Source organism: Streptomyces sp. cmx-4-9 (assembly GCF_046548835.1).
Classification (GTDB): Bacteria; Actinomycetota; Actinomycetes; order Streptomycetales; family Streptomycetaceae; genus Streptomyces.
On sequence record NZ_JAEBEE010000001.1, the window covers coordinates 334,900 to 446,856 of the forward strand.

The following is a 111,957-nucleotide window of genomic DNA, read 5'->3' on the forward strand; positions in this document are numbered from 1 at the left end:
GGCGGCAGGGGCGGCAGGGGCGGGGGGCTGCGTGCGCCACCAGTGGCTGAAGGGTTCCTGCGCGAGTTCCGGCAGGGCGCGGCGGCGGTCCAGTCCCGGGACGGGGAGGCGGCGGGCCAGGGCGTTGGCGACGCGGGTCGCGCGCAGGGCGGTGATCAGGCGGAGCCAGCCGGGGAGGCCGCCCAGGGTGTAGTGGGACAGCGGGCGGATGCGGCCGGCCCAGTGCCGGTGCAGGAACTCGGCCTTGTACGCGGCCATGTCCACGCCCACCGGGCAGTCGCTGCGGCATCCCTTGCAGCCCAGGCACAGGTCCAGGGCCTCGGCGACCTCCGGTGAGCGCCAGCCGTCGGTGAGGACTTCCCCGGCGAGCATCTCGTGCAGCAGCCGGGCCCGGCCGCGGGTGGAGTGCTGCTCCTCGCCCGTGACCCGGAAGGAGGGGCACATCACGCCGGGTCCGCCCGGTGCGGTCGTGCGGCACTTGGCGACGCCGACGCAGCGGGCGACCTCCCCGGCGAAGGGGGTCTGCGGGAGGACGGCGAAGCGGAGGTTCTCGTCGAGCCGGGCAGGCCGGACCAGCATCCCCGGGTTCATCCCGCCGGCCGGGTCCCACACGTCCTTGTACGCGCCGAAGAGGGCGATGGCGTCCGGCCCGTACATCCTGGGCAGCAGCTCCGCCCGTGCCTGGCCGTCCCCGTGCTCGCCGGACAGGGAGCCGCCGTGTCCGACGACCAGGTCGGCGAGTTCCTCGGAGAAGGTCCGGAACCGGGCCACGCCGGAGGGCGAGACCAGGTCGAAGTCGATGCGTACGTGGACGCAGCCTTCGCCGAAGTGCCCGTACGGGGATCCGTGCAGGCCGTGCGCCGCCAGCAGGGCCCTGAACTCGCGCAGGTAGGCCCCCAGCCGGGCCGGGGGGACGGCGCAGTCCTCCCATCCCGGCCAGGCCGTCCGCCCGTCGGGCGTACGGGTGGCGGTGCCGGCCGCGTCCTCGCGGATCCGCCACAGGGCCCGCTGTCCGGCGGGATCGGTGACGACGGCCGCGTCCAGTGCGTCGGCGGCCCGGACGAGGGCGTGTGCGCGGCCCTCGTCGGGCATCTCGACGAACAGCCAGGCGCCGCCCCGGGGCAGCCCCGCGGCCGACCCCACCAGGTCCTGCGCCATTCCCTCGACCGTCAGCGGGCCGTGGGGCAGCAGTCCGGCCGCCGCGTCCGCGGCCGCACTCTCGTCGGGGTAGCCGAGGACGGCGAGGACCGGGCTGTGCGGCGTCTCGACCAGGTGCACGACGGCCTCGGTGACCACGCCGAGCGTGCCCTCGCTGCCGCAGAACGCGCGGGCCTGGTGCACGCCCCGTTCGGGCAGCAGGGCGTCGAGGGTTCCGTAACCGGAGATCCTGCGGGTGAACGCGGGCGGCATCCCGGTCCGCAGCACCCCGAGGCCGGCCTCGGCCAGCGTGCGCAGCCCGTCGGGGGCGCCGGTCCAGCCGGTGGAGATCCGGTGGGCGGAGCCGCCGTACCGGGTCACCGCCAGGGCGGCCACATTGTCGGCGGTGGTGCCCCAGGCCACCGAGTGGGCGCCGCACGCGTTGTTGCCGATCATGCCGCCGAGGGTGCAGCGGGAGTGCGTGGAGGGGTCGGGTCCGAAGGTGAGGCCGTACGGGCGCACGGCGGCGCGCAGCCGGTCGAGGACCAGGCCGGGCTGGACGACGGCGGTGCGGGACTGCGGGTCCACCGAGAGCAGGGCGTTCATGTGCCGGGTGAGGTCGAGGACCACGCCCGTGCCGGTGGCCTGGCCGGCGATGGAGGTGGCGCCGCCCCGCGGGACGACCGGGACCCCGGCCTCGGCGCACAAGCGGAGCGCGGTGGCCACGTCCTCGGCGTCGCGGGGGGCGACCACGCCCAGCGGGACCCGCCGGTAGTTGGAGGCGTCCATCGTGGCGAGGGCGCGGGCGGCGGCGCCGAAGTCCACCTCGCCGCGCAGGCCGGCGCGCAGGTCGTGGGCGAGGGCGCGCCGCAGCTCCTCCTCGGGCCGGCGGGCCGGCCGCCGCGCCCGGTCGGGCTTCCCGGATGACGTCACGCCCCCACCTTCGCACCGTCCGGGGGCGTCTCACCGGGTGGACGCGGCTCGGATGCGGTGCGCCGGACCCGATACGCTCCGCTCGTGGCCGAGATCCAGATTCCCGCTGACATCAAGCCCGCCGACGGACGCTTCGGCGCGGGCCCCTCCAAGGTGCGGACCGAGGCGCTGGACGCCCTCGCCGCCACCGGAACCTCCCTGCTCGGAACCTCTCACCGCCAAGCCCCGGTCAAGAACCTGGTCGGCTCGGTGCGCCAGGGTGTCCGGGACCTCTTCTCCCTTCCCGAGGGCTATGAGGTGATCCTGGGCAACGGCGGCTCCACCGCCTTCTGGGACATCGCGACGCACGGGCTGATCGAGCAGAAGTCCCAGCACCTCACCTTCGGCGAGTTCTCCTCGAAGTTCGCGAAGGCCGCCAAGCTCGCGCCGTGGCTGGACGCGCCGACCGTGATCTCCTCCGAGCCGGGAACGCACCCCGAGCCGGTCGCGGAGGCGGGCGTGGACGTGTACGCGTACACCCACAACGAGACCTCGACGGGTGTCGCGGCGCCGCTGAAGCGGGTCGCGGGCGCGGATGCCGGGTCCCTCGTCCTGGTGGACGCGACGTCGGGGGCCGGCGGCCTGCCGGTGGACATCACCGAGACGGACGTCTACTACTTCGCACCGCAGAAGTCCTTCGCCTCGGACGGCGGCCTGTGGCTGGCCGCGTTCTCGCCGGCCGCCCTGGAGCGGGCGCAGCGCGTGCACGACTCCGGCCGGCACATCCCGGAGTTCTTCTCGCTGCCGACGGCGATCGACAACTCGCTGAAGAACCAGACGTACAACACCCCGGCGCTGTCGACCCTGTTCCTGCTGGACCAGCAGTTGCAGTGGCTCAACGGCCAGGGCGGCCTGGAGTTCGCGACGGGCCGTACGGCGGCCAGCGCGCGCAACCTGTACGGCTGGGCCGAGGCGTCGAAGTACGCGACGCCGTTCGTCGTGGACGCCGACAAGCGGTCCGCGGTCATCGGCACGATCGACTTCTCCGACGACATCGACGCGGCGGCGGTCGCCAAGGTGCTGCGGGCCAACGGCATCGTGGACACCGAGCCGTACCGCAAGCTGGGCCGCAACCAGCTGCGCGTGGCGATGTTCCCGGCGGTGGACCCGGCGGACGTGCAGGCGCTGACCGCGTGCATCGACTTCGTGATCGAGAAGCTCTGACACCAACGCGCTGACGCGCCAGCGCGCTTCCGCGCTTCCGCGCTTCCGCGCTTACCCGCGTCCCACGGAGCCCCCGGTGACCTTCCGCCACCGGGGGCTCCGGCGTTCCGCTCTCCGGGCCGGGACCTAGGTCCCAAAAATCGGGGCAAAGAAACCGCAAACGGGAGATTTCAGCCTCCCGTGCGGCCTGCGGTTTCCGTCCGAAGGACCTTCGGCAGGGGCTTCGCACGGAAACCGCAGGCCCCCGGCGGCCGTGCAACCAAAGCGCCCAGGATGTCCCTCATGTCTGGTGTGCCGGGAAAACCCCCGGCCCGTTCAGGAGGAAACCTCATGCGCAAGGCACTCTCCCTCGCGGCGATCGCGCTCGCCTCGTCGATGGCCCTCGGCAGCACCGCCACCGCGTTCGCCGCCGACGCACCGACGCCCGAGAGCAACTCCAGCTCCAGCGCCAGCTCCACCCCCACCCCCACCTCCAGCCCCCAGGCGGTCTCCGCGGCCCTGAAGCTGTCGGCCGCCACTGCCAAGCCGGGCGACTCCATCAGCTTCTCGATGGAGGTCCCCGACGGTTCGACGAACCTCTCCGTCTCCTCCCGGGCCCTGGACGACGTGAAGATGACCGACGGCCGCGGCGGCACCGCCAAGGTCGCCCAGGTCGAGGCGGGTACCCACGGCATCTCCCTCACCGGCACCGGCCCCGACGGCTCCCGGCTCCAGGCCACCGCGCAGTTGGACGTGAAGGCCGCAACCCCCCGCCCGACCCCCACCCCGCAAGCCCCCGCCCTGAGCCTGTCCACCGACTTCGGCCGCCCCGGCGACAAGGTCGCCGTCACCGTCAAGGCGACCGGGAAGAGCGCCTTCGTGCGCTCCGACGCCTTCGGCGGCCAGGTCGACCTGAGGAACGACGGCAAGGGCACCTGGACCGGTACCGCCACCGTCGCCAAGGACGTCAAGAGCGGCTACTACGGGGTCAAGGCCTACGCGGACGGCAAGCAGTTCGACACCGTCAGGTTCTCCACCGAGGCCACCCCCGCCAAAGACGCCAAGCCGCAGCAGGACCCGTCCGTGAAGCCGCACGTCGACCCGTCCGTGAAGCCCCTCAAGCCCAGCGAGCACAAGAAGCCCCTCGGCCCGGTGAACACCGGCCGGGCCCCCGCGCTCGCCGCGCTGCCCGAGGCCGGCAATGCCTGACCCCGGCACGCTCCGCCAGGGCGTCCGCCCGCGCCGCACCCACCGCGTGCGCCGAGCGGCCGCCCTGGCGGGGGCCCCCGCCCTCGCGGTCGTGCTGGCCTGCGGCTGTTCGGCCGGCGTCGGCGGGAACGCCCGCGCCGCGGACGCCCCGCACTCCGCGGCGAACGCGGCGGCCGTCACCGTCCTGACGCCGTCCGTCCCGGACCGGATCACGATCCCCGCCATCGGCGTGGACGCCCCCCTCGACACGGTCGCCCTGGACGCCCGGGGCGTCATGCAGGAACCGGACTTCGCCAAACCGCAGGATGCCGCCTGGTACCGGCAGGGCCCCACCCCCGGGGAGCCGGGCGCAGCCGCCGTCGTCGGCCACATGGACACCCCGCAGGCCCCCGAGGCGGTCTTCTACAACCTGAAGCGGCTGAAGAAGGACCAGCAGGTCGAGGTCCACCGCCAGGACGGCAGCACCGCCGTGTTCGCCGTCGACGACGTGGAGACGTACAAAAAGGACGCCTTCCCCACCGACAAGGTCTACGGGGACACCCGCGGGGCCGCCGAACTGCGCCTGATCACCTGCGGCGGGAACCTCACGAAGGACCGCCACTGGGACGCCAACGTGATCGTGTTCGCCCACCTCACGGGCAAGGCATAGCCGCTCACGCGATACCTTCAGGAAGTTCGGGGCAGGTTCGAGGGCTCCGGCATCTTCGAAGGCGGCACAGCATGGAGGCAGCGGCGTGAACCTGCGAGTGACGGCGGCCGAGAGCGGCGTGGACCCCTTCGGAACGGCCCGGCTGCGGCGCGGGGTCCTCGATGCCTGGGGAGCGGGCCCGGCCCGCTTCCGCGAGGACGCCAACGCCGAAGAGGACCTGGCCCTCGGCGGCTACCGCGACCGGCTCGTGGTCGAGCTGGCGCAGAACGCCGCCGATGCGGCCGCCCGCGCCAGGGTCGCGGGCCGGCTGCGGCTGACCCTGCACGCGGGCGTCGAGGGGCACGCGGTGCTGGCCGTCGCCAACACCGGCGCCCCGCTGGACGCGACGGGGGTGGAGTCCCTGAGCACCCTGCGCGCCTCCGCCAAGCGGGAGCCCGCCGCCGCGGACCCGGGCGCGGGCCAGAGCGTCGGCCGGTTCGGCGTCGGCTTCGCCGCCGTCCTCGCCGTCTCCGACGAACCCGCCGTCCTGGGCCGGCACGGCGGGGTCCGCTGGTCCCTGGCCGAGGCCCGCGAACTGGCCCGCGGCGCCGCCGTCGGCAGCCCCGGCCTCGGGAACGAACTGCGCCGCCGCGACGGACACGTCCCCCTGCTGCGCCTGCCGCTGCCCGCCGAGGGGAGCGCCCCCGACGGATACGACACGGTGGTCGTGCTGCCGTTGCGCGACGCCGCGGCCGGGGACCTCGTCGAGCGGCTCCTGGCCGGCATCGACGACGCCCTGCTGCTCACCCTGCCCGGGCTGCGCGAGATCGTGGTGGAGACCCCCGGCGCACCGGCCCGCACCCTCTTCCGGCACGACGAGGGCCCGTACACCGTCATCGAGGACTCCCGCACGGGGACGAACCGCTGGCGCACCGTCCGCCGCGGCGGCCCCCTGGACAAGGCGCTGCTCGCCGACCGGCCCGTCGAGGAGCGGCTGCGACCCTCCTGGGCGGTGTCCTGGGCCGTGCCCGTCGACGCCGAGGGCGCCCCGCTGCGCCCGGCGACCGCGCCCGTCGTGCACGCGCCGACCCCGACCGACGAACCGCTGGGCATCCCCGCCCTGCTCATCGCGACCCTGCCGCTGGACACCAGCCGCCGCCATCCGGCGCCCGGGCCGCTGACCGACTTCCTGGTGGAGCGCGCCGCCGACGCGTACGCCGAACTCCTGGGCTCCTGGGACCCGGTGACCACCGCCCTGGTCGACCTGGTCCCCGGCCCGCTAGGCAAGGGCGAGCTGGACGGGGCCCTGCGCGCCGCCGTCCTCGGCCGGCTCCCCCGTACGGCTTTCCTCGCCGCGGCCGCGCCGCCCGAGGACACCGGGGAGCGGGCGGCGCTGCGCCCCTTCGAGGCCGAGGTCGTGGAAGGTGCGGGCGCCGACACCGTACGGGTCCTCGCCGAGGTCCTGCCCACGCTCCTGCCGGCCGGTCTGGAGCGGCGCTCCGAGCTGCGCGCCCTGGGCGTCGGCCGGCTTCCGCTGGGCGATGCCATCGAGCGGATCGCGGGCATCGAGCGGACCCCCGACTGGTGGCACCGGCTCTACGACAGCCTCGCCGGGGTCGACCCCGACCGGCTGTCCGGGCTGCCGGTGCCGCTGGCCGACGGCCGTACCGCGATCGGCCCCCGCCACCTGCTGCTGCCGGACTCCGACACCCCCGCCGAGCTGGCGCGGCTCGGGCTGAAGGTGGCGCACCCGGACGCGGCGCACCCGCTGCTGGAGAAGCTCGGCGCCCTGCCTGCGACCCCCCGCGCGGTCCTGACGACCCCGCAGGTGCGGGCGGCCGTCGCGGCCTCGCTGGACGCCGGGGAGATCTGGGACGAGGACGCCCTCGACCCGGAGGAGCTGGCGGAGCTGGTGCTGGGCCTGGTCCGCGACGCCGATCTGGCGCCCGGGGACGAGCCCTGGCTGGGTGCGCTGGCCCTGCCCGACGAGGACGGCGAACCGACCCCGGCGGGCGAACTGCTGCTGCCCGGTTCCCCCTTGGCCTCCGTGATCCGCGAGGACGAAGTGCCGTACGTGGACGCCGAGCTGGCCGAACGATGGGGCGCGGGCCCGCTCACGGCCTGCGGGGTGTTGGCCGAATTCCAGCTGGTGCGCACCACCGACCTGGTCCTGGACCCCGACGAACTGGAGCCGCGTGAGGGCGACTTCGCAGAACCGGACGACGCAGGTCTGCTGGACGCGGTGGACGTGTGGTGCGAGGACCTGCTGGACCAGCTGCCGGAGCTGCCCGTCCCGCCGGTGGCGACCGAACTGGTGGCCGTGCGCGACCTCGACCTGGTCGACGACGACTGCTGGCCGCAGGCGCTGGCCATGCTCGCCCGGCCGCCGCTGCGGGACGCGCTGACCCAGCCGGTGCGGATCCTGCTCCCGGACGGCACCACCGAGTCGGTGCGCCCGTACACGGCGTGGTGGCTGCGCGACCACCCGGTCCTCGACGGCCGTCGCCCGGCGGGCCTGCGCGCGGCGGGCGGCGACCCGCTGCTGGAGGGCCTGTACAGCCCGGCGGACGCCACCGGCTTCGAGGACGAGCAGGTGCTGCGGGCCCTGGGCGTGCGCACCACCGTGGCGGCCCTGCTGGAGGAGCCCGGCGGCGCGGCCGAGCTGCTGGGCCGGCTCGCGGACCCGGACCGGGAGGTGACGGGGCGCCAGCTGCACGGACTGTACGGGGCGCTGGCGGAGCTGGACCCCGAGCAGGTGACCCTGCCCGACGAGCTGCGCGCGGTGGTGGACGGCGAGGTGATGGTGGTGGACGCCGCCGACGCGGTGATCGCCGACGCCCCGGACCTGCTGCCGCTGACGGCGGGCCTGCCGCTGCTGCCGGTGGCCCCGTCGCGGGCGGCGGACCTCGCGGAGCTGCTACAGGTGCGCCGCCTCTCGGACACGGTGGCGGCGGAGGTGACCACCCCGGGCGAGGAGCACGAGGTCCCGGAGTCGGTGGCGCTGCTGCTGGGCCCGTCGACCCCGCTGACGTACTGGGAGCACGAGGAGCTGGTGGCGGGCGGCATCGAGCTGGACTGGCGGCGCACCCCGGACGGCACCCTGCACGCCGCGACGCTGGAGGGTGTGGCGGCGGGTTTGGCCTGGTCGGCGGGCCAGTGGCCGCGCCGCTTCGAGGTCGCGGCGCTGCTGGAGGACCCGTCCCGGACCTCGGAACTGGCCCGGGACCGCTGGTTCGACTAGTGCGGTGACCGACGGGGTCCGGGTCCGCGTCAGGGTGCCGCGGACGGGGCGAGGAGGGCGTCGGCGACGGCCGTGCGGGCGTAGAGCACCGAGCGGCCGTTGCGGTGCGCGGTGACCAGGCCGGCGTTGCGCAGGGCGGTCAGGTGCTGGGAGACGCCGGGCGCGGACAGTCCGCAACTGCGGGCCAGTTGGGTGGTGGAGGCCGGGGTGTCGAGTTCGGCGAGCAGCTGCGCGCGGGACCGGCCGAGGACGGCGGCGACCGCCTCGGCGGCGCCTCCGGCCGTCCGGGGCTCCCACAGGTCGCCGATTCCCCGCGCGGGGTAGGCCAGTTGGGGCGGCTCGGCGGGTACCGAGCGGGTCAGTACGCGGGGCCAGGCGAAGGCGGAGGGCACCAGGAGCAATCCGGCGCCGGCCTGGTCCCGGGTGAGATTGCACTGCCGGCGGACCATGCGCAGGGTGCCGGCGTCCCAGCTGACGCTGTCGTGCAGCTCGTTGAGGACGTGCGCGGAGCCGTGCTCGGCGACCTGCCGGGCGCGGTGGAACACGTCGGCCTCCAGCAGCCGGCGGATGCGGGGCCAGTACGGGGCGAGGGCGAGCTCCCAGTACGTCGCGACCTCCTCCGCGACCTTCTCCAGTGCGGCCGCGGGCTCCTCGTGGAGCAGCCGCAGCCGGGGCGACGGCCGGGGGGACTTGGACTGGAGCACGGCGAGGTCCGCGCGGACCTGCTCCGGGGTGCTGCGGCGGATGGCGGCCAGTTCGGCGGAGAGCTCGGGGAAGGGCCCGGCGGGGGTCGGGTTGAGGAAGTCGGCGAGGTAGCCGCCGCCGGGGACGAGCGCGGCCAGCCAGCCCCGGTCCAGGCCGGCGCGCAGCAGCCGGGGCCGCACCTGGGCCGCCCAGCGCCGGTGCAGCGGGGGGTCGGCGGGGTCGTTCAGCAGCCGGTAGCTGGTGACGACCTCCCACATCGGTGAGACGGCGAACCTGGTCTGTGCCAGGTCGGCCGTGGAGAAGTCCAGTCCCGCTTCCATGCCTGCGCCCCCTGGATTCGTTGGATCCGTTGGATCTGTCGGATTCGTTGGATCTGTCGGATCTGTCGGATCTGTCGGATCGTTGTGTCCGTTGGATCGTTGTGTCCGTTGGATTCGTTCTGAGCTTAATCAATTCGGTTCGCCGGGGGCAGGCCGCAGGCTCCTGCCATGCCCTCCACCTTCCGCGGTCTCCCGTCCACCGTGTGGACCCTCTTCGCCGGCACGGTCGTCAACCGGCTCGGCCACCTCGTCACCCCTTTCCTGGTGTTCCTGTTGGCCGACCGGGGCGTCACCGGTACGCAGACCGCGTACGTCCTGGGCGCGCTGGGCGCGGGCAACCTGCTGGGCCCGGTGCTCGGCGGGGTCCTCGCCGACCGGTTGGGCCGCCGTCCCACGATGCTGGCCGGGCTGACGGGCGCCGCCGTGGCGCAGGGCGCCCTGTTCCTGGCGCCGGGGGTGTGGACGATGGCGGCGGCGGCGCTGCTGCTCAGCGCGGCCTCGGCGGCGGTCTCCCCGGCCGCGTACGCGCTGATGGCCGACTCGGTGGACGCGCAGCGGCGGCAGCGCGCGTACGCCTTGTTCGGCTGGGGCGTCAACATCGGCACGGCCGGCGCGGGCGTACTGGGCGGTCTTCTCGCGGCGCACGGGTACTGGCTGCTGTTCGCCGTGGACGCCGCGACGCTGCTGGTCTACGCGGCCGTGGTGGCGGCCCGGCTGCCCGAGCCCGAGCGGGAACGGCCGGCGCCCGGCGAGGGCACGGGGGCCGGCTACGGGGTCGTCCTGCGCGACCGGCTGATGGTGCTGCTGCTGCCGCTGTTCGGCATCCAGCTGTTCGTGTACTCGCTGACCGAGGTCGCACTGCCGCTGGCCGTCCGCGACAGCGGGCTCCCGCCGGCCGTGTACGGGGCGCTGGCCGCGGTGAACGCGGTGCTGGTGGTGGGGCTCCAGCCGTTCGTGACGGGCCGCCTCGCGAAGCTGCCGCAGCTGCCGGTGCAGGCGGCGGGCAGTGCGTTGATCGCGGTCGGGGTGGCGCTGACGGGGCTGGCCGACGGGATCGCCGGTTACACGGTGTCGGTGGCCGTCTGGTCGCTCGGCGAGGTGGTGGTGGCCGGGATCTCGGCGGCGATGGTCTCCCATCTCGCTCCGGCGCACGCCCGCGGCCGCTACCAGGGGGCGTTCGGCTGGACCTGGGGCGTGGCCCGGTTCACCGCGCTCACCGCGGGGGTGGCCCTGTACACGGGTTTGGGCGCCGCGGTCCTGTGGTGGACGGCGCTGGGCGCCGGCCTCGCCACGGCGGCGGCGACCCTGGCGCTGCGCGGCCGTGTCGCGGCCCGCACGGCGCACGAGCTGGCGGCCTGACCCCCCGGCTTCCGCGCCGTCCGGGCCCCGTACAGGGGTCGGGGCCCGGACGGCGCGGAAGCCGGGGGGGTCCGTCATGCGGGGAATCTGCGGTCCACCTGGCGGAAGGTGAACTCGATGAGGACGGCGGCGGCCGCGGCGATGCCGACGGCCGTCCACGGCATGGTGGTGCCCACCAGCTTCAGCTGGAAGAACTGCTGGAGCCAGGGCACGACCAGGACGATCAGGAAGGCCAGCCCCATCGCGCCGACCAGGGCCACCCGCCACCAGGTGTACGGCCGGGCGATGATCGCCAGCACCCACATCGAGGTCAGGAACAGCGTGAGGGTGGCCACGCTGGTCTCGGCGCTCAGCGCGTCCGGACCGCTGTAGTGGTGCCGGGCGACCAGGTACGTGGCGAAGGTGGCGGCCGCCGCGATGACGCCGCCGGGGATCGCGTAGCGCATCACCCGTTTCACGAAGTGGGGCCGGGCGCGTTCCTTGTTGGGCGCCAGGGCGAGGAAGAACGCCGGGATGCCGATGGTGAGGGTGGACAGCAGCGTCAGGTGGCGGGGCAGGAAGGGGTACTCGACCTGAGAGCAGACCACCAGGACGGCCAGCAGCACCGAGTAGACCGTCTTGGTGAGGAAGAGCGTCGCCACGCGGGTGATGTTGCCGATGACGCGGCGGCCCTCGGCGACCACCGAGGGGAGCGTGGAGAAGCTGTTGTTCAGGAGCACGATCTGCGCGACGGCGCGGGTGGCCTCGGAACCCGATCCCATGCTGACGCCGATGTCGGCGTCCTTGAGGGCGAGGACGTCGTTGACGCCGTCGCCGGTCATCGCGACGGTGTGCCCCCTGGACTGGAGGGCGGCGACCATGTCGCGTTTCTGCTGCGGGGAGACCCGTCCGAAGACGGAGTTCTCGTCGAGGACCTGCGCCATGCCGCTCTGGTCGGCGGGCAGCGTGCGGGCGTCGACGGTGTTCGTCGCGCCGGGCAGGCCCAGCTTCCCGGCGACGGCGCCGACGGAGACCGCGTTGTCCCCGGAGATCACCTTCGCCTTGACGTTCTGGTCCTCGAAGTAGCGGAGCGTGTCGGCGGCGTCGGGGCGCAGCCGCTGCTCCAGGACGACCAGGGCCGTGGGCCTGACCCCGGTGGCGACGGCCGCGTCGTCGAGGTCGCGGGCGGAGCGGGCCAGGAGGAGGACGCGCAGGCCCTGCTCGTTGAGGGCGTCGATCTCGTCGAGGACCGGGTCCCCGGCCGGCAGGAGCACGTCGGGGGCGCCGAGCAGCCAGGTGCTGTTCTCGCCGTCGCCCTCGCTGAAGCTGGCGCCGCTGTACTTGCGGGCGGAGGAGAACGGCAGGGACTCCGTGCAGCGCCATTCCGCGCTGTCCGGGTAGGCGTCGATGATGGCCTGGAGGCTGGCGTTGGGGCGCGGGTCGGACTCGCCGAGCGCGCCGAGGACCTTCCTGACGTGGGCGGTCTCGGCTCCGCCGAGGGGGCGGAGCTCGGTGACGTCCATGCCGCCCTCGGTGAGGGTGCCGGTCTTGTCGAGGCAGACCACGTCGACGCGGGCGAGGCCCTCGATGGCGGGGAGTTCCTGCACCAGGCACTGCTTGCGGCCGAGCCGGATGACGCCGATGGCGAAGGCGACGGAGGTCAGCAGGACGAGCCCCTCGGGGATCATCGGGACGATGCCGCCGACGGTCCGGGCGAGGGAGTCCTTGAGGTTGTTGTCCTTGACGATCAGTTGGCTGACGATCAGGCCGATCGAGGTCGGGACCATCATCCAGGTGACGTACTTGAGGATGGTGGAGATGCCGGAGCGCAGCTCGGAGTGGACGAGCGTGAAGCGGGACGCCTCTTCGGCGAGCTGGGCGGCGTAGGCGGCGCGGCCGACCTTGGTGGCGGTGAAGGCTCCGCCGCCGGCGACCACGAAGGACCCGGACATGACCGGGTCGCCGGGTTTCTTCAGGACGGGGTCGGCTTCGCCGGTGAGCAGGGACTCGTCGATCTCCAGGCCGTCGGCCTCGCCGAGGATGCCGTCGACGACGACCTTGTCGCCGGGGTCGAGTTCGATGACGTCGCCGAGGACGATCTCGGAGGTGGAGATCTCCGCCGTGCGGCCGTCGCGGCGGACGCCGGGTTTGGCCTCGCCGATGACGGCGAGCCCGTCGAGGGTCTTCTTGGCGCGCAGCTCCTGGATGATGCCGATACCGGTGTTGGCGACGATCACGAAGCCGAAGAGGCTGTCCTGGATCGGTGCGACGAACAGCATGATCACCCAGAGCAGGCCGATGATGGCGTTGAACCGGGTGAAGACGTTGCCGCGGACGATGTCGGCGGTGGAGCGGCTGCTGCGGACGGGGACGTCGTTGACGTCGCCGCGGGCCACGCGTTCGGCGACCTCGGCGGTGGTCAGTCCGGCCGGCTTGAACCGGGGGGAGGGCGGCGGCACGGGGTGTACGGGGTCCAGTTCGGCCCCCGCGTCGATGGCGGCAGCGGCGGTCGTGCCGCCGGGCTCGGGCCCTTCGGATTCGGTCTGTGCCCGCTGCGTCATGCTTCCGACGGTAAAGGCGGTTCGCACGGTTCACCCGCCGAGGCATCCGAAGATCCGACTTCGGGATGACCGGGATCGTCCCCCGGTGGCACCGGCCGCGTCGGCGGCCTCCCCCCGGAGGGGGGCTCAGGCCGCCGAAGGGAGGCTTCGGCGGAGGTCTTGAGTGTCCGGAGCGGGCTCAGGCGTCCGCAGGAGAGCTCAGGCGTCCGGCTCGGCCGGCTTCGCGCCGTCGGACCGCGCGGCGGCCGCTTCGGCCTGCGCCGCCGCCTCGGCCTGCGCCGCGTGCCGTTTGAGTGCCGCGTCCCGGCCGCGGACGTACCAGATGCCGATCAGCCCGAGGAAGCCGCCGGCTGCGCAGGTCCACACCCACCACAACTGGCCACGGCCGGCGAACCACCCGTAGAAGGGGAGCTGCACCAGGAACAGGGCGAACCAGATGATCGTGCCGCCGGTGACGGTCGCGACCACCGGGCCCTCAAGGGGCTCGGGCGCCTCGTGCTGCGCAGTCCATTTCGCCATGGTCCGAGTCTAGGCGGGGCGAGGGCGGGTCTACGCGCGGAGATGGACGGCCCTTCGTTCATGTGTTCATACTGAAACGGTTTGGGCGTGGCCCACTTTCTTCGTATGAACACCCAATGAGGACCGTATGAGCACCCCGGCCCCCGCCCCTGCCGCTACCGCACCGGATCCCGTCCCCCAGGGGAGTTCCGCAGTGGACCGCTACTTCAAGATCTCCGAGCGCGGCTCCACCGTGGCCCGCGAGGTCCGCGGCGGGTTCGCGACCTTCTTCGCGATGGCCTACATCATCGTGCTGAACCCGATCATCCTGGGCAGCGCGAAGGACATGTACGGGCACCAGCTCGACGGCAGCCAGCTCGTCACCGCGACCGTCCTGACGGCCGCCTTCACCACGCTCCTCATGGGCGTCATCGGCAACGTGCCGATCGCGCTGGCCGCCGGCCTCGGCGTCAACACGGTCGTCGCCCTCCAGCTCGCCCCGCGGATGAGCTGGCCGGACGCCATGGGCATGGTGGTGCTGGCCGGCTTCGTGGTGATGCTGCTCGTCGCCACCGGCCTGCGCGAGCGGGTCATGAGCGCCGTCCCGCTGGGCCTGCGCAAGGGCATCGCCATCGGCATCGGCCTGTTCATCCTGCTGATCGGCCTGGTCGACTCGGGCTTCGTCTCCCGCATCCCGGACGCCGCGCACACCACGGTCCCGCTCCAGCTCGGCGCCGACGGCCACCTGGACGGCTGGCCGGTCCTGATCTTCGTGGTCGGCGTGCTGCTCACCCTCACCCTGCTGATCCGCAAGACGCCGGGCGCGATCCTGATCTCCATCGTGGTGATGACCCTGGCCGCGGTCGTCGTCCAGCTCGTGGCCGGGCTGCCGGGCGAGGCCTGGGGCCTGACGGTCCCCGAGTGGCGGGGCAACCCGGTGGCCGCCCCCGACTTCGGGCTCGTCGGTCAGGTCAGCCTGTTCGGCGGCTTCGACAAGGTCGGCATGCTGACCGGGATCCTCTTCGTCTTCACCGTGCTGCTGTCCTGCTTCTTCGACGCGATGGGCACCATCCTCGGAGTCGGCGACGAGGCCAAGCTGATCGACAAGGATGGCAACTTCCCCGGCATCAACCGGGTCCTGCTGATCGACGGCCTGGCCGTCGCCTCGGGCGGCGCCACCTCCTCCTCCGCCACCACCTGCTTCGTGGAGTCCACGGCCGGGGTCGGCGAGGGCGCCCGTACCGGCCTCGCGAACGTGGTGACGGGCGGCCTCTTCGCCGTGGCGCTGTTCCTCACCCCGCTCGCCACCATGGTCCCGTCCCAGGCGGCCACCCCGGCGCTCGTGGCGGTCGGCTTCCTGATCATGGCGGGCTCGGTCAGGGACATCGACTGGAGCGACTTCACCATCGCCGTCCCGGCCTTCCTGGCCATGGTGATGATGCCCTTCACGTACTCCATCACCAACGGCATCGGGATCGGCTTCGTGAGCTTCAGCGTCCTGCGGCTGGCGACCGGCCGGGGCCGCGAGGTCCCCGTGGCGATGTACGCGGTGTCGGCGGTGTTCGTCTTCTACTACGCGATGCCGGCCCTCGGCCTCACCTGAGCCCGTCCGGGCCCCGGCGCACGGCCTCAGGTCAGCCCGTAGAACTTCTCCGTCTCGTCGACGGCCGCCTGGAAGCGCTCGTCGAAATCGTCGCGAATGAGCGTCCGGACCACATAGTCCTGGACGCTCATTCCGCGTTTGGCGGCATGAGTCCGGAGCCGCTCCAGGAGCTCCCCGTCTATGCGCATGCTCAGCACATGTGTCCCCATGCCGAAAGAGTCGGGGCATCGGGTGCGGACGCGGGTCACTTTCGGCCGCCGACTCACCCGTACGAGTGACGACGGATCGCCCGGTTTCCTTAGGAAGAGTAATGAGTTACTCTAAGGACATGCACGACCTCTCCCATGGCGGCGACGCTGCCGCCGTGAACGACCTCCGCTCCGCCGTCATGCGACTGGGACGGCGCCTGAAGCACCAGCGCGTCGACGAGTCGCTGAGCCCGACCGAGATTTCGGTCCTCGGCACCCTCGCCCGCTGCGGCCAGGCCACCCCCGGTGAGCTGGCGCGCCGCGAGCACGTCCAGCCGCCGTCGATGACCCGCATCGTCGCCCTGCTGGAGGCCAAGGGACTGGTCACGCTGGAGCCGCACCCCGACGACCGCCGCCAGAAGGTGGTCCGCCAGACCGAAGAGGCCGAGGCGATGCTCGAAGAGAGCCGCCGCAAGCGCAACGCCTTCCTGGCCGGGCTCGCGGCCGAGCTCACCGAGGACGAATGGGCCAAGCTGCGCGCCGCAGCCCCCGTCCTGGAGAAGCTCGCACACCTGTAAGGAACGACGCCTGGAGGCGAACGCTTTTGAGTACGGGAACCGGAGCAGACTCCGCACCCGGCCGCACATCCACCCTCACGACTGCCGTACCCGCGGGCAAGAACTCGATGTTCAGCTCGCTGAGGATCCGCAACTACCGGCTCTTCGCGACCGGCCAGGTCGTCTCGAACACGGGCACCTGGATGCAGCGCATCGCCCAGGACTGGCTCGTCCTCTCGCTGACCGGCTCCGCCTCCGCCGTCGGCATCACCATCGCCCTGCAGTTCCTGCCGATGCTGATGTTCGGCCTCTACGGAGGCGTCCTCGCCGACCGGCTGCCCAAGCGGCCCCTGCTGCTCGCCACCCAGGGCGCCATGGGCCTCACCGGCATCGCCCTGGCGGTGCTGACCCTGGCGGGACACGTCCAGGTCTGGCACGTCTACCTCGCCGCCTTCCTGCTCGGCCTCGTCACCGTGGTCGACAACCCGGCCCGGCAGACCTTCGTGCCCGAGATGGTCGGCAAGGACCAGGTGGCCAACGCCGTCAGCCTGAACTCCGCCAACTTCCAGTCCGCGCGGCTGGTCGGCCCGGCGATCGCCGGCGTGCTCATCACCGCCGTCGGCTCCGGCTGGGCCTTCCTGCTGAACGGGCTGTCCTTCGCCGCGCCCATCGTGGGCCTGCTGCTGATGCGGACGGACGAACTGCACCCGGTGGAGGTGCAGCCCCGCGCCAAGGGGCAGCTCCGCGAGGGCCTGAAGTACGTCGCCGGCCGCCCCGAGCTGGTCTGGCCGATCGTGCTGGTGGGCTTCATCGGCACCTTCGGGTTCAACTTCCCGATCTGGCTCTCCGCCTTCGTCAACGACGTCTTCCACGGCGACGCCGGCACCTACGGCCTCTTCAACACCCTGATCGCGGCCGGTTCCCTCGCCGGCGCCCTGCTCGCCGCCCGCCGCGGGCACTCCCGGCTGCGCCTGCTGGTCGCCGCAGCCGTCCTGTTCTCGGCCCTGCTCGTGGTGACGGCCTTCGCACCCGGCTTCTGGCTGTTCGCGGCGCTGCTCGTCCCCATCGGGATCTTCGGCCTGACGGTCAACGTCACCGCCAACTCCAGTGTCCAGATGGCGACCGACCCCGAGATGCGGGGCCGGGTCATGGCCCTGTTCATGATGGTCTTCACCGGCGGCACCCCGCTGGGCGCCCCGCTGCTGGGCTGGATCACCGACACCTACGGCGCCCGCATCGGGATGGCCGCGGGCGGCCTGATCTCCCTGGCTGCCTCCGTGCTGATCGCCGTGGTCCTGGCGCGGGTGGGCAACCTGCGCCTGCGGCTGAGCCGCCGCGGGGTGTCCTTCGTCCCGTCGGTCCGCAGCCGCGAACTGGTGACGGCGGCCTAGGCTCGGGGCATGAGACTGTTCGCCGCCGTCCTGCCGCCCGAGACGGCCGTCGCCGAGCTGGCGGCCGCCGTACGCCCGCTGCGCGACGACCGGCTGAGATGGACCGGCGAGGCCGGCTGGCACCTCACGCTCGCGTTCCTGGGGGAGGTGCGGGAGGAGGTCCTGGCGGACCTGCACGCCCGCCTCGCCCGGGCCGCCGCCCGCACCGCACCCTTCGCCCTGCGCCTGCACGGCTGCGGGCACTTCGGCGACCGTGCGCTGTGGGTGGGCGCCGCCGGGGACCTCGACGCGCTGCGGCGCCTGGCGGAGCGGGCCGATGCGGCCGCCCGGCGGGCCGGCGTACCGATGGAGCAGCACCGCCGCTACACCCCGCACCTGACCCTGGGCCGCTCCCGCGAGGGCGTCGGCCTGCAGCCCTACGCGGCGGCCCTCGACGGGTACGAGGGCACGTCCTGGCAGGTCGGCGACCTCTTCCTGGTCCGCAGCAACCTGCCCGTCAGCGGGGTGGCGGGGGAACAGCCCCGGTACGAGGTCGCCGCGAGCTGGCCGCTGGGCGGCTGAGGCCCCGCACAGCCCCTGCGTCCACGGCGCAGGGGCTGCCGCGTTAGTCTCGACGGGTGGATCCCAAGACCAGAAACCGTGTCATGGCCGGTGTGCTCGTGCTGATGTTCGTCGTGGTGGCCGTGGCGGCGGCCGTCGGCCGGTAGGTCCCGCGGGCCGCCGCCGCTCCCCCTACCAGGCGAAGGCCTCCGGCGAGGCGCCCGGCCCGGGGAAGATCTCGTCCAGGCCCGCCAGGACCTCCTGCGGGAGCTCCAGCTCCACCGCGCGCAGCGCCGAGTCGAGCTGCTCCGGTGTACGCGGCCCGACGATGGGGCCGGTGACCCCGGGGCGGGTCAGCAGCCAGGCCAGCGCCACCTCTCCCGGCTCCAGCCCGTGCTTGTCCAGCAGGTCCTCGTACGCCTGCACCTGCGAGCGCACGGAGCTGTTCTGCAGGGCGTCCGCCGAACGGCCGCTCGCCGAACGCCCGGAGGCCGCGGCCTTGCGGATGGCGCCGCCCAGCAGGCCGCCGTGCAGCGGGGACCAGGGGATGACCCCCAGCCCGTACGCCTCGGCGGCCGGGATGACCTCCATCTCCGCGCGCCGCTCGGCCAGGTTGTAGAGGCACTGCTCGCTGACCAGGCCGAGGCGGCCCTGGCGGGCCGCGGTCTCGTTGGCCTGGGCGATCTTCCAGCCGGGGAAGTTGGAGGAGCCCGCGTAGAGGATCTTCCCCTGCTGGATCAGGACCTCGACGGCCTGCCAGATCTCCTCGAAGGGGGTCTGCCGGTCGACGTGGTGGAACTGGTAGACGTCGATGTGGTCGGTCTGCAGCCGCTTGAGGCTCGCCTCGACGGCCCGCCGGATGTTCACGGCCGACAGCCGGTCGTAGTTGGGCCAGGGGTCGCCCTCCGCGGCCATCGAGCCGTACACCTTGGTGGCGAGGACCGTCTTCTCGCGGCGGCCGCCGCCCTGGGCGAACCAGGTGCCGATGATCTCCTCGGTGCGGCCCTTGTTCTCGCCCCACCCATACACGTTGGCCGTGTCGAAGAAGTTGATGCCCGCCCCGTGGGCCGCGTCCATGATGGCGTGGCTCTCGGGTTCGGAGGTCTGCGGGCCGAAGTTCATGGTGCCGAGCACGAGTCGGCTGACCTTGAGGCCGGTGCGTCCGAGCTGTGTGTACTTCATGGGACCCAAGCCAACTGCCTGGAGTCCACTCAAGGCAAGACCCCCCTGTGGCGGGCGTGTTACGGCGTGCGCTGCGGCCGGTAGGGGCCGCCGACGCCCCAGGCCTGGTGGAGGACGGCCGCGAACTCGCCCGCGAGGCGGTGCTCGCCGGAGGCGTTGGGGTGGGTGCCGTCGTAGGTGTCGTGGTGGATGTCGTACGCGGCGGGGCGCGCGGCCAGCAGGACCGGCGAGGCGTCGGTGCCGAGGTCGGCGACCGCCTTTGCGAGGAGTTCGTTGAAGCGGGTGACCTCGGCGGCGAAGGGCCCGTCGGTCTCGGCCCGCACGTTCGGTATGACCGGCAGGAACACCATCCGCACGTCCGGCCGGGCGGCACGGGCCCCGGCCACGAAGCTCCGCACGTTCTCGGCGGTCTGGTCGGCGCGGGTGTAGAAGCCGAGGTCGATCAGGCCGAGGGAGACCAGCAGCACCTCCGCCCCGGTGGCGCGGACGGCGGGGCCCATCAGCGGCGCCATGTGCTGCCAGCCCTCGCCCCAGCCGGCCAGGTGGCGGCGGGCCTGCTGCGGGAAGCCCGGGTCGGCGTAGGCGTGGCTGACGGGTGCGCCGGCCCCGGTGTCGTACAGCTCGCAGCGCGGGCCGACGATGTCGTGGGGGCCGTCGGGGGCGGCGCTCAGGTGCTGCCACATCCGGTAGCGCCAGGTCCAGTCGCCGGCGCGTCCGATGGTCATGGAGTCGCCGACGAACATGAAACGCATCCGGTCATCATCGCGGATCACGGCGCGGGCGCCCCTGTGATGCCGGACACCCGGCGCGGGCTGGCAAGCTGGACGGATGCGCCTGCTGCCCGTGTCGTCCGCCCTGTTCACCGCCGCCGTCCTGGCGCTGCTGCCCGCAGGGGCGGCGGTCGCGGCGCAGGAGCCCGGAGCGGCCTCCTTCACCATGACCGATCCCCGGATCAAGGAGTCGAGCGGGCTGGCCGCCAGCCGGATCCATCCGGGGGTGTACTGGACGCACAACGACAGCGACGACGGCCCGTACGTCTATGCGGTGGACTCGGCGACGGGCAGGACGGTGGCCCGGGTGACCCTCACCGGCATCGGCAGGCCGCGCGACGTCGAGGCCGTCTCGCTGGGCCCGGACGGGCAGGTGTACCTCGGGGACATCGGCGACAACCTGGACGGGAGCTGGGACCACGTGTGGATCTACCGGTTCCCCGAGCCGAAGGAACTGGCCGATGTGAGCGTCAAGGCCACGCAGTTCACGGTGCGGTACGCGGACGGGCCGCGCAACGCGGAGGCGCTGATGGTGCATCCGGTGACGGGCCGGGTGTACATCGCGAGCAAGAGCGAGGACAAGGGCGGCCTGTACGAGGGTCCCGCGCAGTTGTCGGCAGGCGGTCCGAACGTGTTCCGGCGGGTCGCGGACCTGCCGTGGGTGACGGACGGGGCGTTCTCACCGGACGGCGGTCAACTGGCCCTGCGCGGTTACTTCTTCGCGAAGACCTACCCGTGGAAGGACGGGCGGCCGCAGGGCGGGGGCGAGCGGGTGGACGCGCCGTGGCAGGGGCAGGCCGAGTCGGTGACGTACGCGGCGGACGGTTCGGCGCTGATGTTCGGGGCGGAGGGCGGGTCCAGCCGGGTGGTGGCCGTCCCGGTCGGACCGGCCCCCTCGGCCTCGGCGTCCCCCGGGGGCGGGCCGGGGCCGGGCTCCGCGCCCGATGCGTCCCCGTCGGCGCAGTCGCCGCAGCCGCAGGGCGGTTTCACCAAGGGCGCCCTCGTCCTGGTGGCGGCCCTGGCGATCGGTTTCGCGGGCAAGCGGCTGCTGCGGCGCCGACCGGCGAAGTGACCGCGCCGGCCTCGGCGAAGTCACCGCGGAGGGGTCCGGCGAAGGAGCCCGGGGGCAGGGGGCAGCGGGCTCAGCGGCCCGCGGCGACCGCGGCCGGCAGGAAGGTCCAGCCGTCGAGCCGCGTCTCGCCGCGCTCCTGCGGCTGCCATCCGCGCGCCAGCGCCGCGTCGAGCAGGACCCGTACGGTACCCGGCTCGTGGAGGTTCAGGGCTCCGGCGCCCACGTCTGCGACCTCGCCCGACCCGGCGGTGAAGCCCGCGACGTACCGGCCCGGCCCCTCGTCGAAGACGAAGCGCAGCAGTCCGCCGGCGCCGCGCGGGCGGGCGTACAGGGTGAGGGTCGTGCGGCAGCCGCCGCCGGCCTGCACACGGTGCCCGTGGCGGACCGCCCAGCCGTAGGCGCACCCGTCGGCCACGAGACGGCGGGCACGGCTGTCCTTGCGGGGCATGGGGCCGAGGCTACGCGAGCGGGGCGCTGCGGGGGCCTGTCGCCGGGCTACTTCCGGGAGCGCAGGGAGATGTCGAAGACTATGTTCACGCCGTTGATCAGGGACTGGCCCTTGGACATGGAGTACTCGGTGTAGAGGATGTCCACCGGGACCTCGGTGACGCGCAGGCCCGAGGAGGCCAGGAACGCCACGAGTTCCGAGGCGTGCGCCATGCCGTTGTGGGTGATGCGGATCTTCGAGGCGGCGGCGCGGTTGAGGACCCGCAGGCCGTTGTGCGCGTCGGTCAGTTTGAGCTTGCGGGCGGTGGGGCTGACCGCGGCGGCCGTCCGCAGGACGACCCGCTTGATCCACGGGACCTCGCCGGTCTGCTCGATGAACCGCGAGCCGAGGACGACGTCCGCTTCACCGGTGCGCAGCAGGGCCACCATCTTCTCGACGTCGGGGGTCTGGTGCTGGCCGTCGGCGTCGAAGGTCGCGAAGAACTCCGCGCCGGGCTGGGCGAGTGCGTACGCCAGACCGGTCTGCAGGGCGGCGCCCTGGCCGAGGTTGACCGGGTGGCGCACCAGGTGGGCGCCGGTGGTCAGGATGTGCTCGGCCGAGTCGTCGGTGCTGCCGTCGTCGACCACGACGATGTTCGGGAACACCTTGCGGGCGTTCTCGACGACCTCGGCGATGACGGTGCCCTCGTTGTAGGCCGGGATGACCAGCCATACGTCGTCGTACTCGGACATGGTGGCTCCAGGCTGGGACCGCGGCCGCGGCTGCGGGGCCGCGGGGGTGGTGGTCGGGGGCGTCGTCGGGGGCGTCGTCGTGGTCGGGGTCGTGGTCATGCCGTGTCCACCAGGGTCGGCTCGGGGGCCCCGCCGGCCGCGGCGGGCACGCGCGGGAAGGTCAGCCACAGCGCCGTGGCCATGGCGAGCACCGCGACGAGCGCGGCGACGGTGTAGGCGAGGGACACCCGGGTGGCGACGGCGCCGGGCAGCAGGGTCACGCCGATCAGGACCACGGTCGCCGCGGCCCAGCAGAGCAGTTGCAGGCGGTGCCGGTGCAGGACCATCAGGGCCTGGCCGAGCACCATCGCCAGCATGTAGCAGAGGGTTCCGGCGGAGATCCAGAAGAAGACGGCCTGGCCCAGTCCGTCCTCCGCCTTGAACAGCACCTGGATCAGCCAGGGTCCGAGCAGGGTGGCGGGTACGCCGCCGGCCACGCCCAGTGCGGTGACCACGAGGCTGGTGCGGCCGAGGAGCCGGGTGAAGCCGGCCCGGTCGCCGGCCGCGGCGGCCGCCGACAGACCCGACAGCAGGGAGGCCTGGAGCGAGCCGAAGACGAACAGCGGGACGCGGGCCAGCACGATGGCGTTCAACAGCCCGGCGACGAGGGCGTCCTCGGCGGGTGCGATCAGCTTGGTGCTGACCACGGCGGCGTTGACGACGACCTGGGAGAGCAGGGTCGAGGCGATCAGCGGGCCGAGGCCGCCGAGCAGCCCCTTCCAGCTGTCGGCCGGGCCGGGGCCGAGGCCTTGGCGTACGGGGCGCACCGTGGCGAGGAGCGCGACGAGCGGGGCGGCGGTGAGGATCAGCGCGAAGGCCAGCGGCGAGCGGACGCCGGCGAGGGCGAAGGCCACGGCCAGGGCGATGCGCAGGACGCCGTCGATGCCCAGCTGCCAGCCGTAGGGCCCGAAGCGGCCGAGGCCGGCCAGGACGCCGCGGGTCACATTGCCCGCGGCCATCGCGACGAAGGCCAGGCCCAGCGCCAGGACCATGTCCGTGCGACCGTCGAAGAAGGTGTCGGCGAGGGGGCGGGCGGCGGCCGCCATGGCCGCCATCAGCAGCCCGGACATGGCGGCGGTGAGCACCGTCACACGGCGCAGCACGCCGGCGACCCCGCGGCCGCCGACGCGGTGGGCGGCGACGATCCGGGTGAGTTCCTGCTCGACGGGGAAGAACAGGCCGATGCCGACGGACATGAGGACCGTCCACAGCACGGACAGCGAGGCCATGGCGTCGGTGTCGAGGCTGTGGCCGGCCGCCATCAGGTGGACGTAGGAGGCGGCCCCGAGCACGACGGTGCCGCCGATCACCAGCAGGGTGCCCGGCGGCAGGGTGTCGGCCAGCTTCGCCAGCGGCGACCGCTTCACGGCCGCCGGGGCATCCGACGCGTTCACGACTGCTGGGCGGCCTTCACCTTGAGCGGCTCCCACCAGGCGCGGTTCTCGCGGTACCAGGCGATGGTGTCCTTGATGCCGTCCGCGAAGGTGACCTGCGGCGCGTAGCCGAGCTCGGCACTGATCTTGCTGATGTCGATGGAGTAGCGCAGGTCGTGGCCCTTGCGGTCCTCGACGCGGTCGACCATGTCCCAGCCGACGCCGGCGGCGTCCAGCAGGATGCCGGTGAGCTCCTTGTTGGTGAGCTCGGTGCCGCCGCCGATGTTGTAGACCTCGCCGGCGCGGCCCTTGCGCAGGGCCAGGTCGATGCCGCGGCAGTGGTCGGAGACGTGCAGCCAGTCGCGGACGTTGCCGCCGTCGCCGTAGAGCGGGACGTGCTTGCCGTCCATCAGGTTCGACACGAACAGCGGGATGACCTTCTCGGGGAACTGGTACGGCCCGTAGTTGTTGGAGCAGCGCGTCACCACGACGTCCATGCCGTGCGTGCGGTGGTAGGCCAGCGCCAGCAGGTCGGAGGACGCCTTGGAGGCGGAGTACGGGGAGTTGGGGGCGAGCGGCCACTCCTCGGTCCAGGAGCCCTCGCTGATGGAGCCGTAGACCTCGTCGGTGGAGACGTGCACGAAGCGGCCGACGCCGTGCTTGCGGGCGGCGTCCAGCAGCACCTGGGTGCCGACGACGTTGGTCATCACGAAGGGGCCGGCGCCCGCGATGGAGCGGTCCACGTGCGATTCGGCCGCGAAGTGCACGACGGCGTCGTGGCCGGCCATCACCTGGTCGACGGCGTCGACGTCGCAGATGTCACCGCGGACGAAGGTGTAGCCGGGGTGGTCCGCGACGGGGGCCAGGTTCTCCTCGACGCCGGAGTAGGTCAGCTTGTCGAGGACAGTGATCCGCGCCGTCGGGTCCTGCGAGAGGAGGGAGCGGACGAACTGCGAGCCGATGAAACCGGCGCCACCGGTCACGAGAATGCGCATAGTGCTTTCAGCTTACTGTGCGACCGCCGGGCGGTTCACTGCACGGTCGGCGGGCGCCTCTCGCGGGTTACCTCACCCGAAGGGACGCAACGTATGGTGGCGTCCATGCGTGGAATTCTCCTTGCGGGCGGCACCGGCTCCCGCCTCTGGCCCTTGACCCGAGCCGTGTCGAAGCAGCTCCTGCCCGTCTTCGACAAGCCCATGATCTACTACCCGCTCTCCACGCTGGTCATGGCGGGGATCCGCGAGATCCTCATCATCACCACCCCGCAGGACCAGGAGCAGTTCCAGCGCCTCCTCGGCGACGGCTCGCAGCTCGGCCTGGACCTCCAGTACGCCGTGCAGGAGCGCCCCGAGGGCATCGCGCAGGCCTTCGTGCTCGGCGCCGACTTCATCGGCGACGAGCCGGTCGCGCTGATCCTCGGCGACAACATCTTCCACGGCAGCGGCCTCGGCACCCGGCTCGCGCAGCGCACCGACCCCAAGGGCGGCATGGTCTTCGCCTACCCCGTCGCCGACCCGACGGCCTACGGCGTCGTCGAGTTCGACGCGGACGGCCAGGTCATCTCCATCGAGGAGAAGCCGGAGAAGCCCAAGTCCCGCTACGCGGTGCCCGGCCTCTACTTCTACGACAACCGCGTCGTCGAGATCGCCCGCGGCATCGAGCCGAGCGCCCGCGGCGAACTGGAGATAACCGCGGTCAACGAGGCCTACCTGCGCTCCGGCGACCTCCAGGTCACCGTCCTGGACCGCGGTACCGCCTGGCTCGACACCGGCACCTTCGTCTCCATGGTCCAGGCCTCCGAGTTCGTCCGGGTCATCGAGGAACGCCAGGGCTTCAAGATCGGCTGCATCGAGGAGACCGCCTGGCGGTCCGGCTTCGTCACCGGCGAACAGCTCCGCGAGCTCGCCGAGCCCCTGCTCAAGAGCGGTTACGGCGAGTACCTGCTGGCCCTGCTCGACGAGGAGAACAGCCGATGAAGTTCCGCGAGCTCTCCATCGAGGGCGCCTGGGAGATCACCCCCGTCCAGCACGGCGACCCGCGCGGGCTGTTCATGGAGTGGTACCGCTTCGACCACCTCGCCGAGGCCGTCGGGCACCCGCTGCGCCTGGCGCAGGGCAACCTGTCGGTGTCCGCGAAGGACGTGGTGCGCGGCATCCACTTCGCCGACGTCCCGCCCGGCCAGGCCAAGTACGTGACCTGCGTGCGCGGCGCCGTCCTCGACGTGATCGTCGACCTGCGGGTGGGCTCGCCCACCTTCGGCACCCACGAGTTCGTCCGCCTCGACGACACGGACCGCCGCGCGGTGTACATCTCCGAGGGCCTGGGCCACGGCTTCTGCGCGCTCAGCGACGACGCGACCCTGTCGTACCTGTGCTCGGAGACCTTCAACCCGGCCGCCGAGCACTCGGTGCACCCGCTCGACCCGGACCTGGCCATCGCCTGGCCGGCCGGCACGGCCGCCCAGCTGTCGGCCCGCGACGCGGCCGCCCCCTCGCTCGCCGAGGCCCTCGCGTCCGGTCTGCTGCCGGACTTCGAGGACTGCCTGCGTCACCGCCGGTCGCTGCGCGACGCCGGCTGAGCCCCGTTCCGTCCCTCCCGAAACCCCTGGTGCGCCGCCCATGACAACTCTCGACATCATGCTGCCCTACTACGGCGACGTGGCCCTGATGCAGGCCGCCGTACGCAGCGTCCTGGCCCAGAGCGACCCCCACTGGCGGCTGACGGTCGTGGACGACGGCAAGGAACCGGACGTCCCGGGCTGGTTCGCGGAGCTCGACGACCCGCGGGTCTCGTACCAGCGCAACGAGCAGAACCTCGGCGTCACCGGCAACTACCGCAAGTGCCTGGGCTTGGTCCGCGAAGAGCACTTCGTGATGATGGGCACCGACGACATCATGCTGCCCTCGTACGTGGCGACGGTGCGGGCCGCGCTGGCCGCCCACCCCGGCCTGGGCATGGTCCAGCCCGGCGTCCAGGTCATCGACGGCGACGGCAGGATCAGCGAGGGGCTCGTCGACCAGTCCAAGAAGCGGCTCTACGCACCCCGGTTCACCGGCGAGCTGCTGATGGGCGGCGAACGGCTCGCCACCAGCCTGCTGCGCGGCAACTGGCTGTTCTTCCCGTCGATCTGCTGGCGCACCGAAGCGGTCCGCAAGGCGGGCTTCCGCGACAACCTGGAGGTCACCCAGGACCTCGCGCTGGTCATCGACCTGCTCCAGGACGGCGAGCAGATGCTGGTCAGCGACACCCTGTGCTTCCAGTACCGCCGGCACGCCGTCAGCATCTCCTCCCGGCAGGCCTTCACCGGCCGCCGCTTCGAGGAGGCCAACCGCTTCTTCATGGACGTCGCGGACCGGCTGGACTCCCATGGCTGGACGAAGGCCGCGAAGGCCTCCCGGCTGCACCTGTCCTCGCGCATCCACGCGGCGACGATGCTGCCCGGCGCACTGAAGAACAAGCAGGGCGAGGGCGCCCGCACGCTGATGCGGCACGTCATCGGCACCGACCACCGCTGACGGCCGGCCCCGTCCGCCCACCTCCTCCGACTGCCGGGAGCCACACCCATGTCCGTCACCCCGCCCCTGCCCCGTGTGGCCGTCCTCGGCGCCACCGGCTTCATCGGCCGCAGGCTGTGCAGCACGCTCCAGGAGCGCGGCCACGGCCTGCTCGCCGTGGCCCGCAAGCAGCCCTCCCCGGCGCTGCCCGGGGACTTCGCCGCCTTCGATCTCACCGCCGACGCACCGGCCGACCTGGCACGGCTGTTCACGGAGCACCGCATCGACGTGGTCGTCAACGCGGCCGGCGGCATGTGGGGCCTGACGGACGAGCAGATGGTCCCGGCGAACCTGGGCATGGTCAGCCGGCTGCTGGAGGCCCTCGGCTCGATGCCGCGGCCGCCGCGGCTGGTGCAGATCGGCACCGTGCACGAGTACGGCCTGTTCCCGGTCGGCGAGACCTACACCGAGGACTCCCCCGCCCGGCCCTCGACGGTCTACGGGCAGCTCAAGCTCCAGGCCACCGAGCTGATCGCCGGCGCCGTCCGCGACCGGGGCCTGGACGCGGTCGTGCTGCGCCTGGGCAACGTCGTCGGCGCCGGCCAGCCCGCGCACAGCCTGCTCGGCGTCATGGCCGGCAAGCTGGCCGAGGCGCAGGCAGCGGGCGGCACCGCGCAGCTGTCGCTGATGCCGCTGACGGCCCGGCGCGAGTTCCTGCACCTCCAGGACGGGGTCGACGCCATGGTCGCCGCGCTCGCCCCCGCCGGGCCCTGCCCGCCGGTCCTCAACCTGGGACTCGGCCGGGCGAGCAGCGCCCGCGAGCTCGTCGAGCTGCTCATCGAGGAGAGCGGTGTCCCCACGCAGGTCACCGAGGTGCCCGCGCCGGACGGCGGCGGCCCGGAGACCGAGTGGCACCAGCTCGACATCAGCGCCACCGAGCGCGCGCTGGACTGGAAGCCGGTCCGCAGCCTGCGCGACGCGGTCGCCGAACTGTGGGCGGCCGCCTCCGCGGCCCGGACCTGACCCGCGTCCAGGCCCTACGCTGAACCGGCCCCCTCCGGCGCCCCCTCCCAGGAAGTCTGACCCCCTGATGCCTCGCAGAGCACCCGTCCTGCCCGGACACCGCGGAACCCTCGCCGAGCTGTACTCCTCGCGGGCCAACAGCTTCGGCGTGCTGCGGCTGGTCCTCGCCTCGTCGGTCGTGCTCTCGCACCTGTGGCCCCTCGGCTGGGGCCCCCTGGACCCGCTGTGGCGCTGGAGCGGCGAACAGACCGACATCGGCAAGATGTCCGTGATCGGGTTCTTCGTCCTCTCCGGGTTCATGATCAGCGGCAGTGGGGCCCGGACCACCTCCGGCCGCTACGCCTGGCACCGCGCGCTGCGCATCCTGCCCGGCCTGTGGGGCTCCCTGCTGGTGTCCGCGCTGCTGATCATGCCGGCGCTCTACTACTGGCTCCACGGCTCCGTGAACGGCTACTGGAACCACCCCCAGGGGCCCCTGAGCTACGTCCAGGGCATGTGGAACACCTCGGCCAGCACCCACTGGGACATATCCGGGGTGCTCGCCGAAGGAAAGGCCCGCGGGACCAACTTCGACCCGGGCGTCAACGGCGCCCTCTGGTCCCTGAAGTACGAGATCTTCTGCTACATCATGGTCGGCCTGCTGGCCGCCGGCGGGGTCCTCACCCGGGCCCGCAAGTTCGTCCCGCTGCTCGCCGGAGCCCTCGGCCTGCTGATCCTGCGCGACTGGGTCACCGCCCCCTCCCTGCGCGGCATCCCCGGTGACATGGCGGCGGCCGCCCAGGTGCCCTTCCTCGGGTCCATGTCGGTGCACATGGTGGTCCACCTGTGCTTCGTGTTCCTGATCGGCGCCACCTTCCAGCTGTACCGCGACCGGCTGCCCGTCAACGACACCCTGGCCGCGCTCTGCGCCCTGGTCCTCGGCGGCACGCTGCTCTTCGGCGGCGTCTTCGTCTTCGGCTACCCCGCCTTCGCGTACCTGCTGATCTGGCTCGCGGTGCGGCTGCCGCGCCCCTTCCAGAAGGTCGGGCGCAAGCGCGACTACTCGTACGGCATCTACATCTACGGCTTCACCGTCGAGCAGGCCCTGGCCCTGACGGGCTACGCCAAGTACGGCAAGCCGGTCTTCCTGCTGCTGGCGATGGCCGGCACGGTGGTCCTGGCGGCCCTGTCCTGGCACCTGGTCGAGTCCCCGGCGATGAAGGCGAAGAACTGGACGCCCTGGTTCGTGCGGAAGCTGCAGCGCGAGCCGGCCGCCGCGGACCGGCCCGGGACCGCGCCCGGCCCGATCCCCGGCCCCGACGGCGCGGACGGTGCGGCCCGGCCCGAGCAGTCCTCCGTCTCCGCCTGAGCCCCCTTCCGCCGCACACGACAGCGCCCGCCCGGGCCGGCCCGGGCGGGCGCTGTCGTGTCGTGCGCGGCGGCCGCCGTGCGGCTGCGGCTCAGGAGTGGCCGAGGTCGGGCGCCGGGAGGTCCGCCTCCGGCACGGAGCCGGTGTCGCGGGAGGGCCGCAGCGAGAACTCGTCCGCGGCCATCGAGTCCAGCACGGGCGGCGCGGGCCGCAGCGGCGCGGGCATGACCGCGGCCTCCGAGTGGCCGCCGCAGCCGTAGGACAGCGACACCAGCCGTCCGTCCGCCGGGCTGAACTCGTTCGCGCAGACACCGAAGGCCTGGCCGAGCGAGCCGCCGACCGCGACGAGGAAGCCGCAGGAGACGCAGGAGGCGGGCGCCGCCTGCGCCATCGGGGTCTTCGCCCCGAAGGCCTCGTCCCAGCGGTCGGCCGCGCTGTGCAGGCCGTACCGGGACAGGACGCGGGCGCGCCGCATGCCGAGTTCCTCGGCGACGGAGGTGATGGAGCCGCGGACCGGGACCACGGTGCGGTCGGTGACGTCGGCGTCCTCCGCCTCGACCAGTTCGGCCATCTCGGGGGAGACCACCGAGTTCGGCGGCGGGGCGTCCTCGCCCGACCAGCCCTGCTCCAGGCGCAGGTCCTCGGCGTCGGTGGGCAGCAGGTCGCCGGGGCCCATGTCGCCGGGGCGCAGCCGCTCGCTCCACGGCACCCACTCGGGGGCCAGCAGGGCGTCGTCGCCGGGCAGCAGCACCGTTTCGTCGAGGGTGACGTTCTTCGCGCGGGAGGCGCGGGTCACGGTGACGGCCCAGCGCCAGCCCCGGTAGCCCGGTTCCTTGCACTCGAAGTAGTGGGTGACGACCCGGTCGCCCTCCGCCACGACGGAGGCGTGCTCCCCCACCACGCCGGGGAAGGCGGCCTCCTCGGCCGCCGCGCGGGCGAGTTCTACCGCCTCGGCGCACAGGCGGTCGGGGGTACGCGGGGTACGGCTTCGCGTCGTCGCAGCACTCACTGGTCTCGTTCTCTCCTACGCCGTCTCACGTGTGCGCCGTCCGTACTGTCGTCCACAACGACCCGTCGGTGCTGTCCGTACGTGGCGCGGGCGGAGCGGACCAGAGGGCCGCGTCGACGTCCGCACCCGATCGGCCTCGGGCGCACCTGCCTGCGATCCATTCTGCGGGATCGCGAAGAGGCGCGCGGCCAAGAGCAACCGCCGGTGGCGCGCTACGCACGCTACCTCCTCCGAAGCCCCGGGCCCACATGCAAGGTCCGATTCGCGGGACGAGGACGCGGTGAACCGGTGCCGGACCGGGGCCGTCGGGCATCCGCGACGCGCCGGGGGACGTTCGTACGGGCCCCTGTGGGGCACTATGGCCACGTGGCATCCGTACGGTCGTCCGGTGACGGCTCGGGACCGGCCAGGAAGGCCGGCCGAGCCATGGGGCATGCCCTGCACCTGCCCATCACCGGCACGGCGCGGGGGATCCGCCGGGCCACGCACGCCCACGGCGCCGGCGAATCGGGGCTCGGCAAGCTCATCGAACTGCACGCCATCAACGGCGCCGGCGATGTGATGATCACCGTGGCGCTGGCCTCCACGGTGTTCTTCTCCGTCCCCACGGACGAGGCCCGCGGCCGGGTCGCGCTGTACCTGGCGATCACGATGGCCCCCTTCACCCTGCTGGCCCCGGTGATCGGTCCCCTGCTGGACCGGCTGCCGCACGGGCGGCGGGCCGCGATGGCGGCCGCGATGCTGGCCCGGGCCCTGCTGGCGGTGATGATGTCCGGCGCGGTGGCCACCGGGGGCCTGGAGCTCTATCCGGCGGCCCTGGGCGTCCTGGTGGCGTCCAAGGCGTACGGGGTGGTCCGCAGCGCGGTGGTGCCCCGGCTGCTGCCCCCCGGGTTCTCACTCGTCAAGGCGAACTCCCGGGTGACGCTGGCCGGGTTGCTGGCCACCGGCGCGGCGGCGCCGGTCGGCGCGGGCCTGCAGATGATCGGGCCGCCGTGGCCCCTGTACGGGGCTTGCGCGATCTTCATCTGGGGCACCTTCGCCGCCTTCACGCTGCCCCACAAGGTGGACGAGGCCAAGGGCGAGCGCCGCGCCCGGCTCTCGACGCACGAGGCGCACTCGAAGCGGCCGGGCCTGCGCACGGTCAGCCGCCCGGTGCTGTGCGGGCTGCTGGCGAACGCCTCGATGCGCGCCCTGTCCGGATTCCTGATCTTCTTCCTGGCGTTCCTGCTGCGCGAACACCCCCTGGCAGGGCAGAGCGCCGCGGTGTCGCTGGGCATCGTGGGCGTCTGCGCGGGCGTCGGCAACGCCTGCGGCACGGCGGTGGGCGCCTGGCTGCGGGCGCGCGCTCCGGAGGCCATCATCGCGGCGGTGCTGTCCGCCACCCTCGGCGTGGCGGTGCTGGCGGCGGTCCTGTTCAGCGGGCTCTTCATGGCCGTGCTCGCCGCGACCGCCGGCTTCTGCCAGGCGCTGGCGAAGCTCTCCCTGGACGCGATGATCCAGCGCGACGTGCCGGAGGCCGTGCGCACCTCCGCGTTCGCCCGTTCGGAGACCCTGCTGCAGGTGGCCTGGGTGCTGGGCGGCGCCATCGGCATCGCGCTGCCGCTGAACGGCGTCCTGGGGATGGCCGTCGCCGCGGTCGTGGTGGCCCTGGGCACCACGATGGCCGTCCGCGGCCTCCTCTCCTCCCCCGGACACCACCCGGGCACCTCCCGCCCCCGCGTGGCGTAGCCCGTCCCGTGACGGGGCCCGCGGTCCGGCGGCGCCGCAACGCGGCCGGTGGGACCCCGTGCAGCGGCGCAGCCCAGGGGCCCGATAGCCTTCGGCTCATGACCGCACCGCTTTTCTCGGGTAGGGCCCGCCGCAGCGTCGCGGCCCTCGGAGCCGTGTCCGCCGGCCTCCTCCTCCTCTCCGCCTGCGGCGACAAGCCGACCCCGCTGGCGACCGTCACCGTCGGCACCTCGTCGGTGTCCGCCGAATCCGCCTGCCACGACGGCACCGAGCTCTCCACGGACAAGGTCCAGCAGTGCCTCACCGGCCTGAAGGACGCCAAGACCGTCGAGTACACCCGGGGCGACACGCTGCGCCTCGGGGTGGAGCCGGAGGTCGTCGAGGACGGCAGGAAGTGGCAGGCGGTCCTCGACGGGCAGCCGATCACCGAGCCCTCCTCGAACACCTACCGCAGCTTCCCGGGCGCCGACGTCTTCGCGACCGGCGGCCAGGGCGAGGCCCCCTCGTCGAAGAAGCTCGCCATCGTCCAGGTGGCCGAGGACGGCAAGCCCCTGTCCGTCTGGTCCTTCAACCTCAAGCTCAAGTAGCCGGGCGGTACCCGTGCGCGCGCTCGTCGTGACCGCGGTGGCGGCGGAGGCCGACTCCGTCCTCACCGGCCTGACCCCTCATCCGGACGCCTTCGGTCCAGAGCCGCGCACCCTCCCCGGCGGGTACCTCATCGCCCGCCGGGACCTTCCGGGCACCGCCTTCGACGTGCTCGTCGGGGGCGTCGGCCCGGCGGCCGCCGCGGCCGCCACCGCCACGGCCCTGGCCCTGTCCCCGTACGCACTCGTCGTCTCCGCCGGGATCGGCGGCGGGTTCCCGCCCGCCGCGCCGGTGGGCTCCCTCGTCGTCGCGGACGCGATCGTCGCCGCCGACCTGGGGGCCGAGACCGACGAGGGCTTCCTCGACGTGCAGACCCTCGGCTTCGGGCACGCCGTGCACCTGCCGCCCGCCGAACTCGCGGCCCGCGCCGCCGAGGCCACCGGGGCGCTGCTCGCGCCCGTGCTGAGCGCCTCCACCGTCACCGGCACCGCCGCCCGGGCCGCCGCCCTGGCCGCCCGCCACCCGATGGCCGGCGCCGAGGCCATGGAGGGTTTCGGGGTCGCGGAGGCGGCGGCCGCGCACGGGCTGCCCGTGCTGGAGATCCGGGCGGTCTCCAACGCCGTGGGCCCGCGCGACCGTGCCGCCTGGCGGATCGGGGACGCACTCGCCGCCCTCGCCGACGGCTTCCGCGTCCTGGGGCCCGTACTCGCGAACTGGGGAGAACGCCATGAACACCGCTGACCCCGCACCGCTGCGGATCGCCTATTCGCCCTGTCCGAACGACACCTTCGTCTTCGACGCCTGGGCCCACGGCCGGGTGCCGGACGCGCCCGCCCTCGACGTCGCCTTCGCCGACATCGACCTCACCAACGGCATGGCCGAACGCGGCGAACTGGACGTGCTGAAGGTGTCCTACGCCGTCCTGCCCTGGGTGCTGGAGGAGTACGCGCTGCTGCCCTGCGGCGGGGCCCTGGGGCGCGGCTGCGGCCCGCTCGTGCTGTCCCGGGAGCCCGGCCTGGACCTGACGGGCCGTACGGTCGCCGTGCCGAGCGAACGCTCCACCGCCTACCTGCTGTTCCGGCTGTGGGCGGCCGACGTGCTGCCCGAGGGCGTCGGCACGGTGGTCGTGCTGCCGTTCCACGAGATCATGCCCGCGGTGCGCGACGGCCGGGTGGACGCCGGACTGGTCATCCACGAGGCCCGGTTCACCTACCGGGACTACGGGCTGCACTGCCTGGCCGACATGGGCGAGCACTGGGAGTCCACCACGGGCCTGCCGATCCCCCTCGGCGCGATCATCGCGAAGCGGTCGCTGGGCACGGAACGGCTGCGCGCGCTGGCCGCGGCGGCCCGCACGTCGGTACGGATGGCCTGGGCGGACCCGGAGGCCTCGCGGCCCTACGTCCGCGCCCACGCGCAGGAACTGGACCCGGCCGTCGCCGACCAGCACATCGGGCTCTACGTCAACGAGTTCACCGCCGACCTCGGCGAGGACGGGTACGCGGCGGTACGGGGGCTGCTGACCCGGGCGGCCGCCGAGGGCCTGGTGCCGGCGATCGCGCCGGGCGCGCTGGACTTCCCCTAGGACCGGGCCGCACACGGCACTGCCCCGCGGCTCGCAGCGAGCGGCGGGGCAGCAGCCGGGGCCCGGGACCGGTGGCCGGCGCGGGTCAGACGTCGAGCTGGTCGGCCACGGCGCGCAGCAGACCGGCGATCTTGCCGCCGTGCACCTTGTCGGGGTAGCGGCCGCGCTCCAGCATCGGGGTGATGTTCTCCAGCAGGGTCGTCAGGTCCTGCACGATCGAGGCGAGCTCGTCGGGCTTGCGGCGCTGGGCGGCCGCGACGGACGGCGCCGGGTCGAGCACCGTCACCGACAGGGCCTGGTCCCCGCGCTGGCCGGCGACGACGCCGAACTCGACGCGCTGGCCGGGCTTGAGGGCCTCGACGCCGCTGGGGAGGACCGACGAGTGGACGAAGACGTCGCCGCCGTCGTCGCGGGAGAGGAAGCCGAAGCCCTTCTCGCTGTTGAACCACTTGACCTTGCCGGTGGGCAAAGCACGCACCCCGTCTCACATACCCGAAACCGAACCAACATGTCTCAGCAGGTCAGGGTATCCATGTACCAAGGCCGTGACTGCCTGCTCCGCTGTGAAGAGTCTCCCCTCACAACCACCCCGTCAAGCATGGCCGAACCCCCTCTGCCCGGATCTCGTCCCTGGGCGCGGACCCGGCCGGCGGGCGGCGGGAACTACCCTGGTGCGGTGACTGAAACTTCTCGCGCCGACGAAGCCCGGCCCGGCGACGGCCTGGTCAAGGCCGGCGGCATCGTGTTCCTCGCGGGCGCCGTCGCCACGCTCGCCACGATGGCCCCGCTGTTCCTCGACGTCGACCCGTTCCCCTCGTGGGCCTGGGCCGTGTGCATGCTCATGGGCGTCGGCTTCGCCCTCTCCGCCGCGGGCGTGCTCCGCTCGGCCGCGGCCGGCCGCCGGGCCGCCCGGGAGTCGCAGGCCTGACCCGGTCGGGCCCGGCCGGGCCCCACCGCAAGGGGACCGCCCGCGCCGCCTACGCCGCCTCCTGCGGGTCCTGACCGGCCACGTACCGCGCGAGCCAGGCCGGCAGCGCGGTCAGGTCCGGGAGCACCACGTCGGCGCCCGCCGCACGCAGTTCCGGCTCCGCGCACGGACCGGTCGGCACCGCAACCGACAGCGCCCCGGCCGTACGGGCCCCCCGCACGTCGCCGACGTGGTCGCCGACGTAGACCTGGGCCCCGTACTCGCGCAGCGCACCGGCCTTGGCCTCCGCCCACAGCCAGCCGATGACGGCGTCCGGCTCGATGCCGAGGTGCCGCAGGTGCAGGCGGGCGTTGGGCTCGTGCTTGGCGGTGACGACGATCGCCCGGCCGCCTAGGGACCGGACGGCCTCGACCGCCTCGCGTGCCCCCGGCAGCGCCGGGGTCGGAGCGATGGCGTGCGCGGGGTAGATCTCCCGGTACCGGTCGGCCACGGCCGGGATCTCGTCCGCGGGGAACCAGTGCGCGAGCTCCTCGTCCAGCGGCGGACCCAGCCGCGTCACGGCCGCGTCGGCGTCGATGTACGTGCCCGTCTCGGCGGACAGGGCCTGGTAGGCGGCCTTGATGCCCGGGCGCGAATCGATGAGGGTCATGTCGAGGTCGAAGCCGACGGTGAGGTTCATACCGGCCATTGTGCCGACGCGGGCCGCCGGGAGGAGAACACCGGCCGAGGGCCGCCTTGCCGGACCGTGAAGGCGCAGGCGCCGACAGCACAGGCGCCGGCAGCGCGGGCCCCGGCCCGGACGCCCCCGGGGGTCAGCGGCGGCGGGCCCGCCACACCAGGTACGCCGCCGAGGCCAGCCCCGCGCCCCGCAGCAGCCACGGCCACATGCCGGTCAGGGCCCCGCTCAGCTGGTCCTCGGCCAGGGTCTGGCCCCACTTGCCGTTCATCCGGCCCCACAGCCACAGCCCGGCCCCCGCGAGGACCAGCCCCGGCGGTCCGAACACGACCCACTTGCGCTCGGCCGGGGCCAGCACCCGCGAGGCGTACGGCAGGGCCCAGCCCACGAGGAGGAGCAGCCAGTAGCCGCTGAGCACACCGGCGACGAGGACGGCCGCCGCCAGCAGCAGGAAGGCGTTCGGCCGGGGCCGGACCGCGGCCGCGACCGCCGCGGCCGGCGGCGCGGGGGCCGCCGCGGCGGCCTCCCTGCGTGCCCGCCGCCGCTCCCGCAGGAACCGGACCAGGGTCTGCCGGCGCTCCCCGGCGGCCGCCCCGGGCGCCGCTCCGGCCGGCGCACCCGCCGCCGCCGCTCCGGCCGGCGCCGCGTCCGTCTCCCCGGGCCCGTCCTCGGGGGCGCCGTCCTCCTCGTAGTCCCCCTTGAACAGGTCCGGGATCTCGATGCCGCCCGCGAACCCCTCCACTCGGGGCCCCCCGTACGCCCCCGGCGCCACCCGCCACCAGTCGGGTTCGGCGCCGCCCGAGGGGCCGAGGTCGTCGAGCCCGGCCAGGTGCGGAGGCACGTTCTGCGGCCCCGCCGGCGCGGCGGGCCCGGCCGCTGCCCCGCGGCGCATCAGACGGCCCGGCCCCCGCTGCACCGGCACGGACTGCGGGGGCTCCGCCGCGGGCGCCGCGGCGGTGGCGCCGCCGGAGGCCGCGAGGGTGTCCAGGATCTCCTCGGGCGTGCCGATCCGCTCCAGGATGCGCCGTACCGCGGCGGTGGTCTCCGGTTCGTACGTGGCGCGCCGACGGTCGATCTCGTCGCGCAGCCCCGCCACCAGCCGCATCCGGTCACCGGAGGACAGCTGCCGGCGCTGCGCCAAGTCCCCGACGCGGCTCAGATATTCGTAGACCAGATGGTCGCTCTCGATCCCCATGCCCCGGCTCCTCCCGTACCGCCTGCCGGAACCGTAGCGCGTGCGCCCGTGGAGCGGTCCGGGGCACAGCGGATACCGTTGGCCGGATGGGGACCGGCCGACTGACCGGCCGACGCGACCAGGAGGCGACTGTGCCTGAGGCAAGCACTGCTGCGGGAAGAACGGGGGCGGGTACGGGCCGAAGTCCGGCCGAGGCCACGGGTGCAGGCGGTCCGCGGTCCCTCGCCGAGGCCCTGCGCAGCCGCGACGACGCGGCCCTCGCGGCTCTGCTGCGGGCACGACCGGACCTGATCGGCCCGGTGCCGGGCGACGTGACCCAGCTGGCCACCCGGGCCGGGACCCGGGCCTCGGTCGTCCGGGCCCTGGAGCGCCTCGACCGGTTCGCGCTGCAGACCGCCGAAGCCCTGGCGGTGGCTCCCGAACCGTGCCCGTACCCGGTGCTGGAGTCCCTGCTCACCGGGCGGTCCGGCGCGGATCCCGCGAGCCGGGACGCGCACCCGGTCCGCGCCGCGCTCCCCCGGGCCCTGGGGACCCTGCGCGACCAGGCCCTGGTGTGGGGCGACGGGGACCGGCTGCGGCTGGTCCGCACGGCCCGCGAGCTGCTGGCACCCTCGGCCCAGCGGCCCTCCCCGACCGGGCTGGGCCCGACCGTCGCCGAGGCGACGGCCGGGATGTCACCCACCCGCATCCAGGAGATCGTGCTGGCCGCCGGGCTGCCCGCCACCCACGACCCGGTGTCCGCGGTAACCGCGCTGACCGGACTGTTCACCGACCCGGACCGGATGTCCGCACTGCTGGACGAGGCCCCGGCGGAGGCGCACCAGGTGCTGGGGCGGCTCGTATGGGGCCCGCCGTACGGGGAGGTCACCCCCCAGCCGACCCCGCCGGTGCGCTGGCTGCGCGACCGCGGCCTGCTGCTGCCCGCCACCGCCCGGACCGTGGTCCTGCCCCGCGAGGTCGCCCTCCACCTGCGCGGCGGCCTCGCCCACCGGGACACCGCGCCGGTGGCGCCGCCGGTGACCGTGCACCGCGAGCACCGCCCGCCGCTGGTGGACGCCAACGCCGCCGGCCAGGCACTGGCCGCGCTGTCGACCGTCGAGGAACTGGTGAAGTCCTGGGAGCACGCCGGTCCGCCGGTACTGCGCGCGGGCGGCCTCTCCGTACGGGACCTCAAGCGCGCCGCCGCCGCCCTGGACACCACGGAGAGCGCGGCGGCCTTCTGGATCGAACTCGGCTACGCGGCCGGGCTGCTGGCGAGCGACGGAGAGGCCGACGAGCGGTACGCGCCCACCCCCGCCTTCGACGACTGGTGCGAACTCCCCCCGCCGGACCGGTGGGCGGCGCTGGCCGCGGCATGGCTGCCCGCCACCCGCACGGCCGGACTGGTCGGCGAACAGGACGCCAAGGGCCGCACCCTGTCCGCCCTCGGCCCCGAACTGGACCGCTCCGCCGCCGCCGAGGTGCGCCGGCGCGTCCTGGAACTCCTGGCCGACCTGCCCGAAGGGGCCTCCGCCGACCCGGACGCCCTGCTGGCGCGGCTCGCCTGGGAACGCCCCGTCCGCGGCGCGAGCGACCTGCGGGCCCGCCTCGCGCGCTGGGCCCTCACCGAGGCGGAGGTCCTCGGCGTCACCGGGCGCGGCGCACTCAGCGCCTTCGGACGCGCCCTGCTGGAGCACCGCGACCCGGCGCCGCTGCTGGCCCCGCTGCTCCCCGAGCCCGTGGACCACGTACTGCTCCAGGCCGACCTGACGGCGGTGGCCCCCGGGCCGCTGCGCCGCCCGCTCGGCGACACCCTGGCGGTGCTCGCCGACGTGGAGTCCAAGGGCGGGGCGACGGTGTACCGGTTCACGCCCGGCTCGGTGCGCCGCGCCCTGGACGCCGGCCATGCCGCCGCCGACCTGCACGCCTTCCTCAAGGAGCACAGCCGTACCCCGGTCCCGCAGCCGCTGGCGTACCTGATCGACGACGTGGCCCGCCGGCACGGGCACCTGCGGGTCGGCGCAGCCTCCTCGTACGTGCGCTGCGACGACGACGCGATGCTCGGCGAGATCCTCGCCGACAAGCGCTCGGCCGGGCTGGGGCTGCGCCGCCTCGCGCCGACGGTGCTGGCCGCGCAGGCCGAACCGACGGCGCTGCTCGACGGGTTGCGGGCGATGGGGTACGCGCCGGCCGCCGAGTCCCGTACCGGCGACGTGCTCGTGGCCCGGGCCGACGCCCGCCGTACACCGCCCCGTTCGGCGCCCGCCCCGGTCCCGGACGGGCCGCCGGTCCCGGACGCGACGCTGCTGTCGGCGGCCGTACGCGCCATCCGCGCCGGCGACCTGGCGGCGACGGCGGTCCGCAAGGAGCCCGCCGCGGCCACCGGCGCGCCCGGTGAACTCCCGCGCACGAGCGCGGCGGAGACCCTGGCCACGGTGCAGGCGGCCGCGCTGACCGGGACGGCGGTGTGGATCGGCTACGTGAACGCGGACGGCGCGGCCAGCCAGCGGGTCATCGCCCCCGTGCGGGTGGAGGGCGGCTTCGTCACCGGCTACGACCACACGGCCGACGAGGTCCGCACCTTCGCCCTGCACCGGATCACCGGCGTCGCGGAGCTCGCGGACGAGCACCTCTGAGGGGGCCGCGCGGCCCCCGTACTGCGTCCAGGCCCGCCAGGCCCGCGGCGGGGGCCGGAAAAGCGGTGGCCCTTCCGGACGCGGCCCCGCAGGCTGAAGCCATGCCCGACCACGAACCCGCCGCCCGCGGCGGCGAACCGGCCCGCCGGATCCGCGCCGTGCACACCGCCAACACCGTCACCGTGTACCAGGCCTACGACCCCCGCCTGGGGGTCCCGGCGGCCCGTGACGGGCGCTTCCCGCCGGACTGGAAGCGGGAGCGGATGACCTGGGTCAAGCCCTCGTTCCTGTGGATGATGTACCGCTGCGGGTGGGCCGCCAAGCCAGGCCAGGAGACCGTCCTCGCGATCGAGGTCACCCGCGAGGGCTTCGACCGGGCGCTGGGCGAGGCCTGCCTCTCCCACCACGCCCCCGGCGTCCACCCGGACCGGGACACCTGGCGGCGGGCGCTGCGCACGGCCTCGGTCCGCGTCCAGTGGGACCCGGAGCGGGACCTGCACCTGAACGCACTGCCGTACCGCTCGCTGCAACTGGGCCTGTCCGGCCCGGCCTCGCGGGCGTACGCCGACGAGTGGACCGTCTCGATCCGCGACGTCACCCCGCTGGCCCGGGAGGTCCACTCCCTGGTCCGGGCCGGCGAGGACACGGCCGCGCGCGCCCTGCTGCCCGTGGAACTCCCGTACCCCGCAGGGCCCCTGCCCCACCTGGGCGCCTGAACCTTTCCGGTCACAGCACTACTGCTGTGGCGCCTGCGCCCCCACCTCGGCCTCCAGGTCGATGAAGGGGACCGTGTCGCCGGGCAGCACGTACCGGTCGACCTCGGTGAAGCCGTGCGCCAGCGCGAACCGCAGGCCGTCCCGGTTCGACTCCAGGACCACCGTCCGGATCCGCCGCGCCCCGAGCTCCCGGGCCTGGGCCAGCCCGTACGCGTACAGCCGGCCGCCGTGCCCCCGGCGGCGGTGCTCGGGCAGGATCCGCGCGATCACCGTGGGCAGCGGCTCCCCGTCGGCGGGCGGCCGGACCGTCATGCAGCCCACCAGCACGCCGCCGGCGTACGCGACGTCGAGCCGGCCCCGGCCCGCCCGCTCGCGCACCTCGGCGGCGGAGAGCGGGGCCGTGGGAACGACCAGGTTGTGGACGTACTGCCAGTCCCGCAGGGCCTGACCGTCGCCCCGGCCCGCGTCCGCCCGCTCGATGTGAAGATCGTCCATTCCCCCAGGCAACTCCTCCCCGGCCACCCCGTCAACCGTGCGGCGCCGGCCCCGGCCCGTGTGTCGGGGGTGCCCGCGGAGGTGCCGTGGGGCGGCGGGTTCCGTGTCACCAGGGCGTACGGCACACTGGAGGTTTGACCTGAGTGAAACGGGGCGCCGCGCGTGAATGGTCCACTGATCGTCCAAAGCGACAAAACCCTCCTTCTGGAGGTCGACCACGAACTCTCCGGCGCCGCCCGGCGGGCCATCGCTCCCTTCGCCGAGCTGGAGCGGGCACCCGAGCACATCCACACCTACCGGATCACCCCGCTGGGCCTGTGGAACGCGCGGGCCGCCGGGCACGACGCCGAGCAGGTCGTCGACGCGCTCGTGGAGTTCTCCCGCTACCCCGTGCCGCACGCCCTGCTCGTCGACGTCGCCGAGACCATGGCGCGCTACGGCCGGCTGACCCTCAGCAAGCACCCGGTGCACGGGCTGGTGCTGACCAGCACCGACCGCCCGGTGCTGGAGGAGATCCTGCGCTCCAAGCGGATCACCCCGCTCGTCGGGGCGCGGCTCGACGCCGACACGGTGGCCGTGCACCCCTCCGAGCGCGGCCAGATCAAGCAGACGCTGCTCAAGCTGGGCTGGCCGGCCGAGGACCTCGCCGGGTACGTCGACGGCGAGGCGCACCAGATCGACCTGGCCGAGGACGGCTGGGCGCTGCGCCCGTACCAGCAGCAGGCCGTCGAGGGCTTCTGGCACGGCGGTTCCGGTGTGGTCGTGCTGCCCTGCGGCGCCGGCAAGACGCTGGTGGGCGCCGGGGCGATGGCCATGGCGAAGGCGACGACGCTGATCCTGGTCACGAACACCGTCTCGGCCCGCCAGTGGAAGCACGAGCTGGTCAAGCGGACCTCGCTGACCGAGGAGGAGATCGGCGAGTACTCCGGCACCCGCAAGGAGATCCGGCCGGTCACCATCGCGACGTACCAGGTCCTGACCACGAAGCGGAAGGGCGTCTACCCGCACCTGGAGCTCTTCGACTCCCGGGACTGGGGCCTGATCGTCTACGACGAGGTGCACCTGCTGCCCGCGCCGGTGTTCAAGTTCACCGCCGACCTGCAGGCCCGCCGCCGCCTCGGCCTGACGGCGACCCTCGTCCGCGAGGACGGGCGCGAGTCGGACGTGTTCTCCCTCATCGGGCCGAAGCGCTTCGACGCTCCGTGGAAGGAGATCGAGGCGCAGGGCTACATCGCGCCGGCCGACTGCGTCGAGGTCCGCGTGAACCTGACGGAGTCGGAGCGGCTGGCGTACGCGACCGCCGAGACGGAGGAGAAGTACCGCTTCTGCGCGACGACGGCGACGAAGCGGAAGGTCACGGAGGCGCTGGTGCGCAAGCACCAGGGCGAGCAGACCCTCGTCATCGGCCAGTACATCGACCAGCTCGACGAGCTCGGCGAGCACCTCGACGCCCCCGTGATCAAGGGCGAGACCTCCAACGCGCAGCGGGAGAAGCTCTTCAACGCCTTCCGGGAGGGCGAGATCAGCGTGCTGGTCGTGTCGAAGGTGGCGAACTTCTCCATCGACCTGCCCGAGGCCACGGTCGCGATCCAGGTGTCGGGCACCTTCGGCTCCCGCCAGGAGGAGGCGCAGCGACTGGGCCGCGTCCTGCGCCCGAAGGCCGACGGCCACGAGGCCCGCTTCTACTCGGTGGTGGCGCGGGACACGATCGACCAGGACTTCGCGGCGCACCGGCAGCGCTTCCTGGCCGAGCAGGGCTACGCCTACCGGATCATGGACGCCGACGAGTTGCTGGCCGAGGGCTGACGGCCCCGGGCGGCCGCCCGGCCCACCAGGGCGATCAGGACGGCCGTCAGGGGGACGGCCCACACCCACAGCCGTGACCAGTCCCCCAGGGGCAGGTGCCGGGCCCAGAACTCCGCGGAGGCCTGGGGCAGGACGAGCAGCCCCAGCAGCGCGGTGCCGGTGAAGGCGGCCAGGGCCGTCAGCCCGGCGCGGACGCGGCCGGTCAGCAGCAGGTACCCGGCGAGGACCGCCGAGGCCGGGGTGGCTCCGGCGGCGATGCCCAGCGCGAAGCCCTTGCCGAGCGCCGCCTGCGGCCGGCCGAGGTCCCATACGGCCAGGCAGGCGAGGGCCAGGTTGATCTGGGCGGGCAGCGGGGCCTGGAACAGGGGCTCCAGCCACAGCCCGGCGATGGTTGCGGCGAGCACGGGCCCGGTCCGGGCGGGCAGGCCGGCGAGCCGGCAGGACAACAGCACCAGCAGGGCGAGCAGACAGGCGTTGCCGAGGACGAACACGGCGCGCAGCAGCCCCGGCGGCAGCCAGGCGGCGGGGGTGAACAGGATCGCCGCGAACGGCGGGTACGCGGACGGCGGCTGCCACTCGGCGGTGGACAGGCCGTCGGCGAAGGCGTCCGCCATCGGGATCCGCAGGGCCACGCAGAGCACGCCGAGCGCGAGCAGCGGCCCGCTGAGCAGGGCGCCGGCGGACGACGAGGACGAGCGGCTGGCGTCGGTGGTCCGGATCACGGCGCGACCCTAGTGGATCACCCGGCTCCGTCCGCGGTATCCGGCCAAGCCCCGCCGGACGGCCGGCGGTCGGAGGTCCGGGGGTTGGTGGCGCGGTGGTCGGTGGCCCGGAGGTCCGGTGGTCGGTGGGCCGGTGGGCCGGTGGGTGCGTCAGCGGCGGGCGACGCCGGCGTCCTCGGCGTACTCGCCCAGCAGGACCACGCTGACGGTGGCCGCGGCGAACACCTTCGCGGCGCGCAGGACGCCGCCGAGGCCGGTGCGGGGGCGGGAGTCGGAAAGGGCGGTGGCGCCGCTCGGGCGGCGGCCCCGGGCCGGGGCGAGGGTTGCGGTGCTCATGGATCCATGGTGGGTCGGCGCCCCCGCCCGGCGCATCGGCCGAGGGGCGGAACCCCGGGGCGCCCGGTCTCCCCCTCTCGGCCCATACGGGCCCCCGGGACCCCCTACTCCAGGCCGACCCCCACCCGTACGGGCGTTCCGGCCCAGACGGCTGCCGACGCCCGGAAACCGTTCGCGCCGCCGCGCCCCGATGGCTAGAATCTCCGCTCCTGCCGCCTCCCACCGCACGTCGGGGAGAGCCGCTCGCCGGTCGGCAACCGGCGGGCCGTCTGTTCGTACCGATCACCCCGATCATCAGCAGCAGCTGGAGGCAGTCCCGTGCCCGCGCACGCCCCGGAATCCGACACCGCGCCCCACGACACCGCAGGCGCAGACGCAGACGCAGACGCAGCCGGCACCGACCCGCTCGCCCGTGAACGCGCCCACCTCGCCGCCTCGCGGTCCGCGCTGCGCGCCATGCGCGCGGACGCCGAGTCCCTCGACATCCGCGACGTCACCGCGAACTGGGTCAACGCGGTCGTCCTCCAGGCCCAGATCGACGACCGCATCAAGGCCCTCGCCGACCTCGCCCACACCCCGCTCTTCTTCGGCCGTCTCGACTATGTGCACTCCCCCGGCGCGGAGCTCGCCGAGGGCGCGGAGGGCGAGCAGTTCTACATCGGCCGCCGGCACGTGCACGACGCCGGCGGCGACCCGATGGTCATCGACTGGCGCGCGCCGGTCTCCCAGCCGTTCTACCGGGCCTCCCGGAAGGACCCGCAGGACATCGGCTTGCGCCGCCGCTTCGGTTACACGGGCGGCGAGCTCACCGCGTACGAGGACGAGCACCTGCGCGACCCCGCCGAGGCGACCGCGGTCAGCAGGCTGCTCCAGCAGGAGATCGAGCGGCCGCGCGTCGGCCCCATGCGGGACATCGTCGCGACGATCCAGCCCGAGCAGGACGAGATCGTGCGCTCCGGCCTGTCCGGTTCGGTGTGCGTGCAGGGCGGCCCCGGCACCGGGAAGACCGCGGTGGGCCTGCACCGGGTCGCCTACCTGCTGTACGCCCACCGCGAGCGGCTCGCCCGCACCGGAACCCTCGTCATCGGGCCGAACCGCTCCTTCCTCCACTACATCGAGCAGGTGCTGCCCGCCCTCGGCGAGCTGGAGGTCAAGCAGGCCACCGTCGACGACCTGGTGGCCCGCGAGGGACTGGAGGTGCGCGGCGCCGACCCGGCCGCGACCGCCGTCGTCAAGGGCGACGCCCGCATGGCGCAGGTGCTGCGCCGCGCTGTCCGCTCGCACGTCTCCCTGCCCACCGAGGCGCTGATGGTGGTCCGCGGCTCGCGCCGCTGGCGGATTCCCGCGTACGAGCTGGAAGAGCTGGTCACCGAGCTCCTGGACCGGGACATCCGCTACGGCGCCGCCCGCGAGGCGCTGCCCCGGCGGATCGCGCACGCCGTGCTCGTCCGGATGGAGCAGGCGGGCGAGGCACCGGACGACCGCGTGCAGGACGCGGTGGCCCGCAGCGCGGCGGTCAAGGCCGCGGTGAAGCAGATGTGGCCGGCGGTCGAACCGGCGAAGCTCGTCCTGCGCCTCCTCTCCGACCCCGGGTTCCTCGCGCTGCACGCCGAGGGCCTCCTGTGCGCGGAGGAGCAGGAACTCCTGCTGTGGGCGAAGCCGCCGCGCAGCGTGAAGTCGGCAAAGTGGTCGGCGGCGGACCTGGTCCTCGTCGACGAGGCGGCGGACCTGGTGGAGCGGACGCACTCGCTGGGCCACGTGGTGCTCGACGAGGCGCAGGACCTGTCGCCGATGCAGTACCGGGCGGTGGGGCGGCGCTGCACGACGGGCTCGGCGACGGTGCTCGGCGACCTCGCACAGGGCACCACCCCCTGGGCCACCCGCAGCTGGGAGGTGGCGCTGACTCATCTGGGGAAGCCACAGGCGCTGGTGGAAGAGCTGACGGCGGGTTTCCGCGTGCCGCGCGAGGTGATCGCGTACGCCTCCCGGCTGCTGCCGTCGATCTCGCCGGGGCTGGCCCCGGTCGCCTCGGTCCGCGAGGCGCCGGGCTCACTGGTGGTCTCCCCCGTGGCGGACCTGCCGGCGGCGGTGGTGGCGGCCTGCCGCGACTCCCTCGCGTACGAGGGCTCGATCGGCCTGATCGCGGCGGACGCGCGGGTCCCGGTGCTCGCGCAGGCGCTGGCTCAGGCGGGGATGGCGTACCTGTCGCCGGGCGAGGAGACCACGGCGCAGTCGCGGCTGACACTGGTCCCGGCCTCGCTGGCGAAGGGCCTGGAGTACGACTACGTGGTACTGGACGAGCCCGCCGCGATCGTCGAGGGCGAACCGGACGAGCGGACCGGCCTGCGCCGCCTCTACGTCTGCCTCACCCGGGCCGTCTCCGGCCTCACCCTCCTGCACGCCGACCCGCTCCCCGCCGCCCTCGCCTGAGCCGCCGGGCGGCAGCCGTGTCAGTCCTCCAGGCGGACCGGCATCAGGAGCGAGAAGGTCTCCTCGGTGTCGGTCCGGCGGACCGCCAGGGGTGCCGTCGGGCCGCCGTACTCAAGGAACAGCTCCTCCCCGCCTGCGGCGGCGAGGGCGTCCAGGAGGAACCCGCGGTCGACGGCGATCCGGTCCGGGCCGCCCTCCCCGTCTTCGCCGCCGCAGACGGTGACCAGGCCGTCGTCCCCCACCGCGAGCACGCTGATCCCGCGGGGCGAGCCGTCCTGCTCTCGCCCCCCGCCGCCCCGGACGGGTCCCCGCTCCAGCGCCTCCCGGAGCGCCGCGGCGTCGACGGGGGCGCGGCGTCCCGCCGGCAGGCGGACGAGGCGGCGGTAGTCGGGGAAGTCGTGGTCGAGGCACCGGCCGGCCACCTGCCGGTCGCCCGTCTCCAGGGCCACCCGGCCGCCGTCCACGGTGAGCCGGACGGAGGGGTCGTCGCCCAGCAGCGCCCGCATCGCGTCGACCAGCGGAGTGGGGACGATGGCCTGCACGCGGGGCCCGTCGTGGCCGTCGGCGGCGCTCCGGGCGACGGCCAGCCGGTACCGGTCGGTGGCCACGACGCGGAGCGCCGGGCCCTCGGCGTCGAACAGGACGCCGCCGAGCACCGGCAGCTCCGGGTCGCTGCCGGCGGCGAAACGGACCGCGTCCAGCGCGGCGGCCAGTGCGGGTGCGGGGACGGTGAGGCGCAGGACGGCGGTCGGGGGTGTGGTCACGGGGTTCTCCCTGCAGGCGAGTAGCGCTCGGAGTGCGGAGAACTCGGTGCGGGCATCGGACAGCCCTGCTTCGAGGCGGCGCAGGTGCGCGTCCAGGAGCCGGAGCACCAGGTCGGTGTCCGTCCCGGACCAGCCGGCCAGGACCAGCCGGATGTCGGCCAGCGGCATGCCGGTTCGGCGCAGCCGGGCCAGCAGCCGGGACTCGTCCAACTGCCCGGCGCCGTACCAGCGGTAGCCGCTCACCGGGTCCACCCGGTCCGGGACCAGCACCCCGGCGCCGTCGTAGAACCTCAGGGCGCTCACGCTCAGCCCGCTGTCCCGGGCCATCTCTCCGATGCTGCGCATGGTGTTCTCCACACCCGGGACTCTGCGCCCTCCACCAGGTCGAGGGTCAACCCGGGCCGCCGGGCGTGCCCGGGCCCGCCCGGCGGCGTCCGACATCCGGCGCCCGGCGCCCGTCGTCCGGCGTCCGGCGTTCGGTCGCGCGGACCCCGGGCGCCGGGCCGACGGGCGCCGAGCCGACCGGCGCCGGGCCGCCCGTCAGGCCAGTGCGGACCGCCACCGGGCGACGGCCTCGGGGGAGACCGGGCGGCCCCAGCCGTCCGGCCGGGCCGCGCCGCCGATGTGGAACGCGTCGATGCCCGCCCCGCGGAGCTCCGGCAGGTGCCCGAGGGTCAGACCGCCGCCGACCAGCAGCCGGGGCCCGTACCCCGGCTCGCCCCGCCGCGCCGCCTCGGCGACCAGCACCGCCAGCCCGTCCTCGACGCCGGCCGCCGATCCCGCCGTCAGGTAGGTGTCCAGCCCGGGCAGGTCCGCGACCGCCTTGCGCAGGCCGTCGCGGTCGGCCGCGCGGTCGATGGCCCGGTGGAAGGTCCAGCGGCAGCCGCCCAGCTCCGCCACCACCGCCTCCACGGCGCCGAGGTCGGGGCTGCCGTCCGCGTGCAGGAAGCCGAGGACGAACTCGTCGGCGCCCTCGGCCCGCAGCGCCCGCGCCTCCTCGACCAGGACGGCGAGCTGCGCGGCGTCCCCGGCCGCGAACCCGTCGGCCTTGCGGAGCATCACGCGCAGCGGGATGTCGACCGCCGCCCGGATCGCCGCGAAGGTCTCGCGCGGCGGGGTGAGCCCGTCGGCGGCCATGTCGGTGACCAGCTCCAGTCGGTCCGCCCCACCGGCCTGGGCCGCGACCGCGTCCTCCGCGTCGAGGGCGATCACCTCCAGGAGCGCACGGTTGCTCATTCGATCCCATCCTTCGGCACACTTCGCGGGGCCCGTACGGCCATACGGCCCGTAGGGGAAATAGGTCTAGTCCAATATCCAGGGTACGGGCCTGCGCCCCGGCTCCACCAGCACAATCGCGCCACCCCCACAATGTGCGCATGGACACAGGCACCCCGCACACCGACACCACGGACCTCCGAGCCCGCTGGCGGGCCACCGTCGCCGCAGCCGGCGCGGACGCGGCCGCCGACCCCGCCCCCTACGCCGACCGCCTCCTCGCCGCCTGGGCGGAGCCGCAGCGGCGCTACCACACCACCGCCCACCTGGCCGCCGTCCTGCGGCACGTCGACACGCTGGAGCCGTACGCCGCCGACCCCGCCGCCGTCCGCCTCGCCGCCTGGTTCCACGACGCCGTCTACCGTCCCGACCGCTCCGAGAACGAGGAGCGCAGCGCCGCCCTCGCCGAGCGCGCCCTGCCCGAACTCGGCATCGGCGCCGCCCGCACCGCCGAGGTGGCCCGCCTGGTCCGGCTGACCGTCACCCACGACCCGGCCCCCGGCGACACGGACGGCGAGGTGCTCTGCGACGCCGACCTCGCGGTCCTGGCCGGCGCCCCCGCCGCGTACGCCGCCTACGCCGCCGCCGTCCGCGAGGAGTACGGCTTCGTCCCCGACGACGCCTTCCGGACCGGCCGGACCGCCGTACTGCGCCGGCTCCTCGGCCTGCCCCGGCTCTTCCGCACCCCGTACGGCACCGCCCACTGGGAGGGCCCGGCCCGGACCAACCTCGCCACCGAGCTGGCACTGCTGGATTCACAGGGCTGACACATTCCCGGGGAATGTCATCCGTTTCGGCACGGTTGGTGAGATACATGCCCGAAGCCGCCACACGCACCCGCATGCCCGTCGCCGTCTACGTCCTCGGCCTGTCCGTCTTCGCACTCGGCACCAGCGAGTTCATGCTCTCCGGGCTCCTGCCGCCGATCGCCGAGGACATGGGCGTCACCATCCCGCAGGCCGGCCTGCTCATATCGGCCTTCGCCATCGGCATGGTGATCGGCGCGCCCCTGCTGGCCGTGGCCACCCTGCGGCTGCCCCGGCGCACCACCCTCGTCACGCTGATCAGCCTCTTCGGCCTCGGACAGGTCGCGGGCGCACTGGCCCCCACCTACGAGCTGCTCTTCGCCTCCCGCGTGGTCTCGGCCCTGGCCTGCGCCGGGTTCTGGGCCGTCGGCGCGGCCGTCGCCATCGCCATGGTCGAACGCCACCAGCGGGCCCGCGCGATGGCCGTCATGATCGGCGGCCTGTCCATCGCCAACGTCCTGGGCGTCCCCGCCGGGGCCTTCCTCGGCGAGCACCTGGGCTGGCGCTCCGCCTTCTGGTCCGTGGGCGCGGCCTCCGCCGTCGCCCTCGCCGGCATCCTCGCCCTGATCCCGAAGATCCCGCTGCCCGACGAGAAGCCCCGCCTCGGGCAGGAGCTGCGCATCTACCGCGACCGGCAGGTGTGGCTGTCCATCGTGGTCACGGCCCTCGCCGCGGGCGGCGTCTTCTGCGCCTTCAGCTACCTGTCCCCGCTGCTCACGGACGTGGCCGGACTCGACTCCCAGTGGGTCCCCTGGATCCTCGGCCTCTTCGGCGTCGGCGCGCTCGCCGGCACCACCCTCGGCGGCCGGGTCGCCGACGCGCACCTGTTCGGCGTGCTGCTCTGGGGCATCACCGCCTCGACCGCCTTCCTGACGGCGCTCGCCCTGCTGGCCTCCACGCAGGCCGCCGCGATCGCGCTGTCGTTCCTGCTCGGCTTCTCGGCGTTCTTCACCGCCCCGGCGCTCAACGCCCGCATGTTCAACGTCGCCGGCGCCGCGCCCACCCTGGCCGGCGCCACCACGACGGCCGCGTTCAACCTCGGCAACACCGGCGGCCCCTGGCTCGGCGGCACCGTCATCGACGCGGGCCTCGGCTTCTCCGCCACCGCCTGGGCGGGCGCCGCCATGACGGTCACCGCGATCGCCCTCACGGTGGTCTCCCTGCGCCTGGACCGGCGTACGCCGCCCCGCGCCGCCCGCGTCGTCGCCGCCTCGGCGCCCGGTCCCGCCACGGTCCCGGCGGCCGAGCCCGCGCGCGCCTGAGCGGGCGGCGGCCCGGCGGACCGGGCCGCGGACAGGGACGCGGGCGTTCCTCGGCCGCGCCCGGTCCGCTACGCCGGTTACGGCTGGGGGCGGCCCTTCGGGCGGCGCAGGCCCGCCGCCGTCAGCCGGGCGACGAGCTCCTTGCTGCCGATCTGCACCGCGCCCGCGTCGACCGCGTCCGCGTACCGGTGCGAGGGGACGTCGTAGTGGTCCCGCTCGAAGGCCCGCGGCGGGCAGCCGATGGCCGCCGCGAAGGCGTGCAGCTCCTCGTACGACACGTCGCTGACCAGGTGCGACCACATGCGGCCGTGACCCGGCCAGGTCGGGGGGTCGATGTAGAGGGTCACCGGCCGAAGACCGTGCCGAGGCCGCCGACGGCCGCCACCTTCACGCCCGCCTCCGAGCACACCCAGTGCGGATCGGGGCCCAGCTCCGGCTCCACGTCCAGGGCATGCGGGTCGCCGTGGTTGCAGACCGGGCACAGCGGCCAGCGCCCGTACTTCTCCAGCAGCGCGTCCTGCACGTCCTGGGCGACGAGCCCGGCGAGGTAGTCGACCCCCTCCGGCCACTGCTCCACCCACCACCGGCGGTGCGTGACCGAGTCCTCGACGAGGGAGACGACATCGGCATCGGCGACCTGGCCGGCGGCGAGGTCGGCGAGAACGAGTGCGCGGGCGACGTGCAGCGCCTGCTCCAGGGGGGTCGCGTGGTCCATGGCCTCATTGTGGCCCCGTACGGCCCAACCTGGCCAAGGCCCTTTCCCCGCTGTGACGTATGGCGCCTTGACGCCCACCCTCGGCGAAAATAAGTTTCAGCCGTGAGCACGAACGCGAAGGAAACTTCCAGCCACTCGCCCCGGCGCCGGGCCCCCGGCACCCCGCCAGCCCCGTACCCGGCCGCCCCGGACCCGGCAGGCCCGGCGCAGGCCGGCACGGCCGCGCAGGCCGGCACGGTGCCCGTACCCTCCGGGATGGCCCTGCGGGCGCGCGTGCGCAGCCTCGGCCCCTCCATGACGCGGTCCGTACTGGCCGTCGCCGAGGCCGTCGCCGAGGACCCGGCGGGCTGCTCGCGCCTGACCGTCACCGCCCTCGCGGAGCACACCGGCACCAGCGAGGCCACCGTCGTCCGCGCCGCCCGCCTCCTGGGCTACCCCGGCTACCGTGACCTGCGCCTTGCCCTCGCCGCGCTGGCCGCCCAGCAGGAGTCCGGCGCCGCCCCCGCCGTCACCGTCGGCATAGCCGTCGACGACCCCCTCTCCGACGTCGTCGCCAAACTCGCCCGGGAAGAGGCCCAGACCCTCGCCGACACCGCGGCCGGCCTCGACCTGGCCCAGCTGGCCGGAGCCGTCACCGCCCTGGCCACCGCCCGCCGCATCGACATCTACGGCATCGGCGCCTCGGCCCTCGTCGGCCAGGACCTGGCGCAGAAGCTGCTGCGCATCGGGCTCGTCGCGCAGGCCCACGCCGACCCCCACCTCGCCGTGACCGGCGCCGTCCAGCTGCGCCCCGGTGACGTGGCGGTCGCCATCACCCACTCCGGCGCCACCGACGACGTGATCGACCCGCTGCGCACCGCCTTCGAGCGCGGCGCCACCACCATCGCCCTCACCGCCCGCCCGAACGCCCCCGTCTCCCACTACGCCGACCTGGTCCTGGCCACCTCCGCAGCCCGCGAGACCCAGCTGCGCCCGGCCGCCATGTCCAGCCGGACCAGCCAGCTCCTCGTCGTCGACTGCCTCTTCGTCGGCGTCGCCCAGCAGACCTACGAGACCGCCGCGCCCGCCCTCGCCGCCTCCTACGAGGCGCTCGCACCCCGCCACCGCGCCACCGTCCCCGGCGGCAGGCGCGGCCCGGCCACCCCGCGCTGACCGAACCGCCAGGAGCCGCCCCATGACCGCCCACGCCGCACTGCGCGCCCAGCTGGAGACCCTGACCACCGAGGCCTTCCGCCCCGAACTCGCCGAGATCGACCGGCTCTCCACCCTCGACATCGTCCGCACCATGAACGCCGAGGACGCCACCGTCCCCGCCGCCGTCGCCGGAGCGCTGCCGCAGATCGCCGCAGTGATCGACGCCGTCGCGGCGCGCATGGCCCGCGGCGGACGGCTCGTCTACGCGGGTGCCGGCACCGCCGGCCGGCTCGGCGTGCTGGACGCCAGCGAGTGCCCGCCCACCTTCAACACCGACCCCGCCCAGGTCCTCGGCCTGATCGCGGGCGGTCCCTCCGCCATGGTCAAGGCCGTCGAAGGCGCCGAGGACTCCGCGGAGCTCGCCGCCGCGGACCTCACCGCCCTCGCCCTGACCGCCGACGACACGGTGATCGGCGTCTCCGCCTCCGGCCGCACCCCGTACGCGGTCGGCGCCGTCGCCTTCGCCCGCGCCCGCGGCGCCCTGACCGCCGGCCTGTCCTGCAACGCGGGATCCGCGCTCGCCGCCGCTGCCGAGCACGGCATCGAGGTGGTCGTCGGCCCCGAACTGCTCACCGGGTCCACCCGCCTGAAGGCGGGCACCGCCCAGAAGCTCGTCCTCAACATGATCTCGACGATCACGATGATCCGGCTCGGGAAGACGTACGGGAACCTGATGGTCGACATGCGCTCCTCCAACGACAAGCTGTACGCCCGCGCCCGCCGCATCGTCGCCCTGGCCACCGGCGCCCCCGACGAGGAGATCGAGGCCGCGCTCACCGCCACCGGCGGCGAGGTGAAGGACGCCATCCTCGTGGTCCTCGGCGGGGTCGACGGCGCGCGCGCCGCCGAGCTCCTCACGGCCTCGCAGGGCCACCTCCGCGCCGCCCTCGCCCAGACCAGCTGACCCCCGACGCAAGGCGACCCCATGTCCACTGACAAGAACCGCGCCACTGCCGCCGCGATCCTCCCCCTGGTCGGCGGCCCGGACAACGTCCTGTCGACGGCGCACTGCATGACCCGGCTGCGCATCGCCCTGCGGGACCGCGCCCTGGTCCAGGACGAAGCCCTCAAGGCGCTGCCCGCGGTCCTCGGCGTCGTCGAGGACGACACCTACCAGATCGTGCTCGGCCCGGGCGCGGTCGCCCGCGTCACCCCCGAGTTCGAAGCCCTGGTCGAGGAGGGCCGCACGGCGCAGCCCGCCCCCGCCGCCGCCCCCGCCGCCGGCCCCGGGCCCTCCGGTGACCGGGCGGCCCCGGTCACGGCGGACGGGCTCGCCGCCCAGGGGTCCGCCCTGAAGGCGGCGCGGAAGGCGCGCAACGCCACCCCCTTCAAGCTCTTCCTGCGCCGGATCGCGAACATCTTCGTCCCCCTGATCCCGGCCCTCATCGGCTGCGGGATCATCGCCGGCCTCAACGGCCTGCTGACCAACCTCGGCTGGCTGCCCGCCGTCGTGCCCGCCCTCGCGGCGATCGCCTCCGGGTTCATGTCCCTGATCGCGGTCTTCGTCGGCTACAACACCGCCAAGGAGTTCGGCGGCACCCCGGTCCTGGGCGGCGCGGTCGCCGCCGTCATCGTCTTCCCGGGCGTCGCCAAGATCGACGCCTTCGGCCAGCAGCTCTCCCCCGGCCAGGGCGGCGTGCTCGGGGCCCTCGCCGCCGCCCTGCTCGCCGTCCGGATCGAGAAGTGGTGCAGCAAGCGGATTCCGGAGGCCCTGGACGTCCTGGTCACCCCCACCCTCACGGTGCTGGTCTCCGGCCTGGTGACCCTGTTCGGCCTGATGTTCCTCGCCGGCGAGGCCTCCTCCGCCATCGGCACCTTCGCCGACCGGCTCCTCGCCGGCGGCGGCGCCTTCGCGGGCCTGGTCCTGGGCGGCCTCTTCCTCCCGCTGGTGATGCTCGGCCTGCACCAGGCCCTCATCCCCATCCACACCACGCTGATCGAGCAGTCCGGCTACACGGTGCTGCTGCCCATCCTGGCCATGGCGGGCGCGGGCCAGGTCGGCGCCGCCATCGCCGTCTACTACCGGCTCCCGCACAACGCCTCGGTCCGCGCCACCGTCAAGTCCGCCCTCCCCGCCGGCTTCCTGGGCATCGGCGAACCGCTGATCTACGGCGTCTCCCTGCCGCTGGGCCGCCCCTTCGTCACCGCCTGCGTCGGCGGCGCGGCCGGCGGCGCCTTCGTGGGCCTCGCCCACCAGGTCGGCATCGCCTTCGGCTCCACCGCCATCGGACCCTCCGGCTGGGCCCTGTTCCCCCTGCTGGACGGCACCTCGGGCCTGGCCGCCAGCCTCACCGTCTACGCGGGAGGCCTCGGCATCGGCTACCTGGTGGGCTTCCTCGCCACCTACTTCTTCGGCTTCACCGACCGGATGCTGGCCGACCTCGACACGCCCCCCGCCCCGGCCGCCCCGCCCCCGTCCACCGGCCCGGCGCCGAAGGAACCGGCCCTCACCCCCTGACGGGGCCGCCGGTGCACACCGGTCAGAGGCCGCCGGTGAACAGCAGCCGGTTCGGCCCGCCCGCGCCGACGCCGGTCAGCACGTCCTTGGTGGACTCCGCCTCCAGGAACTCGATGACCTCCTGGGGCCCCGCCCCCGGGTGCGCCGCCCGGTACAGCACGGCGACGCCGGCGGCGTGCGGGGCGGCCATCGACGTACCGTCCAGGGCCAGGCTGCCGCCGCCCAGCTTCGCGGAGACGACGGCCTGGCCGGGCGCGTACAGGGAGACGCAGGGGCCGTGGTTGGAGAAGCCGCTCTGTGCGTCCCGCTCGTCGGAGGCGGCGACGGTGAGCACCCGTGCGGCGGACGCGGGCGAGACCAGACAGGCGTCCTTCGCGCTGTTGCCGGCCGCGACCACCGGCAGGACACCCGCGTCGAAGAGCGCGGTGGCCGCGTCGTTGACCGCGTCCGAGGTGTCCCCGCCCAGGGAGGCGTTCAGGACGGCGGGCTGCCGGGCGTTCTTGGCCACCCAGTCCATCCCGGCGACGATCCCCGACCACGTCCCGGTGCCGTCGCAGCCGAGGACGCGGACGCTGACCAGGTCCGCCCTGCGCGCCACCCCGTACGTCGCCCCGGCCACCGTGCCCGCGACGTGCGTGCCGTGGCCCTGGCAGTCCTGGCCGCCGCGTCCGTCGCCGACGGCGTCGAAACCGGCCCTGGCGCGCCCGCCGAACTCCTCGTGGGCGAAGTCGATGCCGGTGTCCAGGATGTACGCGGTCACCCCGGCGCCGTCGCCCAGGACCGTGACGTCCCGGTCCAGCGGCAGTGCCCGCTGGTCGATCCGGTCCAGCCCCCAGGAGGCCGCCGGAACCCGCGCCCCTCCCGCCCCGGCCGGCTGCGGCACGGACTGCACCTCGGCGTCCTCCTCGACCGCGGTGACGGCCGGGCTGCTGCGGACGCGCTCCAGCTGACGGGGGGTCAACGGGACGGCGAAGCCGTTCAGCGCCGAACCGTAGAGGAACGACGGCTCAAGGCCCAGCTCCTTCGCCGCACGCGCCGCGTCCGCCCCCTTCTCCAGGGTCACGATGTACCGGCCGGGCACCGGCCGGGCCGCGGTCTTCAACGGGGCCGGGACCGGCTCCGGGGCCGCGGCGAAGGCGCCTCCCGCCGTGAACGGGATGACGCAGAGCAGGGCGGCGGCGGACGCACGGGCGGGCAGGCGCATGGGGGGAACTCCCGGACGGGGGCAGGGACCGGCATGGATGAGCCGCCCCCACGGCACCGTGTGCTCGTGCGGGGACGGCTCACCTCCCATCGGTGCCACCCGCCGGGCCGGTTCGAACCCCCGGCACGGTCCGGCGGCCGCCCCGCCCCGGCCCGTCCCGCCCGTGCGGGCAGCGCGGCCCGCCCGCGCCGCACCGGCCGCGCCCCGGTCGGGTGAGCCCGGACGGCCCGCGGCCCCGCCACGAGGATCACCCGGACGGTCCGCCGCCACCCCAGGCGCCGCCGGCTTCGGGGCCGTCCGAGGCCGGCGGCCGCTCAGCCCCGGTACACCCGCAACTGCGCGACCTCGTACGCCATCTCCGTCAGCTCCGGGCCCGGCGCGGGGTGGTAGCGCCCGGCGGACACCGACAGGTTGACGATCAGGTAGGCGTGCCAGCCGCGGCCCACACCACGGCGGTCGGCGAACACCCGCGCCCCGTTGACCCACCAGACCACCGACGTCCGGCCGAACTCCACCTTCAGGTCCACCCACGCACCGGGCCGTACCGCCGGGTCGCGGTGGTAGCGGTGCGCCTCGCGGACGTGGTTGGAGAGCTCCAGCAGGTCCGGGTTGTCCGGGTGGTACTCGAAGACGTCGATCTCCTGGCCGCCGTCCCGCCAGGTCCAGATCGCCGGCCAGGCGCCCCGCTCCACCGGGAGCTTCACCCGCGCCTCCAGCACGTCGCCGGTGCGCACCATGAAGCCCTGGTCGCTGCCCTCGGTGGTGAGCAGCCCGGCGTCCCAGTTGCCGTCCGGGCGCAGCGTGGCCCGGAAGACACCGGAGCGGCTGTAGGCGGGATCGGCGGTGAGGTGGTCGAGCTTGTTGTCGCCGGGGTTGACCGGGCCGCCGTCGGGATAGGCCCAGGAGCGGCCGGCGACCCACTGGTCGGGTGAGGAGAAGTCGGCGGTGAAGACGGGGGCGCGGCGGGGCGCGAAGAGAACGGGGCCCCCGCCGTCCTGGGGGGCGAGGCGGCGGGTCAGGCGCCGCAGCCATCCGAGCGTTTCCGAGACCATGCCTGTGCTGTGCCCGGTGGAAACCGGGCCAACCTCCGGTTCTCGCTCAGAGTAATCGCATGACTGCGTTCAGCGAACAGAGGCGTGCGCCGCGCGCACGAAGGCGCGGATCAGCGCGGGGGACTTCACCCCGCGCTCCCTTTCGACCCCGCTGGACACGTCCACGCCCCAGGCCCCCGTCGCCCGCAGGGCCTCGCCGACGGTCTCGGGGTCCAGCCCGCCCGCCAGCAGCCAGTGGCCCCGCGGCGCGGTGAACTCCGCGGAACCCCAGTTCCACGGCTTGCCGGAGCCGGGGTCGGGGGCGTCGAGCAGCAGCAGGTCCTCCCCGTACTCGCCGCAGCTGCGCACGTGTTCCGCGGTGGCCCGCAGCAGCGTCCGGCCCACGGCGCGCAGCGCAGCGAACTCCTCCGGGCCCTCCTCGCCGTGCAGTTGCACGCCCCGTACGCCGCTCTCCTCGGCGAACCGCCGCACCTCCGCCACCGGCTGCGCCCGGAACACCCCGACGGTCAGCACCCCGGCCGGCACCCGCGCGGCGAGCTCCCGGGCCGCGGCGGCCGTGACGGTCCGCGGGCTGCCGGGCGCGAAGACGAACCCGACGGCGTCGGCTCCCGCCTCCACGGCCGCGTCGACGTCCTGGGCGGTCTTCAGGCCGCAGATCTTGACGAAGGGTGCTCGGCTCATGCTCATACCCCGAGTCAACCAAATCCGCCGCCCCACGGCTGCCCCGTCCCGGCCACCGGGCACGCGTCAGGGGGTCGGGCGGGGCCAGGGGACGTCGGTGGCGACCGGGGCGGCGTAGTCGATGCCGGGCACGGAGAACCCGTAGAGCCGCCGGACCTCCGTGCGGAACCAGTCGAGGTCGGCCAGGCCCGCGACGGTCTCCGTGGTGGCCTCGGCCCAGCGCCGCGCCACCTCCGCCTGGACCGCGCCGGACAGTTCGAAGGCGTCCAGGCGGACCCGGCCCTCCTCGTCGACGGCGAGCGGGGCGGCGCCGGTCAGCTGGTCCCACAGGGCGGCCAGCTGGTGGACCGGCGGGACGAGGCCCTCGCCGAGGACACCGCGCAGCAAGCCGGTGTACAGGGCGATGCCCGGGATCGCGGTGGAGGACTGGGTGACGGCGGCGCCGTTGACGGAGGTCACGGCCCGCCCGCCGACCAGCGTGGCGAGCCGCGCGTCAAGGGTGCGGGCGGTGGCCTCCAGATGGGCCTTGGCCGCGCCGATGGTGCCCTGCCGGTAGATCTCCGCCGTCAGCGGCGAGCCGATGTACGACAGCGCGGCGGTGGAGAACCCGTCGGCGAGCAGCCCCCGCCCGGCGAGCCGGTCGATCCAGCGCTCCCAGTCCGCGCCGCCCATCACGGCGACGGTCTGCTCCACGTCGTCGCCCTCGGCCGGCCCGGTCTCCACCTCGCGGACCTCGGCGGCGCCCTCGCCGTCGAAGACGAGCGTCTTGGTGCGGCCGGCCCGGCCGATCGGCTTGAGGACCGAGGCGTAGACGGCGCCCGTGTCGGGGTCGGTGCGCCGGGGCGCGGCCACCGAGTAGACCAGGTGGTCCAGCCGGCCGCCGAACCGCTGCTCGACCAGGTCGGCGACCTCGTCCTTCACCGCGTCGGAGAACGCGTCCCCGTTGACGAAGACCAGGTCCCGTCCGGCGGCGCGGGCGAGGTCGGCGGTGGCCGCGGTGCGGTACCAGCCGGCCGTCGCCGTGCGCCGGGCGGTGGGCGCCTTCTCGAAGCACACCGCGATCCCGCGGATCCCGGCGCGCTTGAGCCCGGCGAGCACGGCCGCGAGACCGTACCCGGCGGAGGAGCCGATGACCAGCGCGACCGGTCCGTCCCCCGCCGCCCCGCCGGCCCCGCCCGCCCCGTCGGGAGCCGCAGCGGGGGCCGGGGCAGGGGCGGGACAGGCCTGCCACATGTCGGCGACCAGCTGCCGGCAGCCCGCCGGGTGGGAGTCGAGGAAGAGGAAGCCCCGGTTGCGGGGGGCGAGAACACGCTCGTTCACGATCACGGTCCTTGGGTCGGCCGGGGCACGGGCGCGGCGGCCGGCCTGCCGCGCCCTGCAAGTCTGCTCCGGCGCGCCCGCACGCGGTGGACCCGCAGCAGACAATGATCATGCTCGGGACTTGGCGTGTTCCCACGACCACGGGAGCCGGACACGCCCGAGGGCGGCACCCGCTCCGTCCGGAGTGGGTGCCGCCCTCGGTTCGAGAACAGCCGATCAGCCAGGGGCCGATCAGAAGTCCATGTCACCGCCCGGCATGCCGCCGCCCGCGGGGGCACCGGCCTTCTCGGGCTTGTCGGCGATGACGGCCTCGGTGGTGAGGAACAGCGCGGCGATCGACGCGGCGTTCTGCAGCGCGGAGCGCGTGACCTTCGCCGGGTCGATGATGCCCTCGGCGATCATGTCGACGTACTCGCCGGTCGCGGCGTTCAGGCCCCAGCCCACGGTGAGGTTGCGGACCTTCTCCACGACGACGCCGCCCTCGAGACCGCCGTTGACGGCGATCTGCTTCAGCGGGGCCTCCAGCGCGAGCTTCACGGCGTTGGCGCCGGTCGCCTCGTCACCCGACAGGTCGAGCTTCTCGAAGACCGAGGAGGCCTGCAGCAGGGCCACGCCACCACCGGCGACGATGCCCTCCTCGACGGCCGCCTTCGCGTTGCGGACGGCGTCCTCGATGCGGTGCTTGCGCTCCTTGAGCTCGACCTCGGTCGCGGCACCGGCCTTGATGACGGCCACGCCGCCGGCCAGCTTCGCGAGGCGCTCCTGGAGCTTCTCACGGTCGTAGTCCGAGTCGGAGTTCTCGATCTCGGCGCGGATCTGGTTGACGCGACCCTGGACCTGGTCGCTGTCGCCGGAGCCGTCGACGATCGTGGTCTCGTCCTTGGTGATGACGACCTTGCGGGCACGGCCGAGCAGGTCGAGACCGGCGTTCTCCAGCTTGAGGCCGACCTCCTCGGAGATGACGGTGCCACCGGTGAGGATGGCGATGTCGCCGAGCATGGCCTTGCGGCGGTCGCCGAAGCCCGGGGCCTTGACGGCGACGGACTTGAAGGTGCCGCGGATCTTGTTGACGACCAGGGTCGACAGGGCCTCGCCCTCGACGTCCTCGGCGATGATCAGCAGCGGCTTGCCGGACTGCATGACCTTCTCCAGGAGCGGCAGCAGGTCCTTGACCGAGCCGATCTTGGAGTTGACGATCAGGATGTACGGGTCGTCGAGCGACGCCTCCATACGCTCCATGTCGGTGGCGAAGTACGCCGAGATGTAGCCCTTGTCGAAGCGCATGCCCTCGGTGAGCTCAAGCTCCAGGCCGAAGGTCTGCGACTCCTCGACCGTGATGACGCCTTCCTTGCCGACCTTGTCCATCGCCTCGGCGATGAGCTCGCCGATCTGCGTGTCGGCGGCGGAGATGGAGGCCGTCGAAGCGATCTGCTCCTTGGTCTCGACATCCTTGGCCTGCGCGAGCAGGGCGGCGGAGACGGCCTCGACGGCCTTCTCGATACCGCGCTTGAGGGCCATCGGGTTGGCACCGGCGGCCACGTTGCGCAGACCCTCGCGTACGAGCGCCTGGGCGAGCACGGTGGCGGTGGTCGTACCGTCGCCGGCGACGTCGTCCGTCTTCTTGGCGACTTCCTTGACCAGCTCGGCGCCGATCTTCTCGTACGGGTCCTCGAGCTCGATCTCCTTGGCGATGGAGACGCCGTCATTGGTGATCGTGGGCGCGCCCCACTTCTTCTCAAGGACGACGTTGCGACCCTTGGGGCCAAGGGTGACCTTGACGGCGTCGGCGAGCTGGTTCATCCCACGCTCGAGGCCGCGCCGGGCCTCCTCGTCGAACGCAATGATCTTGGCCATCTGAAGTGGTCCTCCCAGGGGGTCCCTCCCATGCCGTAGGCCATGGGGGAAGGGGTGGATTGCTCCGGACCGCGCCCGCGCCCGCGACGGACGGCCTGCACGCCCGGCGGTTCCTTCCCGCCGGACCCTGCGGGCCTCACCGGCCCGGTCCTCGTATCGGTAGCACTCTCACTTGGAGAGTGCTAACGCCAATGATTAGCACTCGCCCCCCGCGAGTGCAAGCGGCTTGGGTCAAGACCGGCCCACGAGTCAGGCAGGACACGGGCCGGCCGGCCACGACGCACGAGGGGCCCACATCCCGTGTCCAGGATGTGGGCCCCTCGTGGCGTTCGCGTGGGCGGTCGATCGCGCCGGGATCAGCCGAGTGCGAGCTTGACCATGTCCGCCTGCGGACCCTTCTGGCCCTGCGAGATCTCGAACTCGACCCGCTGACCTTCTTCAAGGGTGCGGTACCCGTCCATCTGGATGGCGCTGTAGTGGACGAACACATCCGCACCACCGTCGACCGCGATGAAGCCGTAGCCCTTCTCCGCGTTGAACCACTTGACGGTGCCCTGAGCCATGCCTAACTCCCCTATTACTGGCCCTTGCGCAGGAACGCACTTCGCGGTCCCGGGTCTTCACCTGCGTCGGAACGCGTCGACCGAGGCTGAATGTATCTGCGCGGGTGCTGTCTGCAACAGGTCAATCCGACGAGAATTCAGGACACCGGGAAAGATTGAAATAGAGTGAAAATTTGGCATATCCACGGGCAACTCGGGCCGGGCATATTGCGCCAAAGCCCCATACCGCACTTGCACATTGACCCGATGTCGACCCTCACGCGGCCCGTTCATATGCGGCGGGCAAGAACAGCGGAGGGGACTTCCCCAACCCTACCGCGCCCAATCAAGCAGAATTGCCCCCTCCGCTTTGTGGCGGAGGGGGCAATTTCGGTTTCGCGTGTCAGTTACCGGAGGGTCATCCGCCCGCAACGGCAGGAATGATCGAAACGCCCGAACCGTCCGGGGTGACCGCTTCCAGGCCGCCCTCGAAGCGCACGTCGTCGTCGTTCACGTAGACGTTCACGAAGCGCCGCAGCTTGCCCTGGTCGTCCAGGACCCGCGCGGCGATGCCCGGGTGGCTCTTCTCCAGCGACTCGATGACCTCGGCCAGCGTGGCGCCCTCGGCGGACACCTCGGCCCGGCCGCCGGTGTAGGTGCGCAGGATGGTGGGGATGCGGACGTTGACGCTCATGGCGCTACTGCCTTTCCGGTGTGCAGGGGGAGGGTCAGGCCAGGTTGGCGGCGCGGAACGCGTCCAGGCTCGGGCGGATGGTGGCGGTCTGCCCGCTGTCCGCGGCCACCGCCTCCAGGGTCTTCAGGCCGTCGCCGGTGTTCAGGACCACCGTGGTCAGCGCCGGGTCGAGCAGCCCGTTCTCGATGAGCTTCTTCGTCACGCCGACGGTCACGCCGCCCGCGGTCTCCGCAAAGATGCCCTCGGTCTGCGCGAGGATCTTGATGGCCTCGACGACCTGCTCGTCGTTGACGTCCTCGACGTAGCCGCCGGTGCGCCGCGCGATGTCCAGGACGTACGGGCCGTCCGCCGGGTTGCCGATCGCCAGGGACTTGGCGATGGTGTTCGGCTTCTGCGGGCGGACCACCTCGTGACCCGCCTTGAAGGCGGTCGAGACCGGGGAGCAGCCCTCGGCCTGCGCACCGAAGATCTTGTAGGGCTTGTCCTCGACGAGGCCCAGCCTGACCAGCTCCTGCAGACCCTTGTCGATCTTCGTCAGCTGCGAGCCGGATGCGATCGGGATGACGATCTGGTCGGGCAGCTGCCAGCCGAGCTGCTCGCAGATCTCGTACGCCAGGGTCTTGGAACCCTCGCCGTAGTACGGGCGCAGATTGACGTTGACGAAGCCCCAGCCCTCGCCCAGCGGGTCGCCGATGAGCTCGGAGCAGAAGCGGTTGACGTCGTCGTAGTTGCCCTCGATGCCGACCAGGTCGCCGCCGTACACCCCGGCCATGACGACCTTGCCCTGCTCCAGGTCGTGCGGGATGAACACGCAGGAGCGGAATCCGGCCCGGGCGGCCGCGGCGCCGACCGCGCCGGCCAGGTTGCCGGTGGAGGAGCACGAGAGGGTGGTGAAGCCGAAGGCGCGGGCCGCCTCGACGGCGATGGCCACGACGCGGTCCTTGAAGGAGTGCGTCGGGTTGCCGGAGTCGTCCTTCACGTACAGCTTGCCGGTGACGCCCAGCTCCTTGGCCAGGTTCGCCGCGTCCACCAGCTTGGTGAAGCCCGGGTTCAGGCTGGGCTTGGAGGCCACGTCCGCGGGGACGGGCAGCAGCGGCGCGTAGCGCCAGATGTTGTCCGGGCCGGCCTCGATCGCGGCGCGCAGCGCCTCCGGGTCGCCGGTGGGGAGGTCGTAGGCGACTTCCAGGGGTCCGAAGCACTCGGCGCACGCGAAGATCGGGCCGAGAGCGAAGCGGGTACCGCACTCGCGACAGGAGAGGCCGGTGGCGGGTCCGAGATCGACCGAATCGACGTCGGCAGAGGTGGCAGTCTGTGCAGCCATGATGGCGAGGCCCTTTCTCCTCATCTTCCCCATGGCGCACTTCGCCATGAGACGGATTTGGCACCTTCCCTAGCCGGGGACCTCGCTGTTGTCGCTGACGTACGCGATCGCGAGACCGACTGGAGGGTTGCCGGGGCTTCAACGGGCCGTGTCCCTCTGCCCCTCTGGATGAGCGGTATGGCACCGGGCGACGCGCTCTGCGGCGCACCCGGGCGTTTGTGCACGAGGACCCCCGACATGCGATGGTCCTTCGCGTTGTTCAAGACTGTAACCGAAGGCCCCGGCCGGTTGAGACAACCGTCCGAACCGCGAGATGGATCCGGGCTTGGGCCGATCCGCCCGACCGCAGGGAGTGCTGAGAGTGCTGGAAGAGGTGGAGCGCTGGCTGGCCGCCCGCTCCTGGTCCGCCGCAGACCGACCGCTCGACCAGCTGCTCGACCGGAAACGGGCAGCCGGCACCACGGTCAGCGTGGTGCTCCCCGCCCTCGACGAGGAGGCGACCGTCGGCGCCATCGTCGAGGCGATCCGGCGGGACCTCATGGACGGGCTGCCCGTCCCGCTGGTGGACGAACTGCTCGTGGTGGACTCGGGCTCGACCGACCGCACGGCCGAGGTCGCGGCGAAGGCCGGCGCCCGCGTCGTGCACCGCGACGACGTCCTGCCGCGGATACCGGCCCTGCCCGGCAAGGGCGAGGTGCTGTGGCGCTCGCTGCTGGCCACCACCGGGGACGTGGTCTGCTTCGTCGACGCGGACCTGCGCGACTTCTCCTCCGCCTTCGTCTCCGGAATCCTCGGGCCCCTGCTGACCGACCCCGAGGTGCAGTTCGTCAAGGCGATGTACGACCGGCCCCTCGGCGACGCCCCCGGGCAGGGCGGCCGGGTCACCGAACTCGTCGCCCGCCCGCTGCTGAACCTCCACTGGCCGCAGCTCGCCGGGTTCGTCCAGCCGCTGGGCGGCGAGTACGCCGTGCGCCGCGGGCTGCTGGAGCGGCTCCCCTTCCCCGTGGGGTACGGGGTGGAGCTGGGCCTGCTGGTCGACGCCCTGCACACGGTCGGTCTGGACGCACTGGCCCAGGTGGACGTCGGGGTGCGGCTCCACCGCCACCAGGACGGGCGCGCGCTCGGCCGGATGGCCGCGGCGATCTACCGCACGGCGCAGGTGCGCCTCTCCCGCGGGCACCTCGTCCGGCCGGAACTCGTCCAGTTCGAACGCGGGCCCGAGGGCTTCGTCCCGCACACCCACCCGGTGGACACCGAGGAGCGGCCGCCGATGGTGACGGTCACCGAGTACGCGCGACGCCGCGTGGCGTGACGATCACACACGTTTGAGCATGCACGGGCCGGGCTAGGTTGGCCGCATGGCTTCTCAGGTACTCGTCGCGGCGAACCGCGGCCCGCTCTCCTACGACCTCTCCGCGGACGGCACCCTCGATGCGCGCCGGGGCGGGGGTGGTCTCGTCTCCGGCCTGTCCGCCGCGCTGGCGCAGCAGCCGGACGCGCTGTGGATCTGCGCGGCCCTGTCGGACGGGGACCGGGAGGCGGTCCGGCGCGGCGTGTCCGAACCGGGGGTCCGGATGCTGGACATCGATCCCGCGGTGTACGACGACGCGTACAACGGCATCGCGAACTCCGTCCTCTGGTTCACGCACCACCACCTCTACGACAGCCCGCGGACCCCCGTCTTCGACGCCCGCTTCCGGGAGCAGTGGCAGTCGTACACCGCCTACAACCAGGCCTTCGCCGAAGCCCTCGCCCATGAGGCGGCCGAGGGAGCGCGGGTCCTGGTGCAGGACTACCACCTGGCCCTGGTCCCGGGCGCGCTGCGCGAACTGCGCCCCGACCTGCGGATCGCGCACTTCACGCACACCCCGTGGGCGGCGCCCGAGTTCCTGGACATGCTGCCCGGCGACGTCCGGGAGCAGCTGGTGCAGGGGATGCTCGGCGCGGACGTGGTCGGCTTCCACACCACGGCCTGGGCGGACTCCTTCCGGGCGGGCGCCCGGCCCGACGAGGAACGCACGCGGGTCGCCGTGTTCCCGCTGGGCGTGGACGCGGACGAACTGCGGGCGCTCGCGCACCGCCCCGAGGTCGACGAGAAGCTGGCGGGACTCCGGGAGGAGGTCGCCGGACGCAAGACGGTCGTCCGGGTGGACCGGACGGAGCTGTCGAAGAACATCCTGCGCGGGCTGCTGGCCTACCGGGAGCTGCTGACGGTCCACCCCGAGTGGCGCGGCGAGGTCGTGCACCTGGCCTCGGCCTACCCGTCGCGGCAGGACCTGGAGGCGTACCGGTCGTACACGGCCGCGGTGCGGGAGCTGGCGGACGAGGTCAACGCGGAGTTCGGCACGCCGGACTGGCAGCCGGTGCTGGTGTCCGTGCAGGACGACTTCTCGCGCTCGCTGGCGGCGTACCGGATGGCGGACGTGGCGCTGGTGAACCCGGTGCGGGACGGCATGAACCTCGTGGCGAAGGAGATCCCGGTGGTCTCCGAGGCGGGGTGCGCGCTGGTGCTGTCCACCGGGGCGGGGGCGTACGAGGAGCTGCGCGAGCAGGCGCTGACGGTGAACCCGTACGACGTGTCGGCGACGGCCGAGGCGCTGCACGCTGCGCTGGCCATGCCGGCGGCGGAACGCGCGGACCGCACCAAACGCCTCGCGGCCGCCGCCACCGCCCTCCCCCCGTCAGCCTGGTTCGAAGCCCAGCTCACCGCCCTCTCCCGGTGACCCCGGGCGGAGCCCCTGCCCGCGCCGACCAGGGCTCCGCCTGAGCCTTCGCCTCAATCGCCGGCGGGGCTGAAAAGCCCCACAGGCCGACCGGGGCCCCGCCCATCCTTCACCGCAGCCCAGGCCCGGCCCGGCACAACCAGCCCCGCCGGCGCTTGAGGCGAAAGCCCGGGCGCAGCCCAGGCTCCGCCCGGTGAACCCGGCCCCGGCTCAGGCGGTGAGGGATGTCGCCAGGGTGGAGAGGAAGGCGACCACCTGGGCCGGTCCGGGGAGGACCAGGTCGGCGCGGGAGGCCAGTTCCGGGACCTCGGCCGAGCCGCTGCACACCAGCAGCCCCGGCAGCCCGTCCGTACGCCGCTTCTCCACGGCCGCAAAGGCCGCCAGGTCCCCGAGGTCGTCCCCGGCGTACAGCACCGCCTCCGCCCCCGTCTCCGCGAGGAACTCCGTCAGGGCGACCCCCTTGTCGGTCCCCGGCGGCCGCAGCTCCAGCACGGCCCGGCCCGGCTCGACCATCAGCCCGTGCCGGGCGGCGAGCTCGGCCAGGGGCTCCCGCAGGGCGGCGAAGGCGGCCTCCGGGTCCGCGGCCCGGCGGGTGTGCACGGCCAGCGCGCGGCCCTTCTCCTCGATCCAGGTACCGCGCCAGGCCCCGATCGACTCCAGGAACCCCGGCAGCTCGGCCCGTACCGCGGCCACCCCGGGGTGCTCGGCGGGGGCGTGGACGGTGCCGGTGACGGCGTCCCAGCGCTCGGCCCCGTAGTGCCCGAGGACCACCAGGTGCTCCAGGCCCGGCACCCCGGCGAAGCCGCCGTAGCGGACGGCCACGCCCGCCGGGCGGCCGGTGATGACGGCCACCGAGGCCACCTCGGGGGCCAGCGCGGCCAGCGCCGGCACGGCTCCGGGATGGGCGCGGGCCTGGTCCGGGTCCGGGACGATGTCGGCGAGGGTGCCGTCGAAGTCGAGGGCGACCACGGACCGGCGGGGTGCGCGGAGCAGGGCGTCGAGGCCCTCGCGTCCGGCGGCGGTGACGGGCGTCGGCAGTTCGTGCGGCTGGCTCCCCATACGGACGACCCTAACGGCCCGGCCGGGTGACGGCTACGGCGCGGGGTGCTCCCGGCGCGGGCGGCACGCGTCCGTCACCTCCGGGAGCGCTGCGCCTCGCGGATGCGCCGCAGCCGGTTGACCGTGCCGGGGGCGTGCGCCAGGGCCCGCGGATCGTCCATGAGGGCGTTGAGCAGCTGGTAGTAGCGGACCGGGGTCATTCCCAGGGTCTCGCGTATGGCCCGTTCCTTGGCTCCGGGCCCGGGCCAGGTGCGTCCCTCGCAGGCGAGCACCGCGGCCTCCGCGGCCGTCAGCTGCTGCCCGTCGTCCGTCATACCGCCAGATTAACGCCGCCCGCCGACAGCGGTCCGCGCGCGGCGGTCCCGCGGCCGGCGGTCCCGCGGCCGGCGGTCCCGCGGCCGGCGGTCCGGTTCAGCGCGGGTCCGCCGCCCGCGCGGCCGTCGCGATGTCCTCCAGGACCTTCGCCGGCTGCCCGCCCGGCTGCACGGTCTTGCCGATGTCCTGCTTGATGTCCTCGCTCACGCCCGCCCAGGACTTCTTGCCGACCGGGTACAGCCGGGCGTTGGGCAGGGCCGCCAGGAAGGTCTTCAGCTGCGGCGCGGACCCGCCCGTGCCGGACTGCACGGCCCGGTAGCCGCTCGTGGTCACGGGCAGCAGGTCGTAGGCGTTGGTGAAGGCGGTCACGTTCTTCGCCTCGTACACGTAGTCCAGGAACGCGCCGGACTCGGCCTTGTGCCCGGTCTTGAAGGCCATCATCCAGTCCGCGACGCCCATCGCCGAGTGCTCGGTGCCGTCGGAGGTGGGCAGGGTGACCATGCCGAACTTCACCCCCTTGCCGGCGGCCTGCTTCAGCAGCGTGGGGTGGCCGTTGAGCATGCCGACCTCGCCGCGCGTGAAGGCGTCGAAGGCGGCCTGGCGGTCCAGCTTGCCGGGCTCCACCGGGCCGGTCAGGCCCTGGCCGACCATCTTGTCGCGCAGGAACTCCAGCGTCTTGATGTTGTCGGCCGAGTCGATGGAGTACGCCTCCTCGTTGTCGGTGTAGCCGCCGCCTCCCGCGAGCATCCACATCATGGTCTCGGCCTGTGCCTCCTCGCGGCCCAGGGGCAGCGCGAGGGGGGTCTGGACCCCGGCGGCCTTCAGCTTCTTCGCGGCGGCTTCCAGCTCCGCCCAGCTCTTCGGCTGCCAGGGGGTCTTCCCGTCCTTGGGGACGATGCCGGCGTCGGCGAACAGCTTCTCGTTGTAGAAGAGCAGCCGGGTGCTGGCCACGAAGGGCATGCCGTACTGGACCCGGTTGACCTTGCCCGCGTCGGCGAGCGGCCCGAGGAAGTCGGCCTCCGTCTTCACGGAGAGCAGCTCGTCCACGGAGTACAGCTTGTCGTCGGCCGCGTAGTCGGCGTAGGCGCCGATCTGGGCGATGTCGGGGGCCTTGCCGGCCTTGACCATCTCGGCGACCTTGGCGTCGACCTCGGACCAGGAGTAGACGCTCACCTCGACGCGGATGTCCGGGTGGGCCTTCTCGAAGCTGTCGGCGAGGTCCTTCCAGTACGTCGCGGACGAGTTCTGCGGATTGTCCCCGTAGTCGGCCGCCACGACCCGCAGGGTCACCTCGTTGTCCCCGGTGAGTCCACCGACGGCTCCGCAGCCCGTCAGCGTCACGGCTGTCAGGCACAGCGCGGCGCCCGACGCGGCCAGGTTCAGGTAACGGCCCTTCACAGTTCTCCATCCACCCCTTGTTGTACGTACGATCCACGTAAGGTCTACACCACTTTGGCGGCGGGTCCACATCCGGAACCCGCTCGTGGCCGGTTCGTGTCCGGAGCCCGGTCCCGGATTTGTATGGCCACTCAACAATCCCCCTCAATGGACTAGACCTTTCCACGCCGAGCACGCGAGACTGTCCCCTGTGAAACCCGTGAAACACGTCATCGCCCTCGATGTGGGCGGCACCGGGATGAAAGCCGCCCTGGTCGCCGCCGACGGCACCCTGCTCCACGAGGTGCGCCGCGCCACCGGCCGCGAGCGGGGTCCCGAAGCCGTCGTCGAGACGATCCAGGACTTCGCCGCCGAGCTCCTCGACACCGGCCGGGAGCGCTTCGGAGCCCCCGCCTGCGCCGCCGGGGTCGCCGTACCCGGGATCGTCGACGCCGAGAACGGGATCGCCGTGTACGCGGCGAACCTGGGCTGGCGCGACGTGCCGATGAGGGAGCTGCTCACCCGGCGCCTCGGCGGCATCCCCGTGGCCCTCGGCCACGACGTCCGCACGGGCGGACTCGCCGAGGGCCGCATCGGGGCGGGGCGCGGCGCCGACCGGTTCCTCTTCGTCCCCCTGGGCACCGGCATCGCCGGAGCCATCGGCATCGCCGGCCGCATCGAAGCGGGCGCCCACGGCTACGCGGGCGAGATCGGGCACATCGTGGTCCGTCCCGGCGGCCCCGCCTGCGGCTGCGGACAGCGCGGCTGCCTGGAGACCCTCGCCTCCGCCTCCGCGGTCAGCCGCGCCTGGGCCGCGGCCGGCGGGGACCCCGGCGCCGACGCCGCGGACTGCGCCAAGGCCGTCCGGGACGGCGACCCGCGCGCCCGCGAGGTCTGGCTGGCTGCGGTCGGCGCCCTCGCCGACGGGCTGGTCACCGCCATCACCCTGCTGGACCCGCGCACGCTGATCATCGGTGGCGGGCTCGCGGAGGCGGGGGAAACCTTGTTCACACCGCTACGGGCGGCCGTCGAGGAGCGCGTGACGTTCCAGCGGCTCCCCCACATCGTTCCGGCTGCCCTCGGGGACACCGCCGGATGCCTGGGCGCGGGTCTGCTCGCCTGGGACCTACTCGCCACGGAGGTACCTGCCTGATGTCCGGAAGCGCACACAGCACTGTTCTCTCCGGCGCCAGGGTGGTGCTGCCCACCGGAACCGTGGCCAACGGCCGGGTCATCGTCGAGGGCGACCGCATCGCCGGCAGCGCCCGGGAGGGCGCCGCGGTCCTCGACCTCGGCGGGCACTGGATCGTCCCCGGCTTCGTGGACATGCACAACCACGGCGGGGGCGGCGCCTCCTTCACCTCCGGCACCGCCGAGGAGGTCCTGCGCGGCGTACGCACCCACCGCGAGCACGGCACCACCACCCTGGTGGCCTCCACCGTCACCGGGGACCTCGCCGAACTGGCCCGGCGGGCCGGGATGCTCGCCGAGCTGACCCAGCAGGGCGAGATCGCGGGCATCCACTTCGAGGGCCCCTTCATCAACCCCTGCCGCAAGGGCGCCCACGAGGAGACCCTGCTGCGCGACCCCGACCCGGCGGAGGTCCGCAAGCTGGTCGACGCCTCGCACGGCGCAGCCCGCATGTTCACCCTGGCCACCGAGCTGCCGGGCGGCCTGGACTCCGTACGGCTGCTCGCCGAGCAGGGGGTCATCGCCGCGATCGGCCACACCGACTCCACCTACGAGCAGACGCGCGAGGCCATCGACGCGGGCGCGACCGTGGCCACCCACCTCTACAACGCGATGCCGGGCATGGAGCACCGCGCGCCGGGCCCCATCGCGGCGCTGCTGGAGGACGAGCGGATCACCGTCGAGCTGATCAACGACGGCACCCACCTGCACCCGGCCATGCTGGAGCTGGCCTTCCACCACGCAGGCGCGCACCGCGTGGCGCTGATCACCGACGCGATGGACGCGGCCGGCTTCGGCGACGGGACCTACCGCCTCGGCCAGCTGGAAGTCGAGGTCCGCCAGGGCGTGGCCCGGCTCGTCGAGGGCGGCTCCATCGCGGGCTCGACCCTGACCCTGGACACCGCCTTCAAGCGCTCGGTCACCCTCGACAGGCTCCCCGTGGAGTCCGTGGTGCAGGCGATCTCCGCCAACCCGGCCAGGCTGCTCGGCCTCTACGACCGGATCGGCTCGCTGGAGCCCGGAAAGTACGCGGACCTGGTCGTCCTCGACGCCGGTTTCGACGTCCGGGGCGTCATGCGGCGCGGCGAATGGATCGTCAGCCCGGCTGTCCGGGCGGCGGCCTGACGGGCGCTTTGACGGCCGAGCGGCTGGAAAGCGGTGCAGCGGTCGGCCCCGGGACTGGGCCGGCCGCTCTGCGTTTGGCATGATCCCGGCACCGACAGACCCGGGGGAGCCCATGATCCTGACCGTGACGCTCAATTGCGCACTCGACGTCACCTACCGCGTCCCGCGCCTGCGCCCGCACGCCTCGCACCGGGTCACCGCCGTCGCCGAACGCCCCGGCGGCAAGGGCGTCAACGTGGCCCGGGTGCTGGCCGCGCTCGGCCACCCGGTGACGGCCACCGGCTTCGCGGGCGGCCCCGCCGGCGCCCTCGTACGGGAGCTGCTGGCCGCCTCCCCCGGCGTGGTGGACGCCCTGCTCCCCTGTGCCGGCGCCACCCGCCGCACCGTCGCCGTCGTCGACGAGACCTCGGGCGACACCACGCAGTTCAACGAACCCGGCCCCCTGGTCACCCCCGCCGAGTGGGCCGGCTTCCTGGCCCGGTACCAGGCCCTGCTGGACGGCGTCCGCGCCGTGGCCCTGTGCGGCAGCCTGCCGCCCGGCGTCCCGGTCGGCGCGTACGCGGTGCTCGTACGGACCGCCCGCGCGGCCGGGGTGCCGGTCCTGCTGGACACCAGCGGCGAGGCCCTGCGCCGCGGGGTGGCCGCCCGCCCCGAGATGATCAAGCCGAACGCCGCCGAACTGGCCGAGCTGACCGGCTTCCGCGAGCCGCTGCCCGCCACCCGCGACGCCCTGCGACGGGGCGCCCACGCGGTGGTCACCTCACTGGGCCCGGAGGGACTGCTGGCCGCCACGGCCCGGGGCGGCTGGCGGGCGGCGCCGCCCCGCGCCCTGGCCGGCAACCCCACCGGAGCCGGCGACTCCGCGGTCGCCGGTCTGCTGTCGGGTCTGGTGGAGGGGCTGGACTGGCCGGAGCGGCTGGTCCGCGCCGTCGCCCTGTCGGCGGCCACGGTCGCGGCCCCGGCCGCGGGAGAGTTCGACCCCCGCACCTACGAGGAGGTACGGGGGTCGGTGCAGGTGACCGGGGCCCGGTGACCCCGGCCGGCGACCGGGGTCACCGGCCGGCCGGGACCTCGGTCAGCGCTTCTCCAGCACGAACTGGTCGATGGCCGCTTCGCACGAGTTCCCCTGCTCACAGGAGATCCTGATGGTGTTCGTGCCCTTCTTGAGGTTGACGTAGGCGTAGGTGTTCGTCCACCCCTTGGCCCAGTCCCCCTCGGCGGCCTTCGCAAAGTTCTTCATGTTGAGCGCACGGTTCTGGGCGGTGCCGTTGACCGTCAGCGTCGTGTTGGCGTCCTTGCCGGGCACCCCGTAGAGCATCCGGAAGGTGTACTCGCCGTCCTTGGGCACCTCGACGGTCCAGGTGACGGCCGCGCCGAGCTGGTTGAAGCCGCCGACGTACTGGCCGCCCGCGCTCTTGGCGCCCGGCACCGCGCTCTGCAGCACGGCGCCGCCCGTGAGGTCCATGCCCGCGCCCGAGGCGTCCGCCTTGGGCAGCGGGGCCTCCGAGGGCTGCGCGGAGCCGCTCGGGGTCGGTGACGCCGGGTTCTGCGGGGCCGAGGAGGGGTTCTGCTCGCCGCCCCCGGACTTCCCCTCGTCCTTCTTGTCCTTGTCGCCGAAGGCCACGGCCGCACCGATGCCGATGGCCACGGCCGCGACCACCGCCGCGGCCGCGATCAGCATGCCCTTGCGGCTGGACCCGCCGCCGCCGTGCCCGCCGTGCCCGCCGTGCCCGCCGGAGTGCGAGATCGTCTGCGTCTGGTGCTGCGGGGGCTGCTGCTGCGGGGGAACCCCGTAGCCGTTCGCCTGGAGCGCCTCGGGGGCCTGGTACTGGGCCTGGTACGGGGGCTGCTGCCCGGGGCCCGGCTGCTGCGGGACGGGGCCGCGCTGGCCGCCGTACGTCCGCTCGCCGACCGTGCGCACCTGGTGGTGCGAGGTACGGGGCACGCCCGGCTGCGGGCCGGAATGACCACCGGCCGAAGGGCCCGGATAGCCGTATCCACCGCCCGAGGCGGGTGGCGTGGCTCCGGCCGCCTGGCCGTCCGCGTAGAGATACCCGAACGGATCATCGTCCTCGGGCTTGTTCGCCCCACTGTGCGGGCCGTTGTTCGCGGGCGTCGTCATCGCAGGTCACTCCTTTCAACCCACGGGAGCCTACCCCGAACACGTGGACCCCCGGGCGGCCGACCGGTTCAGCCGGCCCGCCGGTGCGCCTTGGAACGCGACCGCTTCTCCACGTACATCCGCTGGTCGGCGGAGCGCAGCACCTCGTCCGCGGACATCCCGCAGCTGGCCCAGCCGATGCCGAAACTGGCCCCGACACGGACCGCGCGGCCGTCCACCCGGATCGGCGGGATGATCGCGTTGCGCAGCCGGACCGCCAGGTCGGCGGCGTCGGCCGCGCCGAGGCCGTCGGCGAGGACGACGAATTCGTCACCACCCAGCCGGGCGACGGTGTCACCGTCCCTGACGCAGGTCGTCAGCCGCCGGGCCACCTCGATCAGGACCGCGTCCCCCGTGTGGTGGCCGAAGCGGTCGTTGATCGACTTGAAGCCGTCGAGATCGCAGAAGAGGACCGCGAGCCCCTTCGTCCCGTCGTCGATGTCGGTCGCGGGCGCGACCGTGTGCACGTGGTGGTCGTACGGGCCGTCGGCCTGCGCGGGCAGCGAGCCGGGGAACTCGAAGGGGTCGTGCCCGGCGTAGCGGTCCGGACCGTCGGGCTGAAACCCGTGCTCGCCCGCACCACCCGCCTCGACCCGCACCTCGTGGCCCCCGGCGTACCCCTCGCGCCCCTCGAAGGCCGCGTCCAGGGCCTCGACCGCGGTGGCCCGCACGGACTGCGGTCTGCGGCACAGCCGCGCGCCGAGGCGGGCCCGCAGCTCGGCGCTGTTGGGGAGCCCGGTCAGCGAGTCGTGGCTGGCCCGGTGCGCCAGCTGGAGCTCGTGCCGCTTGCGCTCCTCGATGTCCTCGACGTGCGTCAGCAGGAAGCGCGGCCCGTCCGCGGCGTCCGCGACCACGGAGTTGCGCAGCGAGACCCATACGTACGTGCCGTCCCGGCGGCCCAGCCGCAGCTCGGCCCGGCCGCCCTCGGCGGAGGTGCGCAGCAGGGTGCCGATGTCCTCGGGGTGGACCAGGTCGGAGAAGGAGTAGCGGCGCAGGACGGAGGCCGGGCGCCCCAGCAGCCTGCACAGGGCGTCGTTGGTGCGCAGCAGCCGGCCGTGCTGGTCCCCGCCCATCTCGGCGATGGCCATGCCGCTGGGGGCGTACTCGAAGGCCTGGCGGAACGACTCTTCACTGGCCCGCAGGGCCTGCTGCTCGCGTTCCAGCCGCACCAGGGCGCGCTGCATGTTCGCGCGCAGCCGTGCGTTGCTGATCGCAATCGCCGCCTGGAAGGCGTACATCTGGAGCGCCTCGCGCCCCCAGGCGCCCGGCCGGCGCCCGTTCCTCGGTCTGTCCACCGAAATGACACCCAGAAGTTCCCCGGCGGACGCATACATGGGGGCGTACAACCGGTCCTCGGGGTGCCACTCGTCCTCGAAGCGGGGTTCGGGCCCCTCGGTGTGCCACTGCGGGACGTCGTCCTCCATGAGGACCCAGCCCTCGGTGTGCGGGATGAACCGCAGCCCGTCCCAGTCCTCACCCATCGTCAGGCGGCGTTCCCAGGAGGCGCGGGAGCCGACCCGGCCGGTGATCAGCGCCTCGGCGGCGGGGTCTCCGGCGAAGGCGGCGACGACGAGATCACCGTCGGGGCGTACGAGGTTGACACAGGCGAGTTCGTAGCCGAGGCCCACGACGATGCCGTCCACGACGGTCTGCAGAGTGTCCGCCAGGCTCCTGGCCGTGTTGAGCTCGGCCACCACCCGGTGCAGCTGCCGCAGGGTCGCAAGACGGACGTACGGCTCCGACTCGGTCTCCATTGCTCGCTCTCCCCGAGACCTCGACAGCAACTCCAGGTATGTCATCGGCGTTTCGTTGCGGTGTCCCGTCCACTGAATCACAGTGAGCTGTGCGGCAGGTACACAGGGTCAACAAATCTTGCCGTCTGTGACTCAAGTCACATGAGATGAATAAAGGGGCGCAACGGGCCCTTCCCGACAGAGAGCGCTCCCTCTCGTTCACGCGGGCAAACGATACGGCCGGTCCTAGGCCGCGGGGCGGGGACACGGCTCCGACCAGGGCCCGATGTGCCGGGCGGGATCGCGACCCTAGCGTGTTGCCGTGCCGAAAACGACCCCTGTGCCCCCCGTGTCCCGCATGCCCCGCCCCGGTGCCCCGGCCGTCCCCCGCACCCCCCATCCTGGGGGAGTGAGCAACGACGAGTTCCGGGCCGCCATGTCCCGGCTGGCCGCGGGCGTGTGCCTGATCACCGCCCACGAGACGCCCCTGACGGCGGACGGGCCGCGCGGCGAGGACGTGGGCATGACGGCGACCGCCTTCATGTCGGTGTCCCTGGACCCGCCGCTGGTGCTGGTGAGCCTGCGCGAGGGGTCCCGGATGGACGACCTGCTGGCCGAGCAGCCCCTGTGGGCCGTCTCCGTCCTGGCCGACCACCAGCTCCAGGTCGCGGGCCGCTTCGCGATGAAGGGCCGCATCAGCGACCGGCTGCTCTTCGCCGACCTGCCGTACGAGCGGGGCGGGGCCTCCGGCGCGCCCCTGCTGACCGGCGCCCTCGCCACCCTCGAATGCCGCACCGAGAACCGCGTGGCCGCGGGCGACCACACCCTGGTCGTCGGGCGGGTCCTGACGGCGGCGCTGCCGTCCCCGGACGCCCCGCCCCTGACGTACTTCCGGGGCCGCTACCGGCACCTGAGCGGCTGACCCGCCACGGGCGGAGGCCTGCCCCTGTGCGCTCCCGGCTCCGGCTGGCTCCGGCTGGCTCCGGCTCGCTCCGGCTCGCTCCGGCTACCAGTCGCGGCCGGTGCGGCCGCGCTTCGTGTCGCCTCGCGCCTTCTTCTCCCGCAGCCGCCGCTCGTTGATGCCCCGCGGGATCTTCGTCGCCCGGCGCGGCTTCGGCGGCGGCGCCGTGGCCTCCGCCAGCAGCGAAGCCATCCTGACCAGCGCCATCTCCCGGTTGCGGAACTGCGAGCGGTGCTCGGAGGCCCGTACGGTCACCACCCCGTCCACCAGGCGCGATGCGAGCCGCTCCAGCGCCCGCTCCTTCCACACCTCCGGCAGCGCTTTCGTCGCGGCCAGGTCGAAGAGCAGTTCCACCCGCGAGTCGGAGGTGTTCACGTGCTGGCCGCCCGGCCCCGAAGAACGCGAGAAGCGCCAGGCGAGCTCGCCCTCGGGGAGCACGACCGAACCGCGGATGACATGGGGACCAGGCATGCCCCTATGATCCGTGCCCGCTCCGGCCGCGTCACCCGCATTTCACGTCCGCCGCATTTCCCGACGGGAACCCGCCCGCCCTTCCTCGCGTTGGAGAAGACAGCGGTAACTTGGCCGCACAGCGCGGTCACACACTGCGTGCACGTGCATGTCGGATGAGGAAAGGGACATTCCCATGGCTGTCAGCCTGTCCAAGGGCGGCAACGTCTCGCTCACGAAGGAGGCCCCCGGCCTCACTGCCGTCACGGTCGGCCTCGGCTGGGACGTGCGCACCACCACCGGTGTCGACTTCGACCTCGACGCCTCGGCCATCGCGGTGAACGCCACGGGCAAGGTCGTCTCCGACGGCCACTTCGTGTTCTTCAACAACAAGTCCACCCCGGACCAGACCATCGTGCACACCGGTGACAACCGCACCGGTGAGGGCGCGGGCGACGACGAGGCCATCAACGTCAACCTCGCCGGCCTCCCCGCCGACGTGGACAAGATCGTCTTCCCGGTCTCCATCTACGACGCCGAAAGCCGCAGCCAGAACTTCGGCCAGGTCCGCAACGCGTACATCCGCGTCGTGAACCAGGCCGGCGGCGCCGAGATCGCCCGCTACGACCTCTCCGAGGACGCGGCCACCGAGACCGCGATGGTCTTCGGCGAGCTCTACCGCAGCGGCGCCGAGTGGAAGTTCCGCGCCGTGGGCCAGGGCTACGCCTCGGGCCTCACCGGCATCGCGCAGGACTTCGGCGTCAACGTCTGAGACCGGCTCCCTGCGTGACCCCGCGCAGGAAGTCTTGCGGTGAAGCCCCCTCCCGGCCGTCCTGGGAGGGGGCTTCGCTACCGTTCACCGGGTGATCCTGCAACCGCTCCTGCCCGTGGACGGCGCCCTCCCGGGCCCGGTCCTCACCGAGATCGCCGCCCTGTACGCAACGAACCACGCGTTCTTCGACCTCAGCGGCGACTTTCCCGACCCGGGCCGCATCACCGTCGAACAGGTCGCGGCCGCCCTCGCCGACGAACTCGCCCACGACGGGGCCGAAGTGCTCCTCGCCCGCTCCGCCGGCCGGCTCGTCGGCCTCGCCGCCACCCTGGCGCACCACCCCGACCCGGACTCCGGCGACCCGGACCCCTGGATCGGCCTGCTGCTCATCGACGCCACCGCGCACCGCAAGGGGTACGGCCGGGCCCTGGCGGGCCTCGTCGAGGACCGGTTCCGCGCGGCCGGACGCACGGGCGTGCGGATCGCCGTACTGGACGCGAACACCAAGGCCCTCGCCTTCTGGCAGGCCCAGGGCTACGCGCCCCTGCGCACGGGCCCCGACCTCGAACGCGGCCGCCCCTGCACGGTCCTGCGCAAACCGCTGGCCTGAACACCCCCGGGCACGCCCCGGGAGACACGCCCTAGTGCGGGCGCTTCTGCCCGTACAGCCAGACGTCCCAGACCTTCTCCAGGTCATGGCCCGTGCTCTCCTCGGCGTACGCGGTGAACCCGGCCGTGTCCGCGTTGCCGTGGCGGTGGTCGGCGGCCCAGCCGCGCAGCAGGGCGAAGAACTCCTCGTCGCCCACCTCCTGGCGGATCCGGTGCAGGACCATCGCCCCCCGGTGGTAGACCGGCGGGTCGGAGATCTCCTCGGAGCCCGGCGGGGCGGCGGGCGGGAAGGCGTACCAGTCGGAGTCCGCCTCGTCGTCCACGTCCGTGTCGCCGTCCAGGAAGGCCTGGAAGTGCTCCTCGGCCGTGGCCCCCTCGTGGTCCTCGTCCCACAGCCACTCGGCGTAGGTGGCGAAGCCCTCGTTGAGCCACATGTCCTTCCAGGACTCCGGCGACACCGAGTCGCCGAACCACTGGTGGGCCAACTCGTGCACGACGAGCCCGTCCTCGCCGGGCGCACCGGCGTACACGGGTTTGGTCTGCGTCTCCAGGGCGTAGGACAGGGAACCCGCCGGCAGCACGATCGCGCCCGCCGTGCCGAAGGGGTACGGGCCGAAGCGGCTGCTGCCCCACTCGACCATCTCGGGCAGCCGCGCCAGCGGACCGGAACCGGCCGCGGCCTCCTGCGGCGCCACCGCGGTGTAGAGGGCGACGCCCGAAGCGGTCCGCCCCGTCGTCACCGTGAACCGGCCCACGGCGGCGGTCGCCAGGTAGCCGGCCATCGGCTCCGGGTTGTGCCAGGCGAAGGCGGTCCGGCCCCCGCCGGCGTCGGAGCGGGAGCGCAACTCGCCGTTGGACACCGCCTCGTAGCCCTGCGGGACGGTCAGGGTGATGTCGTAGGCGGCCTTGTCGCTGGGGTGGTGGTTGCCGGGGAACCAGGTCATCGAGCCGACCGGCTCGCCGACGCCCACCGCGCCGTCCCCGGTGGTGATCCAGCCCTCCTGGGAGCCGTCGGGGTCCGTGAGCGTCTTCGGCTTGCCGCCGTACGCGACCTCCGTGCGGAAGACCTCGCCCTTCTCCAGGTCCTCGGCCGGGCGCACCGTCAGCTCGTTGCCGGTCCGGTTGTACCGGGCCGCGGCGCCCTGCACCTCGACGGAGTCCACGCGCAGGCCCGCCAGGTCGAGGTTGAAGGAGCTGAGCCCCTGCTCGGCGCGGGCGGTGATGACCGCCTTGCCGTGCAGGAGCCCGTCGCCGGGGTCGTAGGCGAGGTCCAGCGCGTAGTGCTGCACGTCGTAGCCGCCGTTGCCCGCCTTCGGGAAGTACGGGTCGCGCAGCCCCGAGGCGCCCGGCCGGCCCTGCACGGCGCCGCCCGTGCACGCCCCGGTGAGGACGAGCAGGGCGGCGGCGGCCGGCAGGGCCAGGCGGGCTCGGGTCCGTGGTTCCACGCACCCGATCCTAGGCCGTCTCCTGCGGGTCGGGTCGGGGACCGGCCCGCCCGGCAGAGCCGGCACGATCCGGAAGAGACGACCTGATCGGCGCCCGTGCGGGAGCTACTTGCCGAGCGCGTCGGCGCCGGCCTTCGCGAACTTCTCGTCCAGGTCGCCGCTGGGGGCGCCGGCCACGCCGATGCCCGCGACGGGAGCGCCGTTCGCCTGCACCGGGGTGCCGCCGCCGAGGAAGAGGGTGCCGGGGATGTCCTTCAGGTTCGGGGTCTGCGCGAGGCGGCCCACGAGCACCGAGGTCGGGGCGTTCCAGGACACCGCGGTGAAGGCCTTGCGCTCCGCGGACTCGTAGGACTGCGGGCCCGCGCCGTCCCCGCGCAGGGTGACGATGGTGTTGCCGTTGCGGTCGACGACCGCGACCGTCACCTTCTGGTTCTCCTTCTCGGCGGCGTCCAGCGCGGCCTGGGCGGCGCGGGTGGCGGCGTCGACCGTGAGGTGGGTGGTCGTGGTGAAGTCCTTGTCCTTCGCGTCGTCCTTCTTCGCGTCGTCCTTCTTCGCGTCGTCCTTCTTCGCGGAGACGGCGGCCGGGGCGGCCTCGGCCGCGGGGGACGCGCTGGCGCTGACCGCGCCGAAGGTCCCGGCGCCCAGGGCGACGGCGAGGGCGGTACCGGTGAGGACGCGGGTGCGGGTGTTCATCTCTGCTCCTGAGAACGGTGACACGGTGACGGCATCGGGGCGGGCGCTCCTGACCCGGCGGGCCGGCTCGTCCACTGCTCCCAGCCTGGGCCCGGAACCCCCTGCGCCCCGTCCGCGTACCGGCTCCCGCCGCACACCGCACCGGTTGACCCCGGGGTCAGCCGTTCGGTCGATGCGGCGCCCCCGCAGGCTCGGCAGGGTGGTGCCCGGCCGGCGGCCGAGGCGCGGGGCCGGGGGCGGAGCCCCGGACCCACCGGCCGGGGACACCGGGCCGCCCGCCGGGACACGGCAGGATGGACGTACCCGACCCGAGGAGCCAGGAGCACCCCGTGAGCCCCGCACCCCCGCGGCAGCGCACCCCGGCCGATGCCGACACGCGCACCCTGGCCACCGTCATGCACGCCGCCTTCTTCCTGCTCCTCGGCGCATCGGTGGCCCGCTTCCTGCTGCGCCACCCCGGCGAGCCCCGGACACCGTGGGTCCTCGCGCTGAGCATCGCCCTGGCCCTGCTCTACGTCCTCGGCCCGGCCGTGGGCGCCTCGGGGCCCGCCGCCGGCCGGGCGGTCCGCCGGCCGCCCCGCCGGCTCGTCTGGCTCGGCCTGGTCGTCGCGACCTGGGTGGTCCTGGTGGTCCTCGCGCCGAGCTTCGCCTGGTGCGCCGTACCGCTCTTCTTCACCGCCCTGCGCACCCTCCCGCCGCGCGCCGCGATCGTCCTGGTCGCCCTGCTGACCGTCTTCGTCGTGATCGCCCAGCTCCAGCTCGCCACCGCCTTCGATCCGAACCTGCTGCTGGCCCCGCCGGCCGTCGCCGCCCTCGCGACGGCCGTCTTCGTCCACATGGAGCGCCAGGCGCAGGCCCAGCGCACCCTGATCGACGACCTGATCCGCACCCGCCGGGAACTCGCCGCCACCGAACGCCGCGAAGGCACCCTCGCCGAGCGGCAGCGGCTGTCCATGGAGATCCACGACACCCTCGCGCAGCACCTGTCCAGCCAGCAGATGCTGCTCCAGGCCGCCGACCGCACCTGGGACTGCGACCCCGGCACCGCCCGGACCCACGTCCGCACCGCCACCGACATCGCCGCCCGCGGCCTCGCCGAGGCGCGCCGCCTGGTCCACGACCTCGCGCCGCCCGAGCTCGCCGGCGGCGCCGGCCTCGCGCAGGCGCTGCGCACCCTGGACGCCGGCCCGGACATCGCGGTCCGCTTCCACCTCGAAGGCGCCCCCGCCCCGCTCCCCGACCGCGTGCAGTCGGCGCTGCTGCGCATAGCCCAGGGCGCCCTGGCGAACGTACGGGAGCACTCCGGCGCCCGGACGGCCGCGCTGACCCTGAGCTTCCTCGGCGACCAGGTGGTCCTGGACGTCGCCGACGACGGCCACGGCTTCACCGAGCCCCGCGACGGGCCCGCCGCCGCTCCGGACCGCGGACACGGCCTCCCCGCGATGCGCGCCCGCGTCCGCCAGCTGGGCGGCACCCTGACGATCGAATCCACGCCGGGCGAGGGCACGGTCCTCTCCGCGGCCATCCCCCTGGAGCCGGCCCCATGACGACGATCCTCCTCTGCGACGACCACGTGGTCGTCCGGGCCGGCCTGCTCGCCCTGCTCGGCAGCGAGCCCGACATCGAGGTGCTCGGCGAGGCGGGCAGCGGCGAGGAGGCCGTCGCCCTGGCCGCCCGGCTCGGCCCCGACGTGGTGCTGATGGACCTCCAGCTGGGCGAGGGCATCGACGGCGTCGAGGCCACCCGCCGCATCACGGCCCTCCCCGACCCGCCGCACGTCCTGGTCCTCACCACCTACGACACGGACGCCGACATCACCCGGGCCATCGGCGCGGGCGCGACGGGCTACCTCCTCAAGGCGGAGCGCCCCGAGGAGCTGTTCGCCGCCATCCACTCGGCGGCGCAGGGCCGCACCACCCTGTCGGCGCCGGTGGCCAGCCGGGTCATGGCCCACATGCGCGGCACCCGCCCCACCCTCACCGACCGCGAGCTGGACATCCTCGGCCAGCTGGCCCGCGGGCTCGGCAACCGGGACATCGCCCGCGCCCTGTTCATCAGCGAGGCCACGGTCAAGACCCACCTGGGCCGCATCTACGACAAGCTCGGCGTCGACACCCGGGCGGGCGCGGTCGCGGTGGCCAAGGAGCAGCGCCTGCTGCCGTGACGGGCGGCGACCCCGCCCGGCCCCCAGGCCGCGGGGCCGCGGGGCCGCAGGGCCGCGGGGCCGTGGGGCCGTGGGGCCGCGGGGCCGCGGGGCCGCGGGGCCGTGGGGCCGTGGGGCCGCGGGGCCGCGGGGCCGCGGGGCCGTGACACCATCGGCTACGTGCTCGACATCGGCTACTCCCTCTCCCGGCGCTTCCCCGACCCCCCGCAGACCGACTACCGCTCCGCGGACGTCCACACCCTGCGGCACGACCTGTTCTGCGGGGACGTGTACCTCGCCGACACGAACGCGGACCGGGAAGTGTCCACGGCCTGGGGATGGGTGCCGGTGCTGGACTTCGCCTGGGCCCTGTGCGACATCGTCGAGCAGCTCGACCAGGACCCCCGCGGCAGCCGCTCCGCCAACCGCCAGTACGCCGAGCTCGACTTCACCGAATCCACGGACCGGATGCTCTTCGCACGCCGCTTCGGCTGGGTCGACATCGAGGCCGACTGGATGCCGGGCGACGAGGAACCGCTGACCTTCAGCCACCGGCTGCTGCGCCGCGAAGCCCGCGACTTCCTGCACGACCTGATCGCGGACCTCGTCGACATGCACGACGGCCTGGCGGACAACCCGGCCGTCTGGATGCTCCAGTCCCGCTTCCCCCGCGTCCCGGCCTGACCCGCCCGCGCACCCGGCCGGCGGCACGGGCCCGCGGGGCCTGCGCCCACGGGGCCCACGGGTACGCGGGGCCGGCGCCTACGGGACCACCCGCAGCCCCAGCTGCGCCGCCAGCGCCGGAGCCAGGTCGAACAGCTGGCCCGGGCTGATCACCGCCCCGGCCAGCGCGTCCACCCCGCGGGCCAGGTCCAGCTCGGCCGCGGCCCGCAGGTCCACGTCCGCCAGCCGCGCCCCGGTGAAATCCGCCCCCCGCAGCGCACAGTCCCGGAACTCCACCCGCTCCAGGACGGCCCCCGCGAAGTCCGGCTCCACCAGCACGCACCCCTCGAAGACCACGTCCCGCAGCCGGGCCTCCCGCAGGTTCAGGTAGTCGATCTTGCCGCCGCGGACCACCACCCGCTCCAGCGCGGCCCCGTACAGCTGGACGCCGCCCAGCCGCGCGTCCACCAGCTCCACGTCCCGCAGCGAGGCCCCCGACAGGTCCGTCCCCACCCCGCGGACCCCCTCCAGCACCGAGTCCAGAATCCTGGCCCTCGCCAGCCCCGCCTCATCCAGCGAGCACCGCCGCACCGCGCAGTCCATGAACCGGGCCCCGGCCCCCTCCTGCCCCGCCCAGTCCAGGTCGGCGAAGTCCAGCCCGTCGTAGTCCCCGTCCGGCTCCAGGCCACCGCCCTGCCACACCGTCAGCTCCGGAAGCCGGACCTCCGGCCGCCGTGCCGCCTTGACCGTCTCCGGCCGCCGTCCTCTTCGCACCGTCGCCATCGCCCCATCCTGGCCCACCCCGCCGACAGAAGCCCCTTGACCTCAACCGCGCTCCAGGTCGGAGGCTGGCCCCATGACCACAGGAGCCCTGACCATGACCGCCGTCCGGCTGCACGCCTTCGGCCCCGCCGACCACCTCGTGCCCGAGACCGTCCCCGCCCCGGTACCCGCCCCCGGCCAGGTCCGCATCGCCGTGGCCGCCGCGGGCGTGCACCTGCTCGACACCAGCCTCCGCGAGGGCGTGCAGGGCCCCGCCCCCGCCCTGCCCGAACTGCCCACCGTGCCCGGCCGGGAGGTCGCCGGCACCGTCGACGCCCTCGGCCCGGGCACCGACCCGGCCTGGCTGGGCCGCCGGGTCGTCGTCCACCTCGGCTTCGCGCCCGGCGGGTACGCCGAGTACGCCGTCGCCGACGCCGCCCGGCTGCACCCCGTACCCGAGGGGCTCGGGCCCGCCGAGGCCGTCGCCATGATCGGCACCGGCCGCACCGCCCTCGGCATCCTCCAGTTCGCGGAGCTCGGACCGGGGGCGGTCGCGCTGGTCCCCGCCGCGGCGGGCGGCATCGGCACCCTGCTGGTCCAGTACGCCAAGAACGCCGGCGCCGAGGTCGCCGCCCTCGCCGGGGGCCCCGCCAAGGCCGCCCTGGCCGCGGCGAACGGCGCCGACCTCGCCCTCGACTACACCGCACCCGGCTGGGCCGAAGCCGTCCGCGCCCGCCACCCCGGCGGCGCCACCGTCCTCTTCGACTCCGTCGGCGGCGCCACCGCCCGCACCGCCCTGGAGCTGCTCGCGCCCGGCGCCCTGCACCTGGTCTTCGGCTGGTCGCAAGGCCCGCTGGCCCTCACCGGCGCCGAGCAGGCCGCCCTGACGGCCCGCGGCATCACCACCCGGCACGTCCTCGGCCCCGCCATGCTCCAGCGCGTCGGCACCCCCGACCCGCTGCGCACCCTGGAGACGCGCGCCCTCGCCGAAGCCGCCGAAGGCCGCCTGCGCCCGGCCCTGACCCGCTTCCCCCTCACCGAGGCGGCCGCCGCCCACCGCGCCCTGGAGACCCGCGCGACCACCGGCAAGGTCGTCCTGGAACCCCACCCGTCGGACGCCCGCCCCACCGCCTAACGGGCCGCGGCCGCCAGTGCGTGCAGCGGACCGTCCGTCAGCCGGTTCACCGTCCACCCGTCCATCGCCACCGCTCCGACCGACCGGTAGAAGTCGACCGCCGGGGTGTTCCAGTCCAGGACCGACCACTCCAGCCGCTCGTAGCCCCGCTGCACGCAGGTCCGCGCCAGCTCCGCCAGCAGCGCCTTCCCGTACCCGCCGCCGCGCACGCCCGGACGCACGTACAGGTCCTCCAGATGGATCCCGTGCACCCCCCGCCAGGTCGAGAAGGTCAGGAACCAGAGCGCGAAGCCGACGACCTCGCCGTCCGGTGCGTGCGCCACGTGGCAGAACGCCGCCGGCTGCGCTCCGAACAGCGCCTCGCGCAGCTGCTCCTCGGTGACGCGGACCTCGTGGAGCGACTCCTCGTACTGCGCGAGCTCGCGGATCATGGCGTACAGGGCGGGGACGTCGGTGACGCGGGCGCTTCGGATCATCCGGGCAGCCTAGAAGGCGGCAGATGAGGCGCGGGGCAGCGGGGAGGAACCGGCGCACCCTACGGGGCCCCCCGCCCCGCCGCACCGGTCATCCGGCCGCCCCGCGCGGCCCCGTACCCGACACTCCGTCCCTGGACACCCCTCCCGCACGCCCTGTAGCACATCCCCATGACGATCAACGGCGGCATCTCCTTCTGGTACGCGACGGACCGCACCGCCCCCGACGCCGCCCCACCCCGCGTCCCCCTCACCGGCGATGCCACGGCCGACGTCGTCATCGTCGGCGGCGGCTACACCGGCCTGTGGACGGCGTACTACCTCAAATCGGCCGCCCCCGACCTCCATGTCACCGTCCTGGAGCAGAAGTTCTGCGGCTACGGCGCCTCCGGCCGCAACGGCGGCTGGCTCTACAACGGCATCGCCGGCCGCGACCGCTACGCCGCCCTCCACGGCCGCGCCGCCGCCCAGCGCCTCCAGCAGGCCATGAACGACACCGTCACCGAGGTCGTCGACATCGCCGCGAAGGAGGGCATCGACGCCGACATCCACCGCGGCGGCGTACTCGAAGTCGCCCGCAACCCCGCCCAGCTGACCCGCCTGAAGGCCTTCCACGCCGCCGAGACCGCCTTCGGCGAGACCGACCGCGAGCTGTACGGCGCCACCGCCGCCCGCGCCCGTATCGGCGTCGCCGACGCCGTCGGCGCGAGCTGGAGCCCGCACGGCGCCCGCATCCACCCCCTGAAACTCCTCAAGGGCCTGGCCGCCGCCGCGGAACGCCTCGGCGTCGTCATCCACGAGTCCACACCCGTCACGGAGATCGGCCCGCGCCGGGCCGTCACCCCGTACGGAACGGTCCGTGCCCCGTACGTCCTGCGCTGCACCGAGGGCTTCACGGCCTCCCTGAAGGGCCAGAAGCGCTCCTGGCTCCCGATGAACTCCTCGATGATCGCCACGGCTCCGCTCCCGCCGGAGACCTGGGAGCGCCTGGGCTGGTCGGGCCGGGAGGTCCTCGGCGACATGGCCCACGCCTACATGTACGCCCAGCGCACCGCCGACGACCGCATCGCGATCGGCGGCCGCGGTGTCCCCTACCGCTTCGGCTCGCGCACCGACAACGACGGCCGCACCCAGGCCGCCACGATCGAGGCCCTGACCGCCCTGCTGACCTCGTTCTTCCCGGCCCTGGCCGGGACGGAGATCACCCACGCCTGGTCGGGCGTCCTCGGCGTGCCCCGCGACTGGTGCGCGAGCGTCACCCTCGACCCGGCCACGGGCCTGGGCTGGGCGGGCGGCTACGTCGGCTCGGGCGTGGCCACCGCCAACCTCGCGGCCCGCACCCTGCGCGACCTGGTCCTGGGCGCCCGTACCGAGCTGACCGCCCTCCCGTGGGTCGGCCACCGGGTCCGCCGCTGGGAGCCGGAACCCTTCCGCTGGCTCGGCGTCCAGGCCCTGTACGGCGCCTACCGCGCGGCGGACCGCCGCGAATCGACCACCCACACCCCGACCACCACTGCCCTGGCCCGCCTGGCGGACCGCATCTCGGGCCGCCACTGACCCGCCCGGCCGGGCACGCCAAAGGACCCGGACCGATACGGTCCGGGTCCCACTATCTGTCCGCACGCGCCCCGCGGGCGCATGAGCGTTCGTTCCTACCGATCTGGACCGCCCACCCCGATAACCTCGACACCTGCGCGCACCCGTACTCCAGTACCGGCAACCAGCGGAGTGGTCCATGCAATTCGTAGTAGTCCCCCGCGGGAAACCTGTCAAGGTACCCCCGGCCTTGCCCGTCGTGATACTCAAACAAGATCACTGGAGCGATTTCGGGTTCCAGACCATGTTCGACGCCCGCCTGTACATTTCCAAAACAATGGCGTCCATCGAACTCGGACCAGTAAAAATCATGAAGAAAGGGCAGAAAAGTGGACTGACTGAAATCAGCCAGCATTTCAGCAGACTGGACGATACCTACTGCTCACTCGGCCAGGCATACTCCTACTACGAAGCACTTCACAACCTGCCCACCCAAATACGTCAGGCCGTGCTCGTCGGACTGCGCGACATGGCCTTCGACGCCTCCATCAGAGAGGCATTCGAGAACGAGCCGGCCATATCGATTTCGCTCCTTCGGTACGGGAACGCGGAACTCGCCCTCCGGGATGCCACTTCACTGTTCGAAGAATCGAGTCAAGAACGGAGTTCGTCCCTGGCCTTCAACTTCCAGACCAATGTCGGCGGCGGTCCATTTGAAATCGATTTAAAATTTGTCGACCGGCTTCCCCTCCCCGGCCGGATCAACGCCATCATCGGATACAACGGGTGCGGAAAGACGCAGCTGCTCGGAAATCTCGCCAACGCCGCACACGCGGATCTACACCAGCGGAATTCCAACAGCTTTTCGGTCAAATATGGACGATTCCTCGGCGATAACGCCGAACTGAGATTTTCATCCGTCGTCGCCGTATCCTACAGCGCCTTCGACACTTTTGACCTTCCGGGAAAGAACCAGGAGGAAGAGGATCGACTGGCAGAGACCGGCGAGGTTTCGGGGTACGTATATTGCGGACTGCGGCGCTATGTGCGCAACGGCGCCGGAGAGATCGGCCGACACTCTCTCAAAGGCATCGAGGAGATTCACGACGAGATCACCATGGCGCTCGAGCGTGCCAGATCGAGCGAACGAAGGCCGCGCTTGCTCGCCGCACTCGCACCGCTCACTCAGGAACCTTCATTCCAACGCGTCGGATTGACCGGCAGCTTTGCACTCGATGACGCCGACTGGGGGCACGCCTTCAATAAGCTCAGTACCGGACACAAACTCGTTCTCAACATCATCGTGCAGCTCGTGGCTCACTTGGAACCCGGATCGCTCGTCCTCATCGACGAGCCGGAATCGCATCTTCACCCGCCGCTGCTCGCAGCGATGATGCGGAGTTTGAACGTGCTTCTCGAGGAATTCGACTCCTACGCCGTAGCAGCTACCCATTCCCCCGTACTGCTGCAAGAACTGCCCAGCAGGTACGTGCACGTCCTGCAGCGGTTCGGCGACTCCACGGACACCTCGCGCCCCGAGGTAGAAACGTTCGGCGAAAACGTAGGCCTCCTCACGAGACACGTCTTCAATCTGGACAGCAGTGCGACCGACTTTCACTCGACGCTGCGGTCAATGAACGAAACTCTCTCCCTGCACGAGATTACCGAGCTGTTCGACGGTGAACTCAGCGCCCAGTCACTCGCCTACCTGACAAGTATCGGGCGGGAGCGTAATCAGCCGTGACAGGCAGCCTTCCCCGTCCGGTCAGGGATTCTGCGGCCGATCTCGACCTGGCGATCAGCCGGCGTCGCACCAGCACTCGGCAAATTCTGCTGCAATCGCGAGCGGCCGTCCTTGCCGCATACGGCGATTATCGGCACAACCTGAGCGACATCATCAACTCCCGGCCCCTCTGCCAGGAACCCGATGAACTCACCCGCGCCCTGTCGACAAATTTCGATCTGCTCGACAAAGGAAGGCCACTCCACGGACTACGCGAACTTCTGTTCCGCGCAGCCAAGCCTGCCAATTACCAGTGCCCGCTCTGCCGGCGCACACAAGTTTGCGTGCTCGACCATTTCCTACCCAAAGACACATTTCCGGAATATGCCATTCTCTCCGATAATCTGGTCCCTGTCTGCGACAGGTGTAACCGCCTGAAAGGGGCGTACTGCGACCGCGAGAGTGGCCTTTTGATGCTCCATGCCTACTTCGACCAGGCTCCGGACGAGGAGGTGTTGATTGCCTCGGTACAGGTCTCTGGAACCGTGTCAATATCTTTCTCACTAAACAAGCCGGATTCACTGAACTGCGGCCTGTATCGTCGAATTGAGAGGCAATTCGACATACTACAACTGCTCGAATTCTATCAAAAAGAGGCGGTATCCGAACTGACTGACCAAATAGAACTCTACGACCTGGTATTCACGTCCCAAGGCAGTTCAGGGCTGATCAAGACCCTCGAAACACTGGCATACGGGACGGAAAAGAAGCGTGGCGTCAACCACTGGAAGGCGGCCCTGTACCGCGGCTTGGCCCGTAGTGCAGATTTCTGCCACGGCGGCTACAGGACACTGACCAGTGGGTCTGCGGACCAATAGCGCAGCGAGAGGCCTCAAACCCACCGGACCCACCACGTTCAGCGAACGACCGCCAAGCGGGGGGACGGCCCGATGCCCTCACCGGGATGCGCGTCCTTGCTTCCAATATGCGGTTCGTATCTCTCGGGAACTGCAGCGGGCGGAACGGCAGGGGGGAGCTTGTCCAGCCGTTCACGCAGGAGCGTCGGCGGGCTCTTAAGCATCCGGGCCCTGGCACGGATGCTTCCCAATTGCAGATCCTGGACGATGATTCGTCCGAGAACTTCCGCAAGCAACGGTGGCGTTGCGTTCCCGACGAGCCTGCGCCCCGCCCGGAAGGGCTGGTCTATCGTCCAGTCGTCGGGGAATGTCTGCAGTCGCATCTGTTCGCGCACCGACAGCGGCCTGTTGTCCCAGTGGAACGGCCCCGTACTGGGCCCGGGAGATGCCGGAAGGGTCCAGGACGGCCGGTCCTTGGCCAGCTTGAGCAGGAAGGACCAGTAGCGCGTTCGCCAGCCGAACAGTTCCTCGCCGTCACCACGGGCCGTGAGGTACAGATAGTTGCTTCCTTCAGGGATCGAGGGAAGCAGCCCGGCCCACTGTCCTGATGCCACCGGCTTCTCTCGCTCCTCAAGGTCCCAGAGTGCGTCCCAGGCCCGGACGGGGCTACCGAGGTGAGTCGGTTCCGGCAGGCGGACCTGCACGTCCTCTCGGTAGGCGATACCGATGGCCCGGCGTCGGTGCTGCGGCACACCGAAGTCGGCCGCATCAACCACCTTCGCCACCAACTCGTAGGACGACCCATACTGCTCGTTGATCCTGCGCAGCCGGTCGTGGATGACGCCGGCAGCACTGCCCTTGCCCTGCAGGAACCCTTCGACGTTTTCGATCAGTACGGCCTTGGGCAGGAAACTCTCGACCAGATCGAGCATCCCGTGGACGCACCTGGCGCGATCGTCCTCCATGCCGCTCCGGGCGCTCGAAGTCCACTGCGCCGCCTTGGAGAAGGGCTGGCAGGGCGGCCCGCCGGCGACCAGGTCCAATTCGCCAGGCTTCATGCCGAGCGCAGCAGGGGTGAGGTACTTCGCCGCGGTGTTGACGTCTCCGTCGCCCGGCATGAGCCACTCCGGCCGGTTCGCAGCGAGCACTGCCCGCGCATCGTCGTTCAGCTCGAGGCACGCGACGGTCGCGAGTCCGGCTCTCTCGAGACCGATGTCGAGGCCACCAGCCCCGGTGAACAGGGAGAGGACCTTGCCTAGTCGGTGAGGCTGGGCCGGCGTTCGCGGGGCGGACAGGACGCGCTCCAAGTGTGTGGCAGAAAGAGCTTGACAAGGGGAGCTCACAGCATCCCGCTCTGGTTGTCAAGATGGCTCATAGGCCAGACTAAAAACAGGAGAATATAGCACACGAGTACGGCGATCAACTGCCACCCTCAGGTCCGCTAGCTTTTCCCTGAACGGCACAAGGGGGGCTGAGTGTGGACTACGACAGTTGGAACACGGCATTCACCGACCACTTCTTCGCGGTCCGTGACCATCCGGTACCCATCTACCTGGCGGTGGACGATGCCCGCTTGGCGGAACTGCACGGTCAACAGGCAGTTGCGCCCTCATCCGCGACGCCCTCCGACGACTTCCACGCTGCCATCAGGAGCGTGGTCTACGGACGAAACCCGTTTCAGAAGGTGGCTGCACGCACACGACTGTGGCGGCGTGAGGGCGGCTCGGACCGGCCGCCCTTCATAGCCCTGCTCGCAGCCACGGTGCTTGCCGCGTCCCGCATGTCCCGGACGGACGGCACTCAGATCGGCAGGTTCTCGTACTACCAACCCCTGCGCCAGATCCTCGGCATCGACGGCGCGGCCGGCATGCCCGATGGCTACGACGAGGTCGTCCCCTCGCTGTGGAACCAACTGGAGTGGTGGCTCGTCGAACACGAGGGCGGAAGGCGCGGCCTGCCGTCTGCAATCGCCCACCCAACGCAGGTCTACATCGGAAAATCTCTTTCGCAGGCTGTGCTGCTGGGCTCCGACCGTGCCCAGGTCGGCCAGTTCTTCTCAGTGATCGGACTTCGCCCCGGCGACACCATGCCGAAGGCGGAACTCCTCGCCCGATTCGAAGAGTGGTCGCGGAGCTTCGCCCGTGTGAGCCCGCGGATCGTACGAGCGCTGGAAGCCCTCCCGCTGCGTGCCGTTCTCGCTGACATCCTGCACCAGGAACTCAAGCACTACGACGGCCTTGCCAGGGACTCCGTCGGTACGCCCTGCCTCTCGCTCTCACTGACGTCGACCGACGGAGGGGCACCGTACGGGCTGGCGGTACGCATCCCGGCCGGTTTCGCTGCCACCTCGATAGACCTGCCGGACGCACCACTCGTCTTGCCACCCGGGCATGAGTGGGCTCCTGTGGTCACGTCGGCCCTGGAGGCCGGCCCGGGGCTCTCCGGTCATCTGCCCGTCGGCACTCTCAAGCTGATGCTGACGGGCAAGGACTGTTACGTATTGCAGGCCAACGACTTGGTGGGCCGGTGGACATCCGTCAACGCCGCAGAGATCGGTGTACCCCATCGAGTGCTCGTGAGGAACCCCTACGCTGCCCAGGCCGAGGAGGTCATGCGCAGCTGTGGCGCCGAGCCCACAAAGCTCACGCGACGTGTTCAGGTGCCGGCCGGCTGGACCCTCTTCACCAGGTACGTTCCTACGCGCTCGGCTTCAGCTCCGGGCTGCCTGGGCGCACTGTCCCCGCTGCACCGACAGTTGGCGAGGCTCGTAGGCGGGCTTCGCATGGAAGGCGGGAGACACACCTTCCTCGTCGGCCACGCGCCGGATCTCATGCTTCCGGCCGCTCCCGACGGTCGGCCTCAGACGGTCACGCTCGACGGGCAGCGCCTGCCCCTCGCCGAATCTGCGGACACCATTACGGTCAGGCTGGCGGGGTTGCCTCTGGTGGCTGGTGAACATCGGGTCGCCGTAGGCGAGCACAGGCTCACGTTCACTCTTGTGCAACGATTTCGCGAGACGACTGCTCCCGTCGTCCTCGCACTTCGCTCCAAGGACGCCAGGATCTCCATGGTGGCGTCGCGCGTTGCCCAGCCCTTCGGCAACGCCCCGTCGGAGTGGGACCAGACGTCCGGCCTGTTGGCAGGTGCAACCCTGAGCGGTTCGGAACGGGACAGTCTCCCTCCCATGACACCACTGCGTCTTGGGGACGCCGTCTACGCGATGGGTCGGGACCGCACCGCGGCTTTGCTGATCTCGGAAACACCGGCCTGGCTTCCGTCCACAGTTCCTCCTGCGCGACATGCCGACTTGGAGGCCCTGCTGGCCGCTCTGTCGTTCCAGGCGGTGTGGTTGCTGAGGGTGAAGCCGAGTGGTTCTCGAAGTGTCAGCCGTGCACCGGCTGTCCTCGAGGGCCGCTACGGGAAACCGTCGGGGTCATGGAAGCTGTTGGACCGCGCTGACTGGCACCGGCTTGTAGGTGACGGCCCGGTCGCCGTAACGCCCGACGCTTGTCGCGCCGACTGGTCTCGCTATGCGTTTGGAGGGCGGCAGTGATGTACGACGACATGCTCATGTGGTGCTCAGAACGCGGCAGCGGAACCCTCGATGCCTTCCGCGAGACGTACGAGTGGTTGGCGAGTTGCCACCCTCAGCACCCGGCCGTCGACTGGAGAATCGCCCTGTACAACCTCCAGGTACTCGGACATGCCGAGGTGGACTGGAGCAATCGCATCTGGAGTGTCACCCCGCCGACGCTGACCACCCTGACCAATGGCGGCGGTCACGTACTGCTGGTCGGCCAGCGACCGATCTGGCTCCTGGAAAGGCTCAGGGACCTCTCAAAGGAACGGGTGTTCAGAGATTCCGTAGCGATCCAAGCACCTGTCCCCCAGGCCGGTGGGCCAGCGTGTCGGCTACTGAGCGTGCCTCATTCGACATACGCCGAGGCAGTCAGCGAACGGCTCGGCATCGGCTTCGAGGACCGGGCTGCCGACCAGATCGCCAGCCGTCTTCCCCGCCTGCAGGAAATGTTGCAGGAGCAGGGGCTCCTTCGGGGATCGGGCGGTCTGGCTCCACAGCGCATGTCCGATGGGGGTGGCGACATGTGGACGGACTATGAGGGCCCGGCCGAACCACCCCTGCACGGTGCGTTCCGCTATCAGCGCTACACCACCTACCGCTACGTCTACTGGCTCGACATGCGGGGCTACATCGCGGAAAAACGAGCCGTCATCTACGCGGAGTTGTCCCGCACGCACCGTTGGGTGCTTCGGTACTCCTCAACGCGCCAAGAACTGTACGCGCCCAGCAGAATGCAGTTGCCCCACCTCCATGCCCGTGCTGCGGTGCTTCGCAGCGGTCTCCTGCCCAGGCTCTCGGCACTCACCGAGGAGACGCCTGCCGACGGGCAACAACAGGCCTCGCACCAGCGAAGTTTCGCCAAGTACGTGAACATTGACGAACCATTCGCCAAACTGGTCGCAGACGCCCTCTATCAAGAGTTGCAGTACGTTCCCTGAAGCCCCTTGACCCAAGGACCCGCATGCCTGGCATGTCCCCATTGACTGTGCATCGTCAATTGGCTGAGTATTTCCAACGGTACTACGACACCGCATACTCACTACGCGACGCCTCAGTGGCGGCAGAATTGCGGGGCCTCCTGCGCACGGACGGAGTGCTGTTCCAGGAGCCGTACCTGGAACTCCTGCCCCAGTACGTGCAGGCCCCGGAACCCCTTGCCGCTCTTGCGGCGAAGATCGGCCTGCCTGAGCTCTCCGGGCTGCTGAAAGCAGGACTGCTCGCGGGGATCCCCCGGCTCTACACCCACCAAGCCGAGGCGCTGCTCGCCAGCCAGGCGGGTCAAGACGTCGTAGTGACGTCGGGTACCGGTTCCGGCAAGACCGAAGCCTTCCTTGTCCCTGTGCTTGCGCGGCTCGTCGCCGAGTCACGTGGCTGGCAAGGGACACGCCCTGACAGCGAGCACAACCCCTGGTGGCGCGCGGCGGAGGAATGGAAGCCACAGCGCCATGACGAAGCGCGTCCGGCAGCCCTGCGCAGCGTCTTCCTCTACCCCATGAACGCCTTGGTGGAGGACCAGCTGATGAGGCTCCGCAGGAGCCTCGACGCGCCGAATGTGCGGAGCTGGTTCGACTCCGAGCGGGACGGCAACCGCTTCTATTTCGGCCGCTACACAGGACGCACCCCCGTAGCGGGACCCATGCCTCAGAGGAAGAACTCGACAAAGCTGAAGGAGCTTCGCAAAATCCTGCTGTCGATGGACAAGCGCTATAGCGACCTTGAGAACCGGATCCTGAACGGCGATGTGACGGAAGAGGGCGCTCGCTATTTCCTCCAGCGCCCGTTCGGCGCGGAAATGCGCTCTCGATGGGACATGCAAACATCCCCGCCAGACGTCCTGATCACGAACTACAGCATGCTGAACATCATGTTGATGAGGCGCGACGAAGACGCCATTTTCGCGCAGACTCGGGACTGGCTGGCGAGCTCGAAGACGAACGTTTTCAGTCTGGTCGTGGACGAACTGCACATGTACCGCGGCACACAGGGAACGGAAGTAGCCTACCTCCTGAGAAAACTGATCGACCGTCTCGGGCTGTCGACTGATTCCGATCAGCTTTCGGTGGTCGCCACTTCGGCGTCAATGGATCCGACCAGTCCGGTCGATCGAAAATTCCTCAGCGATTTCTTTGGACGCGCGCCCGACCGATTTGCCGTTCTTTCTGGTGATCGCGTCCGGGTGAGGGGGAACACGAACCTCACCCCGTGGGTTCAGCAAAAGCAGGATGATGGAATCCTGCCCGAACCGCAAGAACGACACGCGGCACTCCAGTCTGCCTTCAGGGCGAGTGACGAGGATGACTCCCTCCGAGCCAAACCCCTCTCAGAGGTGTCTCAGCAACTGTTTCCGAGCCTTTCTCCAGCTTCTGCCGCGCAGGCAACGGACCGCTTCATCTCCCTGCTCGACGGCCAGAACGACCCCGGCTCCCGCTTCCGCCTTCACCTATTCTTCCGCAATGTCACCGGGATGTGGGCATGCGCTGACAGACATTGCAGCGAAGTCCCTGCGGCGCCCGACCAACGCGAGCAGGATCGCCTGGTAGGCAAGGTGTACACCAATCCACGCTACGCCTGCGCATGTGGTGCGAGGGTGCTGGAACTCCTGTACTGCGATACTTGTGGCGACGTCCTCCTGGGCGGATTCAATTCACCCATGGCGGAGAAGGATCCGGGATGCCGATATCTCGTATCCACCGCAACCGACCTGGAATCCCTCCCAGACAAGGCGAAACTCGATCGAACTGCGGATGTCTACAGCGTTTTCATTCCGACGCACGGGCCCCGACCAGATCTCGATCAGGCAACCCACAACCACACCGGGGGGCGACCGGGCGACAAGACGCGGCCGAAGTATTCTTTTGCTTTCGTTCCCGCCCACCTCCATACAGCGAGCGGTAAGGTCTCCATCCGGCCAGATTCAGGAGTAAATGGGTACCTCCTCGTCGCCGGAAGCAATCCACCCACCGCTCTGAGCAACGTCAAGGCCTTCCCGACCACCTGCCCCTCGTGTCGTGAAGACCGTGAAATCTTCAAAAATTCACGCGCTTTCGAGGACCCGTCCCGGTCCCGCTCACCGATTCGCACCATGGGAACCGGTTTCGAGAAATCGAACCAAGTGTTGACAGACGCCCTCAAGCGCCAATTGAAGACCAAGCTGGTGGTATTCTCCGACAGCCGTCAAGATGCCGCTCGGATCTCGGCGGGACTTGAACGGTCTCACCATCAGGACTTGGTCAGGCAGCTTGCGATCTCGATTCTCGACCATCCAGACGATCGAGTCTCCCTTGTTCTGGATTTCCTTAAGGGAAGCAACTCCCCTGCGGGGGCAGAAGCGCTGAGCAATCTCGCATCGTCGCCGTCCAGAGAACTGATTCCTGCGCTTGCGGCCATTGCGAACGGGACAGCCAGTGATCAGCAGCACGAAGACCTTGCCAAGTATCGCGCCGAGGTAAAAGGTCCGACGCTCGTGGAACTGGGCAATGTGGTGAGCCGTGAGGCCCTCAAGCTAGGCATTCATCCCGGCGGCCCGGCTTTCACCTTGAGCAAGAGTGCGGAATCCCGACCCTGGACAGACCTCTACGACTGGGGTGGAACCGCCCCCACGCGACGACCGGTGGAAGGTCTCACGGGCGATCTCCTCAACCTACGAGAGAAGATTGAACGCTCAGTCTATGTGCAGGTTCAGCAAGCCGTGTTCGCCGGTGGCGGCCGCGACCTGGAGTCATTGGGCATCGGTCTGGCCGAGCAGGACCTGCTCAGCGGGAGCAGGAAGCTGCAGCCCGAAGTGTTCCAACAAGCCTGTCGTTCTTCACTGAGGCTCCTGGGGGTTCGCCGCCAGTTCCGCGAACAGCGGGACGCGCTGACAAGTCTCCACTCGGCGGCCCAGCGTTACCTCAAGGCTGTCGCGTTGCGTCACGGGGCCCTACCCGAGGTGCTGATACAAGAGGTGATCAGTGCACTGGGCCTGACGAATTCCGACCCTCGCCTCGACGGAGAGCGGGTCAGGATCCGTCTCCCCGGTACGCAGGAGTGGCGCTGCCGACGCTGCACCCGACGGCATCTGCACGCATCGGCGGGCATCTGCGCGTTCTGCCTCAGCTCCGATCTGGCCGTTGAAGTCCTCGATCCTGCTGCCGCCACCAAGAATGACTACTACGCCTTCCTCGCGCGCGAAGCCGGGGCGGCATTCAGGCTCCACTGTGAGGAACTGACGGGACAAACGGACAAGGACGCTGCTCAGGAACGACAGGCCCGGTTCCAGGGGGTCTTTCTGAACCCGCAGGACATCCAGTTGGTCGATGAGGTCGACCTGCTCAGTGTCACGACGACCATGGAGGCAGGAGTCGACGTAGGCGGACTACGTGCCGTGGTCATGGCGAACATGCCGCCCCAGCGATTCAACTACCAGCAACGCGTCGGACGCGCCGGCCGACGTCTGGACCACCTCTCCATCGCCCTCACCTTGTGTCGTGGTACGAGGACTCACGACGACCACTACTTCCAGCACCCGGAACGCATTACGGGCGACCCGTCACCCAGCCCGTACATCGATCTTGACCGTACGGAGATCCTGCATCGCTGCCTTGCCGCAAGCCTGCTCTCCGCGGCATTCAGGTCCGTGGGACACACCCGCGACTGGGATGCGGGACGCGATGTTCACGGCCCGTTCGGCAGTGTCAGCGGATGGCCCCTCGTCCGGGACGAGGTCCAGATGTGGCTGACGCACAACACCGCCGAGGCAGCCCGCGCAGCCACGGCACTCCTACAAGGTGGTGACACGACCGGTTCGACTGTGGACGACCTCGTCGCCTGGGCCTCGTCAAGCCTTTTCGGCCGTATCGAGGATGCAGTGCGCCGAGCCCCGGGAAATGAACCGCTCAGCAAGACGCTCGCCGAGCGTGGTGTGTTGCCGATGTTCGGGTTTCCCACCCGCGTTCGGAATCTGCATCATGCCAGGCCTCACGGGCGCGTGCTCACAGACGTGATCGACAGAGACATCGACATTGCCATCTCCGAATGGGCGCCCGGGGGTGAGGTCGTCAAGGACAAGGCGCTGCACACTGCGGTAGGCCTGGTGACGTACGAACCTGTCGGGGGGCAGTGGAAGACCGGAAGGGAGGCCGACGCTGAACGCCTCATGGTGGGAATATGCACCAAGTGTCTTTCCATCACGGTCGATCAGGAGGAGGTTCTCTGCGTCGTCTGCAAAGCGAATGAAGAGGAGGGCGACTATCGTCGCCTACCCGCATGCCAACCACTCGGATTCCGCACCAGCTACCAGGCGCAGGACTACGAGGGGACCTTCGAGTTCACCCCGCGTGCGGGTTCTGCCCGTCTCACCATCGATGCGGCGTCCCCGTTGGACGAACGCTGGGAAGCCGCATCGAAGTATCTGAGCGGTCAAGGCCGTGTCATCGTCGTCAACACAGGGGGAGGAGACGGTTTCCAGTTCGGCAAGGTCTTCGGCCAGGACGGCCTGCTCGACGCAACGCTCTTGTCTGACGTCGACAGGGCAAAACGCTTGGGACTACCCCACAAACCGACCTTCACCAACCCGGAGACGCTTGCCCTCGCGTCAGTCAAACTGACGGATGTCCTCCGCGTCGGGCTCCACGAGCAGCCGGCCGGGATGGCACTCGACCCTCGAAGAATGGCCGCACGAGCGGCTTGGCTCTCCCTGGGAACCCTCCTCAAGCTTGCCGCGGTCAGGCTTCTCGACATCGACGGAACGGAGCTCTCCACAGGAATTTTCCCGGTAGGCGGAGAAGCCGACGAGGTTCACGCTCAGGTCTTCCTCTCGGACACGCTCGAGAACGGCGCCGGCTACTCGACTTGGCTCGGTAGGCATCCGGCGGAGCTCTTGATTGCTGCCCGCGCTGCTGCAGACGACCTCTGCGGCCACAATTCAGGTGGTGCGACGTACGGTCCTTGTGATTCAGCCTGCTACGACTGCTTGCAAGACTACGGAAACAGTGCTTATCACCCCCTGCTCGACTGGCGACTCGCCGTTCAGATGCTGGACCTGCTCCAGGGGCGAACGGTGGACTTCTCCACTTCGGATGCATACGCAGCCGCACGCGCCAAGCGGTTTGCCGATAGTTTCCTGCACTGGAAGACGGACATCATAGGCGGGCTACCGGTGCTCAGGGAAGTGGAATACGACGATGTGGCAGTACTGGTGACGCACCCCTTGGAAGCCTGGACCGGCCCAAGCCGCTCGCATCGAGTCTCCGACGCTCTGTCCATTCTACAAAAGGAGGGATTCACGGTTTTCGAGGCATTCCAGGACGAGAACCCCCACGAGGAGCTGCCGGAAAAGGCAGTTGTCGCCGTGGATACCTTTGAACTTTTGCGACGCCCTGGTTGGATCGAATCACGGTTGCAGAGCCTGGGAAGCTAGTAGCACCTGCGCCTCGCGGGACACGAATACCGGAGCGCGTCATCGGTCGGGCGTGATCGATCACCCTGGACCGACAACACATTGCGGGCTTCAGACACGTGGGTGTGTCCGAAGCCCGCAATGTGCACCTCAAGAGCCCCCTGTCGGATTCGAACCGACGACCTACGCATTACAAGTGCGTTGCTCTGGCCGGACTGAGCTAAGGGGGCGGGGCCGCCATCACTCTACACAGCAGGTCATCGGCCGGGCCATCACGTTCCCGGCGCCGCCGGGGGTCCGCCGGCGGGCGGCGGGCGGGGGTTCGGCGGATCGCACCGAGTCGGAAGTCACCTCGGCGGGAGGGCTGACAGGAGGCCGCCCGGCGGGTAGCGTCGCCCGGAGTCCTATTACTGGACTAGACCTTCCACTCGGATCGTCCGGCACGTTCCTGCCGGTAGAAGGGATTCACCACCATGGCTTCTGTCACCTTCGACAAGGCGTCCCGGCTGTACCCCGGCGGCGACAAGCCCGCCGTCGACCAGCTGGAGCTGGAGATCGAGGACGGCGAGTTCCTCGTCCTCGTCGGCCCCTCCGGCTGCGGCAAGTCCACCTCCCTGCGCATGCTCGCGGGCCTTGAGGACGTCAACGGCGGCGCCATCCGCATCGGTGACCGCGACGTCACGCACCTGCCGCCCAAGGACCGGGACATCGCGATGGTGTTCCAGAACTACGCGCTGTACCCGCACATGTCCGTGGCCGACAACATGGGCTTCGCGCTCAAGATCGCCGGCGAGGACAAGGCCACCATCCGCCGCAAGGTGGAGGACGCGGCGAAGATGCTGGACCTCACCCAGTACCTCGACCGCAAGCCGAAGGCGCTCTCGGGCGGCCAGCGACAGCGCGTCGCCATGGGCCGCGCCATCGTGCGCAAGCCGCAGGTGTTCCTCATGGACGAGCCGCTGTCGAACCTCGACGCCAAGCTCCGCGTCTCCACCCGTACCCAGATCGCGGCGCTCCAGCGCGACCTCGGCATCACCACCGTCTACGTCACCCACGACCAGGTCGAGGCCATGACCATGGGCGACCGGGTCGCCGTCCTGAAGGACGGCCTGCTCCAGCAGGTCGACACCCCGCGCAACATGTACGACCGTCCGGCGAACCTGTTCGTCGCCGGGTTCATCGGCTCGCCCGCCATGAACCTGGTCGAGGTCCCGATCGCCGACGGCGGCGTGAAGTTCGGCGACAGCGTCGTCCCGGTGTCCCGCGAGGCGCTGTCCGCCGCGGCCGACGCCGGCGACCGCACCGTCACGGTCGGCGTCCGCCCGGAGCACTTCGACCTCGCCGAGACCGGCGGCCTGACCATCACCGTGAACGTCGTCGAGGAACTGGGCGCGGACGGCTACGTCTACGGCTCCACAGCGGCGGCCGAGGGCGGCCAGGACATCGTGGTCCGCGTCGGCGGGCGGCAGGTGCCGGAGAAGGGCTCCTCCCTGCACGTGGTGCCGCGCGGCGGCGAGATCCACGTGTTCTCCACCTCTTCCGGGGAGCGCCTCTCCCACTGACGGCTCCCGCCGGCGGCCCGCCAACCCGGGCCGCCGCCTGACGGGTTCGAGGGGCGTCCCGCCGAGGGGCGCCCCTCTCCCGTGTGTTGCACCGGCGCCGGGCTCCGGTGGCCGCGCGCGGACGGAAGGAACCCTGGCAGAACGGGCATTCAGCCCTGTCCGTCAACCCCCGATTCGAAAAACCACGTCGAACCATCCCCCGACCGGGTGACTAAATGTCGCCAAATCTTCACCGAGCGCTACTCTCGCCCTCGTGACCCATACTGCCCGCCGTATCGGCCGTTCCCTCGCCCTGGTCCTGCCCGTCGTCCTGGTCCTGTCCGGGACCCTCGCGGTCACCATGGTCCCTTGGGCGGACACATCCTCGTCCCAGATCCTGACCGCCTCCGCCGAGGACGTCTCCGTCCCCGCGAAGCCGCGCGCCGCGCAGGAGGTGTTGCGCGACAAGCTCGTCGAAGAGCTGCGCACGGGCCAGGAACCGGGTGACGTACTCACCCACCTCCAGCAGGAGGTGAACCGGCGGCCCTCGCTCGCCGAGCACTGCGTGGGGATCGCCAAGGCGCTGGGGCGGGCCGCCGTCGAGGTGTACGGCCCGACGAAGGCGCAGGCCGTCGCGCGGCCCGTGTGCGACACCTCGTACGCCTCCGGCGTCGCCTCCATGGGCTGACCCGTACCGCGTCCCTACGCTGGCCGGCATGACCGACGCGCCTCCAGCACCCCGATCCACCGATCCCGTAGCCGTGCACCCCGCAGCCGCGCACCCCGCCGTCCCCACCCAGGCAGTCGTCCTGGCGGGCGGCCAGGGTTCGCGGCTGCGGCCGTACACGGACGACCGCCCCAAACCCATGGTGGAGATCCCGGGGACCGGGCTGCCGATCATCGGGCACCAGCTGGCCTGGCTGGCCGCCGAGGGGGTCACCGACGTGGTGGTGTCCTGCGGACACCTCGCCGGGGTGCTCCAGGAGTGGCTCGGACAGGCCCGGTTGCCGCTGCGCGTGACGACCGTGGTCGAGGCGGAGCCGCTGGGCCGCGGCGGCGGCCTCAAGTACGCCGCGCGGCACCTCCCGGAGCCGGGGCAGGGCTGGTTCGCGACCAACGGCGACATCTGGACCCGGTTCTCGCTCCGCGAGATGGCCGCCTTCCACGCCGAACGCGGCGCGACGGCGACCCTGGCGCTCGCCCGGCCGCGGATCCCCTGGGGGGCCGTGGAGACCAACGGGTTCGGCCAGGTGCTGGACTTCATCGAATCCCCGCCGTCGCCTTATCTGATCAACGCCGGGGTGTACGTCTTCGGGCCCGAATTCGCAGCGCTCCTGCCGGACTTGGGCGACCACGAGCGCACCACTTTCCCCCGCCTGGCCCGTGAACGCCGGCTGGCGGGCTTCCCGCTGCCCCAGGGGGCCTACTGGCGGGCGATCGACACCGCCAAGGACCTGACCGAGGCCGCACGGGAGTTGGCCTCCCAGACGGCCCCCTGAGGCCTTCCGTCCGGGGCTTCGGGCCGCCGTACGGCCCCGCACGCGAAGGGGCCCGGCACGCTCGCGCATACCGGGCCCCGTGCGCCTGCATCCCAGGCCGTGCGGGCGGGTTCAGCCGAGGAGGCCGCCGACCAGCCCGGGCTTCGGCTTGGCCGGGGTGCTGCTGCCCCCGGTGCTGCCGCCGCTGCCCGCACCCGAGGAGGAGGACGGCGGCTTCTGCGGAGCGGACTGGCGCGGCGTGCTGCGCGGGGTCTGCTTGCCGGTGGTACCGCGGGTCGCGGTCGGGGACTCGGAGCCCGCCCCGGAACTCTGCCGCGCGGAAGGCCCGCTCGTCGCCCCGCGGCCCTGCTTCGCGGCCGGCTCGCTCGGCGTGGCCGAGGGCTGCGCCGTCTTCGAGGGCTGCTGCGCGGAGGGCTGCTGCGACTGCCGGGCCGGAGCCTGCGGAAGCGGCGTGCCCGGCAGGTAGTTGGCGGGGGGCTCACCCGGACCGGGCACGGTGACCACGGTCGTGGAGCGGACGGCCCCGCCGAGCAGGGAACCGACGAGCAGGGTCAGCCCGCACACCACGGTGGCCATGACGGCCCCGCGCCGCAGGACGCGCCGCCGCAGCCGCCAGATCTCCGAGCGCGGCCCGAGGGTGCGCCAGGCCTCGCCCGCGAGCCGCCCGTCGAGGGAGTACACCGGGGCGCCCGCGATGATCAGCGGGGACCAGGCGGCGAGGTAGATGATGTCGGGCGCGTCGTACGCCGGCACGGTCTTCCAGCTCACCGTCATCAGCAGCGCGGCGGACAGCAGCGCCCCGAAGCACGCGGCGAACCGCTGCCACAGGCCGAACACCGTCAGCACGCCCACGATGACCTGGAGGAAGGCCACGGTCAGCCCCGCCCCGACCGGGTGCGCGAGGGCGAAGTCGCGCAGCGGCTCCGCCAGCGCCCACGGGTGCAGGGTCTGCAGCCAGGTGACCATGGAGCCGCGTTCGCCGCCGTCGAAGTAGACGGGGTCGCACAGCTTGCCCATGCCGGCGTAGATGGAGATGAAGCCGAGGAAGACGCGCAGCGGGAGCAGCACGACGCCCAGGTTCATGCGGCGGCCGGGGTAGTAGGAGGCCTGCCCGCGGGTGTCGGACCCGCCGCGGCGGGCGTCCGGCCCGGGACCGCTCTCGCCGCCGGGGTACCCGCCGCCGCGGGGCACGTCCCGTACGGGGGCCAGCGGGCGGGTCTCCTCGGGATCCCCGTACGTGCGCTGCCCGATGACGGTCGGCGTGGTGAGGGTGTCGTCGGCGAGGTCCTGGGCCAGGTCGACGCGCGGGATGACCTGGGTCGCGCCGCCGTCGTACTCGTCGCCGCCTCTGCCGGCCTCCCGCACGGCCTGGAGCAGTCCGCCCATCGCCGCGGCGTCGCCGGCGTCCGACTTGCCGCTCCAGACGACGGGGGCCCGGCGGCGGGTGGCTCCGGCGGCGGCGACCACGGCGCCGCCGAGGACGGGCGCTCTGCCGGGGGCGTTCGCGGGCTTGGAACGCGCGCTCGGGCTCGGTGCGAGCCGCACGCGGAAGCTGGCGTGGTTGACGATGACCTGTGCGGGATCGCACGGCACCTTGACCATGCTCAGCGCGGGCTGGTCGTCGAACCCTGACGTTCTGGTGTCCACACTCATCTAACCGAGTGATGGGTGTTTAGGACACTGCCTTGACATCAGGGATCTGTCCGAGACCCGTCAAGATCAAGTCACCCCGCCCGAAACGGGCCGGGTGACACGCTGACGGGTCACGGAACGTGGGCCGTTCGGCAGAGCCGGCGGCCCGAACGGCCCCGGCCCCGCCGGACCGCTCAGGTACGCGGCCGGTTCGCGCGGCTGCGGGCCGCCTCGTACAGCACGACGCCCGCGGCGACACCGGCGTTGAGGGACTCCGCACCGCCCGGCATCGGGATGCGCACGAGGTAGTCGCAGTTCTCGCCGACGAGCCGGCCCAGGCCCTTGCCCTCGGAGCCGACGACGATGACGACCGGGCCGGACAGCGCCGCCAGGTCGCCGACGGTGTGCTCGCCCTCGGCGGCGAGGCCGACGACGGCGATGCCGGCCTTCTTGTAGTCCTGCAGGGCGCGCGTCAGGTTGGTGACGCGGGAGACCGGGGTGCGGGCGGCGGTGCCGGCCGAGGTCTTCCACGCACCGGCGGTCATGCCGGCGGCGCGGCGCTCGGGGATGACCACGCCGTGGCCGCCGAAGGCGGAGACGGAGCGGACGATCGCGCCCAGGTTGCGCGGGTCGGTGACCCCGTCGAGGGCGACGATCAGCGGGTCCTCGCCGTTGTCGTACGCGGCGGCGGTGAGGTCCTCCGGGTGCGCGTACTCGTACGGCGGGACCTGCAGGACCATGCCCTGGTGGTTGAGCCCGTTCGTCATCCGGTCGAGCTCGGGGCGCGGGGCCTCCATCAGGTTGATGTTGCCGCGCTCGGCCGCGAGCTGGAGGGCCTCGCGGACCCGCTCGTCGTTGTCGATGAACTGCTGCACGTAGAGCGTCGTGGCCGGCACACCGTCGCGCAGCGCCTCGAAGACCGGGTTGCGGCCGACGACCATCTCGCTGCTGCCCTTGGGACCGCCGCGGCGCGGGGCCGGGCGGCGCTTGGCGGCCTGGCGGGCCATCGCGTTGCTGATGCGGTTCGCCTTGTGCTTCTTGCGGTCCTCGGCCTTGGGCGTGGGGCCCTTGCCTTCCAGGCCCTTGCGCCGCTGGCCACCGCTGCCGACCGTCGCACCCTTCTTGTTGGACGTGCGGCGGTTCCTGCGCTGGCTGTTCCCGGCCATGACTTCTACCTGTTTTCGTTGATGCTGCGGTATGTACGTATGAAGAGTGTGCCGCCCGGAACGCCGGGCGGCACACCAGGTTCAGCTGCCCGGGCTCAGCGGGGGCCGAGCGTCCAGCGCGGGCCGCTCGGGCTGTCCTCGATCACCAGGCCGGACTGCTGGAGCTGGTCGCGGATGGCATCGGCGGTCGCCCAGTCCTTGCGGGCCCGGGCGGACTCGCGCTGCTCCAGGACCAGCCGGACGAGCGTGTCGACGGCCCCGTGCAGGTCCTCGCCGCGGTCCGCCTCGCCGGCCCAGTGCGGGTCGAGCGGGTCCAGTCCGAGGACGCCGAGCATCGCCCGCACCTCGGACAGCCGCGCGATGGCCGCGTCCTTGTCGTCGGCGGCCAGGGCGCTGTTGCCCTGCCGGACCGTGGTGTGGACGATGGCCAGCGCCTGCGGGACGCCCAGGTCGTCGTCCATGGCCTCGGCGAAGGCGGGCGGGACCTCGGCGGCCGGTTCGACGGCTCCGCCGGCCTTCTCGATGACGCGCTGGTAGAAGCCCTCGATCCGCGCGAAGGCGGACTCGGCCTCGCGCAGGGCCTCCTCGCTGTACTCGATCATCGACCGGTAGTGCGGGGTGCCGAGGTAGTAGCGCAGCACGATCGGGCGCCACTGCTTGACCATCTCGGAGACGAGGACCGAGTTCCCGAGGGACTTGGACATCTTCTCGCCGGACATGGTGACCCAGGCGTTGTGGACCCAGTACCGGGCGAACTCGTCGCCGAAGGCCTTGGCCTGGGCGATCTCGTTCTCGTGGTGCGGGAAGATCAGGTCCAGGCCGCCGCCGTGGATGTCGAAGGCCTCACCGAGGTACTTGTGCGCCATCGCGGAGCACTCCAGGTGCCAGCCCGGGCGGCCGCGGCCCCACGGGGTCTCCCAGGAGGGCTCGCCGGGCTTGGCGGTCTTCCACATGGCGAAGTCGCGGGCGTCGCGCTTGCCGGTCTCGCCGGTGCTCTCCGGCTGGCGGATGTTGTCGAGCTCCTGGCGGGAGAGTTCGAGGTAGCCGGGGTACGACTTCACGTCGAAGTAGACGTTGCCCTCGGACTCGTAGGCGTGGCCGCGCTCGATGAGGCCCCGCATCATCTCGACCATCTCGGTGACGTGGCCGGTGGCGCGGGGCTCGTAGCTCGGCGGGAGGCAGCCCAGCGCGGCGTAGCCGTCGTTGAAGGCGCGCTCGTTGTCGTAGCCGATGGACCACCAGGGGCGGCCCTGCTCCGCGGACTTCGCGATGATCTTGTCGTCGATGTCCGTGACGTTGCGGATGAAGGTGACGTCGTAGCCCCGGTACTCGAACCAGCGGCGCATCATGTCGAAGTTGAGGCCCGACCGGATGTGCCCGATGTGCGGGGCGGCCTGCACCGTGGCGCCACAGAGGTAGATCGAGACACAGCCCGCGGTGAGCGGGATGAAGTCGCGGATCTGCCGGGCGCTGGTGTCGTACAGGCGAATAGTCACGGCATCCAGGGTAGTGCGCCTGTAGCAGTGCCCCGCGACCCTTTCGGGACGCGGGGCGCCTTTGTTGCCGAAGCGGTGCGTCGCCCCGCCGCACTGCGGTCCGCGGTCAGGCCCCGCTCGTGCGGTACACCAGGGCGGTGGCGATGGCGGCGAGGCCCTCGGCGCGGCCGGTCAGGCCCAGCCCGTCCGTGGTGGTGCCGGACACGGACACGGGGGCGCCCGCCGCCGCCGCGAGCGCCTTCTGCGCCTCTTCGCGCCGCTTCCCGATCTTCGGCCGGACGCCGATCACCTGGATCGCGATGTTGCCGATCTCGAAGCCCTCGGCGCGGACGATGCGGGCGGCCTCCGCCAGGAGGGTGACGCCGGCGGCGCCGGACCATTCGGGCCGGGAGGTGCCGAAGTGCGCGCCGAGGTCGCCGACGCCCGCGGCGGAGAACAGCGCGTCGCAGGCGGCATGGGCGGCGACGTCGCCGTCGGAGTGCCCGGCGAGGCCGTCCTCGCCCTCCCACAGCAGGCCGGCGCACCACAGTTCGCGGCCCGGCTCGAAGGCGTGCACGTCGGTGCCGATGCCGACGAGCGGGATCAGGGGCCGGGCGGTGTGCCCGGCGGCGGGGTCAGTAGGCATCGGTGGCCCTCCTGCGGGCGAGTACGGCCTCGGCGAGGACCAGGTCGAGCGGACGGGTGACCTTGAAGGCCTCTTCGTGGCCGGGCACCACCATGACGGTGACGCCGAGCCGCTCCACCATCCCCGCGTCGTCGGTGGCCCCCTCCCCGCCGAAGCCGACCTCCTCGTGGGCGCGCAGCAGGACGGCGCGGTCGAAGCCCTGCGGAGTCTGCACGGCGCGCAGCCGGGCCCGCTCCGGGGTGGCCACGACGGGCTCCGGCTCGCCGGGCCTGCCGGGCTCGACCTCCTTGACGGTGTCGGCCAGCGGCAGGGCCGGCACCACGGCGGGGGCGCCCTCGCGGACCGCTTCGACCACCGCGTCCACGGTGTCCACCGGGACCAGCGGGCGGGCCGCGTCGTGGACGAGTACGGAGGTGATGTGCCCGGGCAGCGCGTCGAGGCCGGCGCGCACCGACTCCTGGCGGGTCGCGCCGCCCGGGACGACCAGGGTCTCGGTGCGCTCGGGCAGCGCGTGCTCGTCGAGGAGGAGGCGCACCCCGGCGACGTCCTCGCCGGGCGCGACGACCACGACGAGGGAGACCGCCCGGGAGCGGGCCATCGCGCGGACGGCGTGGATCAGCATGGGGATGCCGCCCAGGGACCTCAGGGCCTTGGGGGCGCCCGGGCCGAGGCGCACCCCGCGGCCGGCGGCCGGGATGACCGCGGCGGTGTGGTGGGGGTGCGGGGCGCCCGCGGGGCGCGGTTCGTCAGACATCGATGCTCCGATAGCTCCGGGTTCGCAGCCAGGCCAGGTTTGTGGCTTCGGCCGACATGGGTATGGCCTGGAGCGTGCCGGGTGCGACGCCCTCGTCCCTTCCGTGACGACCGGTCGAGCAGGCAGCCCGGACCCGGCACGCCGGTGGGACGGGTTCAGCAGCGCGCACCGGCAGCACCGGCAGGGACGAAGGTGCGGGTACAGCGGTTGCGGATACAGAGGTGGGGAAGCAGAGTGCGGGGACGAGCGGTGCGGATACAGACATGCCGCAGCGCCCGGCGACAGGACTCTCGTGGAGGAGAGGCCTGATCAGCGGGCACCGCGGCACAACTGTGTGAACACTGTTCTGATGTACCCGTGTGGTCCGTCTGATCAGCCCCGTCGGGAACGACGCGGCTGAACGGAAGGTGCACGGTGGACGGGGTTTCGCGTCAGGACGCGAGCACCTCGTCGAGGAGGGCCTCGGCCTTGTCCTCGTTCGTGTTCTCGGCGAGCGCGAGCTCGCTCACCAGGATCTGGCGTGCCTTCGCGAGCATGCGCTTCTCACCCGCGGACAGCCCGCGCTCACGCTCACGACGCCACAGGTCACGCACTACTTCCGCGACCTTGATGACATCGCCAGAAGCGAGCTTCTCCAGATTTGCCTTGTAGCGCCGGGACCAGTTCGTCGGCTCTTCTGCGTACGGTGCACGAAGCACCTCGAAGACCCGGTCCAGCCCGTCCTGGCCGACTACGTCGCGAACACCGACGAACTCCGCATTGTCCGCAGGCACACGAACCGTCAGGTCGCCCTGGGCGACCTTGAGCACCAAGTAGGTCTTGTCCACGCCTTTGATCTGACGAGTCTCAATGGCCTCGATCAGCGCGGCCCCGTGATGGGGATAGACCACGGTGTCGCCAACCTTGAACGTCATGTGACAGGTACCCCTTCCGTGGCTATCCAGGGTAACACGAGAACTGACTGTTATGAATGGCGTTTTCGCAGGTCAGGGCATATCTCGGGGCTTGACAACACCGACAGGATCGTGCTGCGCAGGGCTCCCCGGAGGGGGTATTCGCAGGTCGGGGGCGCTGCGCGGACCGGGCAAAGGGGCCACGCTACACCTGTCCGGCACACCCATCAGCGTGACGTACGTCCCGTTTTGCCGGTTTCGAAGGCTGGAAACCGAACTACTCCGTTCGACTGGCGGGCACCCGTACGGAGGGGTTCCGGCCCAATCTGCAATTGATCACCGAACGCTGTTCGAGGGAATCCCCGGAATTGATCACTGGCGCTCCCGGGACCGCGTCCGGAATGCACGATCGCGGGACGGGGTGAGGGCGGCCCGTGCGCTGCGGAGGGTCGGGTGCGGGGGCGGGGCGGAGGCTCGGTAACCTAAGCCCGCTGACACACCCTTAGAGCGGCTTTACCTCGGCCGTTCCGAGCGTCCACCCTTCCGTTCCGTACGTCCAAGGAGATGCCGCCGCCGTGAGCCGCAGCCTTCGACGCGGCGCCCTCGCCGCCACTGCCGTCGTGTTCTCGATCGCCTCGCTGGCCGCTTGCGGTGCGGGCAACGACGCGCAGACCCTCCAGATCAAGCCGGACAACGCCGCCGTCACCAAGGGCGAGATCATGGTCCAGAACGCCCTGGTGATCACCAAGGGCGAGAAGGACAAGAAGGGCCCCGGCGCGGCTGCCGTCTCCGCGACCGTGTTCAACTCGGGAAGCGAGCCGCAGACCCTTGACGGCGTCACCCTCCCGGGTGGCAAGGCCAAGGTCGTCCTGAAGGCCTCCGAGGGTTCCGGCAAGGTCACCGTGCCGGCCGGCGGCTCCGTGGTGCTGGGCGGTCAGGGCAACGCCTCCGCGGCCATCGAGGGCGCCGAAGCCCTGGAGGACGGCAACGTGCAGAAGGTCGTCTTCCAGCTCAGCCGCACCGGCAGCGTCGCACTCGACGCCTTCGTGGTCCCCGGCGACGGCATGTACGCCGGCTACGGCCCCACGGTCGCCCCGGCCGCCCCCAGCCCCTCGGGCAGCCCGTCCGGCTCCCCGTCCGGCGCGCCCTCGGGTTCGCCCTCCGGCGCGGTCTCCGGCTCCCCGGCCGGCTCCCCCTCAGGCAACGCGGGCAGCTCCCCGTCCGGCTCCGCCTCGCACGCCGCGGGCCACTGACCCCGCCGCACCACCACGACGTACGGGAAGGGCCCCCGGCCGCTGCTGCGGCCGGGGGCCCTTCCTGCTGCCCGGAGGCAGCGGCGCAGGAGCGCCGCCGGCCTACGGCTCGAACTTGTAGCCCAGCCCGCGCACCGTCACCAGGTAGCGCGGCGCGCCCGGGTCCGGCTCGATCTTGGCGCGCAGCCGCTTCACGTGGACGTCGAGGGTCTTGGTGTCGCCGACGTAGTCCGCGCCCCAGACCCGGTCGATCAGCTGCATGCGGGTCAGCACCCGGCCCGCGTTGCGCAGCAGCATCTCCAGCAGGTCGAACTCCTTCAGCGGGAGGTCGACCTTCCCGCCGCCGACGGTGACCACGTGGCGGTCGACGTCCATGCGTACGGGGCCTGCCTCCAGGGCGGCCGGGGTGACCTCCTCCGGCTCGCCGCGGCGGCGCAGGACCGCGCGGATGCGGGCGACCAGCTCCCGCGAGGAGAAGGGCTTCGTGACGTAGTCGTCGGCTCCTATCTCCAGCCCGACGACCTTGTCGATCTCGCTGTCCTTGGCCGTCACCATGATCACCGGCACGTTGGAGCGGCCGCGCAGCTGCCGGCAGACCTCCGTGCCGGGCAGGCCGGGGAGCATCAGGTCGAGGAGGACGAGGTCGGCGCCGTTGCGCTCGAACTCGTCGAGCCCGTCGGGCCCGGTCGCGGCGATGGCGACCTCGAAGCCCTCCTTGCGGAGCATGTAGGACAGGGCGTCGCTGAAGGATTCCTCATCCTCGACGACGAGCACTCGGGTCACGGAAGGACCTCCGGGGCAGGGATGGCTGGTGCTGGTGCTGGTGCTGGTGCTGGTGCTGGTGGCTGTGCTGGTGCTGGTGGCTGTGCTGGTGCTGCGGCTTCCGCTGCGGCCGGTGCCGGGGCTGGTGTCTCGGGGTCGCGCACGGCCCGGGGGGTCCCGGCGGCCGGCGTCGCGGGGGCCGGCGCGGCCGCTTCGGGCAGCCGCAGCGTGAAGGTGGACCCCTGGCCCTCCGAGCTCCAGACCGCCACCTCCCCGCCGTGCGAGGCCGCCACGTGCTTCACGATCGCCAGCCCGAGGCCGGTTCCTCCCGTGGCGCGGGAGCGGGCCGGGTCCACGCGGTAGAAGCGCTCGAAGATGCGCTCGCGGTCCTTTTCCGGGATGCCGATGCCCTGGTCGGTCACGGCTATCTCGATCAATTCTCCCCCCGGTGCGGCCACCCTGCGTCCGGCGATGCCGACGCGGGTGCGGGCGGGGCTGTAGTTGACGGCGTTCTCGACCAGGTTTCCGAGGGCCGCCGCGAGCTGTCCGCGGTTGCCCCATACGCGCAGGTCGGCGGTGCCGCCCGCGGCCATGGTGATCTGCTTCGAGGAGGCCGTGTGGCGGCACCGGTCGATGGCCTCGGCGACCAGCGTGTCCACGCGGACGGGCTCGGCGTCCTCCAGCGGATCGTCGTTCTGCACCCGGGAGAGGTCGATGAGCTCCTGCACGAGGTTGATCAGCCGGGTGGACTCGATCTGCATCCGGCCCGCGAAGCGGCTCACCGCCTCCGGGTCGTCGGCGGCGTCCATGACCGCCTCGGAGAGCAGGGAGATCGCTCCGACCGGGGTCTTCAGTTCGTGGGACACGTTCGCCACGAAGTCACGGCGGACGGCCTCGATGCGGCGGGCCTCGGTGAGGTCCTCGACCAGCAGGAGCACCAGCCGGGAACCGAGCGGCGCCACCCGGGCCGAGACGGCGAGTGCCTCGCCGCGGCC

The 111,957-nt window shown here is 72.4% G+C and carries 100 protein-coding genes, 1 tRNA gene and 1 riboswitch (2 of these 102 cut by a window edge); of the genes, 51 read left to right on the forward strand and 50 right to left on the reverse strand.

Annotated elements, in window-relative coordinates:
• A protein-coding gene (locus tag ACLJTM_RS01640) for an FAD-binding and (Fe-S)-binding domain-containing protein (RefSeq protein ID WP_411102243.1) crosses the window boundary here: on the reverse strand, positions 1-2,010 show its 5' portion. It extends 882 nt beyond the left edge of the window; only the first 2,010 of its 2,892 coding nucleotides appear in the window; its start codon is at positions 2,008-2,010; its stop codon lies beyond the left edge, outside the window.
• A gap of 144 nt (positions 2,011-2,154) precedes the next feature.
• On the opposite strand from ACLJTM_RS01640, the gene serC reads away from it, so the two are divergent.
• The 4 genes from serC to ACLJTM_RS01660 all read left to right on the forward strand — a co-directional run bounded on the left by serC (position 2,155) and on the right by ACLJTM_RS01660 (position 8,330).
• On the forward strand, positions 2,155-3,273 hold the full coding sequence (serC, locus tag ACLJTM_RS01645) for a phosphoserine transaminase (protein WP_411101513.1): 1,119 nt from the start codon (positions 2,155-2,157) through the stop codon (positions 3,271-3,273).
• A 330-nt stretch (positions 3,274-3,603) separates the two neighbouring features.
• On the forward strand, positions 3,604-4,461 hold the full coding sequence (locus tag ACLJTM_RS01650) for a hypothetical protein (RefSeq protein ID WP_411101514.1): 858 nt from the start codon (positions 3,604-3,606) through the stop codon (positions 4,459-4,461).
• Positions 4,454-5,110 (forward strand): class F sortase, encoded by a 657-nt coding sequence (locus ACLJTM_RS01655; RefSeq protein WP_411101515.1) that lies wholly within the window; start codon positions 4,454-4,456, stop codon positions 5,108-5,110. The genes ACLJTM_RS01650 and ACLJTM_RS01655 overlap by 8 nt, the downstream gene beginning before the upstream one ends.
• Before the next feature lie 85 nt (positions 5,111-5,195).
• Positions 5,196-8,330, forward strand: a complete 3,135-nt coding sequence (locus ACLJTM_RS01660) for a sacsin N-terminal ATP-binding-like domain-containing protein (protein WP_411101516.1) — start codon at positions 5,196-5,198, stop codon at positions 8,328-8,330.
• A 29-nt stretch (positions 8,331-8,359) separates the two neighbouring features.
• Here the strand turns inward: ACLJTM_RS01660 and ACLJTM_RS01665 are convergent, their stop codons facing one another.
• Complete coding sequence (locus ACLJTM_RS01665; protein ID WP_411101517.1) at positions 8,360-9,355, reverse strand: DUF5937 family protein; 996 nt, start codon at positions 9,353-9,355, stop codon at positions 8,360-8,362.
• A gap of 168 nt (positions 9,356-9,523) precedes the next feature.
• On the opposite strand from ACLJTM_RS01665, the gene ACLJTM_RS01670 reads away from it, so the two are divergent.
• Positions 9,524-10,714 (forward strand): MFS transporter, encoded by a 1,191-nt coding sequence (locus ACLJTM_RS01670; RefSeq protein WP_411101518.1) that lies wholly within the window; start codon positions 9,524-9,526, stop codon positions 10,712-10,714.
• Positions 10,715-10,788: 74 nt separating this feature from the next.
• Here ACLJTM_RS01670 and ACLJTM_RS01675 read toward each other — a convergent pair whose 3' ends face one another.
• Both ACLJTM_RS01675 and ACLJTM_RS01680 read right to left on the reverse strand, forming a co-directional pair.
• Positions 10,789-13,254, reverse strand: a complete 2,466-nt coding sequence (locus ACLJTM_RS01675; RefSeq protein ID WP_411101519.1) for an HAD-IC family P-type ATPase — start codon at positions 13,252-13,254, stop codon at positions 10,789-10,791.
• A 198-nt stretch (positions 13,255-13,452) separates the two neighbouring features.
• Complete coding sequence (locus ACLJTM_RS01680; RefSeq protein WP_411101520.1) at positions 13,453-13,773, reverse strand: DUF2530 domain-containing protein; 321 nt, start codon at positions 13,771-13,773, stop codon at positions 13,453-13,455.
• 127 nt (positions 13,774-13,900) lie between these two features.
• Here ACLJTM_RS01680 and ACLJTM_RS01685 point away from each other — a divergent pair, with 127 nt between their 5' ends.
• Positions 13,901-15,355, forward strand: coding sequence for an NCS2 family permease (locus ACLJTM_RS01685; protein ID WP_411101521.1), 1,455 nt, complete (start codon positions 13,901-13,903; stop codon positions 15,353-15,355).
• 26 nt (positions 15,356-15,381) lie between these two features.
• On the opposite strand, the gene ACLJTM_RS01690 is transcribed toward ACLJTM_RS01685, so the two are convergent.
• Positions 15,382-15,564, reverse strand: a complete 183-nt coding sequence (locus ACLJTM_RS01690) for a ribbon-helix-helix protein, CopG family (RefSeq protein ID WP_411101522.1) — start codon at positions 15,562-15,564, stop codon at positions 15,382-15,384.
• A gap of 119 nt (positions 15,565-15,683) precedes the next feature.
• Here ACLJTM_RS01690 and ACLJTM_RS01695 point away from each other — a divergent pair, with 119 nt between their 5' ends.
• Genes ACLJTM_RS01695 through thpR form a run of 3 tightly spaced genes read left to right on the forward strand, consistent with a single transcriptional unit; the run spans position 15,684 to position 18,052 of the window.
• Positions 15,684-16,121 (forward strand): MarR family winged helix-turn-helix transcriptional regulator, encoded by a 438-nt coding sequence (locus tag ACLJTM_RS01695; protein ID WP_411102244.1) that lies wholly within the window; start codon positions 15,684-15,686, stop codon positions 16,119-16,121.
• 26 nt (positions 16,122-16,147) lie between these two features.
• Positions 16,148-17,491, forward strand: coding sequence for an MFS transporter (locus tag ACLJTM_RS01700; RefSeq protein WP_411101523.1), 1,344 nt, complete (start codon positions 16,148-16,150; stop codon positions 17,489-17,491).
• A gap of 9 nt (positions 17,492-17,500) precedes the next feature.
• The gene (gene thpR, locus ACLJTM_RS01705; RefSeq protein ID WP_411101524.1) at positions 17,501-18,052 is read left to right on the forward strand and encodes an RNA 2',3'-cyclic phosphodiesterase; all 552 of its coding nucleotides are present in this window, start codon (positions 17,501-17,503) and stop codon (positions 18,050-18,052) included.
• A 171-nt stretch (positions 18,053-18,223) separates the two neighbouring features.
• On the opposite strand, the gene ACLJTM_RS01710 is transcribed toward thpR, so the two are convergent.
• Positions 18,224-19,213 (reverse strand): aldo/keto reductase, encoded by a 990-nt coding sequence (locus ACLJTM_RS01710; protein ID WP_411101525.1) that lies wholly within the window; start codon positions 19,211-19,213, stop codon positions 18,224-18,226.
• A gap of 59 nt (positions 19,214-19,272) precedes the next feature.
• Positions 19,273-19,965: a GDSL-type esterase/lipase family protein gene (locus ACLJTM_RS01715; protein ID WP_411101526.1), complete on the reverse strand. Its 693-nt coding sequence runs from the start codon at positions 19,963-19,965 to the stop codon at positions 19,273-19,275.
• 76 nt (positions 19,966-20,041) lie between these two features.
• Here ACLJTM_RS01715 and ACLJTM_RS01720 point away from each other — a divergent pair, with 76 nt between their 5' ends.
• Positions 20,042-21,055, forward strand: a complete 1,014-nt coding sequence (locus ACLJTM_RS01720) for a WD40 repeat domain-containing protein (protein WP_411101527.1) — start codon at positions 20,042-20,044, stop codon at positions 21,053-21,055.
• Between the two features lie 70 nt (positions 21,056-21,125).
• Here ACLJTM_RS01720 and ACLJTM_RS01725 read toward each other — a convergent pair whose 3' ends face one another.
• The 4 genes from ACLJTM_RS01725 to rfbB are packed head-to-tail and all read right to left on the reverse strand — an operon-like array spanning position 21,126 to position 24,641.
• Positions 21,126-21,503 (reverse strand): hypothetical protein, encoded by a 378-nt coding sequence (locus ACLJTM_RS01725; RefSeq protein WP_411101528.1) that lies wholly within the window; start codon positions 21,501-21,503, stop codon positions 21,126-21,128.
• A 47-nt stretch (positions 21,504-21,550) separates the two neighbouring features.
• Complete coding sequence (locus ACLJTM_RS01730) at positions 21,551-22,333, reverse strand: glycosyltransferase family 2 protein (RefSeq protein WP_411101529.1); 783 nt, start codon at positions 22,331-22,333, stop codon at positions 21,551-21,553.
• Entirely contained in the window at positions 22,330-23,667 is a 1,338-nt protein-coding gene (locus tag ACLJTM_RS01735) for a lipopolysaccharide biosynthesis protein (RefSeq protein ID WP_411101530.1), read from the reverse strand. Before ACLJTM_RS01735 ends, ACLJTM_RS01730 begins: the two co-directional genes overlap by 4 nt.
• Positions 23,664-24,641 (reverse strand): dTDP-glucose 4,6-dehydratase, encoded by a 978-nt coding sequence (gene rfbB / locus ACLJTM_RS01740; RefSeq protein WP_411101531.1) that lies wholly within the window; start codon positions 24,639-24,641, stop codon positions 23,664-23,666. Before rfbB ends, ACLJTM_RS01735 begins: the two co-directional genes overlap by 4 nt.
• 105 nt (positions 24,642-24,746) lie before the next feature.
• Between rfbB and rfbA the strand changes: the two genes are divergently transcribed.
• The 5 genes from rfbA (at position 24,747) to ACLJTM_RS01765 (ending at position 29,511) form a co-directional block, all read left to right on the forward strand.
• Positions 24,747-25,622, forward strand: coding sequence for a glucose-1-phosphate thymidylyltransferase RfbA (gene rfbA / locus ACLJTM_RS01745; RefSeq protein WP_411101532.1), 876 nt, complete (start codon positions 24,747-24,749; stop codon positions 25,620-25,622).
• Positions 25,619-26,224 carry a dTDP-4-dehydrorhamnose 3,5-epimerase family protein gene (locus ACLJTM_RS01750; RefSeq protein ID WP_411101533.1) on the forward strand — a complete coding sequence of 202 codons (606 nt, stop codon included), beginning with the start codon at positions 25,619-25,621 and terminating at the stop codon, positions 26,222-26,224. The genes rfbA and ACLJTM_RS01750 overlap by 4 nt, the downstream gene beginning before the upstream one ends.
• A 40-nt stretch (positions 26,225-26,264) precedes the next feature.
• Positions 26,265-27,161, forward strand: a complete 897-nt coding sequence (locus tag ACLJTM_RS01755) for a glycosyltransferase family 2 protein (RefSeq protein ID WP_411101534.1) — start codon at positions 26,265-26,267, stop codon at positions 27,159-27,161.
• Positions 27,162-27,209: 48 nt separating this feature from the next.
• Positions 27,210-28,163, forward strand: coding sequence for an NAD-dependent epimerase/dehydratase family protein (locus ACLJTM_RS01760; RefSeq protein WP_411101535.1), 954 nt, complete (start codon positions 27,210-27,212; stop codon positions 28,161-28,163).
• Between the two features lie 67 nt (positions 28,164-28,230).
• The gene (locus ACLJTM_RS01765; RefSeq protein WP_411101536.1) at positions 28,231-29,511 is read left to right on the forward strand and encodes an acyltransferase family protein; all 1,281 of its coding nucleotides are present in this window, start codon (positions 28,231-28,233) and stop codon (positions 29,509-29,511) included.
• A gap of 91 nt (positions 29,512-29,602) precedes the next feature.
• On the opposite strand, the gene ACLJTM_RS01770 is transcribed toward ACLJTM_RS01765, so the two are convergent.
• The gene (locus ACLJTM_RS01770; RefSeq protein WP_411101537.1) at positions 29,603-30,520 is read right to left on the reverse strand and encodes a DUF3027 domain-containing protein; all 918 of its coding nucleotides are present in this window, start codon (positions 30,518-30,520) and stop codon (positions 29,603-29,605) included.
• Positions 30,521-30,946: 426 nt separating this feature from the next.
• On the opposite strand from ACLJTM_RS01770, the gene ACLJTM_RS01775 reads away from it, so the two are divergent.
• From ACLJTM_RS01775 to ACLJTM_RS01790, 4 genes are all read left to right on the forward strand, one after another.
• Entirely contained in the window at positions 30,947-32,248 is a 1,302-nt protein-coding gene (locus ACLJTM_RS01775; protein ID WP_411102245.1) for an MFS transporter, read from the forward strand.
• A gap of 98 nt (positions 32,249-32,346) precedes the next feature.
• The gene (locus ACLJTM_RS01780; RefSeq protein WP_411101538.1) at positions 32,347-32,835 is read left to right on the forward strand and encodes a DUF2771 domain-containing protein; all 489 of its coding nucleotides are present in this window, start codon (positions 32,347-32,349) and stop codon (positions 32,833-32,835) included.
• A 13-nt stretch (positions 32,836-32,848) separates the two neighbouring features.
• A complete protein-coding gene (locus ACLJTM_RS01785; RefSeq protein ID WP_411101539.1) occupies positions 32,849-33,574 on the forward strand; it encodes a futalosine hydrolase in 726 nt (241 codons plus the stop codon).
• A complete protein-coding gene (locus ACLJTM_RS01790) occupies positions 33,561-34,418 on the forward strand; it encodes a 1,4-dihydroxy-6-naphthoate synthase (protein WP_411101540.1) in 858 nt (285 codons plus the stop codon). The genes ACLJTM_RS01785 and ACLJTM_RS01790 overlap by 14 nt, the downstream gene beginning before the upstream one ends.
• 85 nt (positions 34,419-34,503) lie before the next feature.
• Here the strand turns inward: ACLJTM_RS01790 and ACLJTM_RS01795 are convergent, their stop codons facing one another.
• Positions 34,504-34,887 carry a cold-shock protein gene (locus ACLJTM_RS01795; protein ID WP_411102246.1) on the reverse strand — a complete coding sequence of 128 codons (384 nt, stop codon included), beginning with the start codon at positions 34,885-34,887 and terminating at the stop codon, positions 34,504-34,506.
• A 207-nt stretch (positions 34,888-35,094) separates the two neighbouring features.
• Between ACLJTM_RS01795 and ACLJTM_RS01800 the strand changes: the two genes are divergently transcribed.
• Positions 35,095-35,346 (forward strand): hypothetical protein, encoded by a 252-nt coding sequence (locus tag ACLJTM_RS01800; RefSeq protein ID WP_411101541.1) that lies wholly within the window; start codon positions 35,095-35,097, stop codon positions 35,344-35,346.
• A gap of 49 nt (positions 35,347-35,395) precedes the next feature.
• On the opposite strand, the gene ACLJTM_RS01805 is transcribed toward ACLJTM_RS01800, so the two are convergent.
• Both ACLJTM_RS01805 and ACLJTM_RS01810 read right to left on the reverse strand, forming a co-directional pair.
• On the reverse strand, positions 35,396-36,025 hold the full coding sequence (locus ACLJTM_RS01805) for an HAD family hydrolase (RefSeq protein ID WP_411101542.1): 630 nt from the start codon (positions 36,023-36,025) through the stop codon (positions 35,396-35,398).
• A 133-nt stretch (positions 36,026-36,158) separates the two neighbouring features.
• Positions 36,159-37,217 (reverse strand): hypothetical protein, encoded by a 1,059-nt coding sequence (locus tag ACLJTM_RS01810; RefSeq protein ID WP_411101543.1) that lies wholly within the window; start codon positions 37,215-37,217, stop codon positions 36,159-36,161.
• Positions 37,218-37,303: 86 nt separating this feature from the next.
• Here ACLJTM_RS01810 and ACLJTM_RS01815 point away from each other — a divergent pair, with 86 nt between their 5' ends.
• Together ACLJTM_RS01815 and ACLJTM_RS01820 are read left to right on the forward strand one after the other, a co-directional pair.
• On the forward strand, positions 37,304-39,832 hold the full coding sequence (locus tag ACLJTM_RS01815; protein WP_411101544.1) for a helicase-associated domain-containing protein: 2,529 nt from the start codon (positions 37,304-37,306) through the stop codon (positions 39,830-39,832).
• A gap of 101 nt (positions 39,833-39,933) precedes the next feature.
• Positions 39,934-40,548 carry a DUF4291 domain-containing protein gene (locus ACLJTM_RS01820; protein WP_411101545.1) on the forward strand — a complete coding sequence of 205 codons (615 nt, stop codon included), beginning with the start codon at positions 39,934-39,936 and terminating at the stop codon, positions 40,546-40,548.
• An 18-nt stretch (positions 40,549-40,566) separates the two neighbouring features.
• On the opposite strand, the gene ACLJTM_RS01825 is transcribed toward ACLJTM_RS01820, so the two are convergent.
• Positions 40,567-41,043: a GNAT family N-acetyltransferase gene (locus tag ACLJTM_RS01825; protein ID WP_411101546.1), complete on the reverse strand. Its 477-nt coding sequence runs from the start codon at positions 41,041-41,043 to the stop codon at positions 40,567-40,569.
• A gap of 162 nt (positions 41,044-41,205) precedes the next feature.
• On the opposite strand from ACLJTM_RS01825, the gene ACLJTM_RS01830 reads away from it, so the two are divergent.
• Entirely contained in the window at positions 41,206-42,849 is a 1,644-nt protein-coding gene (locus ACLJTM_RS01830) for a DNA repair helicase XPB (RefSeq protein ID WP_411101547.1), read from the forward strand.
• Here the strand turns inward: ACLJTM_RS01830 and ACLJTM_RS01835 are convergent.
• Both ACLJTM_RS01835 and ACLJTM_RS01840 read right to left on the reverse strand, forming a co-directional pair.
• Entirely contained in the window at positions 42,807-43,571 is a 765-nt protein-coding gene (locus tag ACLJTM_RS01835) for a glycosyltransferase 87 family protein (RefSeq protein ID WP_411101548.1), read from the reverse strand. The genes ACLJTM_RS01830 and ACLJTM_RS01835 overlap by 43 nt on opposite strands.
• Before the next feature lie 150 nt (positions 43,572-43,721).
• A complete protein-coding gene (locus ACLJTM_RS01840; RefSeq protein WP_411101549.1) occupies positions 43,722-43,907 on the reverse strand; it encodes a hypothetical protein in 186 nt (61 codons plus the stop codon).
• A gap of 318 nt (positions 43,908-44,225) precedes the next feature.
• On the opposite strand from ACLJTM_RS01840, the gene ACLJTM_RS01845 reads away from it, so the two are divergent.
• Positions 44,226-46,337 carry a HelD family protein gene (locus tag ACLJTM_RS01845; RefSeq protein WP_411101550.1) on the forward strand — a complete coding sequence of 704 codons (2,112 nt, stop codon included), beginning with the start codon at positions 44,226-44,228 and terminating at the stop codon, positions 46,335-46,337.
• A 20-nt stretch (positions 46,338-46,357) separates the two neighbouring features.
• Here the strand turns inward: ACLJTM_RS01845 and ACLJTM_RS01850 are convergent, their stop codons facing one another.
• A complete protein-coding gene (locus tag ACLJTM_RS01850; RefSeq protein WP_411101551.1) occupies positions 46,358-47,446 on the reverse strand; it encodes a MerR family transcriptional regulator in 1,089 nt (362 codons plus the stop codon).
• 195 nt (positions 47,447-47,641) lie between these two features.
• Positions 47,642-48,337: a copper homeostasis protein CutC gene (locus ACLJTM_RS01855; RefSeq protein WP_411101552.1), complete on the reverse strand. Its 696-nt coding sequence runs from the start codon at positions 48,335-48,337 to the stop codon at positions 47,642-47,644.
• A gap of 140 nt (positions 48,338-48,477) precedes the next feature.
• Here ACLJTM_RS01855 and ACLJTM_RS01860 point away from each other — a divergent pair, with 140 nt between their 5' ends.
• Both ACLJTM_RS01860 and ACLJTM_RS01865 read left to right on the forward strand, forming a co-directional pair.
• Positions 48,478-49,143, forward strand: coding sequence for a hypothetical protein (locus ACLJTM_RS01860; protein WP_411101553.1), 666 nt, complete (start codon positions 48,478-48,480; stop codon positions 49,141-49,143).
• Positions 49,144-49,217: 74 nt separating this feature from the next.
• Positions 49,218-50,444 (forward strand): Cmx/CmrA family chloramphenicol efflux MFS transporter, encoded by a 1,227-nt coding sequence (locus ACLJTM_RS01865; protein ID WP_411102247.1) that lies wholly within the window; start codon positions 49,218-49,220, stop codon positions 50,442-50,444.
• A 77-nt stretch (positions 50,445-50,521) separates the two neighbouring features.
• Here ACLJTM_RS01865 and ACLJTM_RS01870 read toward each other — a convergent pair whose 3' ends face one another.
• Positions 50,522-50,791: a DUF4031 domain-containing protein gene (locus ACLJTM_RS01870; RefSeq protein WP_411101554.1), complete on the reverse strand. Its 270-nt coding sequence runs from the start codon at positions 50,789-50,791 to the stop codon at positions 50,522-50,524.
• On the reverse strand, positions 50,788-51,159 hold the full coding sequence (locus ACLJTM_RS01875; RefSeq protein ID WP_411101555.1) for a hypothetical protein: 372 nt from the start codon (positions 51,157-51,159) through the stop codon (positions 50,788-50,790). Before ACLJTM_RS01875 ends, ACLJTM_RS01870 begins: the two co-directional genes overlap by 4 nt.
• A gap of 255 nt (positions 51,160-51,414) precedes the next feature.
• Here ACLJTM_RS01875 and ACLJTM_RS01880 point away from each other — a divergent pair, with 255 nt between their 5' ends.
• From ACLJTM_RS01880 to ACLJTM_RS01890, 3 genes are read left to right on the forward strand one after another with little or no spacing between them, the layout of a single operon-like run.
• Positions 51,415-52,311 (forward strand): MurR/RpiR family transcriptional regulator, encoded by an 897-nt coding sequence (locus ACLJTM_RS01880; protein WP_411102248.1) that lies wholly within the window; start codon positions 51,415-51,417, stop codon positions 52,309-52,311.
• A 22-nt stretch (positions 52,312-52,333) separates the two neighbouring features.
• Positions 52,334-53,257: an N-acetylmuramic acid 6-phosphate etherase gene (gene murQ, locus ACLJTM_RS01885; RefSeq protein WP_411101556.1), complete on the forward strand. Its 924-nt coding sequence runs from the start codon at positions 52,334-52,336 to the stop codon at positions 53,255-53,257.
• A gap of 21 nt (positions 53,258-53,278) precedes the next feature.
• Positions 53,279-54,811 carry a PTS transporter subunit EIIC gene (locus ACLJTM_RS01890; RefSeq protein WP_411101557.1) on the forward strand — a complete coding sequence of 511 codons (1,533 nt, stop codon included), beginning with the start codon at positions 53,279-53,281 and terminating at the stop codon, positions 54,809-54,811.
• A 22-nt stretch (positions 54,812-54,833) separates the two neighbouring features.
• Here ACLJTM_RS01890 and ACLJTM_RS01895 read toward each other — a convergent pair whose 3' ends face one another.
• The 8 genes from ACLJTM_RS01895 to thrC all read right to left on the reverse strand — a co-directional run bounded on the left by ACLJTM_RS01895 (position 54,834) and on the right by thrC (position 63,479).
• Positions 54,834-56,015: a S8 family peptidase gene (locus tag ACLJTM_RS01895; protein ID WP_411101558.1), complete on the reverse strand. Its 1,182-nt coding sequence runs from the start codon at positions 56,013-56,015 to the stop codon at positions 54,834-54,836.
• Between the two features lie 314 nt (positions 56,016-56,329).
• Positions 56,330-57,067, reverse strand: coding sequence for a beta-glucanase (locus tag ACLJTM_RS01900; protein WP_411101559.1), 738 nt, complete (start codon positions 57,065-57,067; stop codon positions 56,330-56,332).
• A 69-nt stretch (positions 57,068-57,136) separates the two neighbouring features.
• Positions 57,137-57,748 (reverse strand): phosphoribosylanthranilate isomerase, encoded by a 612-nt coding sequence (locus ACLJTM_RS01905; protein ID WP_411102249.1) that lies wholly within the window; start codon positions 57,746-57,748, stop codon positions 57,137-57,139.
• Between the two features lie 66 nt (positions 57,749-57,814).
• Positions 57,815-59,068 (reverse strand): enoyl-[acyl-carrier-protein] reductase FabV, encoded by a 1,254-nt coding sequence (locus ACLJTM_RS01910; RefSeq protein ID WP_411101560.1) that lies wholly within the window; start codon positions 59,066-59,068, stop codon positions 57,815-57,817.
• 231 nt (positions 59,069-59,299) lie between these two features.
• On the reverse strand, positions 59,300-60,922 hold the full coding sequence (gene groL, locus ACLJTM_RS01915) for a chaperonin GroEL (RefSeq protein WP_266935216.1): 1,623 nt from the start codon (positions 60,920-60,922) through the stop codon (positions 59,300-59,302).
• 356 nt (positions 60,923-61,278) lie between these two features.
• Positions 61,279-61,485: a cold-shock protein gene (locus tag ACLJTM_RS01920; protein ID WP_030009783.1), complete on the reverse strand. Its 207-nt coding sequence runs from the start codon at positions 61,483-61,485 to the stop codon at positions 61,279-61,281.
• A 397-nt stretch (positions 61,486-61,882) separates the two neighbouring features.
• Entirely contained in the window at positions 61,883-62,158 is a 276-nt protein-coding gene (locus ACLJTM_RS01925; RefSeq protein WP_411101561.1) for a MoaD/ThiS family protein, read from the reverse strand.
• Between the two features lie 34 nt (positions 62,159-62,192).
• The gene (thrC, locus tag ACLJTM_RS01930; protein ID WP_411101562.1) at positions 62,193-63,479 is read right to left on the reverse strand and encodes a threonine synthase; all 1,287 of its coding nucleotides are present in this window, start codon (positions 63,477-63,479) and stop codon (positions 62,193-62,195) included.
• Between the two features lie 17 nt (positions 63,480-63,496).
• A riboswitch (SAM riboswitch) is annotated at positions 63,497-63,654 on the reverse strand.
• A gap of 186 nt (positions 63,655-63,840) precedes the next feature.
• Here thrC and ACLJTM_RS01935 point away from each other — a divergent pair.
• Both ACLJTM_RS01935 and ACLJTM_RS01940 read left to right on the forward strand, forming a co-directional pair.
• Positions 63,841-64,791 (forward strand): glucosyl-3-phosphoglycerate synthase, encoded by a 951-nt coding sequence (locus ACLJTM_RS01935; RefSeq protein WP_411101563.1) that lies wholly within the window; start codon positions 63,841-63,843, stop codon positions 64,789-64,791.
• A 46-nt stretch (positions 64,792-64,837) separates the two neighbouring features.
• A complete protein-coding gene (locus ACLJTM_RS01940) occupies positions 64,838-66,202 on the forward strand; it encodes a trehalose-6-phosphate synthase (RefSeq protein ID WP_411101564.1) in 1,365 nt (454 codons plus the stop codon).
• A 210-nt stretch (positions 66,203-66,412) separates the two neighbouring features.
• On the opposite strand, the gene otsB is transcribed toward ACLJTM_RS01940, so the two are convergent.
• The 3 genes from otsB to ACLJTM_RS01955 all read right to left on the reverse strand — a co-directional run bounded on the left by otsB (position 66,413) and on the right by ACLJTM_RS01955 (position 68,974).
• On the reverse strand, positions 66,413-67,261 hold the full coding sequence (gene otsB, locus ACLJTM_RS01945) for a trehalose-phosphatase (RefSeq protein WP_411101565.1): 849 nt from the start codon (positions 67,259-67,261) through the stop codon (positions 66,413-66,415).
• A gap of 74 nt (positions 67,262-67,335) precedes the next feature.
• A complete protein-coding gene (locus ACLJTM_RS01950) occupies positions 67,336-67,575 on the reverse strand; it encodes a DUF3263 domain-containing protein (RefSeq protein WP_411101566.1) in 240 nt (79 codons plus the stop codon).
• A gap of 97 nt (positions 67,576-67,672) precedes the next feature.
• Entirely contained in the window at positions 67,673-68,974 is a 1,302-nt protein-coding gene (locus ACLJTM_RS01955; RefSeq protein WP_411101567.1) for an extracellular solute-binding protein, read from the reverse strand.
• A gap of 199 nt (positions 68,975-69,173) precedes the next feature.
• Here ACLJTM_RS01955 and ACLJTM_RS01960 point away from each other — a divergent pair, with 199 nt between their 5' ends.
• The 3 genes from ACLJTM_RS01960 (at position 69,174) to ACLJTM_RS01970 (ending at position 72,302) form a co-directional block, all read left to right on the forward strand.
• On the forward strand, positions 69,174-70,106 hold the full coding sequence (locus tag ACLJTM_RS01960) for an ROK family protein (protein ID WP_411102250.1): 933 nt from the start codon (positions 69,174-69,176) through the stop codon (positions 70,104-70,106).
• Positions 70,106-71,269, forward strand: coding sequence for an N-acetylglucosamine-6-phosphate deacetylase (nagA, locus tag ACLJTM_RS01965; RefSeq protein WP_411101568.1), 1,164 nt, complete (start codon positions 70,106-70,108; stop codon positions 71,267-71,269). The genes ACLJTM_RS01960 and nagA overlap by 1 nt, the downstream gene beginning before the upstream one ends.
• A 112-nt stretch (positions 71,270-71,381) precedes the next feature.
• Positions 71,382-72,302 (forward strand): 1-phosphofructokinase family hexose kinase, encoded by a 921-nt coding sequence (locus ACLJTM_RS01970; RefSeq protein WP_411101569.1) that lies wholly within the window; start codon positions 71,382-71,384, stop codon positions 72,300-72,302.
• A 42-nt stretch (positions 72,303-72,344) separates the two neighbouring features.
• Here ACLJTM_RS01970 and ACLJTM_RS01975 read toward each other — a convergent pair whose 3' ends face one another.
• Positions 72,345-73,391, reverse strand: coding sequence for a CBM35 domain-containing protein (locus ACLJTM_RS01975; protein WP_411101570.1), 1,047 nt, complete (start codon positions 73,389-73,391; stop codon positions 72,345-72,347).
• 68 nt (positions 73,392-73,459) lie between these two features.
• On the reverse strand, positions 73,460-75,184 hold the full coding sequence (cdgB, locus tag ACLJTM_RS01980) for a diguanylate cyclase CdgB (protein WP_411101571.1): 1,725 nt from the start codon (positions 75,182-75,184) through the stop codon (positions 73,460-73,462).
• A 337-nt stretch (positions 75,185-75,521) separates the two neighbouring features.
• Between cdgB and ACLJTM_RS01985 the strand changes: the two genes are divergently transcribed.
• The gene (locus ACLJTM_RS01985) at positions 75,522-76,085 is read left to right on the forward strand and encodes a flavin reductase family protein (protein WP_411101572.1); all 564 of its coding nucleotides are present in this window, start codon (positions 75,522-75,524) and stop codon (positions 76,083-76,085) included.
• Positions 76,086-76,169: 84 nt separating this feature from the next.
• On the opposite strand, the gene arfB is transcribed toward ACLJTM_RS01985, so the two are convergent.
• On the reverse strand, positions 76,170-76,595 hold the full coding sequence (gene arfB, locus ACLJTM_RS01990) for an alternative ribosome rescue aminoacyl-tRNA hydrolase ArfB (RefSeq protein ID WP_411101573.1): 426 nt from the start codon (positions 76,593-76,595) through the stop codon (positions 76,170-76,172).
• 175 nt (positions 76,596-76,770) lie between these two features.
• Here arfB and ACLJTM_RS01995 point away from each other — a divergent pair, with 175 nt between their 5' ends.
• Together ACLJTM_RS01995 and ACLJTM_RS02000 are read left to right on the forward strand one after the other, a co-directional pair.
• The gene (locus tag ACLJTM_RS01995) at positions 76,771-77,346 is read left to right on the forward strand and encodes a TerD family protein (RefSeq protein WP_411101574.1); all 576 of its coding nucleotides are present in this window, start codon (positions 76,771-76,773) and stop codon (positions 77,344-77,346) included.
• 91 nt (positions 77,347-77,437) lie between these two features.
• The gene (locus ACLJTM_RS02000; RefSeq protein WP_411101575.1) at positions 77,438-77,956 is read left to right on the forward strand and encodes a GNAT family N-acetyltransferase; all 519 of its coding nucleotides are present in this window, start codon (positions 77,438-77,440) and stop codon (positions 77,954-77,956) included.
• 31 nt (positions 77,957-77,987) lie between these two features.
• Here the strand turns inward: ACLJTM_RS02000 and ACLJTM_RS02005 are convergent, their stop codons facing one another.
• The gene (locus ACLJTM_RS02005) at positions 77,988-79,400 is read right to left on the reverse strand and encodes a M1 family metallopeptidase (RefSeq protein WP_411101576.1); all 1,413 of its coding nucleotides are present in this window, start codon (positions 79,398-79,400) and stop codon (positions 77,988-77,990) included.
• A gap of 105 nt (positions 79,401-79,505) precedes the next feature.
• Positions 79,506-80,093, reverse strand: coding sequence for a GlcG/HbpS family heme-binding protein (locus ACLJTM_RS02010; protein WP_411101577.1), 588 nt, complete (start codon positions 80,091-80,093; stop codon positions 79,506-79,508).
• Between the two features lie 395 nt (positions 80,094-80,488).
• On the opposite strand from ACLJTM_RS02010, the gene ACLJTM_RS02015 reads away from it, so the two are divergent.
• From ACLJTM_RS02015 to ACLJTM_RS02025, 3 genes are all read left to right on the forward strand, one after another.
• Positions 80,489-81,640 (forward strand): sensor histidine kinase, encoded by a 1,152-nt coding sequence (locus tag ACLJTM_RS02015; protein ID WP_411102251.1) that lies wholly within the window; start codon positions 80,489-80,491, stop codon positions 81,638-81,640.
• On the forward strand, positions 81,637-82,257 hold the full coding sequence (locus tag ACLJTM_RS02020; RefSeq protein ID WP_411101578.1) for a response regulator: 621 nt from the start codon (positions 81,637-81,639) through the stop codon (positions 82,255-82,257). Before ACLJTM_RS02015 ends, ACLJTM_RS02020 begins: the two co-directional genes overlap by 4 nt.
• A gap of 159 nt (positions 82,258-82,416) precedes the next feature.
• Positions 82,417-82,920, forward strand: a complete 504-nt coding sequence (locus ACLJTM_RS02025; RefSeq protein WP_411101579.1) for a hypothetical protein — start codon at positions 82,417-82,419, stop codon at positions 82,918-82,920.
• A gap of 78 nt (positions 82,921-82,998) precedes the next feature.
• Here ACLJTM_RS02025 and ACLJTM_RS02030 read toward each other — a convergent pair whose 3' ends face one another.
• Positions 82,999-83,682: a pentapeptide repeat-containing protein gene (locus ACLJTM_RS02030; RefSeq protein WP_411101580.1), complete on the reverse strand. Its 684-nt coding sequence runs from the start codon at positions 83,680-83,682 to the stop codon at positions 82,999-83,001.
• Between the two features lie 94 nt (positions 83,683-83,776).
• On the opposite strand from ACLJTM_RS02030, the gene ACLJTM_RS02035 reads away from it, so the two are divergent.
• On the forward strand, positions 83,777-84,796 hold the full coding sequence (locus ACLJTM_RS02035) for a zinc-binding dehydrogenase (protein WP_411102252.1): 1,020 nt from the start codon (positions 83,777-83,779) through the stop codon (positions 84,794-84,796).
• On the opposite strand, the gene ACLJTM_RS02040 is transcribed toward ACLJTM_RS02035, so the two are convergent.
• On the reverse strand, positions 84,793-85,272 hold the full coding sequence (locus ACLJTM_RS02040) for a GNAT family N-acetyltransferase (protein WP_411101581.1): 480 nt from the start codon (positions 85,270-85,272) through the stop codon (positions 84,793-84,795). The genes ACLJTM_RS02035 and ACLJTM_RS02040 overlap by 4 nt on opposite strands.
• Before the next feature lie 168 nt (positions 85,273-85,440).
• On the opposite strand from ACLJTM_RS02040, the gene ACLJTM_RS02045 reads away from it, so the two are divergent.
• The 3 genes from ACLJTM_RS02045 to ACLJTM_RS02055 all read left to right on the forward strand — a co-directional run bounded on the left by ACLJTM_RS02045 (position 85,441) and on the right by ACLJTM_RS02055 (position 89,406).
• Entirely contained in the window at positions 85,441-86,826 is a 1,386-nt protein-coding gene (locus ACLJTM_RS02045) for an NAD(P)/FAD-dependent oxidoreductase (RefSeq protein WP_411101582.1), read from the forward strand.
• 238 nt (positions 86,827-87,064) lie between these two features.
• Positions 87,065-88,549, forward strand: a complete 1,485-nt coding sequence (locus ACLJTM_RS02050; protein WP_411102253.1) for an AAA family ATPase — start codon at positions 87,065-87,067, stop codon at positions 88,547-88,549.
• The gene (locus ACLJTM_RS02055) at positions 88,546-89,406 is read left to right on the forward strand and encodes an HNH endonuclease (RefSeq protein WP_411101583.1); all 861 of its coding nucleotides are present in this window, start codon (positions 88,546-88,548) and stop codon (positions 89,404-89,406) included. The genes ACLJTM_RS02050 and ACLJTM_RS02055 overlap by 4 nt, the downstream gene beginning before the upstream one ends.
• 38 nt (positions 89,407-89,444) lie before the next feature.
• Here ACLJTM_RS02055 and ACLJTM_RS02060 read toward each other — a convergent pair whose 3' ends face one another.
• Positions 89,445-90,692, reverse strand: a complete 1,248-nt coding sequence (locus ACLJTM_RS02060) for a DNA cytosine methyltransferase (protein WP_411101584.1) — start codon at positions 90,690-90,692, stop codon at positions 89,445-89,447.
• A gap of 170 nt (positions 90,693-90,862) precedes the next feature.
• Here ACLJTM_RS02060 and ACLJTM_RS02065 point away from each other — a divergent pair, with 170 nt between their 5' ends.
• From ACLJTM_RS02065 to ACLJTM_RS02075, 3 genes are read left to right on the forward strand one after another with little or no spacing between them, the layout of a single operon-like run.
• A complete protein-coding gene (locus ACLJTM_RS02065; protein ID WP_411101585.1) occupies positions 90,863-92,938 on the forward strand; it encodes a hypothetical protein in 2,076 nt (691 codons plus the stop codon).
• Positions 92,938-93,903, forward strand: a complete 966-nt coding sequence (locus ACLJTM_RS02070) for a hypothetical protein (protein WP_411101586.1) — start codon at positions 92,938-92,940, stop codon at positions 93,901-93,903. The genes ACLJTM_RS02065 and ACLJTM_RS02070 overlap by 1 nt, the downstream gene beginning before the upstream one ends.
• A 23-nt stretch (positions 93,904-93,926) precedes the next feature.
• On the forward strand, positions 93,927-99,362 hold the full coding sequence (locus ACLJTM_RS02075) for a DEAD/DEAH box helicase (protein WP_411101587.1): 5,436 nt from the start codon (positions 93,927-93,929) through the stop codon (positions 99,360-99,362).
• A gap of 134 nt (positions 99,363-99,496) precedes the next feature.
• Here ACLJTM_RS02075 and ACLJTM_RS02080 read toward each other — a convergent pair.
• Positions 99,497-99,571: transfer RNA gene (locus ACLJTM_RS02080), tRNA-Thr, on the reverse strand.
• A 243-nt stretch (positions 99,572-99,814) separates the two neighbouring features.
• Here ACLJTM_RS02080 and ACLJTM_RS02085 point away from each other — a divergent pair.
• From ACLJTM_RS02085 to ACLJTM_RS02095, 3 genes are all read left to right on the forward strand, one after another.
• A complete protein-coding gene (locus ACLJTM_RS02085) occupies positions 99,815-100,903 on the forward strand; it encodes an ABC transporter ATP-binding protein (RefSeq protein WP_411101588.1) in 1,089 nt (362 codons plus the stop codon).
• A gap of 253 nt (positions 100,904-101,156) precedes the next feature.
• On the forward strand, positions 101,157-101,570 hold the full coding sequence (locus tag ACLJTM_RS02090) for a hypothetical protein (RefSeq protein ID WP_411101589.1): 414 nt from the start codon (positions 101,157-101,159) through the stop codon (positions 101,568-101,570).
• Positions 101,571-101,598: 28 nt separating this feature from the next.
• The gene (locus tag ACLJTM_RS02095) at positions 101,599-102,381 is read left to right on the forward strand and encodes an NDP-sugar synthase (protein ID WP_411101590.1); all 783 of its coding nucleotides are present in this window, start codon (positions 101,599-101,601) and stop codon (positions 102,379-102,381) included.
• Between the two features lie 111 nt (positions 102,382-102,492).
• Here the strand turns inward: ACLJTM_RS02095 and ACLJTM_RS02100 are convergent, their stop codons facing one another.
• The 6 genes from ACLJTM_RS02100 to ACLJTM_RS02125 form a co-directional block, all read right to left on the reverse strand.
• The gene (locus tag ACLJTM_RS02100) at positions 102,493-104,034 is read right to left on the reverse strand and encodes a DoxX family membrane protein (RefSeq protein ID WP_411101591.1); all 1,542 of its coding nucleotides are present in this window, start codon (positions 104,032-104,034) and stop codon (positions 102,493-102,495) included.
• A 173-nt stretch (positions 104,035-104,207) separates the two neighbouring features.
• Positions 104,208-105,179 carry a 23S rRNA (guanosine(2251)-2'-O)-methyltransferase RlmB gene (rlmB, locus tag ACLJTM_RS02105; protein ID WP_411101592.1) on the reverse strand — a complete coding sequence of 324 codons (972 nt, stop codon included), beginning with the start codon at positions 105,177-105,179 and terminating at the stop codon, positions 104,208-104,210.
• A 95-nt stretch (positions 105,180-105,274) separates the two neighbouring features.
• Positions 105,275-106,675 carry a cysteine--tRNA ligase gene (cysS, locus tag ACLJTM_RS02110; protein WP_411101593.1) on the reverse strand — a complete coding sequence of 467 codons (1,401 nt, stop codon included), beginning with the start codon at positions 106,673-106,675 and terminating at the stop codon, positions 105,275-105,277.
• 106 nt (positions 106,676-106,781) lie between these two features.
• Complete coding sequence (gene ispF / locus ACLJTM_RS02115) at positions 106,782-107,300, reverse strand: 2-C-methyl-D-erythritol 2,4-cyclodiphosphate synthase (RefSeq protein ID WP_411101594.1); 519 nt, start codon at positions 107,298-107,300, stop codon at positions 106,782-106,784.
• Entirely contained in the window at positions 107,290-108,054 is a 765-nt protein-coding gene (gene ispD, locus ACLJTM_RS02120) for a 2-C-methyl-D-erythritol 4-phosphate cytidylyltransferase (RefSeq protein WP_411101595.1), read from the reverse strand. Before ispD ends, ispF begins: the two co-directional genes overlap by 11 nt.
• A gap of 431 nt (positions 108,055-108,485) precedes the next feature.
• Complete coding sequence (locus ACLJTM_RS02125) at positions 108,486-108,968, reverse strand: CarD family transcriptional regulator (RefSeq protein WP_003953493.1); 483 nt, start codon at positions 108,966-108,968, stop codon at positions 108,486-108,488.
• A gap of 554 nt (positions 108,969-109,522) precedes the next feature.
• Here ACLJTM_RS02125 and ACLJTM_RS02130 point away from each other — a divergent pair.
• The gene (locus ACLJTM_RS02130) at positions 109,523-110,200 is read left to right on the forward strand and encodes a DUF461 domain-containing protein (protein ID WP_411101596.1); all 678 of its coding nucleotides are present in this window, start codon (positions 109,523-109,525) and stop codon (positions 110,198-110,200) included.
• Positions 110,201-110,302: 102 nt separating this feature from the next.
• Here the strand turns inward: ACLJTM_RS02130 and ACLJTM_RS02135 are convergent, their stop codons facing one another.
• Together ACLJTM_RS02135 and ACLJTM_RS02140 are read right to left on the reverse strand one after the other, a co-directional pair.
• A complete protein-coding gene (locus ACLJTM_RS02135; protein WP_037795450.1) occupies positions 110,303-110,983 on the reverse strand; it encodes a response regulator transcription factor in 681 nt (226 codons plus the stop codon).
• Positions 110,980-111,957, reverse strand: partial view of a sensor histidine kinase gene (locus ACLJTM_RS02140; RefSeq protein ID WP_411101597.1) — the 3' portion only. It continues 363 nt past the right edge of the window; only the last 978 of its 1,341 coding nucleotides appear in the window; its start codon lies off the right edge, out of view; it ends in the stop codon at positions 110,980-110,982. The genes ACLJTM_RS02135 and ACLJTM_RS02140 overlap by 4 nt, the downstream gene beginning before the upstream one ends.

What these genes read in the sequence shown, in the direction of transcription:
- ACLJTM_RS01815 (WP_411101544.1), top strand. Translation starts at nt 37,304, where the DNA reads ATGGGGACCGGCCGACTGACCGGCCGACGCGACCAGGAGGCGACTGTG.
- thpR (WP_411101524.1), top strand. Translation starts at nt 17,501, where the DNA reads ATGAGACTGTTCGCCGCCGTCCTGCCGCCCGAGACGGCCGTCGCCGAG.
- otsB (WP_411101565.1), bottom strand. Translation starts at nt 67,261, where the DNA reads ATGGGGAGCCAGCCGCACGAACTGCCGACGCCCGTCACCGCCGCCGGA.
- ACLJTM_RS01985 (WP_411101572.1), top strand. Translation starts at nt 75,522, where the DNA reads ATGCCCCGCCCCGGTGCCCCGGCCGTCCCCCGCACCCCCCATCCTGGG.
- ACLJTM_RS02075 (WP_411101587.1), top strand. Translation starts at nt 93,927, where the DNA reads ATGCCTGGCATGTCCCCATTGACTGTGCATCGTCAATTGGCTGAGTAT.
- ACLJTM_RS01810 (WP_411101543.1), bottom strand. Translation starts at nt 37,217, where the DNA reads ATGGGGATCGAGAGCGACCATCTGGTCTACGAATATCTGAGCCGCGTC.
- ACLJTM_RS01940 (WP_411101564.1), top strand. Translation starts at nt 64,838, where the DNA reads ATGGCTTCTCAGGTACTCGTCGCGGCGAACCGCGGCCCGCTCTCCTAC.
- ACLJTM_RS02045 (WP_411101582.1), top strand. Translation starts at nt 85,441, where the DNA reads ATGACGATCAACGGCGGCATCTCCTTCTGGTACGCGACGGACCGCACC.
- rfbA (WP_411101532.1), top strand. Translation starts at nt 24,747, where the DNA reads ATGCGTGGAATTCTCCTTGCGGGCGGCACCGGCTCCCGCCTCTGGCCC.
- ACLJTM_RS01805 (WP_411101542.1), bottom strand. Translation starts at nt 36,025, where the DNA reads ATGAACCTCACCGTCGGCTTCGACCTCGACATGACCCTCATCGATTCG.
- ACLJTM_RS02015 (WP_411102251.1), top strand. Translation starts at nt 80,489, where the DNA reads ATGCACGCCGCCTTCTTCCTGCTCCTCGGCGCATCGGTGGCCCGCTTC.
- ACLJTM_RS01920 (WP_030009783.1), bottom strand. Translation starts at nt 61,485, where the DNA reads ATGGCTCAGGGCACCGTCAAGTGGTTCAACGCGGAGAAGGGCTACGGC.
- ACLJTM_RS01775 (WP_411102245.1), top strand. Translation starts at nt 30,947, where the DNA reads ATGGGGCATGCCCTGCACCTGCCCATCACCGGCACGGCGCGGGGGATC.
- ACLJTM_RS02040 (WP_411101581.1), bottom strand. Translation starts at nt 85,272, where the DNA reads ATGATCCGAAGCGCCCGCGTCACCGACGTCCCCGCCCTGTACGCCATG.
- ACLJTM_RS01670 (WP_411101518.1), top strand. Translation starts at nt 9,524, where the DNA reads ATGCCCTCCACCTTCCGCGGTCTCCCGTCCACCGTGTGGACCCTCTTC.
- ACLJTM_RS01925 (WP_411101561.1), bottom strand. Translation starts at nt 62,158, where the DNA reads ATGAGCGTCAACGTCCGCATCCCCACCATCCTGCGCACCTACACCGGC.
- thrC (WP_411101562.1), bottom strand. Translation starts at nt 63,479, where the DNA reads ATGGCTGCACAGACTGCCACCTCTGCCGACGTCGATTCGGTCGATCTC.
- arfB (WP_411101573.1), bottom strand. Translation starts at nt 76,595, where the DNA reads ATGCCTGGTCCCCATGTCATCCGCGGTTCGGTCGTGCTCCCCGAGGGC.
- ACLJTM_RS01650 (WP_411101514.1), top strand. Translation starts at nt 3,604, where the DNA reads ATGCGCAAGGCACTCTCCCTCGCGGCGATCGCGCTCGCCTCGTCGATG.
- ACLJTM_RS01880 (WP_411102248.1), top strand. Translation starts at nt 51,415, where the DNA reads ATGGCCCTGCGGGCGCGCGTGCGCAGCCTCGGCCCCTCCATGACGCGG.
- ACLJTM_RS01760 (WP_411101535.1), top strand. Translation starts at nt 27,210, where the DNA reads ATGTCCGTCACCCCGCCCCTGCCCCGTGTGGCCGTCCTCGGCGCCACC.
- ACLJTM_RS01905 (WP_411102249.1), bottom strand. Translation starts at nt 57,748, where the DNA reads ATGAGCCGAGCACCCTTCGTCAAGATCTGCGGCCTGAAGACCGCCCAG.
- ACLJTM_RS02030 (WP_411101580.1), bottom strand. Translation starts at nt 83,682, where the DNA reads ATGGCGACGGTGCGAAGAGGACGGCGGCCGGAGACGGTCAAGGCGGCA.
- ACLJTM_RS01715 (WP_411101526.1), bottom strand. Translation starts at nt 19,965, where the DNA reads ATGCGTTTCATGTTCGTCGGCGACTCCATGACCATCGGACGCGCCGGC.
- ACLJTM_RS01975 (WP_411101570.1), bottom strand. Translation starts at nt 73,391, where the DNA reads ATGACGACGCCCGCGAACAACGGCCCGCACAGTGGGGCGAACAAGCCC.
- ACLJTM_RS01995 (WP_411101574.1), top strand. Translation starts at nt 76,771, where the DNA reads ATGGCTGTCAGCCTGTCCAAGGGCGGCAACGTCTCGCTCACGAAGGAG.
- ACLJTM_RS01685 (WP_411101521.1), top strand. Translation starts at nt 13,901, where the DNA reads ATGAGCACCCCGGCCCCCGCCCCTGCCGCTACCGCACCGGATCCCGTC.
- ACLJTM_RS02100 (WP_411101591.1), bottom strand. Translation starts at nt 104,034, where the DNA reads ATGAGTGTGGACACCAGAACGTCAGGGTTCGACGACCAGCCCGCGCTG.
- ACLJTM_RS02035 (WP_411102252.1), top strand. Translation starts at nt 83,777, where the DNA reads ATGACCGCCGTCCGGCTGCACGCCTTCGGCCCCGCCGACCACCTCGTG.
- cdgB (WP_411101571.1), bottom strand. Translation starts at nt 75,184, where the DNA reads ATGGAGACCGAGTCGGAGCCGTACGTCCGTCTTGCGACCCTGCGGCAG.
- ispF (WP_411101594.1), bottom strand. Translation starts at nt 107,300, where the DNA reads ATGCCTACTGACCCCGCCGCCGGGCACACCGCCCGGCCCCTGATCCCG.
- ACLJTM_RS01675 (WP_411101519.1), bottom strand. Translation starts at nt 13,254, where the DNA reads ATGACGCAGCGGGCACAGACCGAATCCGAAGGGCCCGAGCCCGGCGGC.
- ispD (WP_411101595.1), bottom strand. Translation starts at nt 108,054, where the DNA reads ATGTCTGACGAACCGCGCCCCGCGGGCGCCCCGCACCCCCACCACACC.
- ACLJTM_RS01755 (WP_411101534.1), top strand. Translation starts at nt 26,265, where the DNA reads ATGACAACTCTCGACATCATGCTGCCCTACTACGGCGACGTGGCCCTG.
- rlmB (WP_411101592.1), bottom strand. Translation starts at nt 105,179, where the DNA reads ATGGCCGGGAACAGCCAGCGCAGGAACCGCCGCACGTCCAACAAGAAG.
- ACLJTM_RS01655 (WP_411101515.1), top strand. Translation starts at nt 4,454, where the DNA reads ATGCCTGACCCCGGCACGCTCCGCCAGGGCGTCCGCCCGCGCCGCACC.
- ACLJTM_RS01890 (WP_411101557.1), top strand. Translation starts at nt 53,279, where the DNA reads ATGTCCACTGACAAGAACCGCGCCACTGCCGCCGCGATCCTCCCCCTG.
- ACLJTM_RS02095 (WP_411101590.1), top strand. Translation starts at nt 101,599, where the DNA reads ATGACCGACGCGCCTCCAGCACCCCGATCCACCGATCCCGTAGCCGTG.
- ACLJTM_RS02125 (WP_003953493.1), bottom strand. Translation starts at nt 108,968, where the DNA reads ATGACGTTCAAGGTTGGCGACACCGTGGTCTATCCCCATCACGGGGCC.
- ACLJTM_RS01750 (WP_411101533.1), top strand. Translation starts at nt 25,619, where the DNA reads ATGAAGTTCCGCGAGCTCTCCATCGAGGGCGCCTGGGAGATCACCCCC.
- murQ (WP_411101556.1), top strand. Translation starts at nt 52,334, where the DNA reads ATGACCGCCCACGCCGCACTGCGCGCCCAGCTGGAGACCCTGACCACC.
- ACLJTM_RS01790 (WP_411101540.1), top strand. Translation starts at nt 33,561, where the DNA reads ATGAACACCGCTGACCCCGCACCGCTGCGGATCGCCTATTCGCCCTGT.
- ACLJTM_RS02070 (WP_411101586.1), top strand. Translation starts at nt 92,938, where the DNA reads ATGTACGACGACATGCTCATGTGGTGCTCAGAACGCGGCAGCGGAACC.
- ACLJTM_RS02020 (WP_411101578.1), top strand. Translation starts at nt 81,637, where the DNA reads ATGACGACGATCCTCCTCTGCGACGACCACGTGGTCGTCCGGGCCGGC.
- ACLJTM_RS01840 (WP_411101549.1), bottom strand. Translation starts at nt 43,907, where the DNA reads ATGAGCACCGCAACCCTCGCCCCGGCCCGGGGCCGCCGCCCGAGCGGC.
- ACLJTM_RS01680 (WP_411101520.1), bottom strand. Translation starts at nt 13,773, where the DNA reads ATGGCGAAATGGACTGCGCAGCACGAGGCGCCCGAGCCCCTTGAGGGC.
- ACLJTM_RS01825 (WP_411101546.1), bottom strand. Translation starts at nt 41,043, where the DNA reads ATGGACGATCTTCACATCGAGCGGGCGGACGCGGGCCGGGGCGACGGT.
- ACLJTM_RS01875 (WP_411101555.1), bottom strand. Translation starts at nt 51,159, where the DNA reads ATGGACCACGCGACCCCCCTGGAGCAGGCGCTGCACGTCGCCCGCGCA.
- ACLJTM_RS01900 (WP_411101559.1), bottom strand. Translation starts at nt 57,067, where the DNA reads ATGGTCTCGGAAACGCTCGGATGGCTGCGGCGCCTGACCCGCCGCCTC.
- ACLJTM_RS01970 (WP_411101569.1), top strand. Translation starts at nt 71,382, where the DNA reads ATGATCCTGACCGTGACGCTCAATTGCGCACTCGACGTCACCTACCGC.
- ACLJTM_RS01855 (WP_411101552.1), bottom strand. Translation starts at nt 48,337, where the DNA reads ATGAGCAACCGTGCGCTCCTGGAGGTGATCGCCCTCGACGCGGAGGAC.
- ACLJTM_RS01950 (WP_411101566.1), bottom strand. Translation starts at nt 67,575, where the DNA reads ATGACGGACGACGGGCAGCAGCTGACGGCCGCGGAGGCCGCGGTGCTC.
- ACLJTM_RS01695 (WP_411102244.1), top strand. Translation starts at nt 15,684, where the DNA reads ATGCACGACCTCTCCCATGGCGGCGACGCTGCCGCCGTGAACGACCTC.
- ACLJTM_RS02010 (WP_411101577.1), bottom strand. Translation starts at nt 80,093, where the DNA reads ATGAACACCCGCACCCGCGTCCTCACCGGTACCGCCCTCGCCGTCGCC.
- ACLJTM_RS01725 (WP_411101528.1), bottom strand. Translation starts at nt 21,503, where the DNA reads ATGCCCCGCAAGGACAGCCGTGCCCGCCGTCTCGTGGCCGACGGGTGC.
- ACLJTM_RS01765 (WP_411101536.1), top strand. Translation starts at nt 28,231, where the DNA reads ATGCCTCGCAGAGCACCCGTCCTGCCCGGACACCGCGGAACCCTCGCC.
- ACLJTM_RS01780 (WP_411101538.1), top strand. Translation starts at nt 32,347, where the DNA reads ATGACCGCACCGCTTTTCTCGGGTAGGGCCCGCCGCAGCGTCGCGGCC.
- ACLJTM_RS01850 (WP_411101551.1), bottom strand. Translation starts at nt 47,446, where the DNA reads ATGCGCAGCATCGGAGAGATGGCCCGGGACAGCGGGCTGAGCGTGAGC.
- ACLJTM_RS02085 (WP_411101588.1), top strand. Translation starts at nt 99,815, where the DNA reads ATGGCTTCTGTCACCTTCGACAAGGCGTCCCGGCTGTACCCCGGCGGC.
- groL (WP_266935216.1), bottom strand. Translation starts at nt 60,922, where the DNA reads ATGGCCAAGATCATTGCGTTCGACGAGGAGGCCCGGCGCGGCCTCGAG.
- ACLJTM_RS01860 (WP_411101553.1), top strand. Translation starts at nt 48,478, where the DNA reads ATGGACACAGGCACCCCGCACACCGACACCACGGACCTCCGAGCCCGC.
- ACLJTM_RS01720 (WP_411101527.1), top strand. Translation starts at nt 20,042, where the DNA reads ATGCGCCTGCTGCCCGTGTCGTCCGCCCTGTTCACCGCCGCCGTCCTG.
- nagA (WP_411101568.1), top strand. Translation starts at nt 70,106, where the DNA reads ATGTCCGGAAGCGCACACAGCACTGTTCTCTCCGGCGCCAGGGTGGTG.
- ACLJTM_RS01730 (WP_411101529.1), bottom strand. Translation starts at nt 22,333, where the DNA reads ATGACCACGACCCCGACCACGACGACGCCCCCGACGACGCCCCCGACC.
- ACLJTM_RS01820 (WP_411101545.1), top strand. Translation starts at nt 39,934, where the DNA reads ATGCCCGACCACGAACCCGCCGCCCGCGGCGGCGAACCGGCCCGCCGG.
- ACLJTM_RS01690 (WP_411101522.1), bottom strand. Translation starts at nt 15,564, where the DNA reads ATGGGGACACATGTGCTGAGCATGCGCATAGACGGGGAGCTCCTGGAG.
- rfbB (WP_411101531.1), bottom strand. Translation starts at nt 24,641, where the DNA reads ATGCGCATTCTCGTGACCGGTGGCGCCGGTTTCATCGGCTCGCAGTTC.
- ACLJTM_RS01895 (WP_411101558.1), bottom strand. Translation starts at nt 56,015, where the DNA reads ATGCGCCTGCCCGCCCGTGCGTCCGCCGCCGCCCTGCTCTGCGTCATC.
- ACLJTM_RS01665 (WP_411101517.1), bottom strand. Translation starts at nt 9,355, where the DNA reads ATGGAAGCGGGACTGGACTTCTCCACGGCCGACCTGGCACAGACCAGG.
- ACLJTM_RS01710 (WP_411101525.1), bottom strand. Translation starts at nt 19,213, where the DNA reads ATGAAGTACACACAGCTCGGACGCACCGGCCTCAAGGTCAGCCGACTC.
- ACLJTM_RS01865 (WP_411102247.1), top strand. Translation starts at nt 49,218, where the DNA reads ATGCCCGTCGCCGTCTACGTCCTCGGCCTGTCCGTCTTCGCACTCGGC.